The sequence below is a fragment of the Cupriavidus sp. 291-E7 genome (genome assembly GCF_057798835.1).
Map to the genome: position 1 here is coordinate 172,300 of NZ_JBYOJV010000009.1, position 110,669 is coordinate 282,968.

Annotated in this window: 111 protein-coding genes and 1 pseudogene (2 of these 112 only partly in view); 66 read left to right on the forward strand and 46 right to left on the reverse strand. The window is 64.0% G+C overall.

Annotated elements, in window-relative coordinates; genetic code table 11:
- Together AC3FLX_RS17540 and AC3FLX_RS17545 are read left to right on the forward strand one after the other, a co-directional pair.
- On the forward strand, positions 1-356 hold the final stretch of the coding sequence (locus AC3FLX_RS17540) for an adenylate/guanylate cyclase domain-containing protein (protein WP_488698578.1). The gene continues 1,342 nt to the left of window position 1, outside the view; 356 of the gene's 1,698 nt are visible here — the last part of the coding sequence; its start codon lies off the left edge, out of view; the stop codon is at positions 354-356.
- A gap of 283 nt (positions 357-639) precedes the next feature.
- Complete coding sequence (locus tag AC3FLX_RS17545) at positions 640-906, forward strand: DUF4148 domain-containing protein (protein ID WP_488698579.1); 267 nt, start codon at positions 640-642, stop codon at positions 904-906.
- Positions 907-1,162: 256 nt separating this feature from the next.
- On the opposite strand, the gene AC3FLX_RS17550 is transcribed toward AC3FLX_RS17545, so the two are convergent.
- Together AC3FLX_RS17550 and AC3FLX_RS17555 are read right to left on the reverse strand one after the other, a co-directional pair.
- A complete protein-coding gene (locus AC3FLX_RS17550; protein ID WP_488698580.1) occupies positions 1,163-1,630 on the reverse strand; it encodes a hypothetical protein in 468 nt (155 codons plus the stop codon).
- Between the two features lie 122 nt (positions 1,631-1,752).
- A complete protein-coding gene (locus tag AC3FLX_RS17555; protein ID WP_488698581.1) occupies positions 1,753-2,115 on the reverse strand; it encodes a hypothetical protein in 363 nt (120 codons plus the stop codon).
- Between the two features lie 824 nt (positions 2,116-2,939).
- Between AC3FLX_RS17555 and AC3FLX_RS17560 the strand changes: the two genes are divergently transcribed.
- Complete coding sequence (locus AC3FLX_RS17560; RefSeq protein ID WP_488698582.1) at positions 2,940-3,419, forward strand: carboxymuconolactone decarboxylase family protein; 480 nt, start codon at positions 2,940-2,942, stop codon at positions 3,417-3,419.
- 4 nt (positions 3,420-3,423) lie between these two features.
- Positions 3,424-3,831, forward strand: a complete 408-nt coding sequence (locus AC3FLX_RS17565) for a cupin domain-containing protein (RefSeq protein WP_488698583.1) — start codon at positions 3,424-3,426, stop codon at positions 3,829-3,831.
- 170 nt (positions 3,832-4,001) lie between these two features.
- Here the strand turns inward: AC3FLX_RS17565 and AC3FLX_RS17570 are convergent, their stop codons facing one another.
- The 4 genes and pseudogenes from AC3FLX_RS17570 to AC3FLX_RS17585 form a co-directional block, all read right to left on the reverse strand.
- Positions 4,002-4,991 (reverse strand): LysR family transcriptional regulator, encoded by a 990-nt coding sequence (locus AC3FLX_RS17570; protein ID WP_488698584.1) that lies wholly within the window; start codon positions 4,989-4,991, stop codon positions 4,002-4,004.
- Positions 4,992-5,314: 323 nt separating this feature from the next.
- Positions 5,315-5,491 (reverse strand): annotated as a pseudogene (locus tag AC3FLX_RS17575) (MBL fold metallo-hydrolase); the annotation flags it as partial.
- 136 nt (positions 5,492-5,627) lie between these two features.
- Positions 5,628-5,804, reverse strand: coding sequence for a DUF1294 domain-containing protein (locus AC3FLX_RS17580; RefSeq protein WP_488698702.1), 177 nt, complete (start codon positions 5,802-5,804; stop codon positions 5,628-5,630).
- Entirely contained in the window at positions 5,722-6,279 is a 558-nt protein-coding gene (locus AC3FLX_RS17585; protein WP_488698585.1) for a cold shock domain-containing protein, read from the reverse strand. Before AC3FLX_RS17585 ends, AC3FLX_RS17580 begins: the two co-directional genes overlap by 83 nt.
- A 148-nt stretch (positions 6,280-6,427) precedes the next feature.
- Here AC3FLX_RS17585 and AC3FLX_RS17590 point away from each other — a divergent pair, with 148 nt between their 5' ends.
- From AC3FLX_RS17590 to AC3FLX_RS17610, 5 genes are all read left to right on the forward strand, one after another.
- Positions 6,428-6,952: a DUF3455 domain-containing protein gene (locus AC3FLX_RS17590; protein ID WP_488698586.1), complete on the forward strand. Its 525-nt coding sequence runs from the start codon at positions 6,428-6,430 to the stop codon at positions 6,950-6,952.
- Between the two features lie 418 nt (positions 6,953-7,370).
- Positions 7,371-7,883 (forward strand): lipocalin-like domain-containing protein, encoded by a 513-nt coding sequence (locus AC3FLX_RS17595; protein WP_488698587.1) that lies wholly within the window; start codon positions 7,371-7,373, stop codon positions 7,881-7,883.
- Between the two features lie 431 nt (positions 7,884-8,314).
- Positions 8,315-9,538, forward strand: a complete 1,224-nt coding sequence (locus AC3FLX_RS17600) for a diaminopropionate ammonia-lyase (RefSeq protein WP_488698588.1) — start codon at positions 8,315-8,317, stop codon at positions 9,536-9,538.
- 194 nt (positions 9,539-9,732) lie between these two features.
- Complete coding sequence (locus AC3FLX_RS17605) at positions 9,733-10,194, forward strand: Lrp/AsnC family transcriptional regulator (protein WP_488698589.1); 462 nt, start codon at positions 9,733-9,735, stop codon at positions 10,192-10,194.
- Between the two features lie 28 nt (positions 10,195-10,222).
- Positions 10,223-11,392 (forward strand): M20 aminoacylase family protein, encoded by a 1,170-nt coding sequence (locus AC3FLX_RS17610; RefSeq protein ID WP_488698590.1) that lies wholly within the window; start codon positions 10,223-10,225, stop codon positions 11,390-11,392.
- Between the two features lie 63 nt (positions 11,393-11,455).
- Here the strand turns inward: AC3FLX_RS17610 and AC3FLX_RS17615 are convergent, their stop codons facing one another.
- The 4 genes from AC3FLX_RS17615 to AC3FLX_RS17630 form a co-directional block, all read right to left on the reverse strand.
- Positions 11,456-12,721: a Zn-dependent hydrolase gene (locus AC3FLX_RS17615; protein WP_488698591.1), complete on the reverse strand. Its 1,266-nt coding sequence runs from the start codon at positions 12,719-12,721 to the stop codon at positions 11,456-11,458.
- Positions 12,722-12,823: 102 nt separating this feature from the next.
- Positions 12,824-13,990 carry a M20 aminoacylase family protein gene (locus AC3FLX_RS17620; protein ID WP_488698592.1) on the reverse strand — a complete coding sequence of 389 codons (1,167 nt, stop codon included), beginning with the start codon at positions 13,988-13,990 and terminating at the stop codon, positions 12,824-12,826.
- 130 nt (positions 13,991-14,120) lie between these two features.
- Positions 14,121-15,089 (reverse strand): tripartite tricarboxylate transporter substrate-binding protein, encoded by a 969-nt coding sequence (locus AC3FLX_RS17625; RefSeq protein ID WP_488698593.1) that lies wholly within the window; start codon positions 15,087-15,089, stop codon positions 14,121-14,123.
- Positions 15,090-15,483: 394 nt separating this feature from the next.
- Positions 15,484-17,466 (reverse strand): PhoX family protein, encoded by a 1,983-nt coding sequence (locus AC3FLX_RS17630; protein ID WP_488698594.1) that lies wholly within the window; start codon positions 17,464-17,466, stop codon positions 15,484-15,486.
- A gap of 952 nt (positions 17,467-18,418) precedes the next feature.
- Between AC3FLX_RS17630 and AC3FLX_RS17635 the strand changes: the two genes are divergently transcribed.
- From AC3FLX_RS17635 to AC3FLX_RS17645, 3 genes are all read left to right on the forward strand, one after another.
- Positions 18,419-19,846 carry an L-lactate MFS transporter gene (locus AC3FLX_RS17635; protein ID WP_488698595.1) on the forward strand — a complete coding sequence of 476 codons (1,428 nt, stop codon included), beginning with the start codon at positions 18,419-18,421 and terminating at the stop codon, positions 19,844-19,846.
- A gap of 18 nt (positions 19,847-19,864) precedes the next feature.
- The gene (locus AC3FLX_RS17640; RefSeq protein WP_488698596.1) at positions 19,865-19,996 is read left to right on the forward strand and encodes an MFS transporter small subunit; all 132 of its coding nucleotides are present in this window, start codon (positions 19,865-19,867) and stop codon (positions 19,994-19,996) included.
- Between the two features lie 183 nt (positions 19,997-20,179).
- Positions 20,180-20,974, forward strand: a complete 795-nt coding sequence (locus tag AC3FLX_RS17645; protein WP_488698597.1) for an SDR family NAD(P)-dependent oxidoreductase — start codon at positions 20,180-20,182, stop codon at positions 20,972-20,974.
- 20 nt (positions 20,975-20,994) lie between these two features.
- On the opposite strand, the gene AC3FLX_RS17650 is transcribed toward AC3FLX_RS17645, so the two are convergent.
- On the reverse strand, positions 20,995-22,002 hold the full coding sequence (locus AC3FLX_RS17650; RefSeq protein WP_488698598.1) for an SDR family oxidoreductase: 1,008 nt from the start codon (positions 22,000-22,002) through the stop codon (positions 20,995-20,997).
- 255 nt (positions 22,003-22,257) lie between these two features.
- Between AC3FLX_RS17650 and ligD the strand changes: the two genes are divergently transcribed.
- The 4 genes from ligD to AC3FLX_RS17670 all read left to right on the forward strand — a co-directional run bounded on the left by ligD (position 22,258) and on the right by AC3FLX_RS17670 (position 27,392).
- Positions 22,258-24,858, forward strand: coding sequence for a DNA ligase D (ligD, locus tag AC3FLX_RS17655; RefSeq protein WP_488698599.1), 2,601 nt, complete (start codon positions 22,258-22,260; stop codon positions 24,856-24,858).
- 154 nt (positions 24,859-25,012) lie between these two features.
- A complete protein-coding gene (locus AC3FLX_RS17660) occupies positions 25,013-25,165 on the forward strand; it encodes a hypothetical protein (protein ID WP_488698600.1) in 153 nt (50 codons plus the stop codon).
- A 47-nt stretch (positions 25,166-25,212) separates the two neighbouring features.
- Entirely contained in the window at positions 25,213-25,368 is a 156-nt protein-coding gene (locus tag AC3FLX_RS17665) for a hypothetical protein (protein ID WP_488698601.1), read from the forward strand.
- Positions 25,365-27,392: a response regulator gene (locus tag AC3FLX_RS17670; protein ID WP_488698602.1), complete on the forward strand. Its 2,028-nt coding sequence runs from the start codon at positions 25,365-25,367 to the stop codon at positions 27,390-27,392. The genes AC3FLX_RS17665 and AC3FLX_RS17670 overlap by 4 nt, the downstream gene beginning before the upstream one ends.
- 378 nt (positions 27,393-27,770) lie before the next feature.
- Here AC3FLX_RS17670 and AC3FLX_RS17675 read toward each other — a convergent pair whose 3' ends face one another.
- Positions 27,771-28,235 (reverse strand): BON domain-containing protein, encoded by a 465-nt coding sequence (locus AC3FLX_RS17675; protein ID WP_488698603.1) that lies wholly within the window; start codon positions 28,233-28,235, stop codon positions 27,771-27,773.
- Between the two features lie 412 nt (positions 28,236-28,647).
- On the opposite strand from AC3FLX_RS17675, the gene AC3FLX_RS17680 reads away from it, so the two are divergent.
- On the forward strand, positions 28,648-28,890 hold the full coding sequence (locus AC3FLX_RS17680) for a hypothetical protein (protein ID WP_488698604.1): 243 nt from the start codon (positions 28,648-28,650) through the stop codon (positions 28,888-28,890).
- Between the two features lie 171 nt (positions 28,891-29,061).
- Here AC3FLX_RS17680 and AC3FLX_RS17685 read toward each other — a convergent pair whose 3' ends face one another.
- Both AC3FLX_RS17685 and AC3FLX_RS17690 read right to left on the reverse strand, forming a co-directional pair.
- Entirely contained in the window at positions 29,062-30,048 is a 987-nt protein-coding gene (locus AC3FLX_RS17685; RefSeq protein WP_488698605.1) for a tripartite tricarboxylate transporter substrate binding protein, read from the reverse strand.
- 96 nt (positions 30,049-30,144) lie between these two features.
- Entirely contained in the window at positions 30,145-31,245 is a 1,101-nt protein-coding gene (locus AC3FLX_RS17690) for an alpha/beta fold hydrolase (protein ID WP_488698606.1), read from the reverse strand.
- 125 nt (positions 31,246-31,370) lie between these two features.
- Here AC3FLX_RS17690 and AC3FLX_RS17695 point away from each other — a divergent pair, with 125 nt between their 5' ends.
- Positions 31,371-32,318, forward strand: coding sequence for a LysR family transcriptional regulator (locus tag AC3FLX_RS17695; RefSeq protein WP_488698607.1), 948 nt, complete (start codon positions 31,371-31,373; stop codon positions 32,316-32,318).
- Between the two features lie 62 nt (positions 32,319-32,380).
- Here the strand turns inward: AC3FLX_RS17695 and AC3FLX_RS17700 are convergent, their stop codons facing one another.
- On the reverse strand, positions 32,381-35,056 hold the full coding sequence (locus tag AC3FLX_RS17700; RefSeq protein ID WP_488698608.1) for a tannase/feruloyl esterase family alpha/beta hydrolase: 2,676 nt from the start codon (positions 35,054-35,056) through the stop codon (positions 32,381-32,383).
- A 141-nt stretch (positions 35,057-35,197) separates the two neighbouring features.
- Entirely contained in the window at positions 35,198-36,394 is a 1,197-nt protein-coding gene (gene pobA / locus AC3FLX_RS17705; protein ID WP_488698609.1) for a 4-hydroxybenzoate 3-monooxygenase, read from the reverse strand.
- A 129-nt stretch (positions 36,395-36,523) separates the two neighbouring features.
- Between pobA and AC3FLX_RS17710 the strand changes: the two genes are divergently transcribed.
- The gene (locus AC3FLX_RS17710; protein ID WP_488698610.1) at positions 36,524-37,417 is read left to right on the forward strand and encodes a helix-turn-helix domain-containing protein; all 894 of its coding nucleotides are present in this window, start codon (positions 36,524-36,526) and stop codon (positions 37,415-37,417) included.
- Positions 37,418-37,909: 492 nt separating this feature from the next.
- Here AC3FLX_RS17710 and pcaDC read toward each other — a convergent pair whose 3' ends face one another.
- The 4 genes from pcaDC to pcaH form a co-directional block, all read right to left on the reverse strand.
- Positions 37,910-39,088: a bifunctional 3-oxoadipate enol-lactonase/4-carboxymuconolactone decarboxylase PcaDC gene (gene pcaDC / locus AC3FLX_RS17715; RefSeq protein WP_488698611.1), complete on the reverse strand. Its 1,179-nt coding sequence runs from the start codon at positions 39,086-39,088 to the stop codon at positions 37,910-37,912.
- 12 nt (positions 39,089-39,100) lie between these two features.
- Positions 39,101-40,486, reverse strand: a complete 1,386-nt coding sequence (locus AC3FLX_RS17720) for a 3-carboxy-cis,cis-muconate cycloisomerase (RefSeq protein WP_488698612.1) — start codon at positions 40,484-40,486, stop codon at positions 39,101-39,103.
- Between the two features lie 123 nt (positions 40,487-40,609).
- Positions 40,610-41,179: a protocatechuate 3,4-dioxygenase subunit alpha gene (gene pcaG / locus AC3FLX_RS17725; RefSeq protein WP_488698613.1), complete on the reverse strand. Its 570-nt coding sequence runs from the start codon at positions 41,177-41,179 to the stop codon at positions 40,610-40,612.
- Between the two features lie 4 nt (positions 41,180-41,183).
- The gene (gene pcaH, locus AC3FLX_RS17730) at positions 41,184-41,897 is read right to left on the reverse strand and encodes a protocatechuate 3,4-dioxygenase subunit beta (protein WP_488698614.1); all 714 of its coding nucleotides are present in this window, start codon (positions 41,895-41,897) and stop codon (positions 41,184-41,186) included.
- 100 nt (positions 41,898-41,997) lie between these two features.
- Here pcaH and AC3FLX_RS17735 point away from each other — a divergent pair, with 100 nt between their 5' ends.
- The 6 genes from AC3FLX_RS17735 to AC3FLX_RS17760 all read left to right on the forward strand — a co-directional run bounded on the left by AC3FLX_RS17735 (position 41,998) and on the right by AC3FLX_RS17760 (position 47,371).
- A complete protein-coding gene (locus tag AC3FLX_RS17735; protein WP_488698615.1) occupies positions 41,998-42,954 on the forward strand; it encodes a LysR substrate-binding domain-containing protein in 957 nt (318 codons plus the stop codon).
- 293 nt (positions 42,955-43,247) lie between these two features.
- Complete coding sequence (locus AC3FLX_RS17740; protein ID WP_488698703.1) at positions 43,248-43,769, forward strand: shikimate kinase; 522 nt, start codon at positions 43,248-43,250, stop codon at positions 43,767-43,769.
- A 128-nt stretch (positions 43,770-43,897) separates the two neighbouring features.
- Positions 43,898-44,674 (forward strand): SDR family NAD(P)-dependent oxidoreductase, encoded by a 777-nt coding sequence (locus AC3FLX_RS17745; protein WP_488698616.1) that lies wholly within the window; start codon positions 43,898-43,900, stop codon positions 44,672-44,674.
- A gap of 19 nt (positions 44,675-44,693) precedes the next feature.
- On the forward strand, positions 44,694-46,448 hold the full coding sequence (treF, locus tag AC3FLX_RS17750) for an alpha,alpha-trehalase TreF (RefSeq protein ID WP_488698617.1): 1,755 nt from the start codon (positions 44,694-44,696) through the stop codon (positions 46,446-46,448).
- A gap of 401 nt (positions 46,449-46,849) precedes the next feature.
- Positions 46,850-47,038, forward strand: coding sequence for a hypothetical protein (locus AC3FLX_RS17755; protein WP_488698618.1), 189 nt, complete (start codon positions 46,850-46,852; stop codon positions 47,036-47,038).
- Between the two features lie 15 nt (positions 47,039-47,053).
- Positions 47,054-47,371, forward strand: coding sequence for a PIN domain-containing protein (locus AC3FLX_RS17760; RefSeq protein WP_488698619.1), 318 nt, complete (start codon positions 47,054-47,056; stop codon positions 47,369-47,371).
- A 156-nt stretch (positions 47,372-47,527) separates the two neighbouring features.
- Here the strand turns inward: AC3FLX_RS17760 and AC3FLX_RS17765 are convergent, their stop codons facing one another.
- Both AC3FLX_RS17765 and AC3FLX_RS17770 read right to left on the reverse strand, forming a co-directional pair.
- Positions 47,528-48,526: a tripartite tricarboxylate transporter substrate binding protein gene (locus AC3FLX_RS17765; protein WP_488698620.1), complete on the reverse strand. Its 999-nt coding sequence runs from the start codon at positions 48,524-48,526 to the stop codon at positions 47,528-47,530.
- Positions 48,527-48,603: 77 nt separating this feature from the next.
- Positions 48,604-49,818 (reverse strand): CaiB/BaiF CoA transferase family protein, encoded by a 1,215-nt coding sequence (locus tag AC3FLX_RS17770; RefSeq protein WP_488698621.1) that lies wholly within the window; start codon positions 49,816-49,818, stop codon positions 48,604-48,606.
- A 141-nt stretch (positions 49,819-49,959) separates the two neighbouring features.
- Here AC3FLX_RS17770 and AC3FLX_RS17775 point away from each other — a divergent pair, with 141 nt between their 5' ends.
- From AC3FLX_RS17775 to AC3FLX_RS17785, 3 genes are all read left to right on the forward strand, one after another.
- A complete protein-coding gene (locus tag AC3FLX_RS17775; RefSeq protein ID WP_488698704.1) occupies positions 49,960-50,898 on the forward strand; it encodes a LysR family transcriptional regulator in 939 nt (312 codons plus the stop codon).
- Between the two features lie 186 nt (positions 50,899-51,084).
- Complete coding sequence (locus AC3FLX_RS17780) at positions 51,085-51,462, forward strand: cupin domain-containing protein (RefSeq protein WP_488698622.1); 378 nt, start codon at positions 51,085-51,087, stop codon at positions 51,460-51,462.
- 23 nt (positions 51,463-51,485) lie between these two features.
- Complete coding sequence (locus AC3FLX_RS17785; RefSeq protein WP_488698623.1) at positions 51,486-52,130, forward strand: MliC family protein; 645 nt, start codon at positions 51,486-51,488, stop codon at positions 52,128-52,130.
- A 74-nt stretch (positions 52,131-52,204) separates the two neighbouring features.
- Here AC3FLX_RS17785 and AC3FLX_RS17790 read toward each other — a convergent pair whose 3' ends face one another.
- From AC3FLX_RS17790 to AC3FLX_RS17810, 5 genes are all read right to left on the reverse strand, one after another.
- Positions 52,205-53,170, reverse strand: coding sequence for an acyl-CoA dehydrogenase family protein (locus AC3FLX_RS17790; RefSeq protein WP_488698624.1), 966 nt, complete (start codon positions 53,168-53,170; stop codon positions 52,205-52,207).
- Positions 53,171-53,207: 37 nt separating this feature from the next.
- On the reverse strand, positions 53,208-54,368 hold the full coding sequence (locus AC3FLX_RS17795) for an acyl-CoA dehydrogenase family protein (RefSeq protein ID WP_488698625.1): 1,161 nt from the start codon (positions 54,366-54,368) through the stop codon (positions 53,208-53,210).
- A 15-nt stretch (positions 54,369-54,383) separates the two neighbouring features.
- The gene (locus tag AC3FLX_RS17800; protein ID WP_488698626.1) at positions 54,384-55,403 is read right to left on the reverse strand and encodes a Bug family tripartite tricarboxylate transporter substrate binding protein; all 1,020 of its coding nucleotides are present in this window, start codon (positions 55,401-55,403) and stop codon (positions 54,384-54,386) included.
- 88 nt (positions 55,404-55,491) lie between these two features.
- The gene (locus tag AC3FLX_RS17805; protein ID WP_488698627.1) at positions 55,492-55,953 is read right to left on the reverse strand and encodes a MaoC family dehydratase; all 462 of its coding nucleotides are present in this window, start codon (positions 55,951-55,953) and stop codon (positions 55,492-55,494) included.
- Positions 55,954-56,013: 60 nt separating this feature from the next.
- The gene (locus AC3FLX_RS17810; RefSeq protein ID WP_488698628.1) at positions 56,014-57,180 is read right to left on the reverse strand and encodes a CaiB/BaiF CoA transferase family protein; all 1,167 of its coding nucleotides are present in this window, start codon (positions 57,178-57,180) and stop codon (positions 56,014-56,016) included.
- Positions 57,181-57,290: 110 nt separating this feature from the next.
- Between AC3FLX_RS17810 and AC3FLX_RS17815 the strand changes: the two genes are divergently transcribed.
- The 20 genes from AC3FLX_RS17815 to AC3FLX_RS17910 all read left to right on the forward strand — a co-directional run bounded on the left by AC3FLX_RS17815 (position 57,291) and on the right by AC3FLX_RS17910 (position 74,262).
- The gene (locus tag AC3FLX_RS17815; RefSeq protein WP_488698705.1) at positions 57,291-58,184 is read left to right on the forward strand and encodes a LysR family transcriptional regulator; all 894 of its coding nucleotides are present in this window, start codon (positions 57,291-57,293) and stop codon (positions 58,182-58,184) included.
- 214 nt (positions 58,185-58,398) lie between these two features.
- Positions 58,399-58,563: a periplasmic nitrate reductase, NapE protein gene (napE, locus tag AC3FLX_RS17820; RefSeq protein WP_488698629.1), complete on the forward strand. Its 165-nt coding sequence runs from the start codon at positions 58,399-58,401 to the stop codon at positions 58,561-58,563.
- Between the two features lie 94 nt (positions 58,564-58,657).
- Entirely contained in the window at positions 58,658-58,984 is a 327-nt protein-coding gene (locus AC3FLX_RS17825) for a chaperone NapD (protein ID WP_488698630.1), read from the forward strand.
- The gene (napA, locus tag AC3FLX_RS17830) at positions 58,965-61,460 is read left to right on the forward strand and encodes a periplasmic nitrate reductase subunit alpha (protein ID WP_488698631.1); all 2,496 of its coding nucleotides are present in this window, start codon (positions 58,965-58,967) and stop codon (positions 61,458-61,460) included. The genes AC3FLX_RS17825 and napA overlap by 20 nt, the downstream gene beginning before the upstream one ends.
- A gap of 23 nt (positions 61,461-61,483) precedes the next feature.
- On the forward strand, positions 61,484-62,017 hold the full coding sequence (locus tag AC3FLX_RS17835) for a nitrate reductase cytochrome c-type subunit (protein WP_488698632.1): 534 nt from the start codon (positions 61,484-61,486) through the stop codon (positions 62,015-62,017).
- 21 nt (positions 62,018-62,038) lie between these two features.
- The gene (locus tag AC3FLX_RS17840; RefSeq protein WP_488698633.1) at positions 62,039-62,638 is read left to right on the forward strand and encodes a NapC/NirT family cytochrome c; all 600 of its coding nucleotides are present in this window, start codon (positions 62,039-62,041) and stop codon (positions 62,636-62,638) included.
- 4 nt (positions 62,639-62,642) lie between these two features.
- Positions 62,643-63,284 carry a cytochrome c biogenesis heme-transporting ATPase CcmA gene (ccmA, locus tag AC3FLX_RS17845; protein ID WP_488698634.1) on the forward strand — a complete coding sequence of 214 codons (642 nt, stop codon included), beginning with the start codon at positions 62,643-62,645 and terminating at the stop codon, positions 63,282-63,284.
- Positions 63,281-63,958: a heme exporter protein CcmB gene (gene ccmB / locus AC3FLX_RS17850; RefSeq protein WP_488698635.1), complete on the forward strand. Its 678-nt coding sequence runs from the start codon at positions 63,281-63,283 to the stop codon at positions 63,956-63,958. The genes ccmA and ccmB overlap by 4 nt, the downstream gene beginning before the upstream one ends.
- A 4-nt stretch (positions 63,959-63,962) precedes the next feature.
- The gene (gene ccmC / locus AC3FLX_RS17855) at positions 63,963-64,733 is read left to right on the forward strand and encodes a heme ABC transporter permease CcmC (protein ID WP_488698636.1); all 771 of its coding nucleotides are present in this window, start codon (positions 63,963-63,965) and stop codon (positions 64,731-64,733) included.
- On the forward strand, positions 64,730-64,864 hold the full coding sequence (gene ccmD, locus AC3FLX_RS17860; protein WP_488698637.1) for a heme exporter protein CcmD: 135 nt from the start codon (positions 64,730-64,732) through the stop codon (positions 64,862-64,864). The genes ccmC and ccmD overlap by 4 nt, the downstream gene beginning before the upstream one ends.
- Positions 64,864-65,319: a cytochrome c maturation protein CcmE gene (gene ccmE, locus AC3FLX_RS17865; protein ID WP_488698706.1), complete on the forward strand. Its 456-nt coding sequence runs from the start codon at positions 64,864-64,866 to the stop codon at positions 65,317-65,319. Before ccmD ends, ccmE begins: the two co-directional genes overlap by 1 nt.
- The gene (locus AC3FLX_RS17870) at positions 65,316-67,313 is read left to right on the forward strand and encodes a heme lyase CcmF/NrfE family subunit (protein ID WP_488698638.1); all 1,998 of its coding nucleotides are present in this window, start codon (positions 65,316-65,318) and stop codon (positions 67,311-67,313) included. The genes ccmE and AC3FLX_RS17870 overlap by 4 nt, the downstream gene beginning before the upstream one ends.
- Complete coding sequence (locus AC3FLX_RS17875; protein WP_488698639.1) at positions 67,310-67,852, forward strand: DsbE family thiol:disulfide interchange protein; 543 nt, start codon at positions 67,310-67,312, stop codon at positions 67,850-67,852. The genes AC3FLX_RS17870 and AC3FLX_RS17875 overlap by 4 nt, the downstream gene beginning before the upstream one ends.
- A complete protein-coding gene (locus tag AC3FLX_RS17880) occupies positions 67,845-68,900 on the forward strand; it encodes a cytochrome c-type biogenesis protein CcmH (RefSeq protein ID WP_488698640.1) in 1,056 nt (351 codons plus the stop codon). The genes AC3FLX_RS17875 and AC3FLX_RS17880 overlap by 8 nt, the downstream gene beginning before the upstream one ends.
- Positions 68,901-69,124: 224 nt before the next feature.
- On the forward strand, positions 69,125-69,544 hold the full coding sequence (locus tag AC3FLX_RS17885) for a LysR family transcriptional regulator (RefSeq protein WP_488698641.1): 420 nt from the start codon (positions 69,125-69,127) through the stop codon (positions 69,542-69,544).
- 68 nt (positions 69,545-69,612) lie between these two features.
- Entirely contained in the window at positions 69,613-70,674 is a 1,062-nt protein-coding gene (locus AC3FLX_RS17890; RefSeq protein WP_488698642.1) for an AI-2E family transporter, read from the forward strand.
- A 24-nt stretch (positions 70,675-70,698) separates the two neighbouring features.
- Complete coding sequence (locus AC3FLX_RS17895; RefSeq protein ID WP_488698643.1) at positions 70,699-71,613, forward strand: LysR family transcriptional regulator; 915 nt, start codon at positions 70,699-70,701, stop codon at positions 71,611-71,613.
- Between the two features lie 135 nt (positions 71,614-71,748).
- Positions 71,749-72,360: a glutathione S-transferase family protein gene (locus AC3FLX_RS17900; protein WP_488698644.1), complete on the forward strand. Its 612-nt coding sequence runs from the start codon at positions 71,749-71,751 to the stop codon at positions 72,358-72,360.
- Between the two features lie 69 nt (positions 72,361-72,429).
- A complete protein-coding gene (locus tag AC3FLX_RS17905; RefSeq protein WP_488698645.1) occupies positions 72,430-73,410 on the forward strand; it encodes a flavin-nucleotide-binding protein in 981 nt (326 codons plus the stop codon).
- Between the two features lie 129 nt (positions 73,411-73,539).
- Positions 73,540-74,262 (forward strand): MgtC/SapB family protein, encoded by a 723-nt coding sequence (locus AC3FLX_RS17910; RefSeq protein ID WP_488698646.1) that lies wholly within the window; start codon positions 73,540-73,542, stop codon positions 74,260-74,262.
- Between the two features lie 60 nt (positions 74,263-74,322).
- Here the strand turns inward: AC3FLX_RS17910 and AC3FLX_RS17915 are convergent, their stop codons facing one another.
- The 3 genes from AC3FLX_RS17915 to AC3FLX_RS17925 are packed head-to-tail and all read right to left on the reverse strand — an operon-like array spanning position 74,323 to position 77,688.
- Positions 74,323-74,832: a GAF domain-containing protein gene (locus tag AC3FLX_RS17915; RefSeq protein WP_488698647.1), complete on the reverse strand. Its 510-nt coding sequence runs from the start codon at positions 74,830-74,832 to the stop codon at positions 74,323-74,325.
- Positions 74,833-74,834: 2 nt separating this feature from the next.
- The gene (locus AC3FLX_RS17920) at positions 74,835-75,812 is read right to left on the reverse strand and encodes a Bug family tripartite tricarboxylate transporter substrate binding protein (protein ID WP_488698707.1); all 978 of its coding nucleotides are present in this window, start codon (positions 75,810-75,812) and stop codon (positions 74,835-74,837) included.
- A gap of 46 nt (positions 75,813-75,858) precedes the next feature.
- Positions 75,859-77,688: a gamma-glutamyltransferase family protein gene (locus tag AC3FLX_RS17925; RefSeq protein WP_488698648.1), complete on the reverse strand. Its 1,830-nt coding sequence runs from the start codon at positions 77,686-77,688 to the stop codon at positions 75,859-75,861.
- Positions 77,689-77,827: 139 nt separating this feature from the next.
- Between AC3FLX_RS17925 and AC3FLX_RS17930 the strand changes: the two genes are divergently transcribed.
- The 3 genes from AC3FLX_RS17930 to AC3FLX_RS17940 all read left to right on the forward strand — a co-directional run bounded on the left by AC3FLX_RS17930 (position 77,828) and on the right by AC3FLX_RS17940 (position 80,020).
- Positions 77,828-78,769 carry a LysR substrate-binding domain-containing protein gene (locus AC3FLX_RS17930; RefSeq protein WP_488698649.1) on the forward strand — a complete coding sequence of 314 codons (942 nt, stop codon included), beginning with the start codon at positions 77,828-77,830 and terminating at the stop codon, positions 78,767-78,769.
- 220 nt (positions 78,770-78,989) lie between these two features.
- Entirely contained in the window at positions 78,990-79,307 is a 318-nt protein-coding gene (locus tag AC3FLX_RS17935) for a YnfA family protein (protein WP_488698650.1), read from the forward strand.
- A 236-nt stretch (positions 79,308-79,543) separates the two neighbouring features.
- The gene (locus tag AC3FLX_RS17940; RefSeq protein ID WP_488698651.1) at positions 79,544-80,020 is read left to right on the forward strand and encodes a pilin; all 477 of its coding nucleotides are present in this window, start codon (positions 79,544-79,546) and stop codon (positions 80,018-80,020) included.
- A gap of 90 nt (positions 80,021-80,110) precedes the next feature.
- Here AC3FLX_RS17940 and AC3FLX_RS17945 read toward each other — a convergent pair whose 3' ends face one another.
- From AC3FLX_RS17945 to AC3FLX_RS17955, 3 genes are read right to left on the reverse strand one after another with little or no spacing between them, the layout of a single operon-like run.
- A complete protein-coding gene (locus tag AC3FLX_RS17945) occupies positions 80,111-81,109 on the reverse strand; it encodes a tripartite tricarboxylate transporter substrate-binding protein (protein WP_488698652.1) in 999 nt (332 codons plus the stop codon).
- A gap of 39 nt (positions 81,110-81,148) precedes the next feature.
- Entirely contained in the window at positions 81,149-82,324 is a 1,176-nt protein-coding gene (locus AC3FLX_RS17950) for an acyl-CoA dehydrogenase family protein (protein WP_488698653.1), read from the reverse strand.
- Between the two features lie 18 nt (positions 82,325-82,342).
- Positions 82,343-83,896 carry an AMP-binding protein gene (locus AC3FLX_RS17955; protein WP_488698654.1) on the reverse strand — a complete coding sequence of 518 codons (1,554 nt, stop codon included), beginning with the start codon at positions 83,894-83,896 and terminating at the stop codon, positions 82,343-82,345.
- Positions 83,897-83,998: 102 nt separating this feature from the next.
- Here AC3FLX_RS17955 and AC3FLX_RS17960 point away from each other — a divergent pair, with 102 nt between their 5' ends.
- Entirely contained in the window at positions 83,999-84,889 is an 891-nt protein-coding gene (locus tag AC3FLX_RS17960; RefSeq protein ID WP_488698655.1) for a LysR family transcriptional regulator, read from the forward strand.
- 13 nt (positions 84,890-84,902) lie between these two features.
- On the opposite strand, the gene AC3FLX_RS17965 is transcribed toward AC3FLX_RS17960, so the two are convergent.
- Both AC3FLX_RS17965 and AC3FLX_RS17970 read right to left on the reverse strand, forming a co-directional pair.
- Positions 84,903-85,268 carry a c-type cytochrome gene (locus AC3FLX_RS17965; protein WP_488698656.1) on the reverse strand — a complete coding sequence of 122 codons (366 nt, stop codon included), beginning with the start codon at positions 85,266-85,268 and terminating at the stop codon, positions 84,903-84,905.
- 14 nt (positions 85,269-85,282) lie between these two features.
- On the reverse strand, positions 85,283-85,696 hold the full coding sequence (locus AC3FLX_RS17970; protein ID WP_488698657.1) for a VOC family protein: 414 nt from the start codon (positions 85,694-85,696) through the stop codon (positions 85,283-85,285).
- Between the two features lie 137 nt (positions 85,697-85,833).
- On the opposite strand from AC3FLX_RS17970, the gene AC3FLX_RS17975 reads away from it, so the two are divergent.
- On the forward strand, positions 85,834-88,251 hold the full coding sequence (locus AC3FLX_RS17975) for a DUF3772 domain-containing protein (RefSeq protein WP_488698658.1): 2,418 nt from the start codon (positions 85,834-85,836) through the stop codon (positions 88,249-88,251).
- A gap of 394 nt (positions 88,252-88,645) precedes the next feature.
- Here AC3FLX_RS17975 and pip read toward each other — a convergent pair whose 3' ends face one another.
- On the reverse strand, positions 88,646-89,605 hold the full coding sequence (pip, locus tag AC3FLX_RS17980; RefSeq protein WP_488698659.1) for a prolyl aminopeptidase: 960 nt from the start codon (positions 89,603-89,605) through the stop codon (positions 88,646-88,648).
- A 132-nt stretch (positions 89,606-89,737) separates the two neighbouring features.
- On the opposite strand from pip, the gene AC3FLX_RS17985 reads away from it, so the two are divergent.
- Both AC3FLX_RS17985 and AC3FLX_RS17990 read left to right on the forward strand, forming a co-directional pair.
- A complete protein-coding gene (locus AC3FLX_RS17985) occupies positions 89,738-90,448 on the forward strand; it encodes a DUF2076 domain-containing protein (RefSeq protein ID WP_488698660.1) in 711 nt (236 codons plus the stop codon).
- A gap of 132 nt (positions 90,449-90,580) precedes the next feature.
- A complete protein-coding gene (locus tag AC3FLX_RS17990) occupies positions 90,581-91,741 on the forward strand; it encodes a zinc-binding metallopeptidase family protein (protein ID WP_488698661.1) in 1,161 nt (386 codons plus the stop codon).
- On the opposite strand, the gene AC3FLX_RS17995 is transcribed toward AC3FLX_RS17990, so the two are convergent.
- Positions 91,725-92,966: an MFS transporter gene (locus tag AC3FLX_RS17995; RefSeq protein ID WP_488698662.1), complete on the reverse strand. Its 1,242-nt coding sequence runs from the start codon at positions 92,964-92,966 to the stop codon at positions 91,725-91,727. The two genes, AC3FLX_RS17990 and AC3FLX_RS17995, sit on opposite strands and share 17 nt — an antisense overlap.
- 397 nt (positions 92,967-93,363) lie before the next feature.
- On the opposite strand from AC3FLX_RS17995, the gene AC3FLX_RS18000 reads away from it, so the two are divergent.
- On the forward strand, positions 93,364-93,807 hold the full coding sequence (locus AC3FLX_RS18000) for a hypothetical protein (protein WP_488698663.1): 444 nt from the start codon (positions 93,364-93,366) through the stop codon (positions 93,805-93,807).
- A gap of 77 nt (positions 93,808-93,884) precedes the next feature.
- Here the strand turns inward: AC3FLX_RS18000 and AC3FLX_RS18005 are convergent, their stop codons facing one another.
- Both AC3FLX_RS18005 and AC3FLX_RS18010 read right to left on the reverse strand, forming a co-directional pair.
- Positions 93,885-94,781 carry a LysR family transcriptional regulator gene (locus AC3FLX_RS18005; protein WP_488698664.1) on the reverse strand — a complete coding sequence of 299 codons (897 nt, stop codon included), beginning with the start codon at positions 94,779-94,781 and terminating at the stop codon, positions 93,885-93,887.
- A complete protein-coding gene (locus AC3FLX_RS18010; RefSeq protein WP_488698665.1) occupies positions 94,774-95,046 on the reverse strand; it encodes a hypothetical protein in 273 nt (90 codons plus the stop codon). Before AC3FLX_RS18010 ends, AC3FLX_RS18005 begins: the two co-directional genes overlap by 8 nt.
- On the opposite strand from AC3FLX_RS18010, the gene AC3FLX_RS18015 reads away from it, so the two are divergent.
- Together AC3FLX_RS18015 and AC3FLX_RS18020 are read left to right on the forward strand one after the other, a co-directional pair.
- On the forward strand, positions 95,024-95,551 hold the full coding sequence (locus AC3FLX_RS18015; protein WP_488698666.1) for an OB-fold protein: 528 nt from the start codon (positions 95,024-95,026) through the stop codon (positions 95,549-95,551). The two genes, AC3FLX_RS18010 and AC3FLX_RS18015, sit on opposite strands and share 23 nt — an antisense overlap.
- A gap of 152 nt (positions 95,552-95,703) precedes the next feature.
- On the forward strand, positions 95,704-96,492 hold the full coding sequence (locus tag AC3FLX_RS18020) for an NAD(P)H-dependent oxidoreductase (protein WP_488698667.1): 789 nt from the start codon (positions 95,704-95,706) through the stop codon (positions 96,490-96,492).
- Positions 96,493-96,510: 18 nt separating this feature from the next.
- On the opposite strand, the gene AC3FLX_RS18025 is transcribed toward AC3FLX_RS18020, so the two are convergent.
- Both AC3FLX_RS18025 and AC3FLX_RS18030 read right to left on the reverse strand, forming a co-directional pair.
- Positions 96,511-96,660, reverse strand: a complete 150-nt coding sequence (locus tag AC3FLX_RS18025) for a hypothetical protein (protein ID WP_488698668.1) — start codon at positions 96,658-96,660, stop codon at positions 96,511-96,513.
- An 82-nt stretch (positions 96,661-96,742) separates the two neighbouring features.
- Entirely contained in the window at positions 96,743-97,036 is a 294-nt protein-coding gene (locus tag AC3FLX_RS18030; protein WP_488698669.1) for a nicotinamide mononucleotide transporter, read from the reverse strand.
- A gap of 174 nt (positions 97,037-97,210) precedes the next feature.
- Here AC3FLX_RS18030 and AC3FLX_RS18035 point away from each other — a divergent pair, with 174 nt between their 5' ends.
- Entirely contained in the window at positions 97,211-97,441 is a 231-nt protein-coding gene (locus AC3FLX_RS18035; protein ID WP_488698670.1) for a DUF3820 family protein, read from the forward strand.
- 71 nt (positions 97,442-97,512) lie between these two features.
- Here AC3FLX_RS18035 and AC3FLX_RS18040 read toward each other — a convergent pair whose 3' ends face one another.
- On the reverse strand, positions 97,513-97,779 hold the full coding sequence (locus AC3FLX_RS18040; protein ID WP_488698671.1) for a hypothetical protein: 267 nt from the start codon (positions 97,777-97,779) through the stop codon (positions 97,513-97,515).
- Between the two features lie 123 nt (positions 97,780-97,902).
- Positions 97,903-99,471, reverse strand: a complete 1,569-nt coding sequence (locus AC3FLX_RS18045; RefSeq protein WP_488698672.1) for a glucan biosynthesis protein G — start codon at positions 99,469-99,471, stop codon at positions 97,903-97,905.
- A gap of 255 nt (positions 99,472-99,726) precedes the next feature.
- On the opposite strand from AC3FLX_RS18045, the gene bglX reads away from it, so the two are divergent.
- Positions 99,727-102,045: a beta-glucosidase BglX gene (gene bglX, locus AC3FLX_RS18050; RefSeq protein ID WP_488698673.1), complete on the forward strand. Its 2,319-nt coding sequence runs from the start codon at positions 99,727-99,729 to the stop codon at positions 102,043-102,045.
- A gap of 14 nt (positions 102,046-102,059) precedes the next feature.
- Here the strand turns inward: bglX and AC3FLX_RS18055 are convergent, their stop codons facing one another.
- Positions 102,060-102,293, reverse strand: a complete 234-nt coding sequence (locus AC3FLX_RS18055) for a hypothetical protein (RefSeq protein WP_488698674.1) — start codon at positions 102,291-102,293, stop codon at positions 102,060-102,062.
- A 154-nt stretch (positions 102,294-102,447) separates the two neighbouring features.
- Here AC3FLX_RS18055 and AC3FLX_RS18060 point away from each other — a divergent pair, with 154 nt between their 5' ends.
- The 5 genes from AC3FLX_RS18060 (at position 102,448) to AC3FLX_RS18080 (ending at position 107,952) form a co-directional block, all read left to right on the forward strand.
- Positions 102,448-103,344, forward strand: a complete 897-nt coding sequence (locus AC3FLX_RS18060; RefSeq protein WP_488698675.1) for an alpha/beta hydrolase — start codon at positions 102,448-102,450, stop codon at positions 103,342-103,344.
- A 10-nt stretch (positions 103,345-103,354) separates the two neighbouring features.
- Positions 103,355-105,412, forward strand: a complete 2,058-nt coding sequence (locus AC3FLX_RS18065) for a penicillin-binding protein 1A (RefSeq protein WP_488698676.1) — start codon at positions 103,355-103,357, stop codon at positions 105,410-105,412.
- 8 nt (positions 105,413-105,420) lie between these two features.
- Positions 105,421-106,680: an arsenic transporter gene (locus AC3FLX_RS18070; RefSeq protein ID WP_488698677.1), complete on the forward strand. Its 1,260-nt coding sequence runs from the start codon at positions 105,421-105,423 to the stop codon at positions 106,678-106,680.
- Between the two features lie 77 nt (positions 106,681-106,757).
- Positions 106,758-107,480 (forward strand): GTP cyclohydrolase I, encoded by a 723-nt coding sequence (gene folE, locus AC3FLX_RS18075; RefSeq protein ID WP_488698678.1) that lies wholly within the window; start codon positions 106,758-106,760, stop codon positions 107,478-107,480.
- A 28-nt stretch (positions 107,481-107,508) separates the two neighbouring features.
- Positions 107,509-107,952, forward strand: a complete 444-nt coding sequence (locus tag AC3FLX_RS18080) for a BLUF domain-containing protein (protein WP_488698679.1) — start codon at positions 107,509-107,511, stop codon at positions 107,950-107,952.
- A gap of 25 nt (positions 107,953-107,977) precedes the next feature.
- Here the strand turns inward: AC3FLX_RS18080 and AC3FLX_RS18085 are convergent, their stop codons facing one another.
- Entirely contained in the window at positions 107,978-108,229 is a 252-nt protein-coding gene (locus AC3FLX_RS18085; RefSeq protein WP_488698680.1) for a hypothetical protein, read from the reverse strand.
- A 451-nt stretch (positions 108,230-108,680) separates the two neighbouring features.
- Between AC3FLX_RS18085 and AC3FLX_RS18090 the strand changes: the two genes are divergently transcribed.
- Positions 108,681-110,030 carry an MFS transporter gene (locus AC3FLX_RS18090; RefSeq protein ID WP_488698681.1) on the forward strand — a complete coding sequence of 450 codons (1,350 nt, stop codon included), beginning with the start codon at positions 108,681-108,683 and terminating at the stop codon, positions 110,028-110,030.
- Between the two features lie 90 nt (positions 110,031-110,120).
- Here AC3FLX_RS18090 and AC3FLX_RS18095 read toward each other — a convergent pair whose 3' ends face one another.
- Positions 110,121-110,669: the 3' portion of a Bug family tripartite tricarboxylate transporter substrate binding protein gene (locus tag AC3FLX_RS18095; protein ID WP_488698708.1), read on the reverse strand. It continues 435 nt past the right edge of the window; 549 of the gene's 984 nt are visible here — the last part of the coding sequence; the start codon falls outside the window, past its right edge; its stop codon occupies positions 110,121-110,123.

Sequence of the window (110,669 nt, forward strand, 5' to 3'; positions counted from 1 at the left end):
GCGCAGTGCCGCTGGTCGCATCCAACATTGACGAGCTCAACGCCGCGCTCAAGCAGCAATTGCAGACGCCAGTCCGCTTTGGAATTGGATTGCATTGCGGCCGTGCCGTCATGGGCGAGATTGGTTTCCGCGAGCATGTCACGTTCACGGCGATTGGCGACCCGTTGAACGTGGCCTCGAGACTTGAGCAGTTTACTAAAGAGATCGCTTGCGAGGCGATCGTCTCCGAACTGGTCTTCCAGCATGCCGGCATTTCGGCCGCGGCCTTGCCGCAGCTTGCCGCACGCCTGCGAGGCCGCGATGACCCGGTGCCCGTCCGCGTGCTGTCCAAGGCAGCGCAGATGCCTCGGGCCTGACTACGCCCTCCGAGCAACGCTCACCGACCGCCAATGTCAAGACGTTGATCAGCGAACGCGCCCTGCGCAAGCAAGGAATGTGTCGCGTCGCCCGCCGCAAAGCTGCGTCGCGAGATAGATGCTGTCGGGAATAAAGCGGCCGTTGCTGTGGTTTGACTACTGTGCGCCGGACGGTTGGCAAGGATCGAAGAGATCCGTGCAACTCGCGCGACGCGACGTACCAAAGCGCCACACTGACGAAGTCGGACTTTGGATTGCTGATTGAACTGCATTGGAGATTGTCATGAAACATCTCAGTTTGATTGCTGCCGCTACCCTCGCACTGGGGGCTGTGCACGTGTATGCCGCAGACATGGACGTCGCTGCCGGACCCAACGAAATCGGCACCACGCTGATGCAGGCTGCGCCAGCCGCGGGGCAGGCCGCGATGCCGCCGACGATCCGCTCGGCTCCGATGGGCAAGACCCGCGAAGAGGTTCGTCAAGAACTCATCCGAGCACAGAAGGATGGCACGATGGACCGCTTGAACGCGCTATATGGCGGAGACTGAACCGAGGCTCGACATGAGCCGCACGTGCGCGCGGCTCGCAAGCAGGCTGGCTCATGATCAGAACCAGTCCGCACTCGTTCCGGCTGAGATCGAACCAATCCATCGGCGCTGCCGGAACGCGGCAATGAGAAGTCGATCGCGTAGCGATGCCCGGCGATGACTGGGAGGCTATCCGCTTTCAGTGCCGTCTTCAAAAGGCGGGGCGCAAGCGGGGCCCCAGCGGCCACTACGACCGCCGGGGCCGGCTGGCGCCAGGTCAGGCCTGCTGCGACGCGCCGGCGCGTGCGTCGTCGGTGTAAGGATCGCGGGCGCGGGCAGGCGGTGCCGATACACCCGTCGTATCCATACCGGCAACGCGCAAGGCGCCATCGGTGAAGACGTCTGGCGCTGCCGTACGGCCGCCATCCAGGAACGGGTCGCGCGCGCCGGTCACGGCGCTCAAGACGTTGCCCCAAGCGCGGTGCGTGCTCGTGTCCGCACCGCTATTCGTGGTGCCGTGCGATCCAATGGCGTTCCCCTGCCACTGCGTCGACGACGTGGTCGTCCGTTCCATCATCTGGGCGCACGAATCGGTCCTGGCCTGTTCCGGGGCCGGCGTGGCGCCCGCATGGGCGCGGTGGGCGGCCTCCCGGGCGCGTTCGATGACCGTCCAGTCCGGACCCGCGAAAGCCGAGACGGCCGTTCCGGCCAATGCCAGTGCGACGGCGAATTTTGTGAAATGCATGATGTGCTCCGATTGAAGTATTGAGATTTCGATGTACCGGTGGGTCGCGGAACGCGCGTGGCAGCGCCGATTGCTCGGGGGTTACCGCCGGGGCGTGCCGCACATGAACGGCAAGGGAAACATCAATGTCTCAATCGGGCCGTCGCGAGATAGACGGGAATGGCGGACCCCGACGACGCGATTTGCTGCGTCGGTCGCCATACGGCGACATCGCCGAACGGGCTACTAGGTGCAATCGAGAGTGGTCGAGACGGTTCGCCGCCGGCCGGCGGCGGCGCCTCTGGCGTGTTGGCCGAACTGCCGCGAAGGTAGGTCGCGCACAGTGCCGGCTGGTCGTTGTCCGCGCAATCGGCCCGCAGCCCACTGGCGCTTGCCGCGCCCATGTCCTTGGGGCAGACATAGGCGGCAGACGCCGATCCGGCCAGCAGCATTGCTGCGAGCCACGACCAGACGATCAGACGGCAAAACAAGGTGGTGGGCTTCACTATCTTGGCAGAACGGTGGGATTGCCGTGAGCGTAGACGTTCCCATAGGGGGAAGGTCAAGCGTCATTTTTGTGGGCAAGCGAACGGGCATTCGACGATAGGCCGCGAGTTTCTGCGTTCGGCCAGAAGGCGTCCCTGCGCGTTGGCTTTCCGATGGCTGCTTTGGATGGAGTATCAGACGCCCGAATTTGAGCCGAAAAAATTGTGATGGCGAACTCGACATGCTTCGGCGCATTCATCGCTGAATCAGCGAACTATTCCCCGCAGTGATCAAGGCCAAGATCGAGTTGCGCGAAGTCGCCGGTGCATTGGAAGCACGCAAGCTGGAATTGCTGGGTCAACTGGCGTAATCGCATCGCGTCGAAAGACTGTTTATCTCACCTCGAATACACCAGGATCGATATGGCCGGGCACGGTCAGTGAAAGCGTCCGCTTCAGCGCCCTGCTACCCGCATCGATCAGTACCTCGCTTTCTCGACGCAGGCTTGAGGGCGGCAAGACGCCTTCGTTCGCAACGGCGACCCCAGCATCCCTTAGTCCACTTTGACAAATCGCTGGGCCAGTTCGGATCTGCGACGCTTCGGCAAGCAGCCAGCTGGTATCAATCAAGCTCCCGGATTCGGCGCGTGCAGCGCGCGCGGGTGCCTTGTGATGCGAGTGTCACGCGCGCCAGTTGATGCCGCCACGGCAATAGAGTGCGCACCGGCGCGGTACTACCTGCACGCCGTACCAACCACTACGATTCAGTCCACGCAGTTCCCGAGACCGCCGGGTGTGCCTCGGGTCCGGCGAACGTTATCTCATTGGTTCCGCAGGAGAAACTCATGTCCCAACGTCTAAACTATTTCGAACAATCGCCGGAACTGGCGAAGAAACTCATCGAGCTTGGCGCACTGCTTCAGAAGACGACGATCGAGCAGCCCGTCCGTGAGCTCATGGAGATCCGCGCGTCGCAACTGAATGGCTGCGCCTTCTGCGTTGATATGCATATCAAGCAGGCAAAAATCCACGGCGAGCGTGAGCTGCGCCTGCACCATGTGGCCATCTGGCGCGAGTCGACGCTGTTTTCGCCGCGCGAACGCGCCGCACTTGCTTGGACGGAAGTCCTGACCAATCTGCCGGCGCAAGGCGTGCCTGATGACGTCTATGAAAAGGTGCGCGCCCAATTCTCAGAGAAAGAACTGTCCGACATGGCCTTCCAGGTCAGAGCGATCAACGCGTGGAACCGACTCAACGTGGCGTTTCTCACGGTGCCGGGTTCGGCCGACAAGATGTTCGGCCTGGACAAGGCCGGCCTGGAGTAAGGCCATGAAACACGTTCTGTCTGTCGCAGCGCTGCTGGCCGCAGCTTATCTGGCGCTTGTGCCGCCTGTGCTCGCGGCAGGCCCGGAAGTCAAGGTCACCAAACTGACCAAGGAGCCATTGCCCGAATATCCGGGCAAGGAAGTCGAGATGATCGTGGTGGATTATGCGCCGGGCGCCCAAGACCCCGTGCATCGCCATGATGCGCACGCCTTTGTCTATGTGCTCGAGGGCACCATCATCATGGGGTTGAAGGGCGGCAAAGAAGTCACGCTCAAGCCGGGGCAGACCTTCCATGAAGGCCCCAACGACATCCATATAGTCGGGCGCAATGCCAGCAACACTATGCCCGCCAAATTCGTCGTGTTACTGATCAAGAACGAAGGTGCACCGATCCTGACGCCCGTGAAGTAGCCCGATCTCCTTCCAGCCGGCAGGCACCAAGTATGCCGGGTGCCTGCCGCGCACTCCCACGTGTCGGTCTGCTCTTGTTCCGGTTCTTTCGCCCCAGGATGACGGCTTGGCATGCCCGCCAGCCGATCCCCGCCTCAGGAACTGATGTAGCTCGCCGACCAGCCGCTGTGCTAGGCAAAGTCATTGAAGTTTATGGCTCGAATCTCCTCGGTCATAAAGTCAATGAACTTGCGCACGCGCGACGGCATGTGTTGTCGGGACAGGTAGCAAAGGAAGTATGCGCGATCCTCCGGTGCATACTCAGGCAGCACCACAAGGAGGTCTTTCGCGTCGACATGGGAGCGAATGAGGTATCCAGCCAGTTGCGCCAAGCCCTTGCCGCGTAACGCAGCGCGCAAGACAAGTTCCGTGTCGTTGAACATTAGATCGGTTTTCGGCTGAAATCTTCTTGTCAGCCCGTCGACTGTAAATTCCCATTCGAACCGCCGTCCGTCCCACAACTGATAGTTGACACACTTATGATCGGCCAAGGACTCCGGGGTTTCCGGCAGGCCGTGGGTCGCCACATAGGATGGAGCGGCAACGGTCGCCATACGCATTGGTTGCAAGCTCTTGGCAACGATCAAGGAATCCTTGACCCGCCCCATTCTGAACGAGACATCGATCTGGTCCGAAGCAAAGTCCGTGGGGCGATCTTCCAGCAATAGTTCTATCCGGACCCCGGGGTACATTTCGATGAACTTGTCGACCAGTGGCTCGACGATCCGTCTGCCAAACGCCATAGATGAGCTGATCCGGATCCGACCGCGAGGAGAGCCTTCCTGCCGGTCGAACATCTCTTCCAGGGCATCCGAGATATGAGCGACGCCCCGGTGGCAGTTTTCAAAGAATCGCTCTCCATCCTCTGTCAGCTTCGTAGTACGCGTGGTGCGTAGAAACAGGCGCGTCTTCAGGTGTGCCTCGAGCCGCTGGATACTCCGGCTAACGGCAGAACGACCGACGCCCAGACGTCGGCTTGCGTTCGCGAAGCTACCTTCACTTGCGACCGTGAGGAAGGTCATGATTCCCGCATACTGGGTGGAAAAGTTGGTCGAAACCGAGTCGTCGTCGCGGGGCAACAATAGACGCGGAGTAGATCCTGATCTCTGTGAATAATCCATACTGCTCTTACTGCTCTATAACGTGGAGGGCCATCGTATTGGCGTCGCATTTCGAAGGCGTTATCGGAAATAGGCCGACTCCGCAGCGGCGTGGAGCTGCTGCCAGCTACGGACGGCACCATAACTACGATCATATGAGTCGTAGTTATGGTGCGCAAGAATTTTTTGCTGTTGCGACTTCCCGGCGGGTCAGCAATTGGCCACCCACGCATGACGAGCAAGCGATCGTGCACAAAAAAACGCCGCGAGTCTTGTGAACCCGCGGCGCTTTTCTACAGTCTTCAGGGCGATCTAAACGATGACGATTGCGCGTCGAGCGTCGATTAGTAATCCCACTGCACCGGCACGAATCGGAAGCCTTCGCCGTTCTTGTCGATGTGACCGATGGACGGGAACGCGACATGCGCCGCGGCGAGCAAGGCGCCCGTTGCAGCCGCTTCGTTGAGCAGCGCGATACGCACGTCCGTCGCCACTTCTGGATCGTGCTCGAAGCTATTCTTCTCTCGGACGTCAATCGCCTCGTATTTTAGAGCGCTGGACTTGAGATCCGCGATGCCCTGATCCTTGGTGAACAACTTCCCATTCCCGTGGACGATTGTGGCATCGTCAGCGCAATACCTGCCCCCTATTTGTCCCTCAAGCGGCAACGACTACCTTCCAAAGCACAAGTGCCCCAATGTTCAGGACCACTGTCGCCCAGAAGACCACCTGAAACGCGTGCTTGCGATTCTTATGCCGAAGCAGGTGTTGCGCTGCCAGCGCGCCCGGCCATCCCCCGCAAAGTGCAATGAGATGCAGATTGGCCTCCGGAATACGCCAGGCCTTCCGATTTGCCCGAGCCTTGTCGTCGGCGTACAGCGATGAAGGCGATGAAACTGGCCATCACGCTGACAATGCCAACGAGTCGAGGAAAATAACCTCCCAGCGCACCCAAGACGATGGCCGCCAACGCCATCACTCCAACTAACGCCGGTAACCAATTCGCCCCGGCGCCAGCGCCTGACTTTGGGGCGCCCGCTATGGAGACGTTGAGCGCCTGCATTCGACCATCCTTGCCTTTGGCAAGCTCGAAACTCACGCGGTCGCCCGCCTTCGGCTGAACAGCGCGCGTCCGCAGCGCACTCACATGAAAGAACACGTCCTTGAGATCCGCATGGATGTCGATGAAGCCATAGCCCCTGTCGGCATGCCAGGATTTGATCCGCCCCGCTTTCTTCATGTTCTTTGGGTTGGTGTTGCTGGTTTGTATTGCTGGAGGCACGCAGTGTAAGCGATCGGCGCCAGTCATCGGCGCGGTCGCCTGGGATTGGTTATCTACCCTGGGCGCCCGTTGGGGGGGCGTGGAAGCGATAAGGCACTCCGAACGACTTGAAGCCGACTGGCGACGCGCCTCAGCAGGGACTATCCTCCTCCTTGGGCCAAGGCAAGGAGCCGACATGGCAATCCCTCAGCATTTCTACGGCGCGTGGCTCACTGTACTGGGCCTGTCAGGCGTACTCGCCTCGTGTGCCACATCGCGGACAGCGGCACCACCCGACCTTCAGCCCGCGGATGTTCGTGGAACGGTCGCCGTGCTGCACGCCACCGGTACGCAGAACTATCAGTGCAAGCGAGCCAACGACGGCCGGCTGCTATGGACCCTCGTGGCACCGGATGCCACTCTGACAGATGACCTCGGACAGGTCGTTGTCAAACACTACGCGGGGCCAACCTGGGAAGCGCCGGATGGCAGCAAGATAACCGGCAAGGTATTGCGACAGCTACCGAACGCGCAGGCGCCGGAGAGCATTCCACTATTACTGTTGCAGGCGACGAGCAGCGGCGGACCTGGCCTGCTATCACGGACGCGTTACGTGCAACGTCTGAATACGCAAGGCGGTCAGGCTCTCCCTCAGGCGTGCACCCAGGAGGGACAGGAGAATCGCATACCCTATCGGGCTGACTACGTCTTTCTGGAATAGCAAGGTGACGGGTGGCTTTTAGCTTTGATGCGCGAATAAGGGCCGCCTCAGCCCGCTGCCTCAAGCACGATTGCGGCGCCGCATCACCCGGCCGATGTGGCGCCGACGATCGCTAGCCCTCCCCTACCCATTTGACCGAAAGAAGTTGATCGACCGCCAGGCGAATTGCAGCTGGTGTCGACAAATCGCTCCCTTGGTAGACCGAGGTCGGAGACCCGCCAACTCCGGTCGTCGCGCATTGCGCCCAATAGTGGCCCTTGATCTGTACTTGTCGAGTGGCTGCGGTCTTCCCGCAGGCACGCTTGCGCACGCGCGGCGCACCTCTATTGGAGCAGGGGGCGATTGACCCTCTGTCTTCCCTTGCTTACATTCTATTTGTCGTCAGAGGCGCTTTGCTAACACGCAAGGGAGGAGCTCCGTGAAACACAACCACATGGTTACCACCGTTCTGCGATTGGTACTTCTGGGACTCACGCTGAAATCGGGCGTTGCGTTGGGTCAAGGGCGACTGGACCGGCAACTGGCCGGCGCATGGACCTATGTCTCGGTCGACACTGTCCGCCCGGATGGCAGCCGCACGCCAATGTATGGGCCCGATCCCCACGGTCTTGTGATCTTTGACGGTCATGGTCACTATGCGCTGGTGAACTCGCGCGACGACTTGCCCAAATACGTATCCAACGATCGAATGAAGGGCAGCGCGGAAGAATATCGCGCCGTGGCGCAAGGTTCGATCGCGCACTTTGGCACGTACGTCGTAAACGAAGCAGACAAAACCATCACCTTTCGCATCGATACGAGCACATTCCCGAACTGGAATGGGATTGAGCAGCGCAGGCCGTTTGTCCTCTCGGGAGATGAGCTCAGGTGGACCACTCCCGCAGCCTCCGGGGGCGGCTCGGGAGAGGTCGTGCTAAAGCGAGCCAAATGACTTTGGCGCGCATTAGGCGCGCACTTGCCGCACCCCTTTCGGGATGACCGATTACGGAATTTTCCAACATGGCTGCAACTTGTCCGGCCGCACTCCGCTTGAGCCACGCTTCCATCTGGCCAACGGCAATCCCTTAAGTATCCCCTCGAATTCCTCACAGGCTTTCAGCGTCGGCCATTTCCAGGCCAATACGTCTGAAAGCCGTCCCGCTTCGTGTCCTGACGCACACCTGTTCTCGCAATGCCCCCATTTCGCATGTTTGTTTCCTTTCGGCACGCGAAAACGATGCGCTCTTGCACAACGTCGGATCTAACATTGTCGTGCCGGCAACGTAGCCGCGCCTTCGCGGCACCAACGCTGATGCGGGCAGGAGACTTCCCCGCGCCCCGTCGATCGACGGCTTTGCCAACAAACAGACATCACATCCAGCAATGATCATTGCCAATCAGAAAGCCTCACTGAAATCCTATCCTGCTGAACTGCAGGGGATCATGAATATCGCAGCGGCCGATGAAAGCCTGGCGTGGCTTTCGGCATGGGAACAAATGCGCGACGATGCGACGCCTCTCTACGAACTTCCCGACCTGGCTGCGCGTCTTGACCTTGCGCAGGTGTGCGTCAAGGACGAGTCCGTTCGTTCACCTCTGGGCAGCTTCAAGGCGCTCGGCGCGCCGATTGCTCTGATTCGCCTGATCTTGCGCCGCTGGCCGGAAGAAAGCATCGATCCGCGGGCGCTCATCCGGGGCGAATACAGCGATCTCGTAAAGGGCTTCACCGTCATTAGCGCTACGGATGGCAACCACGGCCGCGCACTGGCTGCCGCTGCGCAGAACGTCGGATGCGCCTGCGTCATTGTTCTGCATGCCAACGTCAGCGTCGAACGCGAGACTGCCATTGCTGCATATGGGGCAAAGGTCGTTCGTATTACGGGCAACTATGACGAGTCCGTGGAAGAAGCCGCCCGATTGGCCGATGCAAACGGCTGGGAAGTGGTATCGGATACGTCGTACGAGGGATACCAGGAAATCCCGCGTGACGTAATGCAAGGCTATGGCGCGATCGCAGCGGAGGCTCTCGTCCAAGCCAACGGCAACACGGCGAACGAAAGCCCGTTCACTCACGTGGTACTGCAAGGCGGCGTGGGTGGTCTTGCCGCTGGCATCGTGAGCTATGTATGGGAGCGTTACGGCGCCCACCGTCCGAAGTTCATCGTCGTCGAGCCGGCGCAGGCCGACTGCCTTTTCCAAAGCGCCATTCAAGGTCGCGCCGCCAAGGCGACGGGCTCGGTGGACTCTGTCATGGCAGGACTCGCATGCGGCGAGACGTCGCCACTGGCATGGAAGTTCCTCGAAGAAAGCGTGGATTACTTCATGACGATTTCAGACGACGACGCCGTCACAGCCATGCACATGCTCGCCCGTGGCAGTGAGCGCGATATCCCCATCGTCTCGGGCGAGTCGGGAGCCGCGGGTCTCGCGGGCCTGGCTGTCCTGCGCAAGCATCAAGCGCTCTCGACGAAGGTTGGGCTCGATGCCAGCTCTCGCGTATTGCTGATCAGCACGGAGGGCGCAACGGCCCCGCAGGTGTTCCAGCAGCTCGTGGGCGAATCCGCCGAATCCATCGATGCACGACAGGCAAGCTGGCTGGGACGCTGAGAGCGGTGGCGAGGAACCCGCCTCTTGCCCCGCCCCGAAAATGCCGGGCGCCAAACTTCCCTCCGCATTCGCGCTACCCCCAACGCAAATTTGTTGCGTCGAGGAACCCTAAATCGGGGCGATGTTGCGTGCATTAGCGCAACAAAAACGCGAGAATCGGTGCACTCAATCTGCTTCGACTTCCGTCACGCGCCATGCTTCTCGACTCTTACGACATCAAGCTCTTGAGCCTGCTGCAGGCTGACAGCAAGCTGTCCCAGCGGCAGCTCTCCGAGGCCGTGAACTTATCGCCGTCCGCGGTCAACCGGCGAATCGCTGCCCTGGAGGCTGGCGGCGTCATTACGGCCACTGTGGCAATCGTTGACCCGTCCTCCGTGGGACGACCAATCACCATCCTGGTGGAGGTGAAGCTCGAGAACGAACGCGTAGATCTACTTGACGAAGTCCGCAAGCGCTTCATTGAATGCCCGCAAGTCCAGCAGGCCTACTATGTCACGGGCGACTTTGATTTCATGCTCATCATCAACGTGAAGGACATGACCGAATACGAACGATTGACGCGAGAGCTCTTCTTCGTCTCGGGCAACATCAAGCAGTTCAAGACCTACGTTGCCATGCAGCGCTCAAAGGTCTCGCTCAACATTCCCCTCGCCTGACCAGGCCACTTCCCTATAGGAGACCGCAATGGATGCATCGGTACCCCTCCAATCCAGACTGCAGGCGTGGCGACACTGTTTGCATCAGCATCCCGAAACTGGCTTCGAGGAAGTGACGACATCCGAGTTTGTGGCTTCTGTGCTGCGAAATCTGGGCCTGGACGTGCACACAGGTATCGGAGGCACCGGCGTTGTGGCGAATCTTACCGTCGGGAGAGGCGGGCGCGCAGTGGGCATCCGCGCGGACATGGATGCGTTGAACATCCATGAAGCGGCCCCTCAGCGCGCCCATGTGTCAAGGATCGCCGGAAAGATGCACGCCTGCGGGCACGACGGGCATATGGCAATGGTCCTGGGCGCCGCTACCTTGCTCTCCCAGCAGCGTGATTTTGATGGCACTGTCAGATTCATCTTCCAACCAGCGGAAGAACACGGGCGCGGTGCCAAGGCCATGATGAAAGACGGCTTGTTCGAGCGATTCCCGGTCGACGAGATCTTTGGCGCTCACAACATGCCGGGCCTTCCTGCCGGTACCATCTCGACCCGGTCTGGCCCGCTGATGGCCAGCGAAGACAATTTTGTCATCCGCATCGCCGGCAAAGGAGCCCACGCGGCACGACCCCATATGGAAATCGATCCGCTCGTCATTGGTGCCGAGATCGTTCTGGCGCTACAAACCGTTGTATCGCGGAATGTGGATCCAAGCCTCCCGGCCGTCGTCTCTTGCACGGAATTCATCACCGACGGCATTCGTAACGCTACGCCGTCGACCGTTACGATCAAGGGCGACACGCGAAGCTACTCCTCCGATGTGCAGGCGCTCCTGGCGCGTCGTATGCGCGAAGTCTGCGAAGGCATTTGCCAGGCGCACGGTGCCGTCTGCGTGTTCGAATACACGCATGAATTTGCACCGACGGTGAACTGGAACGCCAGCGTCGACGTTGCCCTCGCAGCTGCCTCACGTGTGGTGGGTGCCGAACGTGTCAGCGCCGACATCGTCCCCATGATGATCTCCGAAGATTTCGGCGCGTTTTTGCAGGTTGTACCGGGCGCCTTTGTCTTTATTGGCAATGGAGACGGCGACTCTCCAGGCAGCGTACCCCTTCACAATCCTGGATACGATTTCAACGATGACATCCTGTCGACCGGTGCGAAGTATTTTGCCGAGGTTGCACGGGAGGCCCTTGCTGTCCGCTAGCATTCGACCTTACTGCACCGCGATGGATGCTGACGAGAACATCTCTCGTCAGGAGACAACTGCTCAAGCTTGCCCGAGGCGATGCAGGACAACATCCAGCAGAACTTCGGCGCCCATGACGAGTTGATCGTCATCGGTGTGCTCGCGCGGGTTGTGGCTGATCCCCCCCTTGCTCGGCACGAAGATCATCGCAGCAGGCGCGATCCGGGCAATCATCTGGGCGTCGTGGCCGGCGCCGGAAGTCATACGCCGGTTGGTAAAACCAAAGCGGTTGGCGGAATCCTCGATGCAATCGACCAGGCTGGCATCGAAAGCGACAGGCTCGAATCGCGCCAATCGCTCGGTTGTGATTTCCACGCCATCCTGCTTCGCCACCTTGTCCAGGAACGCGGCAAAACGCTGCTCGGCAACCTTGAGCCGTTGCTCATCCGGATCGCGGAGATCCACGGTGAGCGTGGCACGGCGCGGGATGACATTGATGACGTTGGGCAGCACATTGAAGCAGCCCACCGTCGCCAGCGTTGTCCCGCCGGACTGCAGCGCCAGCTCACGAAGGAAGGTCACGATGGATGCCGCCACAAAGCCAGCATCGTGCCGTAGATGAATCGGGGTCGTACCAGCGTGGTTAGCCTTTCCCTGGATGCTCACCTGCTGCCACGAGATACCCTGGAGGTTTTCCACCACACCAATCTGCACACCCTCAGCTTCCAGGATCGGTCCCTGTTCGATATGCAGCTCGACATACTCATGCGGGATGAGGGCGCCCGGCTCCATGTCTCCTGCATAGCCGATGCGTGCCAATTCATCGCCTAGACGCGTACCATCGGTTCCCACGGTGTCGAGGGCTTCCTGAACGGCCAGGCCACCCGCGTAGACGAGTGACCCCATCATGTCGGGCTGATAGCGAATCCCCTCCTCGTTGGTGAACGCACCCACCATGATCGTACGGGACGGCGCAATCCCTGCCTGCCTGTAAGCGCGTGCCACAGCGAGTCCCGCCAGCACGCCATAGCATCCGTCCAGCGCGCCGGCATTCGTCACCGAGTCGATGTGCGATCCCATCATCAACGGAGCCTGTGTGCCGTCATCGGATGCCGAACGAAGGATACCGAATACGTTTCCGATACGGTCTACAGCGACCTCCAGATCCAGTTCGCGCATCCATCGGACCAACAGGTCCCGCCCTGCCTTCTCGTCGTCGGTCAAAGCAATGCGAGTACGGCCACCAGCCTCGCCATCGACGCCGATCTCGCCAAGCTCCCTGATCTGGCGCAGCAAGGTCTCGCCATCAAGATGAAGTCCGTGTGGCTTCCGTGCGCTATTCGACATGCAGCTCTCCAAGGCGATGTAAGTGAAGATCCAAAACCTGCAATGTTAGAGCGTCATTTCGCAATATCGCCCCCCACACACTGGTTCCCGCGCACGCGGAATTCAGGCGCATTCCAGACGTCCTTGCGCAATGGCTACGAAGAACCTTACGCCGTAAGGCAACGCCTGGTCATTAAAATCGTACGCGGGATTGTGCAGTGCCGCCGTGTCGCCGTTTCCGATGTTCAGGTAGCACCCCGGAATTTTTTGCAGCAATTGGCCGAAGTCTTCCGATCCTGAGTTAGGTCGTGCATCGAGATCGATTGACTCCGGACCGAACGCTTCTTCGATGATGTGCGCGACTTTCCGCGTCAATTCGGGGTCATTGACCGTCGGCACAAATTCCCTGCTGTATTCGATTTGCGCAGAGCATCCATGCGCTTCTGCAACGTTAGTCGCGATTTGCCGCATTTCGCTTTCAATCTGTGCACTCACCTGTGGGCTGAAGGACCGGCAATCTCCGCTTATGGTGGCCTCGCCGCAACTGACGTTCCGAGTACCGGAGACCTTGATATCGGTACACGTCACAACAGCTTGTTCACCAGGCATGATCACGCGGGACACGATTGTCTGGAGTGCCGTGATCACTGCCGCTGCCGCCACAAGGGCGTCTCGTCCCCAGTGCGGCCTTGCGGAATGCGCCCCTTTTCCCCGGACTGTTATCGTGAAATTGTCTTCGGCGGACTTGAACGGTCCTGGGCGCGTCTCGAATTTCCCCACCGGCAGGCCTGGCATGTTATGCAGACCGTAGGCCTCCGATGCTGGAAACCGATCCAGAAGTCCGTCATCGAGCATGGCCAGCATGCCCTTTCCCCATTCCTCTGCTGGCTGGAACACAAAATGTATGGTTCCGTCGAAGCCACCTTGCTGTGCCAACACTTGCGCGGCACCCAGGAGCATTGCTGTATGTCCATCGTGGCCGCATGCGTGCATCAATCCGTCGATTGTGGAGGCATGCGGCCTTGCATTCGGTGGAGCCTCGCTTATCCGTAGCGCGTCCATATCCGCACGCAAAATAATCGAGCGGCTCCCCGAGCCTCTACGGAGCGTCCCTACTACACCAGTTCCACCAACACCAGTGGTGACGTCCAGCCCGTAGGCCCTCAGGAGCGCGGCGACTCGGCCCGCCGTCCGATTCTCCTCAAACCCAAATTCGGGGTGAGAATGGATGTCCCGTCGCAAAGACTGCAACTCGGGAAACAGGCCTTCTTTAAAGGAGATAGGCTTCATGACTTGGTAGGTTTGGGACGCTCGACGCGGCGAAAGCAACGCCCGTTTGGTGGGACACGGTCGCCATCATTGGCATGTCCGGGCGAACACCGCTTCGTCAGAGTTCCCCCGGATTTTTAGTCCTATTACCTTATTGGTCGGCCTTGAATCCGCTGACTTTGACGGGACCTTCCCACTTCGCGAGCCCATCGGCCTGCAGACGGGTTGTCTCTTCCGGAGACGCATATGCCGCGGACATCGCCAATTGGCCGATGCGAGCCTGAAGTTCGGGGGACTTAAGCACCGTTTGGAGCGCCCCACTCAACCGCTGAACGGTGTCTTGCGGAATTCCCGCAGGTCCGTAGATCCCTAGATAGGATTCAACTGTCACGTCGATTCCGGACTCGCGCAGCGTTGGCACGTTCGGCAGAATCGCGAGTCGATTCGCGCCAGTCGTCGCGATGATTCGTACCTTGCCGCCCTTTGACATCTCGAGTGGCTCCAGCACCGTGTCGATCATCATCGGAATTTGTCCGCCGGCCAGATCAATGAGTGCCGGCGAGCCGCCCTTATAGGGCACATGGCTCATAGGCGCTCCAATAGAACTGCTGATCATGCTACCGATGAACTGCCCCATGCCGCCAGGCCCCGAAGTACCGAATGACGCCTCCTGGGGATGCGCCTTGATCCATGCAAGAAGCTCTTTCATTCCTCCGGGTGGTGCTTTGGGGCCAACCGCTACGGCGAGCACCATATTGGCGACGCGACCGATTCGGGTAAAGTCCTTCACCGGGTCGTATCCAAGATTGTTGTAGGAATGAGGGAACAGCGTGAACGGCATGTCGTTAGCCAGAATCAGCGTGCGTCCGTCCGGCGCTGAACGTTTGACCTCACTGATTGCAAGTCGCTGATTGGCACCGGGCTTGTTGTCGACGATGACAGTCTGCTTGAGTTCGGCCTTCAACTTCTCGGCGACTGCTCTTGCCAGGGCGTCAAGTGCGCCGCCAGGTGCATAGCCGACAATGAGCCGAATGGGCGCATTGTTGTCTTCCGCCATAGCACTGCCGGCCCCTAGCGATAGCGCGAAGGCCATCAATGAAATCAACAATTTTCTGGACATCTGTTATCTCCATCCACCTGCTTTTTTAGGTTCGCCCTGGCTCTGCGCTCTCCTATCGATCGAAGCTACTTGTCGACATGTCGTTGGCAGTTGCTTGACGCTCAACACACCACGCGTTTTGGTGGCACGGGGATGGCGGTTACCTTCAGTTGCACCGCATCTCGATGAGCCTGTCCCGCCCACTGCCATACCGCGTAATGTGTCGACAGATTCTATGAACAGTGCTCTGCAAGTTTGGCGCGGAATGGAGTGAGCAGACGCAACAAATCACCTTTATGGATCTGAGTTGTGCCGTTTGTGGAGGGTTGAATGCTTGCTGTGGATTCGGCGAAGAACAAAAAAAAAGCGTCGCGGGCCGGACAGCCCGCGACGCCTTGCTTTGCAACAGTCAGACTTACTTGCCGAGCTTCATGCTCGTGGGATCGGCGGTCAGGTAACCGACCGAGGCGCCCAGGCCGTTCTTGTAGTTGGCGAACACCAGCGGCTCCACCACGGCCTTTACCTGGGTCTTGATGCCGTCGCCAGCGTGCTGGAAGTTGCTCATGATGTAGGTCCAGCCGTTGATTTCGTCCACGGCATGCAGGCCCGTGGACTCACCGCCAGCCGGCACCGACATCAGGCGCGACAGCTTCTTCGTGTCGACGTTGTACGCCCACAGGAAGTTGTTGGTGTGGCGGCTGCTGTCCTCGCCGATGAACAGCGTGCGCAGCTTTTCCGAGAACTTCAGGTTGTCCGGGTTGCCGATCGTTTCCGGATCGGACGTATTGCCCAGCGCGTCGGCGGTGATGTCCTTGCCAACGAGCAGCGCCTGGGTATGCACGGGCACCCACTCGCTGCTGATGGCGGCACCACCGGTATCCTTCTGGCCGCCAGCCAGCTTGTGCTGCATCACGCCGCCCGAATTGACCGCCGCCGGCACGCTGATGTTGCTCTCGGTGTACCAGCCCTTGACCGTATTGTTGAGCACCATCGAATCGACGATGTTCTGCAGGGCAGAGTAGGCGATCTTGTCCTTGATGTTGACCGTGGTGCCTTCCATCTTGGTGAAGCCCATGCTGCCGCCCTTCAGGGCCGCATAGCGGTGGGTTTCCAGGAATGCGGCAATCAGTTCCTTGCCGGCCTTGATGCGGATCCACTGCGCGCCGCCGCTGTACATGATCTTCGTGTACGTGGGATCGGCCGGATCGGTTGCCGAGAAGTCCATGATGTCGGCGAACGTGTTCGACTTGGCCCAGCCTTCGACCTGCGCGCTCGTCGCGTGGCCCAGCTTGATCCAGGTGAGGTCCGCACCGGCAGCGGCGGGATCGACCGAGAAGCCCGTGCCAACCTTGGCCACGTACAGCGTGCCGGCCGACAGATCCTTCTCCTTGTCGGCCACGAACATGAACAGGCCGCTATTGGTGGCGTCGTCGCCCATCAGCACCGTGCGGTTATCCGGCATCACCTGCACCAGTTCGTGCGAGATGCGGCCCACGCAGTAGTGCTTCTTGATCGTGCCGGTACCGTCGGCGTTGACCGTCACCTCGGGCAGGTGACCATACAGGTACGGGTTGAGCGGAATCGATGCGGTGCCGTAGAGGTTCTGCGCGTATTCGATGCATTGCGCGTTCGACGACGCCGTGCGTGCATCCGGCTCGTACTCTTCGCTCGACAGGTGGGTGTTCCAGGGCGACAGGCTGGCGCCGCAGGTAATCCACAGGCCGTTCGCGCTCGAAGTGTCCACGTTGTGGTACTTGACCAGCGACAGCTTGCCCGTGGCCGGGTCCTGGTCCAGCGTCAGGACGGCGATCGGCGACGGCAGGCGGCCGTACATGTCCTTGACCTTGGCCTGGTCCCACGTCGTGTATTCGAACTGCACCACGGCAAAGACCGTGTTGCCCTTCACGCCGGCTACCTTGGCGCCTTCGATCTTCAGCAGCGACGTGCCGTCCGGCGAGTCCGAGAAGAACTGCTTGTTGCCGGCCACCGACGGATCGATGATCGGGCTGTTGTTGATGTCGTAGTAGCCGCCGGCCAGGATCTGGCCGCCCTTGCCGTCCGGCACCATATCGCCGGTCATGAAGAACGGCTGGTACGAGAGCTTGTAGGTCTGGCTGGTGTTGTCGCTGAGCTTGACGGTCAGGCTGGAACCCACCGTCGTGGTGGCCATTGCGGCCGGGTTGCTCAGCGACGGTGCCGGCATGCCGGTGAATTCGGCCGACACGAAGCTCGGCGTCACGGCCGGCGAGGTGCCGCCAGGTGTCACGGCCGCGGGGGCATCGTCGCCGCCGCCGCAACCGGCCAGCAGCGAAGTGGAAGCCAGGCCCAGCGGCAGCATCGGCGCGCCGGCCAGGAGTTTCAGTGCCTTGCGGCGCGAAGCGTCAGGTTTCTCGAACATCTGGATGTTTTCCCGTCTGATAGTTGTCGAGCGTCCGCGCCAGATTCGGCACTCACGCTCATGTGAGGTCGGCGGCACAACGCCACGCGGGGATCGATCCTATTGCCTGTTTATGACAACAAGTTGAACCCGGCATGAATGACTGACATGCATCAGATACTTGCAATGCCTGCAGCCCGGACGGTACAAAGCGCGTGCAAAAAAAAGCGCCGCAGCCAGGTTCTGGCCGCAGCGCATCAATTCGCCGGTCCGCGCGACACCCACTATGTCGCCCGTTTGCACCCCATTTCTGGTTCGACCGGCTTGTCCTTTCATGGCAGAGGAAAACCGCCACGGGACCGGATCGTAGGGGACCTCCGTGTCTATTTCATGACAACGTGTGTTGACAAAGGATCAGGTGGATTCAGCCCTGATGTCTGCGCGCGGGCGGTCAATTAGCGCCGCCAACTGGCCACCGGACTGTGGTGAAAATCAAACGGAGAAAGGAAACCACTCCGAATTTTCCCTCATGAACACCGGAAATTGAGGCTCGCGGGGAATATGTCATCTTTAGCCTATTGAATCGATCAATCTGGACGGCTAAGGTTCTGCGCATAATATTTTCCACGGCAATATATGCAACTCCCAGCATATATTGTTCGCCCCAGCCGGAAAAACAATGAACCGATCCATTCCGGGACGCACCGCGTCTCCAGCCGCCCTCATATCCCGCCTTGCCGGGTATCGCACGCGCGCGTCCGCGCGCCTGATTCCGTTAATCCGTTTTGTAGCAACCTCGTAGCAACCGTTGCCGTGGCCGGGTCAAAACGTCTCTGAAAGCCCGGTTCGGCGACAACCTCTGGAGGTAATCCGTCCCAAGGTGTGACGGGGTCAACCGACGGGCCATCCAGACCCGGCGGACGCGCCAGACTGCTGGGCGGATTACCGAGGATCCACGACTGGAGAACATCCAATGAGCAGTGTTATGAATGATGGTGGCAACCCGTCCAACGGGCCGGCGCCTTTTTTCTCAAAGGAAGCGACCTACGCCAAACCGGGATTTTCCCGCTGGATGGTCCCGCCCGCCGCGCTTGCGGTGCACCTCTGTATCGGCCAGGCCTATGCATTTTCGGTGTTCAATGCCCCCCTTTCCAAGGTGATCGGCATTACCGAATCGGCACCGGACGACTGGAAGCTGACCACGCTGGGCTGGATCTTCTCGCTGGCGATTTTCTTTCTGGGTATTTCCGCGGCATTCGCCGGTAAATGGCTTGAGCGCGTGGGCCCGCGCAGGACGATGTTCACGGCGGCCTGCTGCTTTGGCGGCGGTTTCCTGATTTCGGCACTGGGCATTTATACGCACCAGATCGTCCTGCTCTATCTGGGCTACGGCGTGCTGGGCGGCATCGGGCTGGGCCTTGGCTATGTGTCGCCGGTGTCGACGCTGATCCGCTGGTTCCCGGACCGTCGCGGCATGGCAACCGGCATGGCCATCATGGGCTTTGGCGGTGGTGCGATGATCGCCGCGCCGCTGTCCGTGGCACTGATGAACTACTTCAAGAGCGCCACGTCGGTTGGCGTGACCCAGACCTTCGTGGTGCTGGGCGTGGGCTATTTCATCTCGATGACGATTGGCTCGCTGGCCATCCGCGTTCCGCCGCCTGGCTGGAAGCCGGAAGGCTGGACCCCGCCCGTGGTCGAAAACAAGATGATCACGCGTAACCACGTGCATATCGACGAAGCGCTGAAGACGCCCCAGTTCTACCTGCTGTGGCTGGTGCTGTTCCTGAACGTGACGGCCGGTATCGGCGTGCTCGGCCAGGCTTCGCTGCTGATCCAGGAAAGCTTCAAGGGCAGCGTGACCCCCGCGGCCGCGGCCGGCTTCGTGGGCCTGCTGTCGCTGTTCAACATGGGCGGCCGCTTCTTCTGGGCATCGTCGTCGGACTGGATTGGCCGCAAGAACACCTATTTCGTGTTCTTCGCGCTGGGTGCCGTGCTGTACTGGATGGTTCCGCAACTGGGCGCCAGCGGCAATATCGCGCTGTTCGTGCTCGGCTACTGCGTGATCATGTCGATGTACGGCGGCGGCTTCGCCACCATCCCAGCGTACCTGGCCGACATGTTCGGCACCGCCTTCGTGGGCGGCATCCACGGCCGTCTGCTGACGGCCTGGGCCGCCGCGGGCATCGCCGGCCCGGTGCTGGTGAACTACATCCGCGAATACCAGGTGGCGAACGGCGTCGTGGGCGCCCAGGCATATGCGATGACGCTGCACATCATGGCTGCGCTGCTGGTGGGCGGTTTCATCTGCAACCTGCTGGTGTCGCGCGTGAACGCCAAGCACCATATGAGCGATTCGGACGTAGCTCAGATCGGCGCCAGCGCCGGCGCGGCCCACTAAGCGGAAAGGAGTCTCCAAATGGAAAACCAGAACCTGAACGCACATCCGACCAACAAGGGCCTGCTGGCCGTCTTCTGGCTGTATGTGCTGGTACCGCTGGTCTGGGGCGTGTCGAACACGATCACCCAGGCGCTGAAGCTGTTCCAGTAAGCGTAAGCGCCCGCCCGGAAGGGCGCGCACGGAAGGCCGCAAGTCATTGCGGCCTTTTTTGTTTTTTGCATGCGTGCACGGTCGGAATGCAGCATTCCATACGTGCGGCTTGGCGCAATGCCGAAACGCTTCATACACTTGACGGGCCGCCTCACCCCCTCCCCCCTCACTCCCGGAGAGCATATGAAGATCGATCTGTCGGGCAAGACTGCCCTGGTAACTGGTTCCACCGCCGGTATCGGCTTTGCGACGGCACGTGGCCTGGCTGAATCGGGCGCACGCGTCATCCTCAACGGCCGCAGCCAGGCCAGTGTCGACAAGGCCATCGCCAGCCTGAAGTCGGCCGTGCCCGATGCCAACGTAACGGGTTTTGCCGGCGACCTCGTCGAGGTCGCGGCGTCCGAAGCCCTGGTCAGGGCGCATCCCGACGTCGACATCCTGGTGAACAACCTCGGCATCTTCCAGCCGCAGGACTTCTTCGAGATTCCCGACAGCGAGTGGTCACGGTTCTTCGAGGTCAATGTACTCACGGGCGTGCGGCTATCGCGCGCCTATGCGCCGGGCATGGTCCAGCGCAAATGGGGCCGCATCGTGTTCGTGGCTTCGGAATCGGGCATCAACATCCCCGTGGAGATGATCCACTACGGCTTTACCAAGACCGCCCAGCTGGCGGTATCGCGCGGCCTGGCCAAGCGGCTGGCCGGCACGGGCGTGACCGTGAATTCGGTGCTGCCCGGCCCCACGCTGTCCGAAGGCGTGGAAGCGATGCTAAAGGACGAGATCGCCAGAACCGGCAAGCCCGCGGAAGAAGTGGCTGCCGACTTCGTCAAGGCCCATCGCAGTTCGTCGCTGATCCAGCGCGCGGCCAGCGTGGACGAAGTGGCCAACATGATCGTCTACGCGTGCTCGAAGCAGGCGTCGGCCACCACCGGCGCGGCGCTGCGCGTCGATGGCGGCGTGGTCGATACGATCATCTGACGGCTGGCTATCCCTGCTGGCTATTCCTGCCCGCGCCGGTGGCGCATCAGCGCGGCCATCGCCGCGGATGCGCCCACCACCAGTGCCGTCGTCAATATCGGATGGCGGGCAGAGGCCGTGTACGGGCACGATTTCAACGCGCGGCGGTCGCCGGTCCGCTCCACGAGGCTGTTGCCGGCCGCATGCAGCGCGTTGTCGTCGCGCGGGCCTGCCGGGCTGTCGGTCTGCTGCGCGCGGCCCATGAAGCGCCGCATGAAGCGATCGAACGTGTGCGGCGCGTAGTACGCCGCGGCCGAGAACGCCTTGGCCGATGCGCCCACGAACATATCGCGGCGCGGATGTTCGGCGGCAAACAGGATGGCCTCGGCCGCCATCGACGGATCGTAAAGCGGCGGCGCCTGCTTGGGCTCCACGTGCAGAAAGTTCTTTGCGTGCGTGACGATGGGCGTGTCCAGCCCGGCGGCCTTGATCAGCGTAACGGACACCGCCGCCTTTTCCTGCTCCAGTTCCAGCCGCAAGGTGTCGGTAAATCCCTTGATGGCATGCTGTGACGCGACATACGCGCTCTGCAACGGCAGCGGACAGTCGCACGACTCGCTACCCATGTTGACGATGGCCCCGCCGCTCTGCCGCAGATGCGCCACCGCGGCCAGCGAACCATGCACCACCCCCCAGTAATTCGTTTCGAACAGGCGGCGGTGGTCTTCGAGCGGCACATCGTCGTGACGTCCGAAGATCGTCACCCCGGCGTTATTGACCCAGGTATCGAAACCGCCAAAGCGCTCGATGGCCGACTGGGCGATCTGCGCCACGTCCTCGTGCTTGCCCACATCGGCGGTAACGGTGATGACTTCCGTGCCGCTCTCGCGCAATTCCTCCGCAAGCTTGTGCAACGCATCCTCGCCGCGCGCCACCAGCACCAGCCTGGCACCGAGCGCGGCGGCCTTGCGCGCCGTGACGAGCCCCACCCCGCTGGTGGCACCCGTCAGCACGATGACCTGCGAGCCAATCTTCTTCAGCGTCTTCATCTTTCCCCTCTTGCACGGCAACGAATCGAATCGGTCGGGTGAATCGGGTCTGGTCCGATCTCCCGCAGACGTCGCACATCCCGTGCCCGCGTGCGACGCGCACCGCAGCCAGTGTGCGGCGCAGCAAAGCCAGTCAGTATTTACAAACACGGTAAAAAGTCCGCCATCGATGTAGGACGGTTCCGGCTTTCGCACGCGGCGTGCGCTGCATAAGCTGGAACGAACCTGTTCCCGAGTGCCCCAGTGCATCCACGCATGCCCAAGACCGCCACGACCGATGCCTCCACAGCGCCCCTGGGCAAGTACCAGCGCAAACGCGATTTCGCCGCGACGCCAGAGCCGCGCGGCAAGCGCGGCACCAGAAAGAAGAACGATGCCCATGCCTTCGTGATCCAGAAGCACGCCGCCCGGCGGCTGCACTATGACTTCCGGCTGGAAATGGATGGCACGCTCAAGAGCTGGGCCGTACCGAAGGGGCCAAGCTACGACCCCGCCGACAAGCGCATGGCCGTGCATGTGGAGGACCATCCGCTGGACTATGCCGATTTCGAGGGCGTGATTCCGGCCGGTCACTACGGCGCGGGCACGGTGATCGTGTGGGACCGTGGCGAATGGATTCCGGACGCGGACCCCGAGGCCGGCTATCGCGACGGCAAGCTCAAGTTCGAACTGCGCGGCGAAAAAATGCAGGGACATTGGACGCTCGTGCGCATGGGCGGCAAGAAGGCCCGTGACGACAATGCGTGGCTGCTGATCAAGGAGCGCGATGCATTCGCGCGCCCCGCGTCCGAGTTCAACGTCGTGGAGGCGATGCCGGACAGTGTGCTGGCGGGCACGGCAAAGCCGGCGAAGCAGGCCGCAGGGAAGACATCGAAATCGAAGGCCAGTGCAAAGACCAGGGGCGGACGCCATGCACCAGTCGCGCTGCCAGCCGGCGCAAAGAAGGCAGCGTTGCCACTGACGCTGGCGCCGCAACTGGCCACGCTCGTCGACAAGCCGCCTGCCGACCCCGGCCAATGGCAGTTCGAAATCAAGTTCGACGGCTATCGCATCGTAGCCCGCATCGACGGCAAGGACGTGCGGCTGTTCACGCGCAATGGCAACGACTGGACCTCGAAGCTGCGCGCACTGGCGGCGGAAATTGCCAGCCTGGGCTGGCCCGACGGCTGGATCGATGGCGAGATCGTGGTGGTGAACTCGCAGGGCATTGCCGACTTCCAGGCGCTACAGAATGCCTTCGAGACATCGCACGCCGAGGCCATCCAGTTTTATGCATTCGATCTGCCCTACTACGCCGGCCACGATCTGCGCGCGATACCGCTGGCCGAGCGCCGCGCCCTGCTCCACCGCCTGCTTGCCGACCATCATTCAAGCCGGCTGCGCTTCAGCGACAACTTCGAAGGCGACCCCAAGGACATGCTCGATGCCGCCTGCCGCATGAAGATGGAAGGCATTATCGGCAAGCGAGTGAACGCACCCTATGTCAGCGCGCGCGCAGGCTCATGGATCAAGCTCAAGTGCCAGAACCGCCAGGAGTTCGTGATCGGCGGCTTTACCGACCCCAAGGGCAGCCGCAACGGACTGGGGTCCCTGCTGCTGGGCGTGCATGACGCCGAAGGAAAGCTGCGCTACGCCGGCAACGTCGGCACCGGCTTTGACGTGGCGATGCTCGATGCGCTGCGCAAGCGGCTCGATCCACTGCGCACCGATACCGCGCCTTTCGATCCCTTGCCGCGCGGCATCAAAGGCCACTGGGTCAAGCCGAAGCTCGTGGCGGAAGTCACGTTTGGCGCCTGGACGCGGGAGGGCCGTATCCGGCATTCCGTCTTTCACGCGCTGCGCACTGACAAGCCGGCGTCAACCGTCACGCTGGAGCAGCCAGCCAGCGCCGCTTCGAAACGCGGCGCGCAACATCAGCGCCCATCCTCGGAAACATCCACCGTGAAGACATCGGCAGCCGCGAAAACCGCCATCGGCAAGGTTGTCGTCACCAATGCGGATCGCGTGATCGACAAGTCCACCGGGCTGACCAAGGGCGACCTGGTCGCCTACTATGCGCGCGCCGCCGAACTGATGCTGCCGCATCTGAAAGGCCGCCCGTTGGCGCTGGTGCGCGCCCCTTCCGGCATCGACGGCGAGCAGTTTTTTCAGCGGCACGGCGACACACTGCACGTGAAGGGCGTCAAGGCACTCGACCCCGAGCTGTGGCCCGGCCATCCGCCGTTGCTGGAGATCACCACAGCGGCGGCGATCGTCGAAGCGGCGCAGCTCAACGTGGTGGAATTCCACACGTGGAATGCCAAGGCGCGCAACATCGACAAGCCTGACCAGATCGTGTTCGACATCGACCCCGGCGAAGGCGTGAGGTGGCGCACGATCCAGGAAGGCGCCAGCCTGCTCAAGGCCATGCTCGACGAGCTGGCGCTGCAGTGCTTTCTCAAGACCAGCGGTGGCAAAGGCTTGCACGTGGTGGTGCCGCTGTCGGCGCGTGCGGGCTGGGACGAAGTGCGCGATTTCTCGCAGGACGTGGTCAGCCATATGGCCCGGACCATTCCCGAGCGCTTTGTAGCGAAGAGCGGCCCGCGCAACCGGGTTGGCAAGATTTTCATCGATTACCTGCGCAATGGTGTCGGCGCTACCACGGCCGCCGCATTCTCGGCGCGGGCGCGCCCCGGCCTGGGCGTGTCGATGCCCGTCAGCTGGGATGAACTCGACGGCCTGACAGGCGCGGCGCAGTGGACCATCGCCAACGTCGACAAGCGGCTCGATGAACTGGCGCGCCACGATCCCTGGACCGGCCACGACAAAGTACGTCAGACCCTCACACGGGCGCGCAAGCTGCTCGGCGATACCTGAGCGCGGCACCCTGCCCGCGATCATCCCTTACACCATCGCGGGACGCAGCCGCTGTCGGTGTTCATCTGTCAGTCAATCGGCATGCGCGGCACGGTTCTTGCCACTGTGCACCTGAAACGGGGGCGCCGAGCGCCAGTGAGTGCATAGAGAAACGATGAGACAAGACCCCGATCCCTGGTATTCGAGCGAATTCTGGCAACGCGCAATCATTGGCGTGCTGTTACTCGCACTGGCCTGGCTGCTGGCTTCGCCGGCAGATGCGCGGGCCACCGCCTGCCGGGCGCAGCAGAGCGAGAGCGCGCTGTGAAGGTGCCACGCCAAAGCCGAGGGTCGCAAGTCAAAGATACAAATACTATGGGCGAAGCACAGGTAAAAATTACAACTCAGGATAGGTCGACGCCACCTGCGCGGTACGCAGCGGGTGTCGCTGTGCCGCTTGATGCACTGTTCATCGGGGATTTCGCCTTTATCAATGTCAATGCGGCGCTGTTTGCCGCCTGCCAGCCATGAATGCCACGTCCGCCCATCACCCGACGCGCCGCCCACTAGTCCTCAACGTCGAGGGCCGCGAGGGGCCGCGCTACGTCAAGAGCCGCATCCTGAACCGTGCGGAATTCTCCGTGCTTGAGGCGTCCGATGGTCAGGCCGCCTTGTCGCTGGTACGGCAACATGCGCCCGATCTGGTGCTGCTATCCGGCCAGCTATCCGATATCGATGGCCTGGACGTGTGCCGGCTGATCAAGAACGACCCGCAGACCGCACGGACGATGGTGCTGCTGACCTCCCCCGGCGTCACTGACTCGCACCGCAGGGTGCAAGCGCTGGACGGCGGCGCGGACAGCCTGCTGGTGGAGCCGGTCGAACCGGAAGAACTCATTTCGAACATCAATGCGCTGCTGCGCATGCGCGGCGCCGAGGACGCATTCCGGCGCACCTCGCAAGCCCTGCACGAGAACGAGGACCTGTTCCGCCAGCTGGCCGAGGCACTGGCCGATGCAGTATGGATACTCGACCCCACCGCGCAGCGCTTTCTGTTCGTCAGCCCGTCCTTCGAAGCGCTATGGGGGCGCCCGGCCGATGCCGTGCAGCACGACCCCGCGCACTGGCTGCAATGGGTGACACCGGAAGACCGCCCGCGCATGGAAATCGAATGGCAGCGCATGCTGCGCGACGGCAGGCTCGATGCCGAATTCGAACTGGAACGGCCCAATGGCGAAATCCGCGAGGTGCACATGCGCGCGTTCCCCGTGCGCGGTGCCGATGGGCGATGCCTGCGCGTGGCGGGGATCTGCCAGGACGTGACACGCCACAATCGCGCCGAGCGCACCCTCTATAACGAGGAACGCCGCAAGGACGAATTCCTGGCCATGCTGGCCCATGAGCTGCGCAATCCGCTGGCACCGATGCGCAGTGCCGTGGATCTGCTTCAGCAGTTTTCGCCGAGCCGCGAGGATATGTTCCGGGCGCGCGACATCATCGGCCGCCAGCTCCATCACCTGACGCGCCTGGTCGACGAACTGCTGGACGTATCGCGCTTCAACCAGGGCAAGATCACGCTGCGGCGCGACCTGGTGGAACTGCGCGGTGCGCTGAATACGGCCGTCGAAACCGTACGGCCGCTGTTGGAGTCGCGCAACCATGCATTGCGCCTGTCTCTGCCGGAGCAACCGCTGCCGGTGCGCGGCGACATGGTGCGGCTGACGCAGATTTTTGCCAACCTCCTGCACAACGCGGCCAAGTACACGCCCGAAGGAGGCGAGATTGCCATCGAGGCCGCCGTTTCGGACGGCAAGGTCGCGGTGCGGGTACGCGACAACGGCAACGGCTTGTCGGCAGCATTGCAGCGCCAGTTGTTCGATCCGCTGGCGCCCGCGGCTGGCAGCCGCGCGGATGCCGTCAATGCCGCCGATACCTCTGCCGCAATGGCGGAGCACGACGACCGGCCGGCCAGCAAGCCGGGCAACGTCACGGACCCCGACGATTTCGCCGCGCGCGAAGGCCCCGGCATTGGCCTGACGCTGGTACAGAAACTGGTGTCGCTGCATGGCGGCCGCGTCAGCGCGGAAAGCCCTGGCCGGAATATGGGCAGCACATTCATCGTCGAACTGCCCGTGGAACCTTGGCAAAACTGGCATCCATCGAGCAGCAAGACACGCGCGCAATCGACGGCGCCCCATACGATCATGCTCGTCGACGACAACGTCGATGCATTGGAAGCCATGACGATGACGCTGGAAACACTGGGGCATACCGTCGTAACGGCAGCCGACGGCCAGAGCGCCATCGAGCGTGCCGCCAGTGTGCGCCCCGACGTCGTGTTGCTCGACCTCGGCATGCCGTGCATGGACGGATTTGAAACCGCCAGGCGCCTGCGGGAAATTCCCGAACTGCGCAACGCCCGATTGGTGGCGCTGACCGGATTCGGCCAACCGGACGACCGCCGCCGCACCCGCGCCGCCGGCTTTGACCTGCACCTGGTCAAACCAGCGGATCTCAACGCGCTGACGCGCCTGCTCGACGAACTCGATGCCTGATACGTGAGCGCCCCGACAAGGAACGCAATGCATATCACCCCCGAACCCGACATCACGCCACCGAAGCCGGAATCGCCACCACCGGAGCCGCCCGACATCACGCCGGAACCGGTCAGAGATCCGCCTCCCGGTGACATGCCACCGCCTCCGCCGCAGCGCGCTGCGTGATCCGAACGCCGAAGCGTCATGTCTCGCGCCACGGCATGACCGGCAAGACCACGGACAGCGACAGGCAGGCCACAAAGAAAAAGAGCCGCGACACGTGGGAGGGTCGCGGCTCAGCGCAGGGCGACCTTAGTCGCCGCGCATCATCAACCTTTGTACTCGGCCATGCTTCTGGCCTTCAATCTGGCCTTCATCCAGCACTCAATTCCGCGTTCAGCGTGAAGACACCTTCAGGTTGTCGTTCACGGAGTCCACGCCGGCCACCGAGCGCACCGTATCCACGGCCATCTGGCGCTGTTCCGAACTAGGCACCGAGCCGGTCAGGTCCACCACGCGATCCTTGGTCTTGACGTGGATGCCGGTGGATTTCAGATCCTTCGTCGCCAGCAGCTTCGTCTTGATCTTCGTGGTCAGCGCGCCATCGGTGACGGCCTGCTTCGCGTTATCCACGCCGGCATCGGTCTTTGCTCCAGTCGAAGCGGCCGGCAGCTTGTCCTTGTCGCCATCGCTTCGGCCCGGCATGCCCGAGGCATTATTGGCCGGCGTTGGCTGCGTGGCCGTGCTGCCAGTTGTATCGGCTACCTTCATGAAGCCACCGTTGTCCAGCGCATACGCGCCGCCGGCTGTCGCCAGCGCGGCAATCATCGTGGCAACTCGAAGCGTCTGTACGGTTTTCATGGCCCTATCTCCTTGTTAGCGTTTGAATCGATATGAATCAAGTCCGATTCGATTCAGATTCGATTCATATGGAATGCACAGCTTGCATGGCCTTCGCCATATGCAGCGTAGTACGCGCCATTGCCGTGCTCGGCATCGTGACAAGAGAGACTCTGCAAGGAGTGTTCCAACGCTTCAGATACAGCCCGCACGGCCGGAAGCCACGGCATTCCAACGTAAGCGGCATGCAACAGCGCAGCCACGGCAGCCATGCCGTGTGAAAAGCATGCATGCGTTGTAAATCGCGGTACTGCGCGTGTCGCGCATCGGCTACCTGTGTGTCCGACAGATGCCATTTCCCCCGACATTGGCGTTTGGCACGACGATTGCTCCTCCACCGATGCGGCAGCCCCGCCGCGACTTGGAGACAGCAATGGGACAGCAGCAAGGGCAAGGTAGCCAATCCCAACCGGGACAAAAGCAGCAGGAGCAGCAATCCGGCCAGCGCGGCAATCAGCAGCAAGGTAGCCAGGATCAGCAACGCCAGCAGGGTGGCGGCCAGATGGGTAACCAGGACAAGCGTTCCGGCCAGCACCAGCAGGAAAGCGGCACGGGTGGCCAGCAAGGATCGCAGCAAGGTTCCCAGCAAGACAAGGACAAGAACCGTCAGCAGTAAGCGTGCCGACGTGCACGGCTTTCCGGGTTCCGTGGTGACATCTCCACGGTTGTCACAACGCGCCTGAAGTCAAGACGCGCCTCACAGACGGGACCCTCCGCCGGAACATCCATTACGGGTGTTCCGGCGTCTTTCGTTCTTCGAACGTACACGCACATCGTCCGGAGAACTTCACCCGAGCCGGGTCGACACCACCGCAATCGCTTGCCGCCATACTTCGCGTTGCCGGTCGAGATAGTCGACCGCCTGCGTCCCGGTCAGGCTCAACGGCTCCGCGCCATCCTGCGCAAGGCGCTGCCGCAGTGACGGATCTCGCAGCAAGCGCGTCAGCCGTGCGGACAGCGAAGCCCGGCGTGGCTCGGGCATGCCCGGCGATGCCAGCACGCCGTACCAGGCGTCCTGCCACATCCCTTCGATACCCGCTTCCGCAAACGTTGGTACCGAATGCGCCAGCGGGCTGCGCGATCTACCCGTGACGGCCAGTGCGCGCACGCGGCCTTGCCGCATCAAAGGCAGCGCCGCCTGCAACGTGCTGACCAGCAGCGCCACATGGCCGCCCTGCAGGTCGACCAGCGCGCGCGCACTGCCGGGATAAGGAACATGAGCCATCGAAACGCCCGCCTGCCTGCACATCAACTCGCCCACCAGATGCGCGCTGGAGTGTATGCCCAGCGAGGCATAGGCGATTTCACCGGGGCGCCGCCGGGCTTCGGCAAGCAGCTGCAGCAACGTGGCACGCGCGTCGTCGGCGCGCAACCGGGTGCCGTCTCCCGCCATCAGCAAGACATGGGGCGTGCTGGCGACGATGGCCAGTGGATAAAGTTGGCGTGCGGGGGGGTCTGGCGCGCTTGCCAGCAAAGGACCGATGCTGACGGACCCGACCGTGCCGAGCAGCAGCGTGGGACGCTCCGCTCCGGCGCGCGCGGCCTCGTGCATGGCGATCTGCCCGGCGGCGCCTGGACGGTTATCGACGATGGTCGGTTCGCCATCGCCGGCCAGGCTGTCCGCCACGATACGTGCAACGTGGTCCGCGCCACCGCCGGCGGCATAGCCAACCAGCAGGTGCACGGGCATGGCGGCGGCGGCGGGGCGCCAGGGACGCGCAAACGGCAGCATCAACAATGCAGCGGTTACGCGCCGGCGAACGATGACTGGCATGTAGACGGCGGGACGAACGAAAGACTGCGCGCATCGTAGCACCGCCAGCCAGCGTCCGCCGCCCGGACAAACCCGTCTGGAGCGATGCGCCGTCGGTCAGGGCTGCGGTGCGCGGCAGGCGGCACCCTTTGCATTGGCGGCGGGGTCCATGCCGAAGACCGCCTGCGCCCCGCACTGCGAACCGAACATGCGTGCCTGGTCGTGCCCGACGCCCACGACCTCCGACGATCGATGCGCACTGGCCTGGCCGGGGCTGGCCAGCGTCTGCTCATAGCGCCAGTAGGCGCGCGCGCGCTGCAGGCGCGTGGGGCCTTCCGCCTCCGCACCGCAGGCCTTGTCCAGAACGCGATGATTCGGATCGTTGTCCTCGCTGCCCACCATGTACGTTACCTGGCGCTGCATGTAGCGCCGATACAGCGTCATACCGTCCGCGTCCTTCGCATAGGCCACCATGTCGCGCATGCCGTAGCGGTACTTGTCATAGTCCGCGCAAACCGCCGTGCTGTACGGGGCAAAGCGGCGATAGTCCGGCGCAACCGGGCGATCGGGCGTGAAGTACAGGTAGGACGAAGGATTGGCCACCACGTAGCGCAAGTCGATGCCGGATGCCCGCACCTTCTCGTCCACGTTGTTGAGCACCGCGTAACGGTGCACGATCTGCGCGCCGCCCGAATGGCCGGCCACCGTGACCTTGCGGACCATTGGCAGGCGCTGCTTGTTCGTGACGTACGCAAGCAGATCGTCAAGCACCCGCAGCGAACTGACCCCGGCGCCCGGACCGGACACCGCATCCTCGCCGCCAATCCAGCCCTGCACCGTCCACACCGGCATGTTGTCGAAGTGCTTGGCCGCATCCGGCGTACCGGGGAAGTTCGGCGCCACCAGCAGCACCTCGTCGGGATTGCGGCCACTCGCCTTGAGCAGCTCCGCGCCAGCCGCGTAGTAGTCGTCGCCATTGCGCTGCAAACCGTGCTGGACGAACACGACCTCGCGGATATTGCGCAGGTCGCCGCCGAGCGCGTGGTTGGCGTACACCGGGAAGTCATACCCGGCACCGGCGCCAAGATGCACGCGCTGCCATTGCGGTTTGGCAGCCACCCCCGGCGCCTGGCCAGACTGGCTGGCGCAACCGGCCAATACGGCCATGCCTGCCACGGCAAGCAGGGCAACTGGCATATAGCGGGGAATGCGGCCCATGAAAAGTCTCCTCTTGGTGTCTTGGCGCCCCGAGCATATCGGGCGAAACGCCAATACTACGGCCGCGCGGGCGCCACGTAAAATATATGCATTTCAAGAATTCCATATGTAATGGATATAGATCGATGGAGTTGAGACACCTGCGTTACTTCCTGGCCGTGGCCGAGTCCGGTTCCGTCACACGCGCGGCCGGACAGCTTGGCATCCAGCAGCCGCCACTCTCCCAGCAACTCAAGGCGCTTGAGACCGAACTCGGCGTGACCCTGTTCGAGCGCCAGCCGCGTGGCGTGGCGCTGACACCCGCGGGTGTGGCGCTGCATGCCGATGCCGTTGACCTGTTTGCCCGCATCGAGCAGATGCGCACCCGCATGCAGCGCATGGCGCGCGGCGACGAAGGGTCACTGGCCATCGGCTTTACCAGTTCCGCGGCGGCACACAAGCTCACGCCCGAGGTGCTGCGCGCATGCCGCCGCCAGTTTCCGCGCGTGGCACTGTCCCTGACCGAATGCAATGCAGCGGAAGCCATCGAACGGCTGGCCGATGGCACGCTGAACGCGGCGCTGCTGCGCGCCCCGGTGCAACATCCCGAGGGCGTGCGCTTCGACCTGCTGCTCGAAGAGGAAATGGTGATTGCGCTGCCGCTCGATCACGCGCTGCTGCGGCGCCGCGCGATGCGTGCGCAGCCTGCTGGCGCGCCGGTATCGCTCAAGGAACTGGCATCCGATCCATTCATCCTGGTACGGCGCCCGGGCGCGCCCGGCATGTACGGCGACCTGCTGCGCGAATGCGAAGCGCTCGGCTTTACACCGCGCATCGGGGCGGAAGTGGAACGCATGCTGACCAACCTCAACCTTGTGGCGGCCGGGGCGGGTGTCAGCGTGGTGCCTGCATCGATGGCGGGATTGAACCGCCACGGCGTGGCCTACTGCAGGATGGTGGAAGCAGATCGTCTGCGCGCGCCGTTGACGCTGGGATACCGCGAGGGGCAGGATGACGCCGCGCTGGCGGCGCTGGTTGCGCTGACGCACCGGATCGCGGCAAGGCATCGCAAGAAGGGGCACGAGGACGCATAGCCGCCAGCGGGATCGCCCCATCCCCGCGAATACCGGGGCGATCCCGTGCAGCAGACCGGACGTCAGTGCAGCAAGCCAACCTCGAAGCGACCCGCCGCGGTGCCGATCACCAGGCCGCTGTTGTAGAGGTACGAAGCCACCACGCCGCCCGTTGCGCCGATCACGCCCGGTACCGGCGTGTTGTAGGTCAGCGTTCCCGATGCACCATTGCGCACGATGCTCGTGCCGTTCAGATCGGCATTCACCTGCGCGCCATCGGTGGCCATCACGCGATACGCTCCATCCGCCGCGCCGGCGGACAGCCCGGCCGCGGACTGCTGCGCGTAGATATTCATGCCATAGGCCGTGGCCGAGCGGGTCAGGATCACAGGCACCGGCGAACCGTTGACCATGCCACTGATCAGCGAACCGCTGAGCACGCCATCGCCTGCCGCGATGGTGCCACCCACGAAGTAGTCAAACGCATTGCGCGCGGCATTCCACACGATGTAACCCTTGGTGGTGTTCGTGCAAGCGGCGTCGTAGACGATAAAGCCGCCGCTCGCGCTAGCCGCGCACGTCTGCCACGTTGCCGCCGACGAGCGCAGGCGAGCCGAACCGGTGCGAACGGTAACGGAGCCATCGGCCACGGCGGTCTGGATGCCATTGACGTTATAGATGTCCGCCACCTGCTTGTAGTCGGCCGATACGTTCTGGAACGCCACCAGCGGCAGGAAGCTGCCACCCGACACGGGCCTGGTACCGCCGGCCAGGACGCCGCCGCCGGTCAACGTGAATTGCGCGCCGTTCTCGTCGCTGGCATAGGTACAACCGCCCTGCGCCACGAGCTGGCCCGTCCACGCGGTGGTGGGTGCGCGCTGCGCGCTCGCGTCGATCGTCACCGTGTATTTCAACGTCGCCGGATCGATGCGTACCGACAATTCCTCGCCATTGGTATTGCCGCCCTTCCACGTGGTGGCGACCGACGGCAGGTTCAGACAGGACTGCACGATGCCCGACGCGCCCTCGCAGGTGTAGTTGACCGCCGCATCGGCGCTGCCGGTACCCTTGTACTTCGGCCACGACGGATACTGGCACAGTGGCCGCGTGCGGCCATAGGTGCCGGCATTGGTATCCATCACCTCGCGCGTGCCGGGGGCCACACCCATCTCGACCCAGTTTTCAAGCGCCGTCAGCGAATTCCACGCGGGCAGGAAGCTGCCCGTGCCATGACCCATGCCGGGGACCGTGTAGAAGCGGATGCCTTGATCCACGGCGGACTGACCCACGCGCGAAATGACGGCCTTGTACCACGCGATGGTCGAATTCGGGCTGATGACCTCGTCGGCCAGGCCGTGCAGCATGATCAGGCGGCCGCCCTTGCCGAGGAACGCCGACAGGTCCGGATTCGTGGCGTCGGTCAACGCCGACACCGTCTGCACGCGCGATGTCCAGCTACCAGGGGCGGCGGGATCGAAGGTCAGCGCATCGAAGGTTGCATTACGGGTGACGAAGAACTTCACCCACTGGTCGCCCGTCACGTACATGTTCGCATCGGCAGTGGTGGCCGGATTGCCAGGCACCGCCCGCGTACCGAGGTCTCGCGTCGTAAACGGTCCCGCCACCAGCGCACCTTCCATGAGGTTGTAGCCGCCGGCAACCGTTAAGCCATTGGCCAGCGGATAGCTGAGTTGCAGCGGCTGCTCGATGGTCTTGACCGTGGCGATCTGCGCGTCGGACAGGCATGTGTCCCCCGTATCGGTACCGCCCGCGCACCGCAGGCTCGCCAATACCTGCATGGCGCCCACGCGGCACCCTTCCACATTGCTTACGACCTTGTCGGCCACGCCATCGAGCGTGTCGCATGCATCCATCGCGGCTTTCTGCACCATCAGCGTCTTGTTGATGTTGAGCCAGCCCGCGCCACCGTTCAGGTACAGCGCCCGGCCCACCGCGACGTTCGACAGCCGCGTGCCCGTGTAGTTGAGCGCTGGCTCGTTGGCGATCACGCCGTTGTAGTCGGCTGGCCAGCGCTGGATATAGCTCAATGCATCGCGGCCTCCCGTCGACGTGCCAAGGAAGTACGCGCGCACAGGTGCCTTGCCATAGCGCTGCGTAATCAGCGCGATGGCGACGTCATGGGTCTTCTTGAGCGTGTCGCCGCCATAGTTGGTCAGCGACTCATCGTTGGTGGCAAAGCGGCCATCGGTAATGCTGGTGCTCTGGTGGCCCGAGTCATCACCCCACGTGGCATAGCCGCGCGACAGCGGTGCGGGATCGTCGGGCAGCGCAAAACGCACGGTCTCCGTGCCATCGATCAGCGTGCCGTCGAAGCCGCCGCCGCCAAACTGGATGCCCTTGCCGTTCCACTGCGTGGGCAGGTTCACGGCGAAATTGATGCTCGGTGCCGACGCATCGACCGGCGCAATCGCACCGCGCACCTGACAGTACTCTCCGAGCGTGTTACCCGTGGCATTGGCGGCGATCAGCGTCGTCTTGCTGACAGTGGCACCGCTGGTTGGCAGGGCCAGGCTCGACGCCGGCAGACTGACGCCGTTCAGCGCGTTGCATGCGTCCAGCGCACTGAGCGACGGCGTGGCCGGGGCATTGCCCACGTCACCACCCTGCCCGCCGCTGCCGGCGCTTCCGTTGGACGCGCCCGGCGCATCGTCGCCGCCACCGCCGCAGGCCGCCACCAGCAATGCCGCGGAAAATGCAGCGGCCAGCCGCCATGCGCGGCTATTCGATCCAGATGTCATTATTCGTCTCCTCCAATGCATCCGGTACTTGTGCCGGCATGCTGGAGCGAGACGGTATCACCGGGGTGATGCCACGTAAAATATATGCCAACCGTTATATCCATATCCATTTTATATGGATATGGCGCGGTCGATCGGCGCCTAGCGCGGCAGCCCCACGTAGTTCTCCGCCAATGATCGGCAGGCCGCTTCCGAACTGACCAGATAGTCGAGTTCGGCTTGCTGGATCCGGTGCGCGAAGTCGTCGGCGTCCGGAAAGCGGTGCAGCAGCGACGTCATCCACCACGAGAAGCGCTCGGCCTTCCATACCCTGCGCAGGCATTTTTCGGAGTACCGGTCCAGCTCCCGCGAATCGCCTTGCTGGTAATGCTCGATCAGTCCGTCGGCCAGGTACAGCACGTCGCTGGCGGCAAGGTTGAGACCCTTGGCGCCGGTTGGCGGCACGATATGCGCGGCATCGCCGGCCAGGAACAGCTTGCCGAAGCGCATCGGCTCGCAGACAAAGCTGCGCAGCGGCGCAATGCTCTTTTCGATGCTTGGGCCCGTGACCAGCGATTCCGCCGCCTCTGTATCGAGCCGGCCGCGCAGTTCGTCCCAGAAGCGCGCGTCGGACCACGCCTCCGGCTTTTCGGTCGATGGCACCTGCACGTAGTAGCGGCTGCGTGTCTTCGACCGCATGCTGCACAGCGCAAATCCGCGTGCGTGGCTGGCATAGATCAGTTCGTCGGCCACCGGCGGGGTTTCCGAAAGAATGCCCAGCCAGCCGAACGGATACACCCGCTCAAAGATCTGCCTGGACCTGTCTGGCACGCTGGCGCGGCTTACACCGTGAAATCCATCGCAGCCGGCAATGAAGTCGCAGCGCACCTCGTGCTCGACGCCATCCTTGCGATAGCGCACGCTGGGACGGCTGCCGTCGAAATCATGCAGCGAGACATCTTCGGCGTCGTAGATGGTCGGCACGCCGGCGGCCGCGCGCGCGGCCATCAGATCGCGCGTGACCTCGGTCTGCCCATAGACCGTGACATCGCGGCCGATCAGTGCATGAAAGTCGATACGGTGCCGTGCGCCGCCGAAAGACAGTTCAATGCCGCGGTGCACCAGACCCTCCTCGCGCAGGCGGGAATCCACACCGGCACGCTTGAGCGCTTCCACGGTCACGCATTCCAGGATGCCCGCGCGAATGCGGCCCAGCACGTATTCGGGGCTGCGTTGTTCGATGATGATGTTGTCGATGCCCGCAACGGTCAGCAGTTGGCCGAGCAGCAACCCGGCAGGGCCTGCGCCGACGATGGCAACACGTGTGGAACGGGAAAGCGGGGAGCCATTGGGGGGCATGGCGTGTCTCCTGATTTGGAATGTCGTTGTTGGGCTCAAAGATAGAGCTTCGCGCGCGTTGCCGGAATGGACAGATCGAACCAAGAACGTGAAAATCCGAACATTGCCGGTTTTGCGTAGTACGCCCCCATGAAAACCGTTCCCACCTATTCGCTGTACGGCGTCAATTCCTCCGAGCCGTTACTGGATCAGCTTCATTTCGAATCGATCGCGTCGCGCAGCCAGCTCTACGCTTGGGAGATCAAGCCGCATCGGCATGAACGCTTCCTTCAAATTCTGTACATCCATCGCGGCAGCGGCGAGGCGCTGCTCGACGGCAAGCGCGAGCGGCTGGCGAGTGGGTCGATGATCTGCGTGCCGCCCCATCACGTGCACGGCTTTGTGTTCGCACCCGACGTGGACGGCATCATCGTGACGATGACGGACAGCTATCTGCGCACACTGCTGGCCGGCGTGCCCGGCACGCTGCCGTTGTTCGAACATCCGCGTCACGAACGCATCGCAAGCGGCCATGCGTTGGCGGGCGCGCTGGCCATGTTCAGGAAGGAAATGGATTCGGTCTCGCCGTGGCGAGGCGCCGCATTGTCGGCGCTGCTCACGCTTGTTCTGGTGGGTATTGCGCGGGTTGCCGAGGCATCGGCACCCACCACGGCGCGCGCCAGCAGCCGGCCGGTGCGCCACTTCCAGCAGTTCCAGCAGTTGCTGGAAACGGACTATCGGGAACAGAAGGAAATCACGTATTACGCGGACACCGTCGGCGTGACGCCAACCCAGCTCAACCGCATCTGCCGGCAGCTCGCGGGACAAAGTGCGTTGCAACTGATCCACGCGAGGGTCATTGCGGAAGCCCAGCGCGACCTGTTGTTCAGCGACCTCGATATCAAGCAGATCGCCATGACGCTGGGGTTTTCCGATGCGGGATATTTCTCGCGCTTCTTCGCACGGCTGGCGGGTCAGACGCCCACCGCGTTCCGCGAATCGGGGCGGGCGCGCCTGCCGGCGTTTGCGAAACAAGAGCAGTAGTTATTGCTGCAAGTGCCCAGGGTCTTGGGTCGCGCAGTTCAATCTGCATTGGATCGATAGACCAGGGATTTGGATGTTGTGCGGCTCGGCTGTTGACTGCCTGACTGTGTTCTCCCCTCTCCCGCGTGCGGGAGAGGGGCGGGGGAGAGGGCCGGCGGTTCGAGTCGAGACAAGTCGCAATTTGAACCTCAGCGCCCTCTCCCCCAACCCCTCTCCCGCGCTGCGGGAGAGGGGAGTCAAACGTCGGCTGACGGCGAGCGGTACGAAGTCATTGACGCGATTGTTCTTCCGCTCGGCTGTTGACTGCCTGACTGTGTTCTCCCCTCTCCCGCGTGCGGGAGAGGGGCGGGGGAGAGGGCCGGCGGTTCAAGTCGAGACAAGTCGCAATTTGAACCTCGATGCCCTCTCCCCCAACCCCTCTCCCGCGCTGCGGGAGAGGGGAGCCGAACGGCGGCTGACGATGCGCTCCCCCACTGCGAAAGCGCATCGTCACTAAACGCGCGCCTTGTCGATCTCCGCAAAGACTTCCTCGGCCATGTGGAACGCCGAGTTGGCCGCAGGCACGCCGCAATAAATCGCGGTCTGCAGCAGCACTTCCTTGATCTCGTCGCGCGTCACGCCGTTGTTGGCCGCCGCACGCAGATGCAGCTTCAGTTCTTCCGAACGGTTGAGCGCCACCATCATGGCGATGGTGATCAGGCTTCGCGTATGGCGCGGCAGCCCTTCGCGCGTCCAGATCTCACCCCAGGCATAGCGAGTAATCAGGTTCTGGAATTCCTCGTTCAGCGGCGTCAGCTTTTGCAGCGAGCGGTCGACGTGGGCGCTACCCAGCACCGCGCGGCGCACCGACAAACCCGCTTCATAACGCGCATGATCGTCCGTCACCGGCAGCCGGCCTTGAATGAAATCGAGTAACGCCGCCGTAAAGCGGCCAGGCTGCTCACGATTGGAAAGATGCGCGGCGGGCAATTCCACATAGCGCGCATCGGGAATCGCATCGGCGAGCGCCCGACCCTCTGCGGCAGTGGTCGACGGATCATCGCTTCCGGCGATGACCAGCACCGGCACTCGGATGGTCTTTACCGCCTCGCGCAGATCGGCGTCGCGCAGCGCGGTGCAGCCCAGCGCATACCCACGCGGGTCCAGCCCCTGCAATACCGCGCGCAGATCATCGAGCGCCTGCCCCGCCGTATTGCGAAACGCCTCCGTGAACCAGCGCCCCAGCGAGGCTTCCACCAGCGGAGTCATCCCATCGCGCAGCACACCGTCGATGCGCGTGGACCACGACTCCGCCGTGCCAATCTTTGGCGCCGTGTTTGCCACGATGACCTTCGAAAAGCGCTCAGGCGCGTTCGCGGCCAGCCACTGGCCGATCAGTCCGCCGATCGACAGGCCGCAGAACACGGCCTGCTCCACCTGCAGCGCATCGAGTATCGCCAGCACGTCGCGGCCGAGCACATCGACCGTGGCCTGCGTGCCGTCGGTCGACGAGCGTCCGTGCCCGCGCATGTCGTGCCGTACCACGCGAAAGCGGCCGGCCAGCGCATCGGCCTGCGGCTTCCACATCGTGTGGTCGGTACCCATCGAGTTCGAGAAGATGATGACGGGCGCCGCTTCGGGGCCATCGACGGTATAGAACAGCCGGGCGCCGGCGTGATCGAGGTAAGGCAAGGTCGTCTCCAGTCAGTCGGTGTTTCGTTGCTCGCGCGTCTGCCGCCAGACAGTCACGGCGGCATCGGTAAAGCTTGTGGATTGGCCCGCGTATTGCGCGGGATCGCTGAGCCGATCGAGTGTGGCTTCATCGAGTAGCCCCTGGTGCGAAGGGTCTTCGGCCAGCGTGCGCTCCAGCGCCTGGCGCAATGTCGTGCCATCGGCCACGGCGCGGCGCGAGGCTTGCTCGACCAGATGATGGGCGGGCAGCCTGCCGATGCGTCGGCCAAGTTCGAGCATCGCGGCCTCGCCGAGGATCAGGCCGTGTGTGATGTCCAGATTCGCACGCATGCGCGCCGCATCGACCTGCAGGCCCGCCACGATGTCACCCATGTTCCGCAGCGCACTGGCGGCCATTGCCACGATCTGCGGCAACGCGTCCCATTCGGCCTGCCAGCCACCGAGGGCGCGTTCGTGTTCCTGGGTCATGCCCGCGAGCATCGTGGCCACCAGCGGCGGCACACGCACGGCGGCGGTCAACACCGCCGCGCAGCCCACGGGGTTGCGCTTGTGCGGCATCGTGCTGGAGCCGCCCCGACCCGGACCCGAAGGTTCCGCCACCTCGGCCACTTCGGTCTGCATCAGCAGCGAGATATCGCGCGCCATCTTGCCCAGCGTGCCGGTCAACATGCCAAGCGTGGTGGCTACTTCCACCATGCGGTCGCGGTGAGCGTGCCAGGGCAGCACAGGCAGATCTAGTTGCAGGACCTTCGCAAGCTGGCTGGCAACGGCCGGAGCATCGTCGCCCAGGCTTGCGAGCGTGCCGGCCGCACCGCCAAACTGCAGCACGCGGGCATGCTCGCGCGCGAGGTCCAGTCGTGACAGATCCCTGCGCAATGCGTCGAGCCAGCCGGCCGCCTTCAATCCGAACGTGGTGGGCAGTGCGTGCTGCAGCCATGTGCGCGCCACCATCGGCGTGGCGCGATGCGTGCTGGCCAGCGCCGCGCATGCATCGCCAAGCCGCAACAGCGCTGCATCGATATCGCGCAGGGCATCCGACAGTTGAAGCACCAGCGCAGTGTCGATGATGTCCTGGCTCGTCGCGCCCCAATGCACGTAGCGGCCGGCTTCGGCATCACGCTGCGTCACGGCCGCGGTCAACTGCTTCACGAATGGAATCGCCAGATTGCCCGCCGAAACGGCGGCTTGCGCAAGTGCGTCGAGATCGATGACGTCGTCCGCGCACACCTGTCCGATGACGGCGGCGGCCGCTTCGGGAATCACGCCGAAGTGGGCCTCGGCGCGTGCGAGCGCGGCTTCCACATCGAGCATGCGCCGCACCGTGCCGGTGTCGGAAAAAATGTCGAGCACGGCAGGACTGCCGAACATCGGATCGGTCAGGCGAGAAAACGTAGGCATGGTCGGTTGGGGGCGAACCGCTCAGTGAGGCGCCAGCAGATTGCCGAAGGACGATGCGCCGATTGTGATGCAAAACGCGGCGCCGGTGTTGAGCCGGCGCCGCGCGTGGGGCTTACGGTGCGTTCAGATGTCGAAGAACACCGTTTCGCCCGGACCCTGGATCACGATGTCCCAGCGATAGCGGCCCGGTCCGTCGGACTGCGCAACCAGCGTGGCGCGCCGATCCGCCGGCACCAGCGACAGCACGGCATCGGCACCATTCGCGGCAGTCTCTTCCGGAAAGTACATGCGCGTGGCCACGTGCTTGACCAGGCCGCGCATGAACACCGACACCATGATGTGCGGCGCCTGCGGACGCCCGTCGCCATCGGGCACGGCGCCCGGCATGACCGTGGTGAAACGGAACGAGCCGTCGGCCTCGGTCGGCACGCGGCCAAAGCCGGTGAAGCCCGCTACCAGCGGCAGCTCGCGCGTGTCGTCCGCGTGGCGATAGCGCCCGGCCGGGTTGGCCTGCCAGATCTCGACCATGCCATCGGGCACGGGTTCGCCGCGGCCATCGATGACGCGGCCTTCGATCACGATGCGCTGGGCGGCCAGGTCAGGTGCGTCGGCCGTCAGGTCGGCGCAGTTCAGGCCGGTCAGGCCGATATGCAGGTACGGACCTACGGTCTGGGATGCGGTGGCGTACAGCATGGCCTTACTCCATCGGCGTGGCATCGCGGCCGCGCAGCACGATATCGAAACGGTAGCCGAGCGCGTACTCGGGAGCCGTGGTTTCCCAATCGAACGTGGCGATCAGGCGGTTGCGCGCCTTCTCGTCGGGCACGCACTGGAAGATCGGGTCGTACGCCAGCAGCGGATCGCCAGGGAAGTACATCTGCGTCACCAGCCGCGTGGCATAGGCATTGCCGAACAGCGAGAAGTGGATGTGCTGCGGCCGCCAGGCGTTGTGGTGGTTGCGCCAGGGATAGGCACCGGGCTTGATCGTCTTGAACTGGTAGTGGCCGTTCGCGTCGGTGATGGTGCGGCCTTCGCCCGAAAAATGCGGGTCCAGCGGCGCATCGTGCTGATCGCGCTTGTGCGTGTAGCGGCCCGCGGCGTTGGCCTGCCAGACCTCGATCAGCGCGTTGGGCACCGGGCGGCCGTTTTCGTCGAGCACGCGGCCGGTGACCAGGATGCGCTCGCCAATCGGCTCGCCGCCATTTCCGACGGTCAGGTCATTGTCGCCCTCACGGACGAACTCGGGGCCGAAGGTCGGCCCGGTGACCTCAGACAGCGATTGCGGCAGCGCGATCAGCGGCTGGGCCGGCGAGCGCAGTTGCGTCGAGGCATACGGGTCGTAGCGGTATTCGGGCTGGGTGTCCCAGTACGGACGACGGTACTGGGCTGGGCGATCGGAGCGAGGGGGCATCGCGCTGTCTCCGTTGTTGTGTGAATCGATGGGGTCGACTGTATGCAACGTCAGAAGTCATGTAAATTGAGTTTTTCCGCAATTACGATGAATTTTTATTATGCAACCATCGCCCCCCCCGCCCCCGTCGGTCGACGCCTTCCGTAGCCGCATCCGGCTACGGCATCTGCATTGCTTCGTGGCCGTGGCCCAGACCCAGCATCTGGGCCGGGCGGGCGAGCAGCTTGGCCTGACCCAGCCGGCCGTGTCCAAGACCCTGACCGAACTCGAAGAACTCGTGGGCACCCGGCTGCTCGTGCGGCAGCGCGCCGGCACCGACCTGACCGCCGCCGGCATGCGCTTCCTGCGCCATGCGCTGCGCGTGCTCGAAGACATCGATGCCGCCGCCGACAGCGTGGCCGGCAGCGATGCGCCGCGCCACGAGCGCATTCGCGTGGGGGCGTTGCCGAGCATCGTGCCAGCGCTGCTTCTGGACGCCGTTGCCCAGTTCCGCGCCGGCCATCCCGAGGTGGGCCTGGCCGTGCAGAGCGGCATGAACCGCACGTTGATCGACCTGCTCAAGGCCGACGTGCTCGACGTGGTGATCGGCCGCATGGACGACCCGGCGGCGATGGAAGGCCTGTGGTTCGAATCGCTGGCGGCCGAGCCGCTGGTGCTGGCCGTGCGCGCCGGCCACCCGCTGGCGGATCAGGCCCGGCCAACCATGCGCGACGTGCTGGCCTGGCCGATGGTGGTACCAGCCGTCGGGTCGATCCCCCGGCACAGCACCGAAAGCCTGCTGGCGCGGCACGGATTCGTCCTGCCCGAAGGCTGCCTGGAAACCGCCGACGCCTACCTTGGCCGCCTGCTCACGCAACAGGGCGACAGCGTGTGGGCGGCGCCACTATCGGCCACGCGCCGCGCAGTGGCCGCCGGAGAGATGGTGCTGCTGCCCATCGACACGCAGGGGACCGAGGAACCGATCGGCCTGCTGCGCCGTAGCGACCGCACGCTGGAGCCGGTTGCCGAAGCCTTTGCCGAGACCATCCGCCGTGCCGCGGCCGACCGGCAAGGCTGATCGCCGCCGCGCACATTTCGTAACTTGCATCGGCCGGCGCCGAATTTTTCGACGCCGAGCCAAACATGCCGCCAGCCCTTAAAACAGCGCTCCGGCGGGGCTGGCACGCCGAACGATGCAGAGCCGGCCGGGAAAACGATCTCCGGCCATTAGGACCGCACGGGCTGGATACCGCAGCGTGCTATGGCGAAAACGTCATTACGTGCTACCGTTGCGCAGAACAGCACGGCACGCTGCGGCGCACATACGTGGACCATCCCCCTGGCTCAGGCAACCTCTTCTTCATCGGCTTCATGGGCGCCGGTAAGACGACGATCGGACGAACCGTCGCGCGTCAGCTGGGGCGCCCGTTCTTCGACACCGACCACGAGATCGAATCGCGTTGCGGGGTACGCATCACGACGATCTTCGAGCTGGAAGGCGAGGAAGGATTCCGCCGCCGCGAAACGCGCGTTCTCGACGAACTGACACGGCGCAGCGGCATCGTGCTGGCCACTGGCGGCGGCATCGTGCTGCGCCCCGAGAACCGCGAAATGCTGCGCACGCGCGGCCATGTCATCTACCTCGACGCCACGCTGCTGGAACTGTGGCGGCGCGTGCGGCGCAATCGCAACCGTCCGCTGCTGCAGGTGGAAAGCCCCCGCGCGCAGCTTGAAGCGCTGTTCTGCGAGCGCGATCCACTCTATCGGGAGATCGCCCATCTGATCATGCCGGCGCACGCCGGCACCGTCGCGCAGGCCGCCGCCAGCGTACTGGACCGGCTTGGACTGCCCTCACCGGACGCCGCGGCGCCGCACCCCGCCACCCACGATTGAGCACCTGGCCGACAGGCGTTTCCGATTGCGCTGACAGCGTCGGTACGTGACATCTGGCAGGGTCGAAGTACATTTGAACTTCGCGCACCGTGCGCGGCACTGACGGTGACACCGAAGGAGGTTCCACCATGCAGCTGCAAGGCAGGACAGCACTGGTCACGGGCGGCGCCGGCGGCATCGGCAGGGCCATCGCATTGCGTCTGGCCCGCGAAGGCGCGGACATCGTTGTTGCAGTGCACAGCCACGATGCCGAAGCCGAAGACACCGCCAACGGGGTGCGCGCCGCCGGGCGCGTTGCCCATGTGGTGGCCGGCGATATCGGCGACGTGGCGCAGGCTTTCGCCATCGTCGATCAGGCCGTCGCTGCGGTGGCCCCCTTCGGCAGCCTGGATATCCTCGTCAACAACGCAGGCGTTGAAGTGCGTGCGCCGTTCGCGGAAGTCACGGAGGCCGACTACGACCGCGTGCTCGACACGAATCTCAAAGGGCCGTTCTTCCTGACACAACGGTTCGTCAAGCATCGGCTCGCGCGCAAGCTCGGCGGCAAGGTCATCAACATCAGCTCCGTTCACGAAGACCTGCCATTCCCGCATTTCACGAGCTACTGCGCCAGCAAAGGCGGCCTGCGCATGATGATGCGCAATCTGGCGATCGAACTGGCACCTGCCGGCATCACCGTCAACAACATCGCACCCGGCGCGATCCAGACGCCGATCAACCGCAAGCTGATGGCCGACCGCGCCGGCCTGCAGGCGCTTCTGTCCAATATTCCGCTCGGGCGGCTCGGCCAGCCCGACGAAGTGGCCGGCCTGGTGGCCTACCTGGCCAGCGCCGACGCGGACTACATCACAGCTGCCACGCTCGTCATCGACGGCGGGCTCCTCTGGAACTATGCGGAACAGTGACGTCCCGTCCGACGACGGCATGCCGCATGTACCCCCGCGCACCACGCCCGCCCTGGCCGATGCCGAACCGCACCCGGGCGCGCGGGCCCATGCGCGGACTGATGCCGCATCGCGGCCTTCGCACTGCCATGCGCACGCGCCCTCGATTACCCACCTGCCCATCCCGGCGCCGTGCACCTTGCCGGGATGCGCGGCGGCTGACGCCGTATCGCCGGCGGAGCGGTATGCCGAGCTGTTCGTTGACGTGCAGGCCAGCGGCATGTTCGCGGACAGCAAGACGTTTCCGGATTGCATTCCACTTGACGCACCCGAAACCATCCTCGCCTGCTACCGCGAGCAGCGCGACACCGCGGGCTTTTCGCTCGAAGCCTTTGTGCGCGCCAATTTCGCACGGGAGACGGTTCCCGACGACCACTACGAATCCAATCCGGACAACTCCCTGCGCGAGCATATCGACGGTCTTTGGCCCGTGCTGACGCGCGCGCCCGCCGAGCACCCGCCGCTCTGCTCCCTGCTGCCGCTGCCTCAACCGTATGTGGTACCAGGCGGGCGCTTCCGCGAGCTGTACTACTGGGACTCGTATTTCACGATGCTTGGCCTGTCCGCTAGCGGGCGGGAAGACCTGCTGCGCGCAATGGCGGACAACTTTGCCTACCTGCTCGATACCTACGGGCTGGTGCCGAACGGCACGCGGTCGTACTACCTGAGCCGGTCGCAGCCGCCGGTGTTTGCGCTGATGACGGACCTGTTCGAGGATCAGGGCATCGATGCGGCGACGCGCTATTTGCCCCAACTCGCCCGCGAATATGCGTTCTGGACGGACGGCGCCGCCCACCTGGCACCGGGTCAGGCCCATCGGCGCCTGGTGTGCCTGCCTGGCGGTGTGTGGCTGAACCGCTACTGGGACGATCGCGCTCACCCGCGCGAGGAAGCCTATCTCGAAGATGTGGCCACGGCCCGGCGCGCCGGGCGCCCTGCTCATCTGGTATTCCGCGATCTGCGCGCGGCGGCGGAGTCAGGCTGGGACTTCAGTTCACGCTGGTGCGACCCCGATCTCGTGGGTGAGCAACCCACCTGCGACCTCGCAACCATCCGCACCACGGCGATCCTGCCGGTCGACCTCAACGCGCTTCTATGGCACACCGAGTGCCGCCTGGCGGAATTGAGCGAACGCACTGGCGACAGCAACGCGGCCACGCGTTATGCCGAAGCCGCGGACCGCCGGCGTCAGGCCATCGTATCGGTCATGTGGGATGACCGTACTGGTGCCTTTGCGGATTTCGACTGGCATCGCGGCGAAATCCGGCCATACCTGAGCGCCGCCACGCTGATGCCCCTGTTCCTGGGCCTGGCAACACCAGCACAGGCGGCGCGGGTGGCGGACGTGGTAACCGCCAGGCTGATCGAAGAAGGCGGTCTTGCCACCACCGAGATCGACTCCGGAGAACAATGGGACCGCCCCAACGGCTGGGCACCGCTGCAGTGGATCGGCGTGATGGGCCTGCGGCGCTATGGCTTTGACGCGCTCGCGGACGACATCGCGCATCGCTGGCTCCAGACCGTGGCCAGCCTTTACGCATCGGAATACAAGCTCGTGGAAAAATACCGGCTGCAACGGCGGCGCGCCGGCAGTGCCGAAGGCGGCGGCGGCGGCGAATACCCGCTGCAGGACGGATTCGGCTGGACCAACGGTGTGGTCAGCGCGCTACTGGCACGTTATCCCTGGCATCCCGCGCGGCGCACTAAGGCAGGTCATCCGGAAACCGGCGCATGAACCGCTGGCGCGGGATGCCACGCTGCGCCAATGGACGGCGCTTGCCCTGCGGCGCAGCATTCGGAATCTCGTTCCTTTGTTCAGAATTTGATGACGCTCCGCCACAATCGGCTGCGATTGTTTCTGAATCGCCAATAACTCACATGAGTTATTGGCGCATTAGACCGACAACGTCACACTTGGCACGGGGTCATTCGACACGGCCCTAAACGACTTGGCAACTCTTACTACCCCGGCGATCCCGCGCGTCGGGGTATTTCTTTTTTGGGTTGTCATTCCGGGCGCACCACGTGACTTGTGTTGGATCAACAATTCTTCGTCAGGCACATCCGGACACGTTTCTAAGGCCTTCTTGCATGCAGGATGGCGCCTCACCTTTTCATTCATCACGGAGGCCCATCATGAAACGCAACGACAAATCCTTCTCGGCCAAGCACGACGAAAGCGATAAGGCCGGCCCATCCGCCACCGGCACGCCGTCCCGCGCCAAAAGGTCAAAGCCCGCGCGCCGGCCATCGTTCGCGGCATTCCTGAGAGCGATTCCGCCTGGCGATGCTTCCGACGAGCGGGACTTCGCGCGGATTCAATGACAGAGGAGACGGCCCATGTATCTCGTCGACACCAATGTCATCAGCGAAAGCCGCAAGGGGCGGCGCGCCGACCCCGGCGTGCTGGCATTTTTTGAAGATGCGGAATTGGAGGACCAGCCGCTGTTCGTGTCAGTGGTCACGATGGGCGAGCTGCGGCGCGGCGTGGAGATGAAGCGCTTTCGCGGCGACCGCCAGCAATGCCATGCCCTGGATGAGTGGCTGCTGGCTGTGCAACGCCGCTATGCTCACCACATTCTTGGGGTCGATGGCGGATTGTCGAACTGTGGGGCCACCTGCGTGTGCCGCACCCGGAGAATGCGCTCGACAAGATGATCGCGGCAACCGCGCTGATACACGGCCTGACTGTGGTCACGCGCAATGTGCGAGATTTCGCCCATACCGGCGTGCGTATGCTCGATCCATTCGATAGAGGGCCGCCCGCGTATCGCATACCGCGAATACGGGGCGGCCCGGCGCAAACCGTTTGCGTCAGGTCGCGCTGATGCCCTTGGCCTTGACGATGGCGCTCCAGCGGTCGTAGTCCTTGTTCAGGCGAGCCTGCATCTGCTTGCCGTCCTGGAACGATGCGATGGCACCTGCGCTCACGAGCTTCTGCTGCAGTTCCTTGTCCCTGCCGATGATGTCGCGCGTTTCGCTGGCGATACGGTCGACGATGGATTGCGGCGTGTCGAGCGGTGCGATCAGCCCACCCCACGAGTCGAAGTCGAAGCCCGGGAAGCCCTGTTCCGACACGGTCTTCACATTTGGCAACAGCACCCGTGCATTGGGGGAACTCAGCGCGATGGCCTTGAGCTTGCCCGCGCGGATATGGGGCAAGGCCGCGACCACGTCCGCGAACATGATGCCCACCTGGCCGCCCAACAGGTCTGCCACGGCCGGCGCGCTGCCACGGTACGGCACGTGCAGCATGTCGAAGCTGCCAAGGTCCTTGAGCTGCTCCATCGCCAGATGCCCGAAGCTGCCAGTTCCCGAGCTGGTGTAGCTCAGCGGCGTCTTGCTGGCTTTGGCGAACCGGATCAGGTCCGCCAGAGAATCGACGCCGGGCACCACGGCAGGGTTGATCACGATGGCCATCGGCAACACGTACACCGTAGCCACTGACAGAAAATCCTTCTTCACATCGTAGGCGTTCGTTTTGTACATCAGCGGGGCCAGCAAGGCCGGCATACCGAACATGGACAGGTTGTAGCCATCCGCTGGACTCTTGATGAACGAGGCCGTACCGATGGACCCCGATGCGCCAGGCTTGTTTTCGATGATGACCTGCTGCCCAAGGCGCTCCGACAGCTTCTGCGCGACGATACGCGCGGCGGTGTCCGTCGGTCCACCCGCGGGGAATGCCACCACCATCTTGATGAACTTGTCGGGCCAACCGGTTTTTGCCAGTGCGGCGGGCACGACGGCGGCCAGCGAAGCGGCGGCGCCGGCCTTCAATACCTGACGGCGGTTCAGTAGCAGCTTGGTCATTGTCATGTCTCCTGTGTATCGATAATTGGATGCTTGGGGTATTTGAAGTATTCAGGCTTGCCGGGGCACGCGGTGCGTCAGATCACGCCGCTCGAGCGAAGGTCGTCAAGGGCGCTATCGTCGATCTGCAGCAATTCCTTGAAGACTTCGTGCGTGTGCTGACCCATGTGCGGCGGCGGCATGCGCACTGGCATCCGCTGGCCATCGAACGCATATGGGGGTGCCAGCACGGCCTGGGAACCAGCCTCGCTGTCTTCGAAGCGATGGAGCAAACCCGCCTGCGCGGTGCGCGCCGACTGCAGCGCGTCCAACATGCCCAGCACCTCGCCGCAAGGGATTTGCGCGGCCGTCAGCCGACGCAGCAGATCGGCGCGCGTGAAGCGCCGCAGCACCTCACGCACTTCGGCAAGCAGCACCTCGCGGTTGGCCGAACGCGCGGTGTTCGTGGCAAAGCGTGCGTCGTCGGCCCACTCGGGCCGATCGATCACCTCGCGGCAAAAACGTTGGAACTGTCCGTTGTTGCCGACCGTGATCACAAGCGGGCCATCGGCGGCTTCGAACACACCGTAGGGCACGATCGACGGATGCGCATTGCCGAACTTGGGCGGATCACCGGCCTTCAGCAACGCCTCCATGCCGTAGTACGACGTGATCATCAGCCCTGAGTCATAGAGCGCCATCTGCACGTGGCGTCCGCGTCCGGAGCCATGCCGCGCATACAGCGCGGCAAGAATAGCCTGCGCAGCGTACATGCCCGTGAACATGTCCACGGCGGCCACGCCAAACTTCAGCGGGCCCTGCCCCGCTTCGCCGTTGGTTGCCATCACGCCGGACTCGCCCTGCACCACGAGATCGTATCCGGGGCGCTCCGCCTCGGGCGTGAAGCGTGCATAGCCGGAAATCGAGCAATAGACGAGGCGCGGATTGACGGCGCCGAGCTGTTCGTAGCCCAAGCCAAGCTTCTCGGCACCACCCACCTTGAAGTTCTGGATGACGACGTCGCATTGCGCGGCCAACTGCCGCGCGAGCGCCACGCCTGCTTCACTCTGCAGGTCCAGCGTCACGGAGCGCTTGTTCCGGTTGGCGCTGTTGAAATAGGACGTATTGCGCGTGCCAATCCGCACGCCCCAGTCGCGCGTATCGTCACCGCGCGCCGGATGTTCGACCTTGATGACGTCCGCGCCCAGGTCTGCCAGCGCCATTGCACACATCGGCCCTGCCAGCACACGCGACAGGTCCAGCACCCGCACCCCTGCCAACGGCAGAGGCGGCGCCATGTTCTCTTGATTCATTTGCTGCGTCTCCCCGCGTCCGGATCTGTTCCTACAGGGGGAGGTCCGGTTTTGTTGTTTACCAGCGCAGATTGTCCATATGTTCCGAATGCTTGACAATTGCAATCGGCCTTCAACATATATGAGTACTAAAGGTTGACAATGGATCTGAATGCGCTGGCATTGCTGGTGGACATCATTGACGCCGGAAACCTGAGCCGGGCGGCCCGCCACCTTGGCATGAGCCGCGCCAATGTGAGCAAGCGGCTCAACCAATTCGAACGTCAGTTGGGTGCATCGCTGCTCCGGCGCAGCACGCGCCAGCTTGAGCCTACGGAGCTGGGCTGGCAGCTCTATGAACATGGCAAGGCGATCCGTCACGAACTGATGGCCGCGCAGGAGTCGGTGCAGAGCCTGGGTAAGCGGCTCAGCGGCACGGTCCGGCTGAGCGTGCCGAGCGGATTCGGCCAGCACACGATGTCCGCGTGGTTCATCGAGTTCATGACGGCCTATCCGGCCATCACCCTCAACGTCATCTTCGACAACGACATCGAGGACCTGATCAAGGGCGCCGTGGACTTCTCCATCCGTGTGATGGCAGAAACACCCACCAATGCCGTGGCCCACAGTCTGGGCGATGTCGAATACGTAGCCTGCGGCACACCCCGACTCGTGAAGGAGCACGGCATGCCGCACACGCTCGACCAGTTTGCGGACCTGCCGCTGATCACATCGGAATTGACCGGCCAGAAGCTGCATGCGGCCGGACGCGCGGGCGTGGCCGGCGGGGCGCCGCATATCCGGCCACGGCTGATGTCGGCAAACTTCTTCTTTCTGCGTGATGCCATCCTGCAAGGCCTGGGCGTTGGCCTGGTGCCCCACTACATGGTCGACCGCGACCTCGCGGACGGCACATTGCTGCAATTGCCGCTGCCGCCGCAAGACCTGGCGTTTCTGCGCACCACCATGTACCTGTTGTACATGCCCGCCCGCTACCAGACGCGCGCGGTCACGACGCTGATTGCGTTCCTGCGCGCCAAGGCAGCGCGGACGCCGATGCGCCAACCGCCAGCGGGGGCTGGCACTGACGTACTCCCTTGATCAGTCCGCCTCGCCGGTCCCCTGCGGCGCTTTCAGCACTAAAGGCACCGGCGCCGGACGTTGTACCGATATCCCGCCGGCGGTGCCACGGCCGAACTACCGGGTCCGGCAAAGCCTGAGCCAGACAGGTTGGACGGCTACACTTACAGCTTTACGCCCTGCCCGCATCCTTGCCGGTCCCCCATCATGCTGCCCCCGTCCACTCTTTCGCTGACCGATTTCCGCGCCGAGCCTGTCCCGGCCCACGACCGTCCCCGGCCTGACCGGCTGGTGACCGGCAACCCCGATCGCACCACCTGGACGCACTACAGCGCGGCGCAGGGCGATTTCGACTGCGGCATCTGGGCTTGCGAACCGGGCGCCTGGCGGATTGCATTCCCGGCCGGCAAGGAAGAGTTTTTCCACGTGATCAGCGGCCGGCTGCGCATCACCAGCCATACTGGTGATGCACGGGAGTTCGGCCCCGGCGATGCCTGCGTGATCCCCGCGGGCTTCGAGGGCGTCTTCGAAGTCATCGAAACCGTGCGCAAGCATTTCGTCGTGATCGATCGCAACGCGGGCTGAGCCGGCCCGCAGGAGTTCCTGCCATGCCAAGATGCCTCGCCTTCCTGATTGCCACATCCGCCGCGCTCGGCATGGCCGCACCCGCACTATCCGCTCAGCCCACGCCGAGCTTTGACTGCAAAAAGACCGAGGAACAGATCGAGCAACTGGTCTGCAAGGACGCCACGCTGGCCCGCCTGGATCGTGAAACGACGCGCCTGTATGGCCTGGCGCTCGATGCGCGCTCGCTGCCCACGCCACAGAAGAAAACACTGCTTGCTGAGCAGCGCGGCTGGATCAAGGGTCGCAACGACTGCGCCAAGACCGATGACGCGCAAGCCTGCACCACTACCACCTACCTGCGCCGTATCTACGATCTGCGCCACGGTTATGCCGGCGCGCGCACGCAGGACGATCGCGGTATCAGTCGCGGTCCGTTCAATATCCGCTGCCCGGGCGTCGATGCCGTCATCGCCGGCACCTTCGTGCAGACCGAGCCGGGCTACGCCTATCTGCGCTGGCTGGACCAGCAACTGGTGCTGCGGCAAACCCCCGCTGCATCCGGCGCGCGCTACGCCGCCACCCTGAAAGACGGCGAGGCGGTGTTTTGGGACAAGGGTCCGGACGCCCAACTGGGATTGCCCGGCAAGCCAGACATGCAGTGCCGCGTGGAAATGACGGCGCACTGACGGGGGCGTCCATAGCGCGCTCACGTCGCGCTTACATCGCCTGCCGACGCTTACTCCCTTACTCCCTTACCCCCTTACGCCGCTTCGCCGCTCCACACGCGAATGACGTCCACCGCGCCGGCATTGGCGTCGCACGCCGTCTGGCCGATCTCCCGCGCCCAGTACCGCTCCGATCCGTCGGCCACGCGCCAGGCATGCAGCCGGCGCGTCAGGCACTGCAGGTCATACTCCTCGGTGATGCCAATCGCACCATGCACGGCATGGGCAATCGACGTGACCGGCGTCACCGCCTCGCTCGCATTGAGCTTGGCAATGGCGGCGTGCATGCGGTGCGGCTGAGTACCTTCCCCGGCAAACGCGATCTGCGCGGCCATGCGCACCAGCGCGACTTGCTCCGCCATGACGCTGATCTGATGCTGGATCGCCTGGAACTTGCCAATCGTGCGTCCGAACTGGACGCGGTCGTTGGCGTACTGGAGCGTCATGTCGAAGACCCGCATCATCGCGCCGGACATTTGTGCCGCATGCAGGGCGGCGCCGATCGTGCGCAGCGTGCCGGACGGCAACGCGAATGTCGCGCCCGGCGCGCATGCGATGCTGACCGCGAGATCACCGTGGACGCCGGTCGGCGACACATCGGCGGCATCCCGGCGCACCAGCCACCCCTTGTCCGCGTTCTGTGCCAGGAACCAGCCGGCCGCCGCCCCATCGGCCACGAGCGTTCGCGCCTGCCCGTCGAAATCGGCCAATGCGATGGGGCCGCTCGGTACTTCCGCTCCCACGGCCTGCAGCAGCGCGCGCGCGAATATCGTCTGCGCAAGCGGTAGCGGCACCGCGTAGCGGCCGGTCACCATCAGCATCGGCAACAGGTCTCGCAGGCACAGACCCGCGTCCGGCAGCAGGCTATCCGCGAAGCCGCTGGCGTCGAGCCGCGCCCAGAGTGCCGACGGATCGGCACCGGCTTCGATATTGCGCACCACGGCGGGTGTGCAGTGGTCACGCAGCACTGCTTCCAGCGCATCCGCGTAGATGTTCTCCATGCCCTGTCTCCGTTCAGCGATTCGGCGTATCGGCGCTTCAGCGCAAGCCCAGACCGCGCGCGATCATTCCGCGCAGGATCTCGCGCGTGCCGCCGCGCAGCGAATAGGTTGGCGATATCTGACTGACATAGGCCGCCGTGCGGTACAGGTCAGCATTGCACGCAAGCTCCGGGGCATCACCCAACGCCGCTTCCGCAAGCGCGCCAATGGACTGTTCCAGTTCCGTTCCAAGATCCTTGACCAGCGCCGCCTCCACCAGCGGGCTATCTCCGGCGGCCAGCCTGGCCGTTACCGCCAGCGACATGGCACGCAATGCCGCAAGGCGGCCGATGATCCGGCCGACCGTCGCGGTATCGCGCCGCGCCGCCGGCAAGTCGCGCAGGGCCGAGGTCCATGCATCGAGCAGTACCACGCTCGAATACAGCCGTTCCGGACCGCTGCGCTCGAACGCCAGCTCCGCGTTGACCTGCTCCCAGCCGGCGCCTTCTTGCCCGACCAGCGCGTCCGCCGGCAAGTGCACATCGTCGAAGCTGACTTCCGAAAAATGCGCATCGCCCGCTAGATCACGAATCGGACGCACCGTTACGCCCGGCAGCGAAAGATCGACGATGACCTGCGACAACCCCTTCTGCCGGTCACCGGCCTCGCCCGACGTGCGCACCAAAGCGAGCATGAAATGACAGCGGTCGGCATTGGTCGTCCAGATCTTGCGGCCATTGAGCCGCCATCCGCCGTCCGGCAGCGGCACCGCGCGCGTGGCAACGCTGGCCAGGTCCGACCCGGAGTTGGGTTCGCTCATACCGATGCAGAAAAACGCCTCGCCGCCACAGATGCGCGGCAAATAGAAGGCCCGCTGGGAATCACTGCCATAGCGCAGGATCAGCGGCCCGCTCTGGCGGTCCGCAATCCAGTGTGCCGACACAGGCGCGCCGCACGCCAGCAGTTCTTCCACCAGCACAAAGCGCGAGAACGCATCGAGTCCTGCCCCGCCATACTGGGCGGGCAGTGTGATGCCGACCCATCCGCGCCGTGCCAGCGCGCGACTGAAGTCCGCATCGAACCCCATCCACGAGCGCGCCCGGACGTCCGGCGGCGACGCCGGCAAATGCTGCCGCAGGAAAGCCTTGACCTGCTGCCGGAATGCGGCCGCCTCAGCCGGCAGCGCGGTCAGTGTGAACGTGCCAAACAGCGAATGCAATGTCGACTCCTTCGATCAATCCAGGGTCACGCCCGAGTCCTTGACCACTTTCTGCCAGCGGTCGATTTCCTGCGCCATGTACTTTGCATAGGCGTCGGGGCTGGAGCCTCGTGCTTCGGCACCCTGCGCGGCAAGACTGGCACGCACGTCGGGCGACGCCAGCGCCTTGAGCGCGGCCGCATTGAGCCGCCGCACGATGTCCGGGGACGTCCTGGCGGGCACCATCATGCCCTGCCACGCCCCGACCTCGAATCCCTGCATGCCGGACTCCGCCAGCGTCGGCACATCAGGCAACTGCGCATTGCGCGCGGCACTGGTCACGGCCAGCGCCTTCATGCGCTTGTCGCGGATGAACGGCAGCGAGGAATTGATCGTGTCGGTCATGAACTGCACCTGTCCGCTGGCCAGATCGGTCAGGGCCGGCGCGCTGCCTTTGTAGGGCGCGTGTACCGCGTCCAGTCCATTGGCCTGCAGGAACAGAAACGCCGCCAGATGCGTGACGTTGCCGTTGCCGGCCGACCCGTACGTCATCTTGCCGGGATGCGACTTGAGCCAGGCGACGAACTCGGGCACGGTGTTGGCCGGCACCTGTGCATTGACTTCCAGCACCAGCGGCACGTTCGCGGTCATAGCCACCGGCAGCAGATCCCGCTTCACGTCGTACGGCAGCTTCTTGTATAGAGCCTGGCTGAGCGCGATCGACGACGTGTTGTACAGCACCGTGTAGCCATCGGCCGGCGCCTTGGCGACGATCTCGTTGCCGATATTGCCATTGGCACCGGGACGGTTATCCACCAGTACCTGCTGCCCGAGTTCATCGGACATCTTCCTGGCGATGACCCGCGACACGAGATCGGTAGGTCCGCCGGGCGGGAAAGGCACGACCAGGCGGATTGGCCTGTCGGGATATGCAGCGGCCTGCGCGGGGCGCGGCAGCGCCGTCACGGCCAATGCGCACCCCATCAGCGCCAACAGCCATTTGCGGCGCGACGGAACATTGAAGCAATGCCTGGCATATCTGCTCTGTGTTGGCATCTTTGTCTCCTCCGGTAAAAACCGTGTCCTGCCTGCCCTTTTGTCACAGCTTCGCAGGGGCAGGCGCCTTGATCGCCGCTACCGGCAGTCAGGCATCGCGCCCGGCCAGCAGCCGCCGCGCGGTGTACGTCATGACCTGTTCGTGGCGCTGGTTGAACACCTCGATCGACGAATCGACCACGGCCCGTCCGCTCTTGGACGTGGGACGAATGCCGGTCACGGTGATGCGCGCGTGGATCGTGTCACCGACCAGCACCGGCCCGTGGATCTTTTGCGTCAACTCCAGCATGGCCAGGCCCGTGCCCTGGATCATCGTCTGCAGGATGAAACCCTCGATCAGCGCATATGTCAGCGCCGCCGGCACCGGACGGCCCTTGATGGCACCGCCCGCGTAACCCTCTTCGATGAAGATGGCTTCGAGCATGCCCGTCACCGAAATGAAGTTGACCAGATCGGTCTCGGTGACCGTACGGCGGAAGGTCTCGAAAACCTGTCCCTCACGGATGTCCTGCCAGTGGTAGCCCTGCCCCAGGCGTTGTGGTTGCGTCATGCACGTCTCCTTTGTTTTCAAGCCTCGTCGGCGAGGCTCGTTATCGGTCTCTCGTCGGGATCAGTCGAGCGCGGCGATCTCGTCGTCGCTGAGCCCGATGCCGCCCAGCACTTCGCGCGTATGTTCGCCCAGCCGTGGCGGCACGCTGGCGTGGCCGCGTTCGCCGTCGAAGCGAACGGGCGCGCCAGGAAAGCGCAGCGTGCCCATCGCCGGGTCCTCGACCTGATCGAAGAAGCCCGTGGCACGCAGGTGCGGATCGTCGACCAGCTCGTCCAGGTCGTTGACGCGCGCCACCGGGATCTGCAGCGTTTCACAAAGCTCCAGCCAGTCGGCGGTACTCCGCTCGCGCACCAGCTCCCCGGTGATTTCGTAAAGCGTTTCGATATGGCGGGTGCGTGCGGCAATGTCGCCGAAACGTGGATCGCTGGCCAGGTCGTCGCGGCCCGCTGCGCGGAAGAAGTCGCGCCAGTGCGCATCGGTGTACGGCATCATGCAGACATAGCCATCGGCGGTCTGGTATGGGCGGCGCAATGGCGCCAGCACGCGCGGATAACCAGCCTGGGCGCGCGGCGGCTCGAAGTGCTGGCCGTAAAGATGCTCCACCAGATTGAAGGCGACCATCGACTCGAACATCGGCACTTCGACCAGTCCGCCCTTGCCGCCGTTGCGGGCGCGCCCGGCCAACGCGGCCGAGATCGACAGCGCCGCCACGAGTCCGCTGGTCTTGTCCGCCGAGATCGTCGGGAAGTAACGCACGGTGCCGGTCTGCGCGGCCATCAGCGCGGCATTGCCGCAGAGGCCCTGGATGATGTCGTCGTAGGCGGGCCGTCCGCCATAGGGGCCGTCTTCCGCGAATCCGAGCAGGCTTACGTAGACCAGTTGCGGATGCCGCGCCATGACGCTGGCGGGATCGAGGTCGAGCTTGCCCAGCTTTTGCGGCCGCATGCTGTGCAGGAACACATCGGCAGTGTCCAGCAAGCGGTGCAGCGCGGCCTGCGCGGCGGGCTGCTTGAGGTTCAGCACCACGCTCTTCTTGCTGCGGTTCACCCCCAGGAAGATGGCGGACATGCCGTCTTCGGTTGCTGGACCGGTGCGGCGCGTGGAGTCGCCCTCGGGCGTTTCCACCTTGATGACTTCGGCACCCAGATCGGCCAGCCACTGGCTGGCATAGGGGCCCATCACGACCGTGGACAGGTCGATGACACGGATACCGGACAGGGGCAGCATCGCGGTGTCTCCTTCGATTTTCGTGAATCCGACAGGGACACAGCGTAGCCCACGCCAGTGGTTGCGTCTAATATTAGATATTTAGGAACCGATATCCATTGAATATCACTATGGACCTGCGCCAGCTACAGCAGTTTGTCGTGCTCGCCGAAACCGGCAACTTCCACCGCGCCGCCGAGGAGCTCCATATGGCGCAACCACCGCTATCGATTTCGATCCGCAAGCTGGAGGCATCGCTGGGGACACCGTTGTTCGTGCGCACCACACGCGGTGTGCGTCTAACCCAGGCCGGTGAGGCGGCACTTAACGACGCGCGGCGCGCACTATTCCACGCCGGGCAGGCGCGTGCCGCAGCGCAGTCCGCCGCACATGGCGAACGCGGCGCGCTGCGAATCGGCTTTGTCGGCTCCGCGACCTATGCGCTGTTGCCGCGCCTGATCCCCGCCTTCCGCAGCGAGCATCCCGGCATTGAGCTGATCCTGCACGAATCGACCTCGGCATCGATCCTCGAACGAATCGAACGTGGCCAGTTGGATGCGGGACTGGTGCGATTTCCGATCCTCGACAGCGGCCCATTCCAGTTGCTGCCACTGGAATCCGACACTTTCATGGCTGCGGTTCCCGCCGAAAGTCCTTATGCCGCGCATGACAGCATCGCGCTGAAGACGCTGGCCAACGAACCGTTCATCATGCATCCCGGCGCCGACGTGCCGAACCTGCGCGCCGTGGCCATGCTGTTGTGCCAGCAGGCAGGTTTCGTGCCGCGCATCGCTCAGGAGGCCGTGCAGGTGCAAACCATCGTCAGCCTCGTCGAAAGCGGCCTCGGGGTGGCGCTGGTGCCAGGCGTCGCCGCACGATACACCAACCGGCGCGTGCGGTTTCTGAGATTGTCGAGTCCGCGCCCTACCGCGCGCATCGGCATCGCACTTGCCACGCAGCAGGAGGCCGACGACCGCCACGTCCAGCGATTCATCGCCGCTGCGCAGCGGATTGCGCAAGGGTAGGCATCGAATCTATTCAGCACGAGTTCGAAGAGATTTACATCACGACGTGAGGACTCGCCCGCCTAGTGCACGCCTTATCGCTCAGCGCTCGGAAATGCGTCTCTCTGACTTTTCACACGAGTGCCCAACTTGACACTTCGCACAGCCGTTCCTTTAATGAGTAACGCATAACCGGTGTGACGTCTGGAAAGTCAGTGCATAAGCCGAGGGACATATGGATTCGCCGAGCCTTGACGACCCACAGCGCAAAAAGGAAGAGCTGCGCAGCTTCCTGTTTCTGACTGCCGTGATGGTGCCGGTACTGTCCGTCGTTATCGTGGCGGGTTATGGCTTTATCGTCTGGATGAGCCAGCTTATTAGCGGACCACCGTCGCACTGACACTCAATGCGCGGCAGATATACGCAAATTGGCCCAAAGGCCAATTGCGAAAAGAAGGAAAACCTGCAAAAGCAGTCTTATCAGGGGTAATTGCATGCCTGGAAGACCTTCGATCCCCATCCATCCCGCGGCATCGGATGACGAGTGGCATATCGCCGGCATTATGGTGTTTGCCCATCCCGACCACCTCGACCGCGTTCGCCAGACGATAGACGCGATGACCGGCGCCGAGGTCCACGCCATCAGCGATGCGGGCAAGCTCGTCGTCACCGTCGAAGCGCCCAGCTCACAAGCCATCGTGGCCCAGCTCACCTGCCTGCACCAGTTGGAAGGCGTAATTTCCGCCACGCTCGTCTATCAGCACAACGAAGACGCCGCAGCCATGTACGAGGAGCTTTCCGATGTCAGTCACGCGTCGTGATTTCATCAAGCAGACGGCCATCGCGGCAACTGCATCGGTGGCCGGCATTTCGCTGCCCGCCGAATCCGCGAATTTCGTCACGGACAGCGAAGTCACCAAACTGAAATGGTCCAAGGCGCCCTGCCGCTTCTGCGGTACCGGTTGCGGGGTGACGGTCGCGGTACGCGACAACAAGGTGGTGGCCACCCAGGGCGATCCGCAGTGCGAGGTCAACAAGGGCCTGAACTGCGTCAAGGGCTACTTTCTATCGAAGATCATGTACGGCCAGGACCGGCTCACCAAGCCGCTGCTGCGCATGAAGAATGGCAAGTACGACAAAAACGGCGACTTCGTGGCGGTCACCTGGGATCGGGCGTTCGACGAGATGGAGCACCAGTTCAAGCGCGTGCTCAAGGAGAAGGGTCCCACCGCGGTTGGCATGTTCGGGTCCGGACAGTGGACGATCTGGGAAGGCTATGCCGCGTCCAAGCTCATGAAGGCGGGCTTCCGCTCGAACAATATCGATCCTAACGCCCGCCACTGCATGGCGTCGGCCGTGACCGGCTTTATGCGCACATTCGGCATGGACGAGCCGATGGGTTGCTACGACGACTTCGAGAACGCCAATGCCTTCGTGCTCTGGGGTTCGAACATGGCGGAGATGCACCCGATCCTGTGGACGCGCGTCACCGACCGTCGCCTGAGCCACCCCAAGACGCGCGTGGCGGTGCTGTCGACGTTCACGCACCGGTCCTTCGACCTGGCCGACCTGCCCATCATCTTCACGCCACAGACCGATCTGGCGATGCTGAACTACATCGCCAACCACATCATCCAGACCAATCGCGTCAACAAGGACTTCGTCAACAAGCACACGGTCTTCAAGGAAGGCGTGACCGATATCGGCTACGGCCTGCGCCCGGACAATCCGTTGCAGAAAGCGGCCAAGAATGCCGGCAACCCGACCGACGCCAAGCCGATCACGTTCGACGAATTCGCAAAGTTCGTCTCGAAGTACGACGCGAACTATGTGAGCAAGCTCTCCGGCGTACCAAAGGACAAGCTTGAGAAGCTGGCCGAACTCTACGCCGACCCGAACGTCAAGGTCATGTCGCTGTGGACGATGGGTTTCAATCAGCATACGCGTGGCACGTGGGTCAACAACATGGTCTACAACGTGCACCTGCTGACCGGAAAGATCGCCACGCCGGGCAACAGTCCGTTCTCGCTGACCGGCCAGCCTTCGGCCTGCGGCACGGCGCGCGAGGTGGGCACGTTTTCCCACAGGCTGCCGGCCGACATGGTGGTCACCAATCCCAAGCACCGCGAAGAGGCCGAACGCATCTGGAAGCTGCCGGCCGGCACGATCCCGGACAAGCCCGGCTACCACGCGGTGCTGCAGAACCGCATGCTCAAGGACAGCAAGCTCAACGCGTACTGGGTGCAGGTCAACAACAATATGCAGGCCGCCGCCAACATGATGCAGGAGGGCCTGCCTGGCTATCGCAACCCGGACAATTTCATTGTCGTATCCGACGTCTACCCCACGGTGACGGCGCTGTCCGCCGACCTGATTCTGCCCAGCGCCATGTGGGTGGAAAAGGAAGGCGCCTACGGCAATGCCGAGCGCCGCACGCAGTTCTGGCATCAGCTTGTCGATGCCCCCGGCGAGGCACGCTCCGATCTGTGGCAGCTGATGGAGTTCTCCAAGCGCTTCAAGGTGGAAGACGTCTGGCCGGCCGAGCTGATCGCAAAGAAGCCCGAGGTGCGCGGCAAGACGCTGTTCGACGTGCTGTATCACAACGGCAACGTCGACAAGTTCCCTGTCAAGGAAGTCAACACCGAATACCACAACGCCGAGTCCAAAGCGTTCGGCTTCTACGTGCAGAAGGGACTGTTCGAGGAATACGCGACCTTTGGCCGCGGCCACGGGCACGACCTCGCGCCGTTCGATGCCTATCACGAGGCGCGCGGACTGCGCTGGCCCGTGGTCAATGGCAAGGAAACACTGTGGCGCTATCGCGAGGGGAGCGACCCTTATGTGAAGGCCGGCACGGGATTCCAGTTCTACGGTAACCCCGATGGCAAGGCCGTGATTTTCGCCCTGCCCTACGAGCCGCCAGCCGAGTCGCCGGACAAGGAGTATCCGTTCTGGCTGGCCACCGGCCGCGTGCTTGAACACTGGCATTCGGGATCGATGACACGCCGCGTGCCCGAGCTCTACCGGGCCTTCCCCAATGCGGTCTGCTTCATGCATCCGGAAGACGCGAAGGCGATGGGGCTTCGACGCGGGGTGGAAGTCGAAGTGGTGTCGCGGCGCGGACGCATGCGCACGCGGATCGAAACGCGCGGACGCGACACGCCGCCGCGTGGTCTGGTCTTTGTGCCGTGGTTCGACGCCAGCCAGTTGATCAACAAGGTCACACTGGACGCCACTTGCCCGATCTCACTGCAGACCGACTTCAAGAAGTGCGCGGTCAAGATCGTCAAGGTATAAGCAGACGCCATGAAGGAGACGCCATGAAAGCGAGCCGATCCTGGACAGCCTTGCTGGCGTTCAGCGCCTGGATCCTGATAGCGGTGTTCACGCTGCTGGTGCCGCCGGCCGGCGCGCAGGGGCTGGTCGATTCCATGCGCGGCCCCACGCCGGTGGCCGATGAAACGAAAGCGCCGCTGCTGTATCCGACCGAAAACAAGGACATTCGCCGCACGCGCAACTACACGATGCAGCCGCCCACAATTCCGCACAAGATCGACGGGTATCAGCTGGACAAGGATTTCAACCGCTGCATGTTCTGTCACGCCCGCACGCGCACCGAGGAAACCGGTGCCATCCCGGTCAGTATCACGCACTACATGGACCGCGATAACAACGTGCTGGCCGAGGTGTCGCCACGGCGCTACTTCTGTACGCAGTGCCACGTGCCGCAAGCCGATACCAAACCGCTGGTGGGCAACTCCTTCGTCGATGTCGAGACGATGCTCAAGCGCTCCGGTGGCGACAAGGGCGCCAAGGGCGGCAGTGCCAAGGCTGGCGCCACCAGTACAAAATAGCCGGATCGATCGGGGCAAGCGATGACGGGCAGACTCTGGGATCTCATCAAGCGATACTGGCGCACGATCAACCGGCCCAGCACGTATTTCAGCCTGGGCTTCCTGACGGTGGGCGGCTTCATCGCGGGCGTGCTGTTCTGGGGCGCATTCAACACCGCGCTGGAGTTGACCAACACCGAGCAGTTCTGCACGGGTTGCCACGAGATGCGCGACAACGTCTACCAGGAACTGCAGGGCACGATCCACTTCACCAACCGCAGTGGCGTGCGCGCCAAATGCTCGGACTGCCACGTGCCGCACAACTGGACCAGCAAGATGGCGCGCAAGATGCAGGCGTCGAAGGAAGTCTGGGCCAAGATCTTCGGCACCGTGGACACGCGCGAGAAATTCCAGGCACACCGGCTGGAGCTGGCGCAGCATGAATGGGCGCGCTTCAAGGCTAACGACTCGCTGGAATGCCGCAACTGCCACGACTACCAGTCGATGGATTTCACGCGGCAAAGCCCACGCGCGCAGGCCATGCACTCCACTTATCTGGCAAACAAGGAAAAGACCTGCATCGATTGCCATAAGGGCATCGCGCACCGGCTGCCCGATGTTGCCAAGGCCGAGGAGAAGTGACGCCATGACAGGCGCGGCGCTGGAGGCCAGCGAGCTGACCGTCCGGCGCATGGGCCGGGCCATCTTCCGCAATGTGAGCGTGGCGCTGTCGCCTGGCGGCCTGCTGCAGGTCATCGGGCCGAACGGCGCCGGCAAGAGCAGCCTGCTGCGCGTGCTGTGCAGCCTGCTGCAACCGGCCGAAGGCCGCCTGACATGGCACGGTCGTCCGGTGCGTACCGGCGACGCCAAGTACCTGGCCAACCTGGCTTATATCGGCCACACCAACGGCATCGATGCCGATCTCAGTGCCGCCGAGAATCTGCACTTCGCCGCGCACATGGCTGGCCTGCGGACCGACGATAAGGCGTTGCGGATGGCGCTGGGCCGGTTGGGGCTGGACGCCGTCGCCGACACTCCGGTGCGCGCGCTATCGCAAGGCCAGCGCCGACGCGTTTCCCTGGCCCGCCTGGCCCTGGCACCACGCGAGCTATGGCTGCTGGACGAGCCGCTGACTTCGCTCGATGGCAATGCCTGCGACCGGTTCCGCGCCCTGCTCGATGCGCACCTGTCTGCCGGCGGCATGGCGATCATCGCCACCCACCAGTTATTGCAAGCAGCACCGGGCGATGTGCTGGACCTTTGCGCTTGCGGCGCGCGGCCATCATGAGCGGCGCAATGGAAGTGATGGGTTATGTGATCGCACACGATCTGTCGATCGCGTGGCGGCGGCGCAGCAGCCTGCTGGCCAGCGTGGTGTTCTTCGTCATCGTGTCGAGCCTGTTCCCGCTGGCCATCGGCCCTGATCCCCAGCAGTTGCGTGCGCTGGCGCCCGGCATTCTCTGGGTGGCGGCGCTGCTCGCCTCGATGCTGTCGCTGTCGCGGCTGTTCGCGCAGGAATACGCCGACGGCAGCCTGGATCAACTGTTGCTGTCGCCCCATCCACTGGCGCTGCTGGTGCTGGGCAAGATCTGCGCGCACTGGTTGACCAGCGGCCTGCCGCTGCTGGTGCTGACACCGCTGCTGGCACAGCAATACAGCCTGCCCGGTGGCGCCACGCTGCTGTTATCCGCATCGCTGCTGGTCGGCACACCAGCGCTGAGCCTGATCGGCGCGGTGGGTGCCGCGTTGACGCTGGGCGTGCGTGGCGGTGCGGTGATGCTGTGCATCCTCGTATTGCCGTTGTCGATCCCGGTGCTGGTCTTTGGCGCCAGTGCGGGCGCGGCCGCCGATGCCGGACTCGATGTGGCCGCGCATTTTTCGCTGCTGGGCGCCTGCCTGGCGTTATCGCTGCTGCTTTGCCCGCTGGCCGCCGCGGCGGGCCTGCGCATTGCGATGGAGTGAACCGATGACACGCGAGGTATCGCTGCCCGACGCATCCACCCACGCGGCAACGGCCGCGCGTGCGCGCTGGACGCGGTTTGCCGCGCCGGTCCGGTTCTATCCGCTGGCCGGCAGGCTGGCACCCTGGTTTTTTGTCCTGGCCGCCATATGGCTGGCCGTTGGCCTGTGGCTGGGTTTCGTCGTGGCGCCCACCGACGCACAGCAGGGCGAGGTCTATCGCATCATCTTCATTCACGTGCCGGCCGCGTGGATGTCAATGTTCATCTATCTCGTGATGGCCGTGTACTGCGCGCTGGCACTGGTGCTCCGCACGCGGCTGTCTTCGATGATGGCCTCGGCGCTGGCGCCCACGGGTGCGATGTTCACCTTCCTGGCGCTATGGACCGGAGCGCTCTGGGGCAAGCCCACGTGGGGCACCTGGTGGGTCTGGGACGCGCGGCTGACGTCCGAGCTGATCCTGCTATTTCTCTATCTCGGCTTTATTGCGCTGGAATCCGCCATCGACGAACCGCGCCGTGCCGAACGTGCCTGTGCCGTGCTGGCGGTGGTCGGCGTGGTCAACCTGCCCGTCATCTATTTCTCGGTGCAGTGGTGGAACACGCTGCATCAGGGCGCATCGGTCAGCCTGACGGCGGCACCGACAATGGCCGCCACGATGCTGGCCGGCATGCTGGCGATGACGCTGGCCTGCTGGATGTACACGATTGCCGTGGTGCTGGTGCGCGTGCGCTGCATCCTGCGCGAGCGTGGAGAAGTCACGGAGCTTGCACCATGAGCGGGCACGTGGCGTACCTCGCTGGCGCCTTTGGTATGGCATTCGCGGCCATCGCGGTGGAACTGCTCCTGCTTGCCAGGCGCCGCCGCCAACGCGGCGCGCTGGCGGAGGACGAGGACACCAGGCCATGATGACATCGCGCCAGCGCCGCCTCGGACTGCTGATTGCCGCCCTGGTCTGCGGCGGCGTGGCGCTTGCGCTCGTGCTGAACGCCTTCCGCTCGAACCTGGTGTTCTTCTTCAGTCCGAGCCAGATCGCCGCGCATGAGGCACCCACGGCCCGCGCATTCCGCCTGGGTGGGCTGGTGGAACCAGGCTCGGTACGCCGCGAGAGCGAAAGCCTGACGATCCGCTTCGTCGTGACCGACACGCGCCACAACGTACCGGTGATCTATCGCGGCCTGCTGCCGGACCTGTTCCGCGAAGGCAAGGGCGTGGTGGCGCGCGGCATGCTCGACGCCAACGGCACATTCGTGGCCAGCGAAGTGCTTGCCAAGCACGATGAGAACTACATGCCGCCGGAGGCCGCCGAAGCACTCAAGCGCGCCGCCAATGACGGCACCCCCGATGCGAAGGCGCAACGATGACGGTCGAACTGGGTCACTTCGCGTTGATCTGCGCACTGCTCGCCGCGCTGGTACAAGCCGTGCTGCCACTGGCGGGCGCACCGCGAGGGTTCCTGCCGTGGATCGCTCTGGCAAGGCCGGCGGCGGTGATCCAGTGGCTGCTGGTCATGGCCGCGTACCTGGCGCTGACGTTCGCGTTCGTCGACAACGATTTCAGCGTGCGCTACGTGGCCGCCAATTCCAATAGCGCCCTGCCGTTGATCTACCGCCTGGCCGCCGTGTGGGGTGGGCACGAAGGATCGATGCTGTTGTGGACGCTGATGCTGGCCTGCTGGTCGCTGGCCGTCGCGCTGTTCAGCCGGCGCCTGCCGCAGGCATTCGTGGCCCGCGTGCTGGGCGTGATGGGCGCCATCAGCAGCGGCCTGCTGCTGTTCCTGCTATTCGCGTCCAATCCCTTCATCCGTCTGCTGCCGCGCGCGATGGAGGGGCGCGACCTGAATCCGCTGCTGCAGGACCCCGGCATGGTGTTCCATCCGCCGTTCCTTTACATGGGGTACGTGGGATTTGCCGTGGCGTTCGCGTTCGCGCTGGCGGCACTGCTCGAAGGACGTCTCGACGCGGCCTGGGCACGCTGGTCACGGCCGTGGACGACGCTGGCGTGGGTATTCCTGACAGTGGGCATCGCGCTGGGCAGCATGTGGGCTTACTACGAACTTGGCTGGGGCGGCTGGTGGTTCTGGGACCCCGTGGAAAACGCCTCGTTCATGCCGTGGCTGGCCGGCACCGCGCTGATCCACTCGCTCGCCGTCACCGAGAAGCGCGGCGCGTTCCGGGCATGGACGGCGTTGCTGGCCATCTTCACGTTTTCGCTGAGCCTGCTGGGTACGTTCCTTGTGCGGTCAGGCGTGCTGACATCGGTGCACGCATTCGCCGTGGATCCGCGACGTGGCATCTTCATCCTGACGCTGCTGGCACTGGTCACCGGCGTGGCGCTTGCCATCTTTGCGTGGCGCGCGCCGCAGCTCAAGCGCGGCACCGCCTTTGGCCTGGCCTCCCGCGAAGCGTTCCTGCTGGCCAACAACGTGCTGCTTGCCGTGGCAGCATCGGCCGTGCTGCTTGGCACGCTTTATCCATTGCTGCTTGATGTGCTGGGTCTAGGCAAGGTCTCGGTGGGACCGGCCTATTTCGAGCAGGTGTTCGTCCCGCTGATGGCACCTGCCGTGCTCTTGATGGGTGCCGCACCGCTCGCGCGCTGGCGTCGTGGCGAACTGCCGCCAGTCACAAGACGGCTGCGCTGGGCAGCCGTGGCGAGCCTGCTGCTTGGCATCGGCCTGCTGCTGGCCTTGCGCAACCGGTCCGCGCTGACCGGGCTGGGCCTGACGCTCGCCGTCTGGTGTTTCGCCAGCGGGCTGGCCAGCCTTGCCGACCGGATCAGACACCGGCGCGGCTGGCTCACGGCGTTGCGGCAGTTGCCGGCCGGCTACTGCGGCATGCTGCTGGCCCATGCCGGTGTGGGCGTGTTCATCGCCGGCGTAACGCTCGTCACCAGTCAGGAGACGTTGCGCGAATTGCCGATGCGGCCCGGCGACACGGTTAGGGTGGACGGCTACGAGTTCCGGTTCGATGGGGTGCTGCCCGCCACGGGACCCAACTACGAAGCGCTGCGCGCGGTCATGACCGTGCAACGGCACGGCAGGCATGTCACGACGCTGGCGACGGAACGGCGCATCTATCGCAGCCAGGACATGCCGACCACCGAAGCCGCCATCGACACCGGCTTCACGCGCGATCTCTATGTGGCCGTCGGCGAAGCGGCAGGCGAGAAGACGTGGGCGGTACGCATCTACGTCAAGCCATTCGTGAAGTGGATCTGGGCGGGCTGCGCGCTGATGGCGCTGGGAGGCATCTTCGCCGCGGCCGATCGCCGCTATCGCGTGCGGCAGCAGGCGGTGCAGCGCCACGCGCTGCCGGTCGCGCCCCTGCCGCTCGCTGAAAAAGGCCAGGGGCAATCATGACTCGCTATCTGCTGCCGCTGGCCCTGTTCATTGGCGTCCTCATCGCGCTTGGCGCGGGCCTGCGGCACGATCCACGCGAACTGCCCTCCGCGCTGGTGGGCAAGCCGGCGCCTGCATTCGCGCTGCCCGTGCTCGATGCAAAGGGACCGTCGCAAACGATGCAGGCATCCGAGCTTCGGGGCAAGGTCTGGATTCTCAACGTCTGGGCATCGTGGTGCGCGGCCTGCCGTACCGAGCATCCGCTGCTGGTGGAATTCGCGGAAAGGTCGCCGGTACCGGTCTATGGCCTCAACTACAAGGACTCCACGCCGGCTGCACTGGCCTGGCTGCGGCAGATGGGTAACCCCTACAAGCAATCGCTGGTCGATGCCGATGGCCGGGTCGGTATCGACTTCGGCGTCTATGGCGTGCCGGAAACCTACATCATCGACGCCCAGGGCGTGGTGCGATACCGGCAGGTCGGCCCTGTCACGCGCGAGGTACTGGAGCGCCAGATCCAGCCGCTGCTGAAGCAACTAGGTGGGGACGGCCATGCCTAGACACATCTTGCGCATCCTGCTGACACTGACGACCGTGCTGGCTTTCCATGCGATCGCTGCCGGAGACCAGGATGCCGGCCTCGATGCGCGCGTCCACGCGCTGGCCCAGCAACTTCGATGCATGGTGTGCCAGAACCAGACGCTGGCCGATTCGAATGCACCGCTGGCGGTTGATCTGCGCGGGCAGATCCGCGCGCAGATGATGCAAGGCGCCAGTGATACGGCCATCAAGGAATATCTCGTGCAGCGCTATGGGGACTTCGTGCTCTACGACCCGCCGTTCAAGCCCGCAACCTGGGCGCTGTGGCTGGGACCGTTCGCGTTGCTGGCGGGCGTCGTGTTCATGCTTTGGCGGCGCAAGCGGAGCCTGGTGCCCGCAGCCCCCCTTGCGCATGCCGAGGACGCACCCAGGCCGGTCAATGCGCCGGCACAAGCGGCCCGCCCGCGCGCCCGGTGGACAACCGCTGTGCTGTGCCTCACCCTGCCGCCCGCGGCGGCGGCACTGTACCTGCACCTTGGCAACCCATCGGCGGTCTTGCAGCAGTCCGATGCTCACAGCTTTTCCGGAGACAACCACGCGCCCGAGATCGCCCAGATCGAAAACATGGTCGATCAATTGGCCCGCCGTCTGCAAACCAACCCGGCCGATGCGACGGGCTGGACCATGCTCGCGCGCTCTTATACGGTACTGGAGCGGTTCGACGACGCCGCGGCCGCCTATGCGCGCGCCATCGCGCTGGCCCCCGATGTGGCATCGCTGCATTCCGACTATGCCGATGTGCTGGCGAGCCTTGACGATGGATCGCTCGAAGGCCGGGCCATGACCGAGATTCGTGCGGCGCTGGCCCAGGACCCCGAGGACCCGAAGGGCTTGGCCCTCGCGGCAAGCGCCGCCGCCCAGCGTGGCGATGTGGCGCAGGCGGTGGATTACTGGCAGCGGCTCTACCGGCTGCTGCCGCCGGATTCGCAGACGGCCACTCGTATCGCAGCGAATATCGCGGCAGCGCAGAACGCCGACAAGACCGCACCATCGACGTCTTCGCGCTGAGCCGGCTACCGTCCCGGCACCGGCCATCGTCATGCCCGGAAAATGCGCACTTGCAGCGGCCCGCGCTTGCCACACTTTTCACACACCCGTTTCGCTCAAGACACGATTCACTTTTGCGCCTGCCGCAAACGCGTCGTTCTTTGTCTGTCGACAAGCGTTTGAGTATTGATTGCCCGCACAATGCGGGCAATTTTGTGACAGCAACAGCGAGGCAAATACGGGATATGGAACGACCCGAGCCGCAGTCCGGCATGACGGGGAGTGCTTCTGGTCATAGGCGCCTCGCCATCGCCTTGCCCGTCCGCTCCCCCGAAGAAAGCCGCGCCGCGCCGCAGACTCGTCATGTCAGCACCACGCACCTGCGCCGCTTCGTCATGCTGATGCAATACGAATCGGCGGTGGCGGCCGAGCGGCACACGGGTGTCAAGGCGGCATCCATCCACTATGCAGTGCACCGGCTCGAAGACCGGCTGGGCACGGTGCTCTTCACGCGCTCGGCATCGTCCATCGTGCCAACGGCGGCGGCGGAGCGCCTGTTCCCCTGTGCCATCCGCCTGCTCTCGATGTGGGACAGGCTGGTGGAGCAATACGCAGCGCAATCGCTCCAGCCCATCGCACCCCGGATGAAAGCGGCGAGTGGTTAGCTATCTGGCGGGGTTACCCAGTCATCCATCGTAGAATGGCCGTGTTTCGCGATCTGAGGAATCGACTCATGGCCGAACCCGCCGGTCTGCATCACAAGACTTTCCTGTTGTTGCTGGCGATGGTCACCATCGCATTCTTCTGGATATTGCTGCCCTTCTATGGCGCCGTGTTCTGGGGCGCCGTACTGGCCATCATCTTTGCGCCGTTGCAACGGCGGCTGGTGAACACCTTGCGGGGACGGTCCAACCTGGCGGCATTGCTGACGCTGCTACTGGTTCTGTTGCTGGTGATTCTGCCGGTCACCCTGATCACGATGTCGCTGATCCAGGAAGGGGTGAACCTATACGACAGCATCCGCTCCGGCCGCATCAATTTCGGGCATTACTTCCAGTCCGCCGCCGACGCGCTGCCGCCTTTCGTGCGCGACATGCTGGCGCGCGCGGACCTGGCGAGCGTTTCCGATGTCAAGGACAAGCTCAGCTCCAGCGCGCTGGCAGCCAGCCAGCTACTGGCCACGCGCGCGCTGAGCATCGGCCAGAACACGGCCCAGTTCATGATTGGCTTCGGCATCATGCTCTACCTGCTGTTCTTCCTCTTGCGCGACGGGCCTGAGCTGACACGGCGTCTGCGCCTTGCGGTACCGCTGAGCGCGGCGCACAAGCAGCACCTGATCCAGAAGTTCACCACGGTCGTGCGTGCGACGGTCAAGGGCAATATCGCCGTGGCAGTCGTGCAAGGCGTGCTGGGCGGCGGCATCTTTGCCGTGCTCGGCATTCAGGGGGCGCTGCTGTGGGGCGTGGTCATGGCCTTCCTGTCGCTGCTGCCCGCCGTAGGTGCCGGACTGATCTGGTCGCCGGTCGCCGTCTACTTCCTGCTGACCGGCTCGGTACTCAAGGGCTGCGTACTGATCGGCTTCGGCGTCCTGGTGATCGGGCTGGTCGACAACGTGCTGCGCCCGATCCTGGTCGGTAAGGACACGCAGATGCCCGACTATGTCGTACTGATTTCCACGCTGGGCGGGATGGCGCTCTTCGGGCTGAACGGCTTTGTCATCGGTCCGCTGATCGCCGCGCTGTTCATCGCCTGCTGGGACCTGAACAGCAGCGAAGACCCTGCCGACCTTCACTGACGCCAAATCCGGGAGACCTGTTACGTGGACAGATTGCAGGCGATGAAGACCTATGTGGCCGTGGTGGAATGCGGCGGCTTCACGCCGGCCGCCCGCAAGCTCGACGCATCGCTGAGCGTGGTCAGCCGGATCGTGACCGATTTGGAAACGCACCTTGGCGTGCGCCTGCTCACGCGCACCACTCGAGTGGTGCGGCCAACGGCGACCGGCACCGCTTATTACGAAAACTGCCGCCGCATCCTGGCGGAGATCGACGAGGCCGAGCTGGCCGCGACGGGTACGCACGAGGCGCCGCGTGGCCGGCTGTCGATTACCGCATCGGTGTTGTTCGGGCGGCGCTTTGTGACCCCGGTCGTCGTCGAGTATCTGCACCGCTATCCGGAGGTGGACGTCGACTGCCTGTTTATCGACCGCGTCGTCAACTTCATCGATGAAGGGATCGATGTCGGTGTACGCATCGGCGAGCTACCCAGTTCGTCGCTACAGGCCATTCCGGTCGGCCATGTCCGGCGTGTGGTCTGCGCGGCACCCTCCTATCTGGCGCAACACGGCGAGCCGGCATCGCCCGACGCGCTTGCAAAGCATGCGGTGATCCAGACCACCGGCATTTCCACCGCGCCCGAATGGCGCTTCATGCACGGCGGCGAGCCGATGCCGGTGCGCCTGACACCGCGCATGGCGACCACCACCAACGATTCGGCGATCTCGGCGGCCGTGGCCGGTTTTGGCCTGGCGCGCGTGCTGTCGTATCAGGTTGCCGACGAATTGCGCGACGGCCGGTTGCAGATTGTGCTGACTGACTACGAACCGGCGCCGCTGCCGATCCACATCATCCACCGCGAAGGCCGCCACGCCATGCACAAGGTGCGCGCATTTATCGACCTGGCCGTGGACACCTTGCGCAGTCATACCTCCCTGAACGGCCCCGGACCCGTCTAATCCGCCCTATTCTCCTGGAATTCACAAGAGTTCCTTCGTGCTGGTGCCGTTTTTCCGCGGATGATGGCGGTCTATAGTCGTTTCGAACGCGGCGTTTGCGTCGAATGCCGCAACAATCGACCAAGGACCTCCATCATGAAACTCTACGGGCACCCGCTCTCCGGCCACTCGCATCGCGCCTGGCTCTTTCTATCGCTGCTGGGACAACCCGCTGAATGGATCGATGTCGACCTGCTGGCACGTGCCCAAAAGACGCCCGAATTCCTGGCCATGAACCCGTTCGGGCAGGTGCCGGTGCTGGTGGACGGTGACACGGTGATCAGTGACTCGAATGCGATTCTGGTCTACCTGAGCAAGAAGCTGGGCCGCACGGACTGGCTGCCCGAAGCGCCAGCGGAAGCCGCCGCGGTACAGCGCTGGCTGTCGGTAGCGGCCGGAGATCTGGCATTCGGCCCGGCGCGGGCGCGTGTGATCACCGTATTCAAGGCCCCATTCGACAGCAAGGATGCAATCGACCGCGCGCACGTCGTGCTCAAGCGCATCGACGAGGCACTTGCGGGACGCCAATGGATTGCCGCCGACCATCCGACGATTGCCGATGTGGCGCTCTACAGCTACACCGCGCGCGCACCGGAAGGCTTTGTCGATCTCAAGGACTACCCCAACGTGCGCCAGTGGCTGGCCCGTGTGGAAGCGCTGCCCGGCTTTGCCCCGTTCCAGCAAACCGCCGCCGGGCTGGCCGCCTGACTGGCAATCCGCCAGCCCACGACCGCAAGCCGCGAACCATCGGACTCACTTCAGGATATGGAGCCTGCCATGACCATGCACCCGGTTTCCAACGCTGAAATCCTGCCCGGCACGCCTTGGCACACGGGCGAGCGCCTGCTGCAGGCCACCATCGGCGTGGATGCACGCCTGGCCGAAGTGGGTCCGCGCGTGGTACGTGACTACATGCCGGACCAGCATCGCGATTTCTTTGCCATGCTGCCGTCGATCGTGATCGGCACGGTGGCGCCCGATGGCCGCCCCTGGGCCACGGTGCGCGCTGGCCACCCGGGTTTTCTGCATTCGCCCGATCCGCGCCAGCTCGACGTAACCCTGGTGCGCGATGCCAGCGACCCTGCCGATCCCGGCATGGAAGACGGCAACGCTATCGGGCTGCTCGGCATCCAGCCGGCCACCCGGCGCCGCAACCGCATGAACGGCGTCATCCACCGCGCCGATGCGCAGCATTTTCATGTGGCGGTGGGACAGAGCTTTGGCAATTGCCCGCAGTACATCCAGAAGCGCGAACCGGTGATGACGCGCGATCCATCCAGACCGGGCGAGGTCGCGCCCGAAGTGCTGGACGCGCTCGACACCCGCGCGCGTGCGCTGATCAGCCATGCGGATTCATTCTTCGTGGCAACGTATGTGGACTTGCCCGACGGACAACGCCAGGTGGATGTCTCGCACCGCGGCGGCAAGCCCGGCTTTGTGCGCGTGGATGACGACGGCGGTCTGACGATTCCGGACTTCGCGGGCAACACGTTCTTCAACACGCTGGGCAACATGATGGTCAACCCGGTGGCCGGCCTGGTATTCGTGAGCTACGCCACGGGCGACCTGCTGCAACTGAGCGGGCGCACGGAAGTGCTGACCGACTCGCCGGACATCGCCCGCTTCGACGGTGCCCAGCGGCTGTGGCGCTTTATCCCGGAAGTGGCCATACGGCGCGACTCTGCCTTGCCGCTGCGCTGGGACATCGATCCGGACGGCGCATCGCCGCAAGCGTTGGCGACGGGTAGCTGGCGCTGAGGCGTTCCTGCGGGGCATTTTCTCCGGGGCTTTTTGGGATTGTTTTCGGGGCAGCAAGCGGAATTTGCAGGAAGCGGCGGGCACCTGTGCCACAATCGCGCCAGTTTTTGGCCCGACCGGATGCTGCCCATGTCCCTGGAAGCCCTGCAGAACATCAATCCACAATCGCTGCTCGATACCGCGATCAGCCTGGCCGCCGCCTTCATCCTGGGCGGCATGATCGGCTTTGAGCGCCAGTATCGCCAGCGCACCGCCGGCCTGCGCACCAATGTGCTGGTGGCCTTGGGCGCGGCGATCTTCGTCGATCTGGCCAACCATATTGCCGGCCATGATGGCGCGGTACGCGTGATTGCCTATGTGGTATCGGGCATCGGCTTCCTGGGCGCGGGCGTGATCATGCGCGAGGAAGGCAATGTGCGCGGTCTTAATACCGCCGCCACGCTCTGGTGTTCGGCGGCGGTAGGCGCCTGCGCGGGCGCCGACATGATCGCCGAAGCCGCCATTGGCGCGCTGTTCATCCTGGCGGCCAATACGCTGCTGCGCCCGGTGGCGAACCGCATCAACCGCCAGCCGCTGGACACCACGGCCGTGGAAGTCACGCATACCGTGCACGTGATTACCGCGCGCGACTACCAGAAGACCGCGATGCGCCTGCTGGAAGAAGCGCTGGAGTCCGCCCAGTATCCGACCAGCGATCTGGAGGTGCGTGCGTTCGGCGAGCAGGAAGTGGAGATCGAGGCGGCGCTTGCGGCCACGTCAGTCGACGGCGATGTGCTCGACCAGATCGTGGCCCGCCTGGGCGGCACCAGCGTGGTGACCCAGGCGTTCTGGAGTGCGAGCACGACGGAGTAAGGCGGCGTCACCCGGTGGGGGTGCGCCCCGCTCCCGGCACTGCAGGAGTGGGGCAAGCCATCAATCCTTGATGGAATCCTTCACGGCGCCCACCGCGAACTGCCCCAGCAGACGCAGCGCGGTGATGTCTTCCGCCGTCCACGTCTCTACGCCGGCAAGGTAGTTGAACGTACCGATCACCTTGCCGCCGTGGCACAGCGGCACATTGACCACACCGTTCAGGCCCAGCCCTCGGATCGTGACGATGTCGTCGAAGACGGCGGTCAGCGCAGCGTCGCCCTCGCCCACGAAGACCTCGCCGCGCTCCAGCAACTGGCGCGTCCACGTGGTATCGCCCTTGACCTTCTTGCCGCCGGGCGGATACGCGGCAGGGTCCGACGACCAGAGCCGGCGGATCTCGCGGCTTGGCGCGTGCCATGCGTTGATTGTCAGCAAACCCGGCCCGACGATATCGAGCGTGGCCTGACCTATCGCATCCATGACAGCCTGCGGCGTGGCCGCGTCGCGCAGGCGGTCGAACAGCGGATGCAGATGCGTCTGCCAGTGGCCCAGCGTATCGACGCTATCCATCGTCACTCTCCGTGGATGCCCAGGTCCTTGATCAGCTTGCCGTAGCGATCCGCGTCGCGGCGCAGGATCTTGCCGAATTCCTGCGGCGTCGACGTCGACGTTTCCACGCCAATCGAATCCATCTTGGCCTTGACCTCGGGCAGCGACATCACGCGGTTGATTTCCTTGTTCAGCTTGGCCACCAGATCCGCGGGCATGTTCTTGGGACCGAACGCGCCGTACCACACCGACAGTTCATACCCGGGAATCGTCTCGCCCACGGTCGGCACGTTGGGCAGCAGCGGCGAGCGCTTGGCCTCGGTCACGGCCAGCAGCTTCAGCTTGCCGGCCTTCACGTGCGGCAGCGTCTGCGTGCCAGCCGAGAACAGCAACTGGGTCTGGCCCGCAACCGTATCGACCACGGCCGGCGCACCGCCCTTATAAGGTACGTGCAGCATCTGGATGCCGGCCATCTTCTCGAACAGCACCGCGCTCAGGTGATTGGTGGAGCCGGGGCCGGCGCTGGCGTACGCCAGCTTGCCGGGATTGGCCTTGGCATAGGCGATCAGTTCCTTGACGTTGTTGGCCGGCACGGACGGATTCACCACCATCGTGTTGGTCACGTAGGCCAGCAGGCCCAGCGGCGTGAAATCTTCAACGCCCTTGAACGGCATGTTGGCCATCAGCGCCGGGTTCATCGCGTGCGTGCTCATCGAGCCAATCAGCAGCGTGTAGCCATCGGGCTGGGCACGCGCCACCATCGCCGAGCCGATGTTGCCGGACGCGCCCGGCTTGTTATCGACGATCACGGGCTGGCCAAGCGACTTCGTCAAATGCTCGGACAGCACGCGCGCCAGGATGTCGGTGGAACCGCCGGCGGCCCAGGGCACGATCAGCGTGACGGGCTTGGTCGGATAGGCGTCGGCCGCCACGGCATGGCCGGCGAACGACATGGCCAATGCGGCGGCACCGCACAGCAGGCTTTTGAATACGGACCTCATCATGCAACTCCCCTTCTGTCTTCAGGACTATCTAATGTGATCGGGCTCAGCGGCCCACTGCGTAACCCTGCATGCCACGCGCATTGGCGCCGGCGCGCAATACCAGCCGGCCACGGGCGTCGCGTTCGCGGGTGCAGGCCGACATGCGGCCTTCGGACCAGTCTTCGCCCACGCGAACTTCGTGCCCGCGTGCGCGCAGCGCTTCAATGGTGGCAGCCGGGAAGCGCGATTCGATGGTGATGCGGTTCAGCGTGGTCTGGCGCGGCCAGAACGATTGCGGGAAATGATCGATATGCCAGGCCGGCGCATCGATGGCCTCCTGCAGATTCATGCCATGCACCGCGTGGCGCATGAAGAAGGCCAGCGACCATTGGTCCTGCTGGTCGCCGCCGGGGGTGCCAAAGACCATGTACGGCTCGCCATCGCGCAGGCACAGCGACGGCGACAACGTGGTACACGGCCGCTTGCCCGGTGCCAGCGTATTGGGCAGGCCCGGCTCCAGCCACGTCATCTGCAGGCGCGTGTTCAGCGCAAAGCCCAGCGAAGGAATGGTCGGGCTCGACGACAGCCAGCCGCCGGACGGCGTGGCCGCCACCATATTGCCGTGGCGGTCGATCACATCGATATGGCAGGTGTCGCCGACGAATACTTCACGCTCGGCCCATTCACTGACGGGCGGCAGCGCGGCAAACGTCGGCTCGCCGATGCCGAAGCGCGTATCGGCCGCGGCCAGCGTGCGATCGGCCGCGGTCAGGTCGGGCATGCGCGGCGCGACGCCCTTGAGCGTGCCGGGTTGCATCGTGAGCGCCGCGGTGTCGCCGATCAGGGCGGCACGCGAGGCCAGGTAGTGCGGATTCAGCAGCGCGCACAGGTGGCTGTCTTCGAACAGCGGATCGCCGTACCACGCCGCGCGGTCGGCCATCGCGAGCTTGGCGGCCTCGGCAATCTTGTGCACGAATTCGGGCGATGTCGGGGCATGGGCTTCCAGACCCGCATTGCGCAGCATGCCGAGCTGCTGCAGGAATACCGGACCCTGGCTCCAGATATCGCACTTGGCCACCGAGTAGCGGCCGAAGTCGAGCGAGACCGGCGCTTCCACGATGGGCTTCCAGTTGGCCATGTCGTCATAGCGCAGCAGGCCCGTGTGCTTTTCGCCCGTGGTGTCGCGCACGGGCGTGTTGCGGCAATACTCGTCGATGGCCTCGGCCACGAAGCCGCGATACCAGCAGTGCATCGCCGCGTCGATCTGGCCTTCGCGGCTGTTGCTCTTGGCCACGGCGGTCTCGACGATGCGCGTATAGGTATCGGCCAGCACCGGCAGCGTGTGCAGCGCGCCGGGGCGGGGTACCTTGCCATCGGGCAGCCAGGTGTCGGCCGAGCTGTGCCATTCGTCACGGAACAGCGACTGCACGGCCAGGATGGCCTGCGAGATGCGCGGCACCAGCGGGAAGCCGTTGCGCGCATAGCCGATGGCTGGCGCCAGCACATCGGCCAGCGACCACGTACCGTGATCGCGCAGCATGGTCAGCCACGCGCCGAAAGCACCGGGCACCGTAGCCGGCATCAGGCCGATGCCGGGCATCATCTCCATGCCCTGCTTGCGCAGCGCTTCCGGATCGGCCAGCGCCGGTGCGGGGCCTTGCCCGCAAACCGAGCGCACGGCACGGTCTTTTTCGCTCCAGAACAGGATCGGCACTTCGCCGCCAGGCCCGTTCAGATGAGGCTCCACCACTTGCAGCACAAAGCCCGCCGCGACCGCCGCATCGAATGCATTGCCGCCACGCTCCAGCACGCCCATCGCGGTTTGCGTGGCCAGCCAGTGGGTGGACGCGGCAACGCCAAAGGTGCCGACGATCTCGGGGCGTGTCGTGAACATGTGGAAATGACTCCTCTTGCATGCATTTACGTTGTGATCCGAGTATAGGCAGATGGAATAACTGCCAAGATCGAATTTCTTATCGTTGTATTACCATTCGGTTATATCGATTCAAGCCGCCCTGCCTACCGCCCCGCCCATGCCGATTGCCACCGACAAGCTGCTGCACCAGATCGTGTCGCGCCTGCGCCTGCGCCATTTGCCGCTGCTGCTGGCGCTGGAACGACAGCGTTCCGTGTCGCGTGTGGCGGCGGAGATGAACCTGTCCCAGCCAGCCGTGACCAAGGCGCTGCGCGAGATCGAGGACATCTTCATGACGCCGCTGTTCACCCGTACGCGCAATGGTCTGGAACCCACCGCCACGGGCGCCGCCGTGCTGAGCCATGCGCGCATGACGCTGGCCGACGCCGAGGCACTGGGCCGGCAGTTGGCCGTGATCGAGGCCGGCAAGCGCGGACGGCTGCGGCTTGGCGTGATCCCCTATACGGCGCGCGCCGTGCTCGATGCCGCGCTGGCCTATGGCCTCGACCAGTCCCCGCGAGTCTCGGTGCTGGTACGCGAAGGCACCACCGACGAACTGGTCAGCGCGCTGCGGCTGCACGAACTTGATTGCGTGATTGCACGATCGTTCTACCTGGCGGGCGAAGACATCGTGCAGCAGCCGCTGTACCGGGAAGAGCCGGTGCTCGTGGTACCTTCGCGGGCCAAGGCGCGCTTGTCGCGCGGCGGACTCGACTGGAAGCGGCTGGCCGAACTCGACTGGATCCTGCCGCCGCCGCATACGCCGGTACGCCGCACGATCAATACGATGTTCGCGGTGGCGGGCGTGGCACCGCCACTGCCGATCGTCGAAACCTATTCCATCAAGCCGATGGCCACGCTGCTGCGCAGCCAGCCCGACACGATCACGATCGTGCCGCGCGCCGTGGCGGCGGAACTGATGGAACTGGGCGATGCGGCAACGCTGCCGTTTTCATTGAGCTGGGACTTGCCGCCCGTGGGCGTCATGTGGCGGCGCGAGACCGAAGAGAATGAACTGGTGATGCCGCTGGTGGCCGCGCTGAAGGCGGCGGTGGTATAGGGGCGCCGGCCCTCTCCCCCAACCCCTCTCCCACAAGTGGGAGAGGGGAGCAAACCGGTAGGGATGGATGTCCAGTGGCCCTGAATATTTCCCTCGGTGTTCTCCCCTCTCCCGCCTGCGGGAGAGGGGCGGGGGAGAGGGCATTGAGCTTCTGCTTGCCACCAATCGAAATTTCGATCGCAAGCCATCAATCAACCAAAGAACAAACAATCAACCAAGCATGAAGACAGTAGCGCTCTACTTCCTCACCGCCCTGGCCGAAATCCTCGGCTGCTATTTGCCCTACCTCTGGCTGCGCCAGAACGCCAGCCCCTGGGTCCTGGTCCCCGGCGCCGCATCGCTGGCCGTCTTTGCCTGGCTGCTGACGCTCCACCCCGACGCCTCGGGGCGCGTCTATGCCGCCTACGGCGGTATCTATATAGCAGTGGCCATCGCCTGGCTCTGGCTGGTGGACGGCGTGCGGCCCAGCGTCTGGGATATGACAGGTGTCACAATCGCGGTCGCCGGCATGGCCGTGATCGTGTTTCAACCGCGCTAAAGACAGAATTAAAGGCGTTTTAAGCGCCACTTTGGCTGACAAATAGCGTCACTTTGTGCTTCCTGAGCCCTACCCTCCTATGGTGGGGTGACAGGATTTGGCAGATACATCTCGTTACAGGTGACAAGAATTCTCACATTTCGACGAATTTTGGCCGTTTGAGAGCTGGCACACCTGTTGCTCTATATGCACCCGACAGCAACTGCTGTTCTCAATTAATTAAAGGGGTCAATTCCATGAAAAAAGCACGGATGGGAATCCACCAACGGGTCCAAAAGGGTTTCACGCTGATCGAACTGATGATCGTGGTCGCGATCATCGGTATCCTGGCTGCTATCGCGATTCCGCAATATCAGGATTACGTGGCCAAGTCGCAGGTGTCGCGTGCCGTGAGCGAAATCTCGGCGTACAAGACGGGTATTGAAGACCGCCTGAACAACGGCGCCACGTCGATCGCCGCCACTGATATCGGCTACGTGAAGACGAGCCTGACCGTCACCAGCCCGTTCAACGCAGCAGTCGCGTTCAACGGCGGTGCAGGCCAAGTCGTGGTTACCCTGGACCAGAATGTTGCCTCGTCGGTTAACGGCGCAACGATCACGCTGCAACGCCTGGCCACTGGCGATTGGCAGTGCGCTGTGAGCAAAGGCTCGAACGGCAACTTCAAGAAGGTCTACGCTCCGGCTGGTTGCCCGAACACGGACGGCGTCTAAGCCAAGACAAAGCAGCTCACACTTAGTGCTTGAAAAAACCCCGGCCTTTCCCCGGGGTTTTTTCTTTCCAGCAGTCGCTTCAACGCCCCATCACCCCACCTCCCCCCGCATCCCGATCTCCCCGATCAGCTTCCCGTACCGCGCATTCTCCGCCGCCACCATTTGCGTGAACTGCGCCGGCGAGTCGCTCTTCCTGATCTCCCCTGCACTTGCCTTCATCGTCGCGTCGAGCTTGCCGCTCTTCTGCAGCGCCGATACCGCGTCGAACAGCCGCTTTGCCATCGGCGCCGGCAAACCCGCCGGGGCAAACAAGCCGCTCCAGTTATCGAGCACAAACCCCGGTGGCAGCGCTTCCGCCAGCGTCGGTGCATCGGGGAAGTAGATCGAGCGCGCCGCCGAGGACACCGCCAGCGCGCGGACCTGTCCGTTGCGCAGGAACGGCGCGGCGGTGGACAGCACCGGCATGCCGAACTGCGTCTGGCCGCTCAGCATCGATGTCAGGATTTCGCTGGCGCCCTTGTACGGGATATGCACGGCCTCGGCATGCATCTGGTGCAGCAGCGATTCCACGGCCAGATGCGACACGCTGCCCTTGCCGCCCGAGCCGTAGTTCAGCGCGCCGGGCTTCTTCTTCATCGCGTCGATCAACTCGCGCGCGGTCCTGAATGGCGACGATGCCGGCACGGCCAGTACCACCGGGCCTCCGGACAGCGCCGAGAGCGCCGTGAAGTCCCTGGCCGCGTCGTACGGCTGCTCCTTGTACAGATGGACGTTGATCACATGCTGGTTGGCTAGGATGCCAAGCGTATAACCATCGGGCTCAGCCCGTTTCAGCGCACGCGCACCGATGATGCCACCGGCCCCGCCGATGTTCTCGACCACCAGCGGCTGGCCCAGCACCGGCGACAGTTCGGCCGAGATGGTGCGGGCGATGGCATCGGGCGCGGTGCCCGCGATAAACGGCACGATCAGCCGGATCGGGCGCGACGGATACGGCGCGGCAGCCACCGCCACGCGGCTCATCGCACCGCCAAATGCGGCGGCACCCGCCGCGGCGCCTGCCGTGGCAAGCCATTGACGACGATTCATGTTGTCTCCTGTCTTGTTCTGGTCTTGTTGCCTGACTGCTCAGGCCCCGGCCGTATCGAGGATGGCGCGGGCGATGGTATTGCGCTGGATCTCGCTGGTGCCCGTGAAGATGCGGAACATGCGCAGCTTGCGCCAGGTTTGCTCCACCGGATGTCCGCGCGTCACGCCCAGGTTGCCGTGGATCTGCACGGCCTTGTCGGCCACCTCGAAGCAGCGTTCCGACACAAACAGCTTGCACGCGGCAGCCTTCATGCGCAGGTCGGCACCGGCATCGGCCAGCAACGCGGTCTGGGCGATCATGCTCTCGCAGGCCCATAGCGCGGCCGCCATGTCGGCGAGCATGTGCTGGATGGCCTGGAAGCGCGCAATCGGCCCGCCAAACTGGCGGCGCTGGCCGGCATACTCGACCGACGCCTGGTAGGCGCGCGTGGCCAGCCCCAGCATCGACGGGCAATGCAACAGCCGGTTCACGTTGATGCGCGACATGCCCAGCTTGAAGCCCTGCCCTTCGCCGCCAAAGATGTTGGCGCGCGGCACGCGCACGTTCTCGAAGCGGATGTCGGCATCGATGTGCTGGCCCGACATCGGCACGTACGTCGTGCTGACCGTCACGCCTGGCAGGTCCAGGTCCACCAGCACGGCCGTGATCGACGGTGGCGTGGTGGTGGCATCGGTCACGCACATGACAATCGCAAAATCCGCGAACGGCGCACCGCTGATGTAATGCTTCTCGCCGTTCACGATCAGGTCGTCGCCATCGGCCACCGCACTCGTGCGGATGCTCTGCGCATCGGAGCCGGAATGCGGCTCGGTCAGCGCAAAGCAGGTGGATTTCTCGCCCCGGATCACCGGCTGGAAGTAGCGCGCGACCTGGTCGGGCGTGGCGTACTTGAGCATATTGCCCACGCGCGGCGGGCCGCCCAGATCGCCCAGCACGTGGGGAGCCAGCACCGCGCCGCTGGCGGCCAGGTCCGCCTTCAGCGCGCACTGTTCCGAAATATTGAGGCCCCGTCCACCCAGTTCCACCGGCAGGCAGGCGGCGTACAGCCCCAGTTCGCTGGAGCGCCGCCAGACAGTGCGCAGCACCTCGCGCGGCCACGGGTCTTCCGTGCCGAGGCCGAGTTCGCGTTCCAGCGGCCGCAGTTCCTCGTCGATAAAGCGCCGTACCGCCGCGCGCGTTTCGATCAGCACGGGATTGGTCAGATGGTCGAACATGCGTCTCTCCTCCGTGATTCAGTTCACGCGGCGGCTGGCGCCAAGCCAGTACTGCTCGCGCACCAGCTTGCGGGCGAGCTTGCCGCTGGCGTTCTTGGGCAGCTCGGCGACAAAGTCCACCGAACGCGGCGACTTGTAATCGGCGATACGCGCGCGGCAATGGCCGATCAGCTCGGCCGCGCTGGCCTGGCGGCCCGGCCACAGTGCCACCACGGCCTTGACGCTTTCGCCCCAGGTGTCATCGGGCACGCTGATCACGCAGGCTTCCATGACATCGGGATGCTGGTACAGCGTGGCCTCGACCTCGGTTGGATAGACGTTGAAGCCACCTGAAATGATCATGTCCTTCTTGCGGTCGACCAGATAGAGATATCCGTCGGCGTCCACGCGTGCGAGGTCGCCCGTATGAAGCCAGCCATCCACCAGCACTTCGCGCGTCAGTTCCGGTTCGCCCCAGTAGCCCTGGAACACGTCCGCGCCGCGAATCACGAGTTCGCCGATCTCGTCACCGCTGACCTCTTCGCCGCGTGCGTTGACCACACGTACTTCGGTTTCGCCCAGGGCGCGGCCGCAAGACGCCAGCCGTTCTGGATGGCGCGCGATGGCCAGCGCATGATCGGCCGTCGACAACCGCGTCACGCCCGAAGTGGACTCGCTCACGCCATACCCTTGCGACAGGATCGGGCCGATGCGCTCCCAAGCCTCCCGAATCCGCGCCGGCGCCATCGGGGCCGCACCGTAAGCCAGCGTCTTGAGGCTACTGAGATCGGCCGTGGCCAGCGCGGGCTCGGCCAGCAGCATGTTGATCATGGCGGGCACCATGAACACGTGCGTCAGCTTGAGGCGCGCCACATCGGCCAGAAAACCGGCCGGTTCGAATCTTTCGAACAGCACCAGCGTGGCGCCCAGGAACAGATAGGGCTGCATCAGCATGCCCGAGGCATGCGTGATCGGGCCGATCAGCGCCAGGCGGTCGCCGGGGCGGGCGGGACGATCCATCGTCAGGATCATCTTGCGCATCGAGGCCAGCCGGTTGCCATAGGTCTGCATGGCGGCCTTGATTTTGCCGGTGGAACCCGACGAAAAGTGCAGCACCGCCAGGTCGTCTGGCTGGGGAACGTAGTCGATGGCCGTATCGGCGCCGCCCGCGATCAGCGACGCATAAGCGCCATAGCCATCCTGCGCGCCAGCAATCGAAAAGAAGTGCTCGACGCAGTCGAATCCGCGCGTGTCGCGCGAATATCCGGTGTAGCCGGCGCCCGCAATCATCACGCGCGGGGTGCAGTTTTCCACCACATCCGACGCCTCGTGGGCGGTAAAGCGCGGGTTCAGCGCGGCCTTCACCAGCCCGGCCTTGTACAGCGCGCATTCGATCTCGACGATCTCGGGGCAATTGCGCGACTGGACCGCCACGCGGTCGCCCTTGCGCAGGCCCAGCGCCAGCAGGGCGTTGGCCAGCCGCGTCGATCGCTCGTCGAGCTGGCGGTAGGTCAGCACGCTGTCCCGGTACAGCACGGCGGGGCTGTCGCCCCAATAGCGCGCCGCGCGCCTGAGGAAATAGGCGAACGTCATCGATGTCTCCGTTGTTGGTGTGGTGTGACCCAAGTCTGTAAGATGCGTGGCATCACCACAATGCACCAATCGGAATAAAGTCATAAACAACAGGAATGTTCGATGGAGACACGCGATCTGGAGTACGTGCTGGCCGTGGGCGCCCACGGCGGCATCGGGCGCGCGGCCGAGGGGCTGGGCATCACGCAGCCGGCCCTGACCAAGGCCATTCAGCGGGTGGAAGCACAGCTCGGCGTACCGCTGTTCGAGCGCACCACGCTGGGCATGCGCGTCACGCAGGCCGGCTCCGTGTTCCTGGAGCGGGCGCGGCGCATCCGGCTGGAATATGACGATGCGATCACGGAAATGCGCGGCATTCAAACTGGCGAACAGGGCCAGCTTCGGCTCGGCTACTCACCGTCGATGCCCAATGCGCTGGTGCTTGGGTCGTGCCAGCAACTGATCCGCGAGCGTCCCGTGGCGCGGCTGCGCCTGACAATGCGGGTGGCGCGCGAGCTGATGGACATGGTGCAGGCAGGCGAACTGGACTTGGCCGTCGCGCCGCTGCCGCGCCAGTCCAACCCCGCACTGGCCACGTTCGAACTGTTCACCGACCGGCTGGCCGTGGTGGCCGACGAGAATCACCCCTTGCAACGCCGGCGCAACCTGACGCTGCAAGACCTGGTCGGCCAGCAGTGGCTGCTGCCGACCGGGCACGTGCTGATCCGTCAGCAGATCGATGCGGCATTCGCCGGTCTTGGCCTGCCGGTGCCAATCCTGCGCGTGGAGACGGACTTCGGCAGCGCCACGCTGTTCGATCTCGTGCGCGGCACCGAAATGCTCTGCATCGCGGGATCCACCACCAACAGCAAGCGGACGGGCCTGCGGCCGATTGCCCTGCGCGCGGACGCGCTGGATCTGGGACGGCGCGTCGGCGTAATCACACGCGCGGGTGCCTACCTGTCACCGCTGGCGCAGCGCATGATCGACATCCTGCAAGCGCACGTGGAATAACAGCGGCTGCGCGCTACTGAAACGTGCGCAGATAAGCCAGCAAATCGTCGATCTGGCGCGCGTTGCTCATGCCCCAGAAACGCATCTTCGTGCCGGGCACGACCTTGGCTGGTGATTGCAAGAAGGCGCGCAGCGTGTCGTCGCTCCAAACCACGGTGGACGATTTCATCGCATCGGAATAGCGGTAGTCATCGGTGGCGCCAGCCTTGCGGCCGAACACCGCGTTGAGCTGCGGCCCGAACGCGGCGCGTGCCGATGGGCCGACGTGGTGGCACGATGCACAGCGTGTGGTGAAGATGTCCTTGCCGGACTGGATGTCTCCGGCGTGGGCATTGGCCGCGCCGAGCAGCGCCAATGCCGTCAATACTGCGTATTTCATTGCAAATCGGAAAGTCAGTCGTTGCCAGCCGGATAGCTCGCCACTTCAATCAGGTTGCCATCGGGATCGCGGCAATACACCGATGTGATCGGGCCCAGCGCGCCGGTACGCTGCGCCGGCCCGGCTTCCACCGCTACCCTGTGCGCCAGGAAATGTGCCACCACTTCCTGCGGCGGCATCTTCGTGATGAAGCACAGATCGTCGCTGCCGGACGTGGGATGCACGCCCGTAAACCACGCGACGGTATCTTCACCGATAGGCCGCAGATTGATCTTCTGCTGCCCGAATTTCACCGATACGCGCTTGCCCGTGCGCGATTCAAAATCTTCGCGCCGCATGCCCAGCACCTGTTCATACCAGGCCGCGCTGGCCTCCACATCTTTCACGTTGAGCACGATATGGTCGAAGCGTTCGATCGCGAGCGTCATGGCGGTCCTTTGTGATCCGGAGGGGCACGTTTTATGTAACAGCATGTGTAGCTGTGCAGTGCAAGGCGTAATGTACACCGGCCCGGAAAGAGGCGGCTTTTATACTGCCCGGCCGGTCAACCACCGCGCCCCAAGTCATGCGCAGAATCTCCTGGCTCTTCATGAGCCTAGTCATCGCTGCACTGATCCAAGTGCCCCATGCGTTCGCGGCCGACTCCGCCTCTGAAGCGGCGGCGCAGCAAATCCCCGTCCTGACGCACGCCGAAGCCGTTAGCGAACTGAAGCGCCTGCAGTCCGAGCAGGATCGCGCAAAACAGCAGGCGTCCGGCACCTCCGGCAACGTCAAGCTGGGCGATCTCAACGACGCACTGAAGCAGCTTGACGACGATGTCGACAAGCTCACCGCATCGCTCACGCCGCAACGCGCGCAATTGCAGGCCCAGGTAGACCTGCTCGGGCCGCCGCCCGATGCCGGCACCGCCAAGGAAGCCCCCGCCGTTGTAAAACAGCGCGCCGAACTCAAGGCGCGCAGAGACCAGCTCGACGACGAACTGAAGCAGGCCGCCGACAGCAAGGACAACATCGCCCATCTGCGGGACCAGCTGGGCAAGCTGCAGCGCAGCCGCCTCAAGGATCAGCTTGCTCTGCGCTCCGAAAGCATCCTGAACCCGGATTTCTGGATACCGCTGTTCAAGGTCTCCGAGGAAGACCGCGAGCGGCTTGGCAACTTCACCGACGACATCGGGCCGATGATCCGGCAGGCGTGGGAACCGTCGCAACGCGGCAAGACCATTATCCTGCTGGCCGTTGCGCTGGCCGTGTGGTCGCTCGGCCGCCGTCTGCTCGAACGCGGGCTGGCCTGGTTCTGCCTGTCGCAGTTGCCTGAGACACGCCTGCGCCGCAGCGCACTGGCGCTGGCGACCGCGCTGACCACGGTGGTCACGACGGCCTTAGCGGTTCGCATCGTCTACGCGGCGTTCACGGGCGGCGATTACGTCGCGCCTGCGTTGCAGGACCTGATGAACGAGATCGCCAAGCTGACGATGACCAGCGCGCTCATCGCCGGCCTGGGACGCGCGCTGCTATGCACTCGCCATCCGAGCTGGCGGCTGCCGGCACTGGCCGATCCCGTGGCGCTGGCCATGAAGCCCTTCCCTACCGTGCTGGCCGGCCTGCTGCTGCTTGCAGGCACGCTGGAGCAGCTCAATCGCATGGCCGACACCACGGTGCAGGTTACGCTGCTCGGCCGCGGCCTGGTCTCACTGGTTGTGGTGCTCACGATCGGTGCCGCGCTGCTGCGCGCCAACCGGGTGCGCAGCGAACTCGTGGCGGCCGGTGAACGGCCCGAGGAGCGCGCCACGCTGGCCGGACTGATTCACGCCGCGGTCACGGTAATCGTGACGGTGTCGCTGATTGCCTTGCTGATCGGCTACATCAGCTTTGCGCGCTTCCTGACCTACGAACTGGTCTGGTTCGACATCGTGCTGTGCAGCCTCTATCTGCTGACCCAGCTGACGCGCGATATCTGCGAGGCGTTGTTCTCGGCTAACCACCGCAGTGGCCGCGTGATCAAGCAGTTGTTCGGGGTAGGCGACACGCATCTGGAGCAGGTATCGACAGTGCTGTCCGGCATCGGCGCCAGCGTGCTGCTTCTGCTGGCCGTGCTGGCCCTGCTGACGGGTGGATTCGGCACCACGCCGGCCGACCTGCTCAACAGCCTGCTGACCGTGCTTGGCGGCGAGCGCCTGCGCAGCATGAACATCATGCCGGACCGCATTCTCAATGCAGTGATCGCGTTGACGGTGGGCATCTGGCTGCTGCGCTCGGTGCGCCGCTGGCTCGACGCCGAACTGCTGCCCAAGCTGTGCTCCGAGCCTGGGCTACGCGCGTCGCTGATCACGCTGTTCAGCAATGTCGGCTATGTGCTGCTGGTGCTGCTGACGCTGTCGCTGCTCGGCGTGAAGTGGGAGAACCTGGCGTGGATCGTCAGCGCGCTATCGGTGGGTATCGGTTTCGGCCTGCAGGAGATCGTGAAGAACTTTGTGTCCGGGCTGATCCTGCTGACCGAGCGCCCCGTGAAGGTTGGCGACATGGTCAGCCTGGCCGGCGTGGAGGGCGATATCCGCCGCATCAACGTGCGCGCCACGGAGATTCAACTCGGCGACCGCTCCACGGTGATCGTGCCGAACTCGCAGCTGATCTCGCAGAACGTGCGCAACGTCACGATGAGCAACAGCACCCAGGGTGTGGCCACGCTGCAACTGACCTTCCCGCTCAATACCGACCCGGAGGTAGTACGAGACCTGCTGCTTGACGTCTACCGCGAGCACGAAACGATCCTCGATATCCCGGCCCCATCGGTCACGTTCAACCAGCTTGCGCCGAACGGCATCACGCTGAGCGTGACAGGCTATGTCGGCAGTCCGCGTATTGCCGCCGGCACCAAGAGCGATCTGCTGTTCGAAATCCTGAAGCGCCTGCGCGCGGCCAACATATCGCTGTCCGAGCCACAAACGCTGCGCGTGGAAAACATGGCGGCAGCCTTGGGCACCTGAGACATCTGAGCCACCCGGCAGGATGGGCGGCGGGACATCATCCCCCGCCCGTCTCGTGCCCGGTCCAGTAGTCGGCACCGTCATCGTGCGTGGAAAGCACAATCTTCTGCCGGCAATGCTGGCACGTGTAGACAAAGACTTGCTTGCCGGCGTGCGTCATTGCATCACCGGACCGCGCCAGGCGCGGATGAGGCGGAACATAACCGGGACGACCCAGCAGGTTCTTGCAAAGATCGCAAGGAACCATCGTGCTCTCCAGACTCTGACTTCGGACACTGCAACAACCATGTCCGCTTTTTCCGCAGACATTGCTGCAACGCAACAGGAATCAGTATAGGCGCACGATCGTTCTATCGCCACGGGCTTTCCGGCCAGTAGACGGCTTCCTCGTTTTTTATTTCCGTTCCGCAGCAAAGCGGTCTGTTGCCGCCAGCAACTGGTCCATAATGCCCGGCTCGGTCCAGGCGTGGCCCGCGCCTTCGATCAGATGGAAGTCCGCATCGGGCCACGCCTGGCGCAGTGCGTACGCGTAGCGCACCGGGCACGGCATGTCGTAGCGGCCGTGCACGATCACGCCGGGGATGCCGGCCAGCTTGTGGGCGTCGCGGATCAGCTGGCCGTCGTCGAGCCAGCCCCGATGCGTGAAGTAATGGTTTTCAATGCGCGCGAAGGCCAGCGCAAAATGCCCCTCGTCGTGCTTGGCGCTGTTGTCGGGATTCGGCAGCAGCGTGATCGTCTCGCCTTCCCATACGCTCCAGGCTCGCGCGGCTTCGACCTGCTTGTCCTCGTCGTCGCCGGTCAGCAGCTTCCGGTAAGCGGCCATCATGTCGCCGCGCTCTGCCTCTGGCACCGGCGCCTGAAAGCGCTCCCACTTGTCGGGGAACATTTCCGAGACGCCGAACTGGTAATACCAGTCGAGCTCGGCCTGCGACACCGTGTACACACCCCGCAGCACCAGTTCGCTGACGCGCCGCGGATGGGTCTGCGCGTAGGCCAGCGCCAGGGTCGAGCCCCACGAACCGCCGAATACGAGCCATTGTTCCACGCCGATCAACTGGCGCAGCTTTTCGATATCGTCGACCAGATGCCAGGTGGTATTCGCTTCCAGCGATGCGTGGGGCGTGGAATGTCCGCATCCACGCTGGTCGAACAGCAGCACGTCGTATCGCGCGGGATCGAACAGGCGCCGGTGGTCGGGCGAGATGCCGCCGCCTGGCCCGCCGTGCAGGAACACCGCCGGCTTGGCGCCGCGCGTGCCGACACGTTCGAAATACAGGACGTGACCCTCGCCCACGTCGAGCGTGCCGGTCTCATAGGGTTCGATTTCGGGATAGAGCGTGCGGAGGTCGGACATGAAATGTTTCGTGTCGTGATCATTCGAAACAAAAGTGTAGCCCCCGACGAGCCGTGTTGGCTTTAAGTTTCGTTTAAGTCTGCGGCCCTAGATTTGAGCCGTACCGCAACCGAACCCCCAAGAGGTAACGCCATGACTCCCCAAGACGTGCAAGCACTGGAAGCCTTCCTGAGCCAACTGACCCAGGCGCGCGTGGATACCAAGGACCCGCAGGCCGCGGCGCTGATCGCCGATGCCGCGGCGCGTCAGCCCGATGCCGCCTACCTGCTGGTGCAACGGTCGATGCTGCTCGATCGCGCATTGCAGAACGCGCAGGCGCAGATCGCATCGCTGCAGACCCAGCTGCAGGCCGCGCAGGCCGCGAGTGGCAACGGCGGGCGCGGGTTCATCGACAACGACAATGCCTGGGGTAACAGTGCCGGGCGGATTCCGCAGCCGGCGCCGGCGCCCGCGCCCTATCAGCCGGCACCGCAATTCCAGCCGCCCCAGTACCAGGCGGCACCGGCCCAGCAGCAGGCGCGTCCCGGCTTTCTGGGTGGCGGATTCGGCAGCACGCTGGGCAGTATCGCCACTACGGCAGCCGGCGTGGCAGGCGGCGCCATGCTGTTCCAGGGCATCGAGAATCTGTTCCACCGGGGCAGCGGCAGCGGCGGCGCCGGCGGCTTTTTCGGTGGCCAGCCGGCGACTGGCTCGGAGACGGTCGTCAACAACTTCTATGGCGACGACAATGGATCGGGCGGCGGGCAGCGCGACAACACGCTTCTGGCCGATAACGGCAACCTCGACAACGGGCTGGACGATTACCTCGACAATAACCAGGACGACGACTCGTCGTACTTCTAAGCGCCCGAAGTTCTTCGCTCTCCCCGCCTGCGCGGGGGAGCCGGTGGTCCACCGCACCGTGTAGGACTGCGCCCGGTTGCAAGTGGCGGCGCGCGGGGGCACGATCTTCCAGATCCGATCGGAGCCGGTGCCATGAAGACGTTCCACTGCAATCGCTGCGGCAACCTTGTGTTCTTCGAGAACGTCGTCTGCGAGCGCTGTCAGGCAACGCTGGGCTTCATCCCGGCGCTATCGCAGATCGCGGCGTTCGAGGGCAACGATGAAAGCGGCTGGCGCAGCCTGCATCCGGAAGCCAAGGATGAGATGTTCCGCCGCTGCCACAACTATCAGGCGGAGGCGGTCTGCAACTGGATGGTGCCAGCCGACGACCCCAGCCCGCTATGCGATGCCTGCAAGCTCACGCATACGATTCCAAACCTCGATATTCCCGACAACCGGCTTTACTGGTACCGGCTGGAAACCGCCAAGCGGCGCCTGCTGTATACGCTGCTGTCGCTGGGGCTGCCGGTCATCTCGCGTGAAGACGATCCCGAGTCCGGGCTGCAGTTCGACTTCCTGGCCGATACCGACCCGCTCGATCCGGCGATGACCGGCCATGACAACGGCCTCATCACGATCAATATCGCGGAGGCCGACGACGCGCACCGCGAGCAGACCCGCAGCCAGATGGGCGAAGCCTATCGCACGCTGCTCGGGCATTTCCGTCACGAGGTGGGGCATTTCTACTTCAACCGGCTGATAGCCGGCACGCGATGGCTTGAGCCGTTCCGCCGGCTGTTCGGCAACGAAGGCGCCGATTATGGGGAGGCACTGAAGCGCCACTACGATCAGGGCGTGCCCGCTGACTGGCAAGCGTCGTATATCAGCGCCTATGCAACGATGCATCCGTGGGAAGACTGGGCCGAGACGTGGGCGCACTACCTGCATATGGTCGACACGCTGGACACCGCCGTGTCATGCGGGCTGGTACTCAAGCCGGAAAGTCCGCAGGAGCCGACGCTGACCGATCAGACACCCGTGGAAGATGCCAGTTTCCGCAGCCTGATGAACCGCTGGTTTCCGCTCACCTATGTACTGAACAGCCTGAACCGCAGCCTGGGCGTGCCGGACGGCTATCCGTTCACGCTGTCGCCCACGGTGGTGGCCAAGCTGGAATTCGTGCATCGCGTGATCGATGCCGCGGCGCGAGAGCGGACTGCCCCCGCGCCGTCGGCAAGTACATCCGGCAATACATCCGGAAATACGTTGGGCCGTACGTCGGCCAGTACCTCGGAAACTACGCCGTCACGGTAATGTCACGGCGCGGCGTGCTCGCCAGCGACCACGCGAATACCGCCAGGCCGCCCAGTGCCAGCAGCGCGCCAACCCAGCCGGTAGACGTCCAGCCCATGCCGGCGGCAATGGTCACTCCACCCAGCCAGGCGCCCAGCGCGTTGGCCATGTTGAAGGCCGAGTGATTGAGCGCGGCGGCCAGTGTCTGTGCATCGCCGGCCACGTCCATCAACCGGATCTGCAGCGGCGGCCCCAGGGCCACCGCCGTACCCACCAGCATCACGTTCAGCGATGCCAGCCAGGCATGGTGCGCCGTGAACACGAACGCGCCAAGCACCAGCGCTGACCACACCAGCACGCCGCCCACGGTGGGCATCAGCGCGCGGTCGGCCAGCTTTGCACCGGCCAGGTTACCCGCCACCATGCCCACGCCAAACAGCGCCAGCACGACAGGTATTCCGCTGGCCGGCATGTGCGCCACTTCGAGCATGGTCGGCTTGACGTAGCTGAACACGGCGAACATGCCGCCGAATCCAATCGCCCCAATGCCGAGCGTGAACCAGACCTGCTTGCGCGCCAGCGCGGACAGTTCGCGCAGCGGGCTGGCATGCCGGTCGGCCGGCACGAACGGTACCCAGCGCCAGACCAGCAGCACCGTGAGCGCACCGATGGCGCCAACGATCATGAACGCGGCGCGCCAGCCCAGCCACGTGCCGATGCCGGCCGCGATCGGCACGCCAACCAGCGTTGCGACGGTCAGGCCGAGCATGACCAGGCCAACCGCCTGCGCGCGACGCTCGCGCGCCACCAGGCTGGCCGCGACCAGTGCGGCCACGCCAAAGTAGGTGCCATGCGGAAAGCCGGTCAGCAGCCGCAGCACCATCATCGACATATAGCTGGGCGCCAGGGCGCTGGCGACGTTGCCAATGGCAAAGAACGCCATCAGCGCAATCAGCAGGTTGCGGCGCGGCCAGCGCGCGCCCAGCACTGCCAGCAGCGGCGCGCCGATCACCACGCCCAGCGCGTAGGCGCTGATCAGGTGGCCAGCCTCGGGAATGGTGATGGCGAGGTCGCGGGCGGCATCGGGCAGCAGGCCCATGATCACGAATTCGCCAGTGCCGATGCCAAAGCTGCCTACACCCAGCGCCAGCAGTGCACGGCGGTCGGCGGATCGGTTGCGTGATTCGGAATCGGTGTTCGGGGCGAGGTCGGGGACGTTGTCAAAATTTCCGGAAGGGGCGGTCATGAGAAGAGAAACGCGAGACTTTTTTTCATGGCATTGCGCCGCGCACTGGTGGGCGGGATCTTGCGTCCTGCCTCGTGAAATCCAGCGTGCTCCGGGTGCGGCGTGGTGAAGCTACGTAGTACTACGTCGTGCCACCGGGGGCGGCCACCTCTACGTAAGGGCGCTATTGTGAAGCAAAACGGCGGAAGCTGCCGGCCGTGCCACAAAGCCCCTTTATATCGGTCCCGTATCGGTCCTGCATTCGGCGATCTCGGGCATGTGCGGCACTGTGGGATAGGGCACAACGAGCATTGCGAAGCGTGCCGTTGCCGCCCTATGCTGAAGATATGCGGCGCCGGGTACCGTACCCACGAAGCACGGGGCCGAGTGCCGCGCGTATCGTCGTGTGGGAGGGGATATGTCCCTGCGTAATTCACTGCTTTTATCGGCCATCGGCCTGGCCTGGACACTACCCGCCCTCGGGCAGGGATGCCAGCACGACATGCAATGCAAGGGCGACCGCATATGCAATATGGGCACGTGCACGGCGCCCGATGCTGACGGTCCGGACGCCGCCGCATCATCCCCTTCGTCGACAAAATCGTTGCCAACGATCAAGCTGTCTCCCCAGCAGCCATCAAAGTCGCAGCCCCAATCGCAGCCCCCGCAGGCCCCGCCGCAGTCGGTACCGCAGTTGGCACCGCAGCAGCAACAGGTCAGCGTGCCACATAGCTGCTGCACCGTGGCAGGCAAGCTGCGGCTGGCACCACAACAATCCGGCGATGCGCCGCTGGTAGCTGGCGACAGTTGCCAGGGCTTTACCTCGTCGGGCAAGCCCGTGCCCGGCACCGCGTGCAACTAGCACGGCGAGCGGCGCGCGCACTGGACTTCATTGAGCGTTCTGTAGCTGCCGGCGCGGGAGTGCCGGCAGATGGGAACTCACGCCACCGCCGCCGCGATCGACTCCCTTAACCACTGGTGCGCGGGGTCGCGGTGCAACCGCTCATGCCATAGCATCGACATCTCGTAGCCAGGCACTTCCACAGGTGCCTCAACTACCTGCAGCGCGGCGTTGTTGGCCACCAGCCGGGCCGGCAGCATCGCCACCAGGTCAGTGCTGGCCACGACCGATGCCACATACAGGAAATGGGGAACCGACAGGACCACGCGGCGCGACAGGCCGGCGGCGGCCAGCGCTTCGTCAGTGACCCCGAAAAACCCGCCGCCGTCCGGAGACACGATCACGTGTTCGAGCGCGCAGAACTGGGCGGCCGATGGCTTGCGCTTCAGGCGCGGATGTCCGGCGCGCCCGACCAATACATAGCGCTCCGTGAACAATGCCCTGCGGTGCAGGGTTTCCGGCGATTCCACAGTGGTATGAAACGCCAGGTCGATGTCGCCCTGCTCCGCCTGGCGCGCAAGCCTTGGCGGCACCATTTCGACGACGGCCAGGCGCGCGGCGGGGGCCTCCTGACGCAGCGCTGCCAGCGCGGGTAACAGTACGGTCGACTCGCTGTAGTCGGTGGCCGCGATTCGCCATGTATTGGTCGCCGCAGCCGGATCGAACGGATGCTCGGGAGACACCGCACGCTCCAGCGCAGCCAGTGCCTCGCGCAGCGGCTCACGCAACGATTCGGCACGTGCCGTGGGACGCATGCCGCGCGGCCCCGGCAGCAGCAGTGGATCGTCGAAGATTTCGCGCAACCTGGCAAGATGCACGCTGACCGACGGCTGGGAATAGTGCAGGCGCTCGGCCGCGCGCGTGACGTTGTGCTCCGACAGCAGTACGTCGAGCGTAACCAGCAGATTCAGATCGAGCCGACGCAAATTAATCATGGCGATACCGGTAGCTTCTGGAATTGACGATCAATATACCGGAGCCGCCCAGATACACCGAACCTGCCAATTCGAGAAAATCACCAGTAATATCGATTTGTGACGCATTCGATATAAAATCCCGGTCGTGCCCGGCCGTGGTGGTCAGGGCCACGACGGAGAAAAACATGAGAACGGGAAAACTTGTTGTTGGCCTTGCTCTGGTGGGCCTGCTGGCAGGCTGCGAGTCGATGGACAGCACCATGTCGTCGATCGGCACCTTCATGGATGGCGCCGATGACGTGGCCAATCTGGATTTCCGCATGCTGGCCGACGCCCAGCCGGCGTCGCTGGGCGATATCTGGTCTGACTGGAAAAAGAACGAAATCACGGCCAAGAAGAAGTGGGACAAGCAGGCCATCCAGGTCAATGGCACCGTGGCCCGCGTCACCAAGGTCGATGGCCTGAGCAGCTCCAGCGACAAGATCGCGGTCTACTTCAAGGACGAAGCAAACCCGCAGTGCACAGGCAAGGCACTGATGCGCGATGCGCTGATCGTCAACGAAAAGCGCATCAGCAATCTCAATACGGGTGACAAGATCAAGGTGACCGGCGTGCTGGCGACCCGCGATTCGGAAATGGCCAACAACAGCAATACCACGTGCTATTTCGCGTTTGCCAAGTCGAAGATCGAACGGCTGCCAGCCACCACGGCCGCTCCGGCTTCGGCCCCGGCGGCCAAGCCCGCCCGTACCGCGGCAACCAAGTCCACGAAGACGAGCAAGAAGTAAGACCGTGCCAGGGGCGGCGGTGACCCAATGCGGCGCCCGGCCCCGGAATTACTGATTGCAATAGCTGGCATCCTGGAGATTCATTTCTCATATAGCTCGGCCAGCCATATCCTGCCTCCATTGACTTGACACATCTGCTACAGGAGGCAGTCATGAACGTACTGATCGTCTACGCCCATCCCGAACCGACATCGCTGAACGGCTCGCTCAGAGACTTCGCGGTACAACGGCTGCAAGCGGCCGGATACCAGGTGCAGGTATCGGATCTTTATGCGATGCAATGGAAGGCGCCGATCGATGCGGGCGACACGCTAGAGCGGCGCCCTGGCGGTGCGCCATTCCATCCTTCGCTCGATTCGCTGCACGCATTCGAAAACGGCGTGCAGAGTCCCGATATCGCGCACGAGCAAGAGAAGCTGCGCTGGGCCGACGCGCTGATTCTGCAGTTCCCGCTCTGGTGGTTCTCGATGCCGGCGATCCTGAAAGGATGGGTCGAGCGCGTGTACGCATACGGCTTTGCGTATGGCGTGGGCGAGCACTCCGATGCACGCTGGGGCGACCGGTATGGCGAAGGTAGTCTGGCCGGCAAGCGCGCGATGCTGATGGTCACGACGGGTGGGTGGGAATCCCACTACAGCCCGCGCGGCATCAACGGACCGATCGACGACATCCTGTTCCCGATCCACCACGGCATTCTGTACTACCCGGGTTTCGATGTGCTGCCGCCGTTCCTGGTCTATCGCACTGGAAAGATGGACGCGGCGCGCTACCAGGCCACCACCGATGCCCTCGGCCAGCGCCTGGACCAACTGTTCACGACCACGCCGCTGGCGTTTCGTCCACAGAACAGTGGCGCCTACGAAATTCCGGCGCTCACGCTGCGGGATGACATCGCGCCGGGCCAGACTGGTTTTGCCACCCACCTTGCCACGGCGGCGTAAGGCGGGAGTCCGCTGGCACTATCGGTCGCGGGTCAGGCTTACGCCGGCATCGACCGTGCCGTAGGTGGTCACGCTCGATTGCCGTTCTCCGGTATCGGAAACCGTGGTGCATTCCTGGATCGAAACCAGCAGAAGGAAGATGCCGATCGTGCTGCAAATGGCTCGCATGGTGTGGCCTGAATCGTATTGACTCCGGCTTCGACGACCTGAGAGGCCGGGAAGTTCATCTCCCGGCTTCTTGCATTGCCGCTCAGGCGGCTTGCGGAGCACCTGCCTCGCGTGCGAGCTGGCGATAGTGACGTGTATGGCGGTACAGCCCGTAAAGGCTAGTCGCCGTAAAGCCGAGCTGCTGGACGAACAGTCCGTACGTGCCGGTCACGAGTGCAAAGGCACTCCAGACCAGGTTCGAACAAAGGTACGCCATCCATCCCCAGCGCGAAGCGCGATTATGCAGCGCGACCAGGAATGATCCACTCATGGCCAGGGCGCACCCCGACCATTCCAGTCCAGTCAGTAATTGCGGGATCTGAGCGGCAAGCTCCATGAAATTTGTCTCCGGTTTGTGTTCATTTTTTGTATGCAAAACGGAGACTACCGAAATCACGATCATCACGCAAGAGGAATGTCCCGACGGTCGGACGATGCTAAGGACCCGAGACTCGGCGTCCGCAAACGGCAGCGCTACAATGCGCGCTCATCGTCTTCGGGAACCGTTGCCATGCCGCTGGACCACGACGCGCTTCTATTGCTCGTCACGCGAGAAATGCCTTTCGGCAAGCACAAGGGCACGCTGATTGCAGACCTGCCGGGCAACTATCTGAACTGGTTTGCGCGCGAGGGCTTTCCTCCCGGCGAAATCGGCAGGCTGCTGGCGCTGATGCATGAACTGGACCACAACGGGCTCTCGGATCTGCTTAAGCCCTTGCGGGAAAAGGCTCCCCGGCGCTGACGCGCCCGGAGGGGCGGCCGTCCGGCCGAGCGCCAGCGGAATCGAGGCACTCGGCACGGCAAGAGCGGTCGCTACGACTTCTTCTGATTTGCAGTCGTGCGTGCTGCTGAAATGGCAGCATCGCGTTCCTTCGCCGCGGATGCCTTCGCTTCCTCATAGACCTTCTTGGCCTCGGCAACCTTGGTGTTGTATGTCTTGCGTGCCGCCGCGATCTCCTGACGCATCTGGACAATCTCGTCGCTAGGTGGCTGGGACTTTGCTCCGCTCGTCGTTTGCCCGATAGCGGGCAGTGCGGACAATCCAAGGACGACAGCGGCTAGGATGGCTACGCGCTTCATACTCTTGCTCCAGAGTTATCGTCCCGACACAGTAGACGATCGATTCCGGCATGCCATTGGACCAAGGTGCCGTACTGGAGAAGATCCATCTAGCCCCCTCCTTCGAAGGGGCTGCCATGCGTGTTATTTGACTGCCTGCGCGGGCGTCGGCTGGTTCGCGGTACCGGGAGGAATCTGGTAGCTCCACGTTTCGCTGATCGGCTTGCCATTGACCACCAGCGCTTCGCGCATTTCCACCACCTTGTTCGGATCCTTGACCCGGATACGCAGTGTCACGCGATAGCCCTTGGTCACGGGATTCGGCTGCAGCACGTTTTCGATGACCTCGACGTTGTCACCCACGCTGAACTGCGCTTGAACCGGCGTGTTCGGTGGCAAGGTCGCCAGCGGCCCACCCTCGAAATCGATCACGAACCCAAGACTGCCGTCCAGGTGACGAATCAGGTTCTTCTGCGTGATCTCACCTGCCGTGCGCAGCGTCTGCTTGACCCATGCAAGGTCCTTGGCAAACATGCCGCGCTCGTCCATCGTCCAGTGGATCGTGTAGTCGGCCTTGATCGGCGTGCCCTTGGGCGGCAACTGATCCGGCGTCCAGAACGACACGATGTTGTCGTTCGTTTCGTCGGGCGTGGGAATCTCCACCAACTCCACCTTGCCCTTGCCCCAATCGCCCTGCGGCTCGATCCACGCGCTTGGGCGCAAGTCGTAACGGTCCTTCAGGTCCTCGTACTGCGAGAAATCGCGGCCGCGCTGCATCAAGCCGAAACCGCGCGGATTGTTCACCTGGAACATGCTCAGCGCCACGTACTTCGGATTGTTCAGCGGACGCCAGAGCCATTCGCCGTCACCGGTATGGATCGACAGCCCGTTCGAGTCATGCAGCGCGGGGCGGAAGTTGTTGGCGTCTCGCATCTGCTGCGGCCCGAACAGGAACATGCTGGTCAGCGGCGCGATGCCTACCTTCTTCACCGGGCCGCGCATGAACACGCGCGCCTGCACTTTCAGCACCGCATCCGAGTCGGGACGGAGCTCAAAGCGGTAGGCGCCGGTGGCATTCTGCGAATCGAGCAGCGCGTAGAACACCAGATGCTTGTCCTCCGGCTTCGGGCGTTCGATCCAGAATTCGCGGAAGGCCGGAAACTCCTCGGGTTCGGACAGGCCCGTATTGATCGCCAGACCGCGCGCGGACAGACCATAGACCTGGCCCTTGCCAATCACGCGGAAATAGCTGGCGCCCAGGATGCTCATCACTTCGTCGAGCTTGTCGGCGCGGTTGATCGGGTACAGCACGCGAAACCCGGCATAGCCAAGCTTGTTCGTCGCGGCCTTGTCGAGCTTGAGATCGCCGAAGTCAAACCGGCTTGGTTCGTACTTGATCTCATGCACGCGGCTGTCGACGATCTCGTTGATGCGCACAGGGGTGCTGAAGTGCATGCCCTGGTGGTAAAAGCCGAGCTTGAACGGCGTGCCCTGCCCTTTCCACTCCACGTTATCCATCTTCGGCTGGATCTTGATGTAGTCGCCGAACTGCATCTGCGCGAACACGGGCGGCAGATTGCTGGCGGGCGCCGCGTAGGGCTGCTCGGAGAGCTTCTTTGCGCGGGCTGTCACGTCGTCGAGCGAAAACGCATGCGCCGGCGCCACGCCGATCAGGCAGCCGGCAAGCGCGATGCCCGGCAAGACAATTTGCATCCTGTTACGAAACGACGCGACACGACGGACGACGAAAGCGGTAACCACCAAGCGATCTCCAGGTTGAGATGTGGAAAAAGCCACAAAGCAGCCATTCTAAGCACTGTAAGGCTGTAAACTTGCGGCGCAGTTCAGAAACATAACCGATTTCGCCTGACGCGCCTGTCAGACACGCGGCGACAGTCAGGCATTCGCTCCTGCAGCACTATGGCGGGGCGAAGATCCCGGCACTGCGCCCATCCGAGACAACGAACAATGCGACTGCTTTCCCTGCTGGCCGTTGCGGCCAGCCTTGCCTGCGCGCCCACGTTTGCCGGCGCCGCCCCTGAAGCCAACACCTCCGCACCCGTCGCCGCATCAATGGCTGACAAGGTGGCATTCGTCAACGATCTGATCGCGCGAATGACGCTCGATGAGAAGATCGGCCAGCTCCGGCTGATCAGCATCGGCCCCGAAATGCCCGCGAAGAAGCTGATGGAGGAAATCACGGCGGGCCGCGTTGGCGGGACCTTCAACTCGGTCACGCGCAAGGACAACCGCCCGTTGCAGGAAGCAGCCACGCGCAGCCGCCTGAAGATTCCCATCTTCTTTGCCTATGACGTGGTGCACGGCCATCGCACCGTGTTCCCGATCAGCCTGGGCCTGGCATCGAGCTGGGACATGAACGTGGTGGAAAAAGCCGCCCGCATTTCAGGACTGGAGGCTGCGTCCGATGGCCTCGACGCCACGTTCGCGCCGATGGTCGATATCTCGCGCGACCCGCGCTGGGGCCGTACGTCGGAAGGCTTTGGCGAAGATCCGTACCTGGTATCGCAATGCTCGCGCGCCAGCGTGCAGGGCTTCCAGGGCAGCTCACCGGCCAATGCCGACAGCGTGATGGCTTTCGTCAAGCATTTCGCGCTCTATGGCGCCGTGGAAGGCGGGCGCGACTACAACACCGTCGACATGAGCCCGCAGCGCATGTACAACGACTACCTGCCGCCTTACCGGGCAGGACTGGATGCCGGCGCGGGCGGCGTGATGATCGCGCTGAACTCGGTCAACGGCCAACCCGCCACTTCCAACAAATGGCTGCTGCGCGACCTGCTTCGCAAGGAATGGGGCTTCAAGGGCGTGACGGTCAGCGACCACGGCGCGATTGACGAGCTGCTGCGCCACGGCGTGGCCAGCACCGGCCGCGACGCCGCACGGCTGGCCATCGAGGCCGGCGTGGACATGAGCATGGCCGATACGCGCTATCTGGAGCAGCTGCCCACACTGGTCAAATCGGGTGCCGTGCCGATGCAACTGATCGACGAGGCCGTGCGCGAGGTACTGAGCGCCAAGTACGACATGGGGCTGTTCCAGGACCCGTTCCGGCGCATCGGCACGGCGGAAACGGACCCCGCTGACGTCAATGCAGAAGCCCGGCTGCACCGCGCCGAGGCGCGCGACGCCGCGCGCAAGTCGATGGTACTGCTGGAAAATCGCAACAAAACACTGCCGCTGAAGAAGGCCGGCACCGTGGCCGTAATCGGCCCGCTGGCCGATGCCCAGATCGACATGATGGGTAGCTGGTCCGCCGCCGGCGTGGCCCGGCAATCGGTAACGCTGTTGCAGGGCATGCGCGACGCGCTGGCCGGCAAGGGCCAGGTCGTCTACGCACGCGGCGCCAATATCACCGACGATGAGCGCGTAGTCGGCTACCTGAACTTCCTGAACTGGGACAACCCCGAAGTGGTGCAGGACAAGCGCTCGCCGGGCGACCTGATCGAGGAAGCCGTGCGCGTGGCGCGCGGCGCCGATACCATCGTGGCGGCAGTGGGCGAAACGCGCGGCATGTCGCACGAGGCATCGAGCCGTTCGAGCCTTGGCCTGACCGGGAGCCAGCTCGCGCTGCTCAAGGCGCTCAAGAGCACCGGCAAGCCAATGGTGCTGGTGCTGATGAACGGCCGCCCGTTGACCATCAACTGGGAAAAGGAAAACGCCGACGCGATTCTGGAAGCGTGGTATCCCGGCACCGAGGGCGGGCACGCGATTGCGGACCTGCTGTTCGGCGACGCCAACCCATCGGGCAAACTGCCCATCACGTTTCCGCGTTCGCTGGGCCAGATCCCGACCTACTACAACGCACCACGCATCGGCCGGCCGTTCACGCCGGGCAAGGCGCCGAACTACACGTCACAGTATTTCGAGGAAGAGTACGGCCCGCTCTACCCATTTGGTTATGGCCTGAGCTACACGACCTTCAGCATGTCGGACGTGCGGCTGTCCGGCAGCAAGCTGGCCCGTAATGGCAAGCTCACGGCCAGCGTCACCGTGAAAAATACGGGCGACCGCGCCGGAGAAGCCGTGGTGCAGCTATACCTGCAGGACGTGATGGCATCCACCGTGCGGCCGGTCAAGGAGCTAAAGGACTTCCGCAAGGTCATGCTCACGCCGGGAGAATCGCGCGTGATCGCCTTCCCGATCAGCGAAGACCAGCTCAGGTTCTACAACGCGAAGCTCGAATACGTGGCCGAGCCAGGAGACTTCAACGTTCAGGTGGGCTTCGACTCCGCTGCCGTGAAGGAGGCCAGATTCACACTGGAGTGAGCGTGAGCGCCGCTTTAGCGGTTGCCGTCCAGCAGTTCGTTCAGCACCTCGTCGAACGCGGCCTGCGCGTCTTCCAGCGCCTGCAGCGCCGCGTCAAAGGTTTGCAGGGCAATCTTGGACGGCTTGCCGCTGCCCTGCGGCAAATACTGGCTCTGCAGCGCGGTAAATGCCACCTGCACCTGGCGCGTGGCATTTACCACGCGCTCCATTGCTTGCGCCTCTTCGGCGCGTTTCTGTTCGTCGTTCATGCAACAGCCCCCAGTGGGCGTGGTTCGATATGCGGCATATCGTACAAGAACTTGCGGGCGCACTGGCTGGTCCAACGCCGCATTGCCCGATTTTCGGGTAGGCTGGACGCGGATGTTCGGCCATTGGCCCTCTCCATGCCCCCCTAGCGCCCTCATGTCATCGTCGTCGTTTTTGCGCAGGACGCTGGCCGCCACGCTTGTGACTGCCGGCGGCTTCGCCTGTTATTGGACCTATCTCGCCGTCAACCAGGAGCGGCTGCTGTTCGACGCACGCCGGCGCCCGCCACGCGACCTGCCGGACGGAATCAACGCCTACTCGCACGCCGTTCCCGGCGGCCTGTTCCGTGGCTATACCTTTCATGCCGACCATGAAGGGGTGCGCGACCTGCTGTTCTATCTGCCGGGCCGTGGCGAGGACGTACTGGAAACGCTGCAGTTCATGCACTGGCTGCCCGCCGGCATGGGCTTTGCCACCTTCGACTACCGGGGACTGGGCCATTCCGACGGCATGCCATCGGAGGCCGCCGCCGTAGCCGATGCCAGTCAGTTCCTGCTGCATATCCGCCGCGCCTTCCCGGGCGTGCGCGTGCATGTGGTGGGCCGCTCACTAGGTACCGGCGTGGCGATCCAGCTCGCCGATCTGCAGGATTTCGAGAGCCTGCAATTGATCACCCCCTATGACTCGCTGCTGGAAATCGTGCGCAAGCGCTTTCCGCTGGTGCCGCTGCGCCAGTTGATGCGCCACCATTTCGATTCGATCTCCCACTGCAAGAAGGTGGTCCAGAGCACCAAGGTCCTGCTGGCGGAACGTGACGACGTGGTGCCCCACGAGTGCTCCGAGCGGCTGATGGCCGCATGGCCCGGCCCCGTCTCCGTGCAGACAATCGCGGGAACCGACCACTACACGATTGTCGAGCGCGCCGAAACCTGGCTTGCACTCTGCGAATTCGCGCAGCAGGTGCCCCATCAGCCTCCCGAGCGCGTGCCCCAGGCGCCGCCCGCGGATGTAACAGAGACCGGTTTGCCGTTGCCGCTTTCCGCAGCACGGTAGAATGCGCGCCATGAAAAAATTCGTAGTCAAGGCCGCAGGCGTGACCGCAGCCCTGGCAGCCGCCGGCGTGCTGATTGCCGGTTTCGCTGCCGTGGTCAGCCTGAAGCAGTTGCCTTCCGTCGACGCACTGCGCGACTACCATCCCCAGGTACCGCTACGCGTCTTCACCCGGGACGACGTGCAGATTGGCGAATTCGGCACCGAGCATCGCGAGTTCATTCCCATCGAGCGGATGCCGAAGCTGATGTCCGACGCACTTCTGGCCGCCGAGGATGACCAGTTCTACAACCACGTAGGCGTGGACGTGGCCGGCTTGGTCCGTGCCGCGCTGGCCAATATCGGCGAAGGCTACGCGCAGGGTGCCTCCACCATCACGATGCAGGTGGCGCGCAATTTCTACCTGTCGCGCGAGAAGACGCTGGCGCGCAAGTGGTATGAAATCCTGCTGGCGTTCGAGATCGATCGCTCGCTGCCCAAAGAGCGCGTCCTCGAGCTGTACATGAACCAGGTCTACCTGGGCGAGCATGCGTATGGCTTTGGCAGCGCCGCGCAAACCTATTTCGGCAAGCCGGTCGCGCAGTTGTCCCTGGCGGAAACCGCCATGCTCGCGGGTCTGCCCAAGGCGCCGTCGACGATGAATCCGGTGGTCAACCTGCCGCGCGCCAAGCGCCGCCAGGAATATGTGCTCGGCCGCATGCTGGCGCTGGGCATGATCACGCAGGACCAGTATCGCGATGCACGCAACGCGCAGATCGTCGTCAACCGCGATGCCAATGGCCGCTTCGACGGACATGCGGAATACGTCGCCGAACTCGCCCGCCAGCTGGCACACGACCGCTTTGGCGACGAAGCGTACACACGCGGCATCAACGTCTACACGACGGTCTCGTCCATGCACCAGACGCAGGCGTACGACGCCGTGCAGGCAGGCATCGAACGCTATGGCAAACGCCACGGCGCCGCAAAGTCCGCCACCGAGGCCATGCCGCAGGCCGCCCTGGTGTCGCTCGACGCGCGCACCGGCGCGATTGAGGCGATGGTAGGCGGCACCGACTTTGCCAAGAACCGCTTCAACCACGCAACGCAGGCGCAGCGCCAGCCCGGCTCGACATTCAAGCCATTCGTCTATTCGGCGGCGCTGGAGCGCGGCATCTCGCCTGGCACCTTGATCAACGACGCGCCGCTCGACAATTCGCCGCGCTGGCAGCCGTCGAATGACGACGGCCGCTTCGTCGGTCCCATCACGGTACGCGACGCGCTGGCCGAGTCGCGCAACCTGCCGGCCATCCGCACATTGCAGGCCATCGGTATTCCGTACGCGATCGACTTCGCGGGCAAGTTCGGCTTCTCGACCAAGCGCCTGCCGCCGTATCTGCCGATGGCGCTCGGCACGGGCACCACGTCACCGCTGCGGCTGGCCGCGGCGTACGGGGTGTTTGCCAACCAGGGCCATCGCATCGAGCCTTACCTGATCGAGAAAATCACCGACGGCGACGGCAACGTGCTGTTCGCCGTGGACTCCGCCGAGCCACCGCGCGTGATTTCCGAACGCAATGCCTTTGTCATGAACAGCCTGCTGCAAAGCGTGGTGGACGAAGGCACCGGTACCGGCGTGAAGCGCTACCTGCGCCGCGACGACGTGGCGGGCAAGACTGGCACCACCAATGAATCGGTCGATGGCTGGTTCGCGGGATACGCGGGACAGGTGGTCACCGTCGCGTGGATGGGCTACGACGATAATCGCACCCTGGGCCGCCGGGAATTTGGCGCCACCACGGCCCTGCCGATCTGGGCAGCGTATATGGAAGGCCGCCTGGCCGGCGTGCCCGAGGCCAGCTTCCAGGCGCCGCCGCAACTGGCCAGGTTCAATAACGACTGGGCCTACGCCGAGAACGCCGACGGCACCCACGGCATGGCAGCGCTGGGCTTCCCGCCGCCGCCCGCCGTGCCGGACCTGCCCACGGATGGCTCCGTGCCTGGTGCACCGGTGACGCCCGCTCCCACGCCGGCAGCGCTCGCCGTACCCGCCCCTGCCAGCGCGCCGCGTGCCAGCGGCGTCGCCCTTTGACATCATCGATGCCCGCCTACGCCACACCGCTGATCTGGGCGGTCGCCACGCTCGCCACCGTTGGCGTGCTATTCCGGCCGTTCCGGCTGCCGGAGCCATTCTGGGCCATGACGGGGGCCGTGCTGCTGTGCGTGGCCGGGCTTCTGTCATGGCGCGATGCACTGCAGGCCGTGGCGCGAGGCAACGACGTCTATCTGTTCCTGGCGGGGATGATGCTGATCTCCGAACTCGCGCGGAAGACCGGCCTGTTCGACCATGTGGCCGCATTGGCGGTGCGCAGCGCGCGTGGATCGGCGCGACGGCTGTTCGTGCTGGTCTATGGCTTCGGCATTGCCGTGACGGCATTCATGTCCAACGACGCCACGGCGGTTGTGCTGACGCCCGCCGTGCTGGCGGCCACGCGCGCGGCGCGGGTCAAGCATCCGCTGCCGTATCTGTATGCCTGCGCGTTCATCGCCAACGCCGCGAGCTTCGTGCTGCCTATCTCGAACCCGGCCAATCTGGTGCTGTTCGGTGAACGGATGCCGCCGCTGATGAGCTGGCTTGGCCGCTTCACGCTGCCGTCGATCGTCGCCATCGTCATGACGTTTGTGGCGCTGTACTGGACGCAGCGCAAGGCGCTGGCCGAGCCGATCGCGGCCGACGTCGAGACGCCGCCACTGTCCTTGCAGGCGTGGCTGACCACCGCCGGCATCATCCTCACCGGCGTGGCTTTGCTAACCGCCTCGCTACGCGGCCTGGACCTGGGGTGGCCCACGTTCATCGGCGGCGCCGCAACGCTGCTAGCAGTCTGCGCCACGCAGCCACGCCTGCTGCGCCCGGCGCTGGCCGAAGTGTCCTGGGGCGTGCTGCCGATGGTGGCCGGCCTGTTCGTGCTGGTGGCCGGCCTGTCGCAGACCGGCTTGACCGATCAACTCGCGCACTGGGTGCGGGACCTGTCGATGCGCCAGGGGACGGACGCCGTGATCGGCGCGAGCCTGGCCGGCGCATTGGTAGGCGTGGTGAGCAACATCGTCAACAATCTGCCCGCGGGTCTGTTCGCCGCTTCGGCGTTGGCGGCGGGTCACGCCTCGGACACGGTAACGGCGGCGGTGCTGATTGGGGTGGACCTGGGTCCAAACCTTTCCGTCACCGGGTCACTTGCCACGCTGCTGTGGCTGACCGCGCTACGCCGCGAAGGGCACACCATCAGCGCCGGTACCTTCCTGAAGGCCGGCGCCATTGTGATGCCGCTGGCGCTGCTGCCGGCGCTGGCCGTGCTTCGCTAAAGCCCCGCCCCCGGTTTTCGCTTATAGTGAAGCACCGCGCACCGCGCGCCTTTCCCGCCTGACGACCGGCACCCCACATGTCACACAAGGATCACCCGGACGGAGCCGAAAAGCCTGCTCACACGCCGGTATCGGACCGCATTCGCGCCCGGATTGCAGCAGCTGGCGAGCGCTTTCACGCCAACGACAACATCGCGCGCCATATCGAACACGGCGAGCTGGACGCGCTGCAGGCCGAGGTGGAAGCCCGCATGGAAGAGGTCCTGCGCACGCTTGTCATCGATGTCGACAACGATCACAACACGCGCGAAACGGCCCGCCGCGTGGCAAAGATGTACCTCAAGGAAATCTTTGCAGGCCGCTATGCCAAGGCGCCGCAGGTCACCGAGTTCCCGAACGTCGAACAGCTCAACGAGTTGATGATCGTTGGCCCGATTCGCGTGCGCAGCGCCTGCTCGCACCATCTGTGCCCGATCATCGGCAGCCTGTGGGTTGGCGTGATGCCGAACCGGCACTCGAACCTGATTGGCCTGTCGAAGTACGCGCGATTGGCCGAATGGATCATGTGCCGCCCGCAGATCCAGGAAGAAGCCGTGGCGCAAGTGGCAGACCTGTTGCAGGAAAAGATGAACCCCGACGGCCTTGCCATCGTGATGGAGGCGGAGCACTTCTGCATGCACTGGCGCGGCGTGCGTGACACGGATGCCAAGATGACCAACAGCGTCATGCGTGGCTCTTTTCTCAAGGATGACAAGCTGCGCCGGGAATTCCTGACGCTGCTGAACCTGAACCGGCGCTAAGCCGCCACGGAACCGCAAGAGGCCTCCCATGCTCGTTCGCCTGCTCTACGCCAGCCGCGCCAGGGAACCACTGGTCACCGATGTGCTGGATGCCATCCTGGAAACCAGCCTGGCACAGAACCCGCGCCACGGAATAACCGGCGTGCTGTGCCATAGCAACAGCGTTTTTCTGCAGGCGCTGGAGGGCAGCCGTGAAGCGGTCTCCCGCCTCTACCTCAATATCGGCAAGGACAGCCGCCACCACGACGTGGTGTTGTTGCACTACGAGGAAATTGCCGAACGGGCTTTTTCGGGGTGGTCGATGGGGCGCGTGAACGCCGGCAAGATCAACGCCGCCACGCTGCTCAAGTATTCCGCGCAGGGTGAACTCGACCCTTACCGCATGCCGGGTGCGGCATCGCTGGCGCTCCTGCAGGAACTGATTGCCGGTGCCTCGATCGTCGGGCGCAGTCACGAGCGCGGCCGGAACTGATCTCGCCCCGGCCGCGACTGTCTTCTCACTGCGCAAGCTGGCCGAAAAGCCCGCACTCCAGATCGCTCTCGAACTCTTCCACCCATGAAGAGCCGGGACCGGCGTCATAGACGCTCTCCGCACCGGTACGCTGCCTTCGAACCGTCACCTGACGGGCCGCTGTGCCATTGGCATCGGAAATCTCGAAGTCCTGGATCGCCAGACCAACCTGTCTGAACACGGCCTCGACGTCCTGCCGTTCCTCGGGGGGAAATTCGTCGAATTGACGCATCGTCATGGCACACCTCCGCTCGGGGTCCTGCGGCGCAGCGCCGGGGTGACACGGAACGACACGGAACCCCGCTGCGCGCGGCCACAGGATGCCACTTTTCCGCACTGTCCGTGATGCACTGCGAAAGACCCTGGAGACGCCGAATATATTGGCTCGTCAGCGCCACATCACTGCGAAAGCGTCGTCGTCGCCCGGTGCCAGTCGCCGGCGGCGCCGGCGGACCAGTGCAACGCACCCCGACACCCCTACGCCGATCGACCACCCCCAACTCCGCCGGGGACGCGCGGCATGTAGCCGTCCTGGCGTTTGGCGGGGAGCCGGCAAGCTCCAACCGCTAGGGGCATTTGCACGGGGCGGCGCGGGAGACGATAATGACGCGTCCGACACCTGACGTGGGAGCATTTCCTTGCGGGTTCAGGGCTTTCTAAGAACAGCGCAAGCCGTCCGTCCCGCCTCCATGCAGTCCCAACAAGGTCTTCCACGCCCCCAGCGTACCTGGGCCATCCTGACAGTGTTCTGCGGCCTCGTCATGGCCGTGCTCGACGGATCGATTGCCAACATCGCGCTGCCTTCCATTTCGCGTGAACTCCACAGTGATCCGGCGCGCACGATCTGGGTAGTGAACGCCTACCAACTGACGGTCACGGTTTGTTTGCTGCCGCTGTCGTCGCTGGGCGACATTCTCGGCTACAAGCGCGTGTACCGCGTGGGCCTTGCCACCTTCCTGGTGGGGTCTCTGCTTTGCGCGCTGTCCGTCAACTTGCCGATGCTGGTGGCCGCCCGCGTGATCCAGGGTGTTGGCGGCGCCGGCATCATGAGCGTCAACACCGCGCTTGTGCGTGTGATCTATCCCCCGACGCGGCTTGGCCGCGGCATCGGGCTCAACGCCCTGGTCGTTGGCGTGACGATTGCCGTGGGCCCGTCGTTGGGTGCGTTGATTCTAGGTCTGGCCAGTTGGCCCTGGCTCTTTGCGGTGAACGTCCCAGTCGCCATCTTCGCCCTGACCCTGTCCCGCCGCGCCTTACCCGAGACGCCCCCGCAACCGCGCCCCTTCGACTACTCGAGCGCCGTATTGTCGGCTGTGGTGATCGGGCTGTTCATTCTCGGTGTCGATGGCCTTGGGCATGCCCCATTGCGCATCGCAGGCGGCTGCGGCCTTGTGCTGGCGCTGGCCCTGGGCTGGCTGCTGGTGCGCCGGCAGCACGGCCAGCCTGCGCCACTGGTGCCCGTGGACCTGTTTGCCAGCCGCGCCTTCAGGCTGGCCGTGGGCACATCCTTCTGCTCCTTCATGACGCAGATGCTGGCCTTCGTGTCGTTGCCGTTCTATCTCGAATACCAGCTTGGCCGCAGCCTGCAGGAAACGGGGCTGCTGATCACCCCGTGGCCGCTGATGGTGGCCGTCATGGCGGCGCTTTCTGGCCGGCTGGCGGATCGATACTCCGCCAGCGTCCTGGCCGGGGCCGGGCTGGTGATGCTGGCCGCTGGTCTGCTCAGCCTTGCCGTGCTAGGACCTGACGCCGGGAGCCTCGACATTGCCTGGCGCACCGCGTTGTGCGGCGTCGGTTTCGGCTTTTTTCAATCGCCCAACAATCGCGCCATGATCAACGCCACGCCACATGAGCGTAGTGGCGGCGCAAGCGGGGCGCAGGCCACCACACGCCTGCTTGGTCAGACCACGGGCACCGCGGTTGTGGCGCTGCTGTTCAGCCTCGATCGGGGCGATGCGGCCCGCACCGCGCTCTATGTTGCGGCCAGCGTCGCTACTGTCGGCGCGCTTGTCAGCCTGAGCCGGCTGCGCGATCGCTGAAAGATCTAGGCGCAGCCATCCTCACGCGCCACGGGCTGGCGCGGCGACGCACGCATTCCGGGCGCTAACCGCCGGCCGGACGTCTTGCCGTTACTCCGCCTTCGCGCCGGACTCCTTGACGACCTTGGCCCATTTGGCGATCTCGCTGCGCTGGTATTCCGCCAGTTTCTCGGGCGTTCCAAGCACGGGGTCAAGGCCCAGCGTCTTCAGCTTGGTCTGAACGTCGGGCAGCGTGAAGATGCGGTTCAGCTCCGCGTTAAGCTTTGCCACCACGTCCTTTGGCGTGTTGGCGGGCGCGAAGATGGCGAACCAGGAGGTGGCCTCGTAGCCCGGCAGCCCCTGTTCCGCGATGGTGGGAATGTCCGGCGCCGAGGCCGAGCGTTGCGCACTGGTCACCCCGAGCGCGCGCAGCTTGCCCTCTTTCACCACCGGCAGCGCCGACGGCAGGTTGTCGAACATCATCGTGATATGGCCACCCAGCAGGTCTGGAATGGCCATCGCCCTGCCCTTGTACGGCACATGCACGATCTTCGTGCCAGCCATGGTATTGAACAGCTCGCCGGCCACGTGCAACGAGGTACCCACGCCGGGCGTGCCGAATGTGAGTTGCCCAGGTTTGGACTTGGCCAGCGCAATCAG

Excerpts from the sequence above, each read along its gene's own strand:
- AC3FLX_RS17545 (WP_488698579.1), top strand. The coding sequence starts at position 640 with ATGAAACATCTCAGTTTGATTGCTGCCGCTACCCTCGCACTGGGGGCT.
- AC3FLX_RS17550 (WP_488698580.1), bottom strand. The coding sequence starts at position 1,630 with ATGCATTTCACAAAATTCGCCGTCGCACTGGCATTGGCCGGAACGGCC.
- AC3FLX_RS17560 (WP_488698582.1), top strand. The coding sequence starts at position 2,940 with ATGTCCCAACGTCTAAACTATTTCGAACAATCGCCGGAACTGGCGAAG.
- AC3FLX_RS17565 (WP_488698583.1), top strand. The coding sequence starts at position 3,424 with ATGAAACACGTTCTGTCTGTCGCAGCGCTGCTGGCCGCAGCTTATCTG.
- AC3FLX_RS17570 (WP_488698584.1), bottom strand. The coding sequence starts at position 4,991 with ATGGATTATTCACAGAGATCAGGATCTACTCCGCGTCTATTGTTGCCC.
- AC3FLX_RS17585 (WP_488698585.1), bottom strand. The coding sequence starts at position 6,279 with ATGACTGGCGCCGATCGCTTACACTGCGTGCCTCCAGCAATACAAACC.
- AC3FLX_RS17590 (WP_488698586.1), top strand. The coding sequence starts at position 6,428 with ATGGCAATCCCTCAGCATTTCTACGGCGCGTGGCTCACTGTACTGGGC.
- AC3FLX_RS17600 (WP_488698588.1), top strand. The coding sequence starts at position 8,315 with ATGATCATTGCCAATCAGAAAGCCTCACTGAAATCCTATCCTGCTGAA.
- AC3FLX_RS17605 (WP_488698589.1), top strand. The coding sequence starts at position 9,733 with ATGCTTCTCGACTCTTACGACATCAAGCTCTTGAGCCTGCTGCAGGCT.
- AC3FLX_RS17610 (WP_488698590.1), top strand. The coding sequence starts at position 10,223 with ATGGATGCATCGGTACCCCTCCAATCCAGACTGCAGGCGTGGCGACAC.
- AC3FLX_RS17615 (WP_488698591.1), bottom strand. The coding sequence starts at position 12,721 with ATGTCGAATAGCGCACGGAAGCCACACGGACTTCATCTTGATGGCGAG.
- AC3FLX_RS17620 (WP_488698592.1), bottom strand. The coding sequence starts at position 13,990 with ATGAAGCCTATCTCCTTTAAAGAAGGCCTGTTTCCCGAGTTGCAGTCT.
- AC3FLX_RS17625 (WP_488698593.1), bottom strand. The coding sequence starts at position 15,089 with ATGTCCAGAAAATTGTTGATTTCATTGATGGCCTTCGCGCTATCGCTA.
- AC3FLX_RS17630 (WP_488698594.1), bottom strand. The coding sequence starts at position 17,466 with ATGTTCGAGAAACCTGACGCTTCGCGCCGCAAGGCACTGAAACTCCTG.
- AC3FLX_RS17635 (WP_488698595.1), top strand. The coding sequence starts at position 18,419 with ATGAGCAGTGTTATGAATGATGGTGGCAACCCGTCCAACGGGCCGGCG.
- AC3FLX_RS17640 (WP_488698596.1), top strand. The coding sequence starts at position 19,865 with ATGGAAAACCAGAACCTGAACGCACATCCGACCAACAAGGGCCTGCTG.
- AC3FLX_RS17645 (WP_488698597.1), top strand. The coding sequence starts at position 20,180 with ATGAAGATCGATCTGTCGGGCAAGACTGCCCTGGTAACTGGTTCCACC.
- AC3FLX_RS17650 (WP_488698598.1), bottom strand. The coding sequence starts at position 22,002 with ATGAAGACGCTGAAGAAGATTGGCTCGCAGGTCATCGTGCTGACGGGT.
- ligD (WP_488698599.1), top strand. The coding sequence starts at position 22,258 with ATGCCCAAGACCGCCACGACCGATGCCTCCACAGCGCCCCTGGGCAAG.
- AC3FLX_RS17660 (WP_488698600.1), top strand. The coding sequence starts at position 25,013 with ATGAGACAAGACCCCGATCCCTGGTATTCGAGCGAATTCTGGCAACGC.
- AC3FLX_RS17665 (WP_488698601.1), top strand. The coding sequence starts at position 25,213 with ATGGGCGAAGCACAGGTAAAAATTACAACTCAGGATAGGTCGACGCCA.
- AC3FLX_RS17670 (WP_488698602.1), top strand. The coding sequence starts at position 25,365 with ATGAATGCCACGTCCGCCCATCACCCGACGCGCCGCCCACTAGTCCTC.
- AC3FLX_RS17675 (WP_488698603.1), bottom strand. The coding sequence starts at position 28,235 with ATGAAAACCGTACAGACGCTTCGAGTTGCCACGATGATTGCCGCGCTG.
- AC3FLX_RS17680 (WP_488698604.1), top strand. The coding sequence starts at position 28,648 with ATGGGACAGCAGCAAGGGCAAGGTAGCCAATCCCAACCGGGACAAAAG.
- AC3FLX_RS17685 (WP_488698605.1), bottom strand. The coding sequence starts at position 30,048 with ATGCCAGTCATCGTTCGCCGGCGCGTAACCGCTGCATTGTTGATGCTG.
- AC3FLX_RS17690 (WP_488698606.1), bottom strand. The coding sequence starts at position 31,245 with ATGGGCCGCATTCCCCGCTATATGCCAGTTGCCCTGCTTGCCGTGGCA.
- AC3FLX_RS17695 (WP_488698607.1), top strand. The coding sequence starts at position 31,371 with ATGGAGTTGAGACACCTGCGTTACTTCCTGGCCGTGGCCGAGTCCGGT.
- AC3FLX_RS17700 (WP_488698608.1), bottom strand. The coding sequence starts at position 35,056 with ATGACATCTGGATCGAATAGCCGCGCATGGCGGCTGGCCGCTGCATTT.
- pobA (WP_488698609.1), bottom strand. The coding sequence starts at position 36,394 with ATGCCCCCCAATGGCTCCCCGCTTTCCCGTTCCACACGTGTTGCCATC.
- AC3FLX_RS17710 (WP_488698610.1), top strand. The coding sequence starts at position 36,524 with ATGAAAACCGTTCCCACCTATTCGCTGTACGGCGTCAATTCCTCCGAG.
- AC3FLX_RS17720 (WP_488698612.1), bottom strand. The coding sequence starts at position 40,486 with ATGCCTACGTTTTCTCGCCTGACCGATCCGATGTTCGGCAGTCCTGCC.
- pcaG (WP_488698613.1), bottom strand. The coding sequence starts at position 41,179 with ATGCTGTACGCCACCGCATCCCAGACCGTAGGTCCGTACCTGCATATC.
- pcaH (WP_488698614.1), bottom strand. The coding sequence starts at position 41,897 with ATGCCCCCTCGCTCCGATCGCCCAGCCCAGTACCGTCGTCCGTACTGG.
- AC3FLX_RS17735 (WP_488698615.1), top strand. The coding sequence starts at position 41,998 with ATGCAACCATCGCCCCCCCCGCCCCCGTCGGTCGACGCCTTCCGTAGC.
- AC3FLX_RS17740 (WP_488698703.1), top strand. The coding sequence starts at position 43,248 with ATGGGCGCCGGTAAGACGACGATCGGACGAACCGTCGCGCGTCAGCTG.
- AC3FLX_RS17745 (WP_488698616.1), top strand. The coding sequence starts at position 43,898 with ATGCAGCTGCAAGGCAGGACAGCACTGGTCACGGGCGGCGCCGGCGGC.
- treF (WP_488698617.1), top strand. The coding sequence starts at position 44,694 with ATGCCGCATGTACCCCCGCGCACCACGCCCGCCCTGGCCGATGCCGAA.
- AC3FLX_RS17755 (WP_488698618.1), top strand. The coding sequence starts at position 46,850 with ATGAAACGCAACGACAAATCCTTCTCGGCCAAGCACGACGAAAGCGAT.
- AC3FLX_RS17760 (WP_488698619.1), top strand. The coding sequence starts at position 47,054 with ATGTATCTCGTCGACACCAATGTCATCAGCGAAAGCCGCAAGGGGCGG.
- AC3FLX_RS17765 (WP_488698620.1), bottom strand. The coding sequence starts at position 48,526 with ATGACCAAGCTGCTACTGAACCGCCGTCAGGTATTGAAGGCCGGCGCC.
- AC3FLX_RS17770 (WP_488698621.1), bottom strand. The coding sequence starts at position 49,818 with ATGAATCAAGAGAACATGGCGCCGCCTCTGCCGTTGGCAGGGGTGCGG.
- AC3FLX_RS17775 (WP_488698704.1), top strand. The coding sequence starts at position 49,960 with ATGGATCTGAATGCGCTGGCATTGCTGGTGGACATCATTGACGCCGGA.
- AC3FLX_RS17780 (WP_488698622.1), top strand. The coding sequence starts at position 51,085 with ATGCTGCCCCCGTCCACTCTTTCGCTGACCGATTTCCGCGCCGAGCCT.
- AC3FLX_RS17785 (WP_488698623.1), top strand. The coding sequence starts at position 51,486 with ATGCCAAGATGCCTCGCCTTCCTGATTGCCACATCCGCCGCGCTCGGC.
- AC3FLX_RS17790 (WP_488698624.1), bottom strand. The coding sequence starts at position 53,170 with ATGGAGAACATCTACGCGGATGCGCTGGAAGCAGTGCTGCGTGACCAC.
- AC3FLX_RS17800 (WP_488698626.1), bottom strand. The coding sequence starts at position 55,403 with ATGCCAACACAGAGCAGATATGCCAGGCATTGCTTCAATGTTCCGTCG.
- AC3FLX_RS17805 (WP_488698627.1), bottom strand. The coding sequence starts at position 55,953 with ATGACGCAACCACAACGCCTGGGGCAGGGCTACCACTGGCAGGACATC.
- AC3FLX_RS17810 (WP_488698628.1), bottom strand. The coding sequence starts at position 57,180 with ATGCTGCCCCTGTCCGGTATCCGTGTCATCGACCTGTCCACGGTCGTG.
- AC3FLX_RS17815 (WP_488698705.1), top strand. The coding sequence starts at position 57,291 with ATGGACCTGCGCCAGCTACAGCAGTTTGTCGTGCTCGCCGAAACCGGC.
- napE (WP_488698629.1), top strand. The coding sequence starts at position 58,399 with ATGGATTCGCCGAGCCTTGACGACCCACAGCGCAAAAAGGAAGAGCTG.
- AC3FLX_RS17825 (WP_488698630.1), top strand. The coding sequence starts at position 58,658 with ATGCCTGGAAGACCTTCGATCCCCATCCATCCCGCGGCATCGGATGAC.
- napA (WP_488698631.1), top strand. The coding sequence starts at position 58,965 with ATGTCAGTCACGCGTCGTGATTTCATCAAGCAGACGGCCATCGCGGCA.
- AC3FLX_RS17835 (WP_488698632.1), top strand. The coding sequence starts at position 61,484 with ATGAAAGCGAGCCGATCCTGGACAGCCTTGCTGGCGTTCAGCGCCTGG.
- AC3FLX_RS17840 (WP_488698633.1), top strand. The coding sequence starts at position 62,039 with ATGACGGGCAGACTCTGGGATCTCATCAAGCGATACTGGCGCACGATC.
- ccmA (WP_488698634.1), top strand. The coding sequence starts at position 62,643 with ATGACAGGCGCGGCGCTGGAGGCCAGCGAGCTGACCGTCCGGCGCATG.
- ccmB (WP_488698635.1), top strand. The coding sequence starts at position 63,281 with ATGAGCGGCGCAATGGAAGTGATGGGTTATGTGATCGCACACGATCTG.
- ccmC (WP_488698636.1), top strand. The coding sequence starts at position 63,963 with ATGACACGCGAGGTATCGCTGCCCGACGCATCCACCCACGCGGCAACG.
- ccmD (WP_488698637.1), top strand. The coding sequence starts at position 64,730 with ATGAGCGGGCACGTGGCGTACCTCGCTGGCGCCTTTGGTATGGCATTC.
- ccmE (WP_488698706.1), top strand. The coding sequence starts at position 64,864 with ATGACATCGCGCCAGCGCCGCCTCGGACTGCTGATTGCCGCCCTGGTC.
- AC3FLX_RS17870 (WP_488698638.1), top strand. The coding sequence starts at position 65,316 with ATGACGGTCGAACTGGGTCACTTCGCGTTGATCTGCGCACTGCTCGCC.
- AC3FLX_RS17875 (WP_488698639.1), top strand. The coding sequence starts at position 67,310 with ATGACTCGCTATCTGCTGCCGCTGGCCCTGTTCATTGGCGTCCTCATC.
- AC3FLX_RS17880 (WP_488698640.1), top strand. The coding sequence starts at position 67,845 with ATGCCTAGACACATCTTGCGCATCCTGCTGACACTGACGACCGTGCTG.
- AC3FLX_RS17885 (WP_488698641.1), top strand. The coding sequence starts at position 69,125 with ATGGAACGACCCGAGCCGCAGTCCGGCATGACGGGGAGTGCTTCTGGT.
- AC3FLX_RS17890 (WP_488698642.1), top strand. The coding sequence starts at position 69,613 with ATGGCCGAACCCGCCGGTCTGCATCACAAGACTTTCCTGTTGTTGCTG.
- AC3FLX_RS17900 (WP_488698644.1), top strand. The coding sequence starts at position 71,749 with ATGAAACTCTACGGGCACCCGCTCTCCGGCCACTCGCATCGCGCCTGG.
- AC3FLX_RS17905 (WP_488698645.1), top strand. The coding sequence starts at position 72,430 with ATGACCATGCACCCGGTTTCCAACGCTGAAATCCTGCCCGGCACGCCT.
- AC3FLX_RS17910 (WP_488698646.1), top strand. The coding sequence starts at position 73,540 with ATGTCCCTGGAAGCCCTGCAGAACATCAATCCACAATCGCTGCTCGAT.
- AC3FLX_RS17915 (WP_488698647.1), bottom strand. The coding sequence starts at position 74,832 with ATGGATAGCGTCGATACGCTGGGCCACTGGCAGACGCATCTGCATCCG.
- AC3FLX_RS17920 (WP_488698707.1), bottom strand. The coding sequence starts at position 75,812 with ATGAGGTCCGTATTCAAAAGCCTGCTGTGCGGTGCCGCCGCATTGGCC.
- AC3FLX_RS17925 (WP_488698648.1), bottom strand. The coding sequence starts at position 77,688 with ATGTTCACGACACGCCCCGAGATCGTCGGCACCTTTGGCGTTGCCGCG.
- AC3FLX_RS17930 (WP_488698649.1), top strand. The coding sequence starts at position 77,828 with ATGCCGATTGCCACCGACAAGCTGCTGCACCAGATCGTGTCGCGCCTG.
- AC3FLX_RS17935 (WP_488698650.1), top strand. The coding sequence starts at position 78,990 with ATGAAGACAGTAGCGCTCTACTTCCTCACCGCCCTGGCCGAAATCCTC.
- AC3FLX_RS17940 (WP_488698651.1), top strand. The coding sequence starts at position 79,544 with ATGAAAAAAGCACGGATGGGAATCCACCAACGGGTCCAAAAGGGTTTC.
- AC3FLX_RS17945 (WP_488698652.1), bottom strand. The coding sequence starts at position 81,109 with ATGAATCGTCGTCAATGGCTTGCCACGGCAGGCGCCGCGGCGGGTGCC.
- AC3FLX_RS17950 (WP_488698653.1), bottom strand. The coding sequence starts at position 82,324 with ATGTTCGACCATCTGACCAATCCCGTGCTGATCGAAACGCGCGCGGCG.
- AC3FLX_RS17955 (WP_488698654.1), bottom strand. The coding sequence starts at position 83,896 with ATGACGTTCGCCTATTTCCTCAGGCGCGCGGCGCGCTATTGGGGCGAC.
- AC3FLX_RS17960 (WP_488698655.1), top strand. The coding sequence starts at position 83,999 with ATGGAGACACGCGATCTGGAGTACGTGCTGGCCGTGGGCGCCCACGGC.
- AC3FLX_RS17965 (WP_488698656.1), bottom strand. The coding sequence starts at position 85,268 with ATGAAATACGCAGTATTGACGGCATTGGCGCTGCTCGGCGCGGCCAAT.
- AC3FLX_RS17970 (WP_488698657.1), bottom strand. The coding sequence starts at position 85,696 with ATGACGCTCGCGATCGAACGCTTCGACCATATCGTGCTCAACGTGAAA.
- AC3FLX_RS17975 (WP_488698658.1), top strand. The coding sequence starts at position 85,834 with ATGCGCAGAATCTCCTGGCTCTTCATGAGCCTAGTCATCGCTGCACTG.
- pip (WP_488698659.1), bottom strand. The coding sequence starts at position 89,605 with ATGTCCGACCTCCGCACGCTCTATCCCGAAATCGAACCCTATGAGACC.
- AC3FLX_RS17985 (WP_488698660.1), top strand. The coding sequence starts at position 89,738 with ATGACTCCCCAAGACGTGCAAGCACTGGAAGCCTTCCTGAGCCAACTG.
- AC3FLX_RS17990 (WP_488698661.1), top strand. The coding sequence starts at position 90,581 with ATGAAGACGTTCCACTGCAATCGCTGCGGCAACCTTGTGTTCTTCGAG.
- AC3FLX_RS17995 (WP_488698662.1), bottom strand. The coding sequence starts at position 92,966 with ATGACCGCCCCTTCCGGAAATTTTGACAACGTCCCCGACCTCGCCCCG.
- AC3FLX_RS18000 (WP_488698663.1), top strand. The coding sequence starts at position 93,364 with ATGTCCCTGCGTAATTCACTGCTTTTATCGGCCATCGGCCTGGCCTGG.
- AC3FLX_RS18005 (WP_488698664.1), bottom strand. The coding sequence starts at position 94,781 with ATGATTAATTTGCGTCGGCTCGATCTGAATCTGCTGGTTACGCTCGAC.
- AC3FLX_RS18015 (WP_488698666.1), top strand. The coding sequence starts at position 95,024 with ATGTCGTCGATCGGCACCTTCATGGATGGCGCCGATGACGTGGCCAAT.
- AC3FLX_RS18010 (WP_488698665.1), bottom strand. The coding sequence starts at position 95,046 with ATGAAGGTGCCGATCGACGACATGGTGCTGTCCATCGACTCGCAGCCT.
- AC3FLX_RS18020 (WP_488698667.1), top strand. The coding sequence starts at position 95,704 with ATGAACGTACTGATCGTCTACGCCCATCCCGAACCGACATCGCTGAAC.
- AC3FLX_RS18025 (WP_488698668.1), bottom strand. The coding sequence starts at position 96,660 with ATGCGAGCCATTTGCAGCACGATCGGCATCTTCCTTCTGCTGGTTTCG.
- AC3FLX_RS18030 (WP_488698669.1), bottom strand. The coding sequence starts at position 97,036 with ATGGAGCTTGCCGCTCAGATCCCGCAATTACTGACTGGACTGGAATGG.
- AC3FLX_RS18035 (WP_488698670.1), top strand. The coding sequence starts at position 97,211 with ATGCCGCTGGACCACGACGCGCTTCTATTGCTCGTCACGCGAGAAATG.
- AC3FLX_RS18040 (WP_488698671.1), bottom strand. The coding sequence starts at position 97,779 with ATGAAGCGCGTAGCCATCCTAGCCGCTGTCGTCCTTGGATTGTCCGCA.
- AC3FLX_RS18045 (WP_488698672.1), bottom strand. The coding sequence starts at position 99,471 with ATGCAAATTGTCTTGCCGGGCATCGCGCTTGCCGGCTGCCTGATCGGC.
- bglX (WP_488698673.1), top strand. The coding sequence starts at position 99,727 with ATGCGACTGCTTTCCCTGCTGGCCGTTGCGGCCAGCCTTGCCTGCGCG.
- AC3FLX_RS18055 (WP_488698674.1), bottom strand. The coding sequence starts at position 102,293 with ATGAACGACGAACAGAAACGCGCCGAAGAGGCGCAAGCAATGGAGCGC.
- AC3FLX_RS18060 (WP_488698675.1), top strand. The coding sequence starts at position 102,448 with ATGTCATCGTCGTCGTTTTTGCGCAGGACGCTGGCCGCCACGCTTGTG.
- AC3FLX_RS18065 (WP_488698676.1), top strand. The coding sequence starts at position 103,355 with ATGAAAAAATTCGTAGTCAAGGCCGCAGGCGTGACCGCAGCCCTGGCA.
- AC3FLX_RS18070 (WP_488698677.1), top strand. The coding sequence starts at position 105,421 with ATGCCCGCCTACGCCACACCGCTGATCTGGGCGGTCGCCACGCTCGCC.
- folE (WP_488698678.1), top strand. The coding sequence starts at position 106,758 with ATGTCACACAAGGATCACCCGGACGGAGCCGAAAAGCCTGCTCACACG.
- AC3FLX_RS18080 (WP_488698679.1), top strand. The coding sequence starts at position 107,509 with ATGCTCGTTCGCCTGCTCTACGCCAGCCGCGCCAGGGAACCACTGGTC.
- AC3FLX_RS18085 (WP_488698680.1), bottom strand. The coding sequence starts at position 108,229 with ATGACGATGCGTCAATTCGACGAATTTCCCCCCGAGGAACGGCAGGAC.
- AC3FLX_RS18090 (WP_488698681.1), top strand. The coding sequence starts at position 108,681 with ATGCAGTCCCAACAAGGTCTTCCACGCCCCCAGCGTACCTGGGCCATC.